Origin of the sequence: Promicromonospora panici (assembly GCF_900608595.1) — a bacterium.
GTDB lineage: Bacteria > Actinomycetota > Actinomycetes > Actinomycetales > Cellulomonadaceae > Promicromonospora > Promicromonospora panici.
The window spans coordinates 1-113654 of sequence record NZ_UWYY01000021.1 but is presented as its reverse complement, the minus strand read 5'-3'; the positions used below and the strand labels follow the sequence as shown (position 1 = coordinate 113654).

Sequence of the window (113654 nt, the reverse complement as noted above, 5' to 3'; positions counted from 1 at the left end):
ATGCCATCGTCCCCGCCTTCTGCGCTTGGCCCACGATATGTGATGCGTGATATTCTACTGATCGAGCCGTACGGTGTCGATGGGGTGAATGTAAACGTCGCGTTTCGGCCTCGTCAGCCAGTTATAGCCCGCTCGAGCCCGGCCTCGCGGGCCCTGCTCAGGTACGCTCAGGCGCATTGACGGCGGGATTTCCGTCCCGTGTAATATACTACTAGCGATGCCTGACCATCCCAGGAGTGCACCAATGAGCACAGCATCACCGACCCCATCGGTCCGTCGTCTCCCGCCGGTCGCGAGCCTGCGCGAGCAGGTTCACCGCGCCCTCGTGGCGGCGATCGTCGCGGGCGAGCTGGAGCCCGGTGAGCTCGTCTCGGTGCCGACGCTGGCCGCGCGTTTCGACGTGTCGGCGACGCCGGTGCGGGAGGCGGTGCTGGACCTGGAGCGGCGGGGCTTCCTCGAGGCGGTGCGGAACAAGGGATTCCGTGTCACCCGCGTGAGCGACCAGACGCTGCGGCACGTCGCCGCCGTCCGGCTCGTGATCGAGCCGGTCTGGATGGAGCGGCTGGCCAAGTCGTTCCCGGTGGGTCAGCTGCCGGAGTTCCGCGCACTCGCCGACGAGATCGTCGAGGGCGCGCGCACCGGCGACCTGATCGCGTACCTGCAAGCCGACCAGACGTTCCACCTGCGGCTGATGGGGCTGCTGGGCAACCCCGTGGCCGGCGAGATCGTGGCCGACCTGCGCGACAGGGCACGCCTGCTCGGGCTGTCGACGATGGTCGCGAGCGGCACGCTGGCGAGCTCAGCACAGGAGCACCACGAGCTGCTCGACCTGCTCGCGGCCGGCGACGGGCCCGGTGCCAAGGCGCTCATGGAGCGCCACATCGGGCACTCGCTGGGCACGTGGGCGGGCAAGCCCGAGGACTGAGAACCGGATCGATGACCGAGAGCGGGTGGATGTGGCAGCGGACGTCGTGATCGTCGGCGCCGGGATAGTCGGCGCGGCGTGCGCGCGAGCCCTCGCGCGGGCGGGTGCCCGGGTGACGGTGCTCGACCGCGGGGCGGCGGCGTCCGCCACAAGTGCCCACGGCGAGGGCAACCTGCTGGTCTCCGACAAGGGGCCCGGCCCGGAGCTGGAGCTGGCCAAGGTTTCCCTGCACGGGTGGGCACGCCTCGCCGACGAGCTGGCCGACGAGCTCGGCCCGCGGTTCCCCTCGATCGAGCACGAAGCCAAGGGCGGCCTGGTCGTCGTCACCTCCGCCGACGGCCTGGACGGGCTGCGCGGGTTCGCCGAGACGCAGCGTGCGGCCGGTGTCGAGGCGGTCGAGGTGAGCGCCGAGCGGGCGCGCGGGCTCGAACCGGACCTGGCGGCCGGCGTCGTGGGCGCGGTGTACTACCCGCAGGACGCCCAGGTGCAACCGGTCGCGGCGGCCGAGGCGCTGCTCGCGTCCGCGCGCCGGGCCGGCGCCGTCGTCCGCACGGGTGCCGAGGTGACCGGGCCGCTATTGGGCGCCGACGGGCGCCTGACCGGCGTCGTCACCACCCAGGGCGAGGTCCCCGCGGGCGACGTGGTCGTGGCGGCGGGCCCGTGGTCCGCCGAGGTCGCCGAGCGGCTCGGCTCCTGGATCCCGGTGCGGCCGCGCCGCGGGATGGTGCTGGTGACCACCCCGATGGAGCAGCGCATCCGGCACAAGGTCTACGACGGCGACTACTTCGCCGCCACCCAGTCCGCGGGCGCCGAGCTGCAGACGTCCGCGGTGATCGAGTCGACGCGGGGCGGGACGGTGCTCATCGGGTCGAGCCGGGAACAGGTGGGGTTCGACGACCGGCTGCGCGCGGCGGTGCTCGCCGAGATGGCGCGGCGGGCCGTCGCGGTGTTCCCGTTCCTCGCGCGGACCAACGTCATGCGGTCCTACCTGGGGTTCCGGCCCTACATGCCCGACCACCTGCCGGCGATCGGGCCTGATCCCGAGCTGGACGGGCTGTGGTTCGCGACGGGTCACGAGGGAGCAGGTGTCGGTCTCGCCCCGGCGACCGGCGACCTGCTCGCCGCCACGATGCTGAGGCTCGCGCCCGCGGTGGACCCGAGCGCGTACGCCGTCGACCGGCCGACGCTCCGGAACCATCGCCCCGCCGACGTGTCAGACGTACAGGGCACCGGGGTGACCCGTGCGTCTGACACGTCGAGGGGTGCTCGTGGGGAGGCGCGGACATGACGTCGTACCGTGTGCCGGCGGAGCGGGACCTGGTCGAACCGGGTCCGGACCGCCCGCTGACGATCCTGGTCGACGGCGAGCCCGTCACCGGCACGGCCGGGCAGACGGTCGGCGGCGTGCTGCTCGGCGCCGGACGTCGCGAGTGGCGCACCACCCGCGACGGCGGCTCCCCGCGCGGGGTGTTCTGCGGGATCGGCGTCTGCTTCGACTGCCTGGTCGAGGTCAACGGCCTGCGCGACGTGCGCGCCTGCCTGCGGCGTGCGCGGGACGGCGACGTCGTGACTCGGCAGGGCGGGCGGGCGTCCCGGGAGCCCGACGCCGAAGCGGGCGGCGACGACGCGGGCGGCGACGACGTCGGACGACGAGCGGGCGAGGGGACGAGCTCATGAGGCACGTGGTGGTCGTCGGCGCGGGGCCCGCCGGGCTCGCCGCCGCCCGCGCGGCCGCGGATGGCGGGGCGCGCGTCACCCTGCTCGACTCCGCCGACGGGCTCGGCGGCCAGTACTGGCGCCATATGCCGGCCGAACGCCCGGCGGAGCGCGAGCACCTGCTGCACCACCGGTGGACGACGTTCGGCGAGCTGCGCGATGCCCTGGCGGCGCACCCGGCGGTGACGGTGGTCCCGTCGGCGCAGGTGTGGTCGCTGGAACGGCTGGAGTACGGCGCTCGCCTCAATGTCCTGGTGGGGGAGCCCGACGGCGTCGGGCGGGAGGCGCTGGTGCTCGAACCCGATGCGCTGGTGCTGGCCACCGGCGCCCACGACCGGACCCTGCCGTTCCCCGGCTGGCAGCTGCCCGGGGTCTACTCGGCCGGGGCGGCGCAGGCGCTGGCCAAGGGGGAGCGGGTCGCGGTCGGACGGCGGGTCGTCGTCGCCGGAGCCGGACCGTTCCTGCTGCCGGTCGCTTCCTCGCTGCTGCAGACCGGCGCGAGCGTTCTCGGCGTGCACGAGGCGGCCGGTCTCGGCGCGCTGGGGCGCGGATGGCTGAGCCGGCCCTGGGAGCTGGCCGGCGCGGCGGGCAAGGCCGGTGAGCTGGCCGGGTACGTCCGCGACCTGGTGCGCCATCGGGTGCCGTGGCGGCCCGGCGAGGCAGTGATCGCCGCGCACGGCGACGGGCAGGTCGAGGCCGTGACGATCGCCCGCCTGGACGAGCGCTGGGCGCGCGTGCCCGGGACCGAGCGGCAGGTCGAGGCCGACGCCGTCTGCGTGAGCCACGGCTTCACACCGCGCCTGGAGCTGGCGATCGCCGCGGGCTGCGCGCTGTCTGCGAGCCGGTTCGTCGTCGTGGACGCCGCTCAGGCCACCTCCGTGGCCGGCGTGTGGGCCGCCGGCGAGATCACGGGCATCGGCGGGGCCGACGCTGCGCTTGCCGAGGGCGCCGTCGCCGGGACGGCCGCGGCCGGGGGCGACACCGGTGCGGGGCCCGCCCTTGTGGCCGGGCGCGCCCGGACCCGGGCCCGCGGCTTCGCGGCGCGTATCGAGGCGGCGCACGGTATCCGCGGCGGGTGGGTCGGCTGGCTGCGCGACGACACGGCCGTCTGCCGCTGCGAGGAGACCACCTACGGCCGCATCCGCGAGGTGGCCGAGCTGACCGGGTCGCGCGAGACGCGCTCCGTGAAGCTCACCAGCCGCGCCGGACTCGGCCCGTGCCAGGCGCGGATGTGCGGCCGGACGCTCCAGGAGCTCCTGGGCGGGCCGGAGCCCTCCCTTGGCACCGCGCTCGCACCCGCCGTCGACCGGCGGCCGCTCGTGGTCCCGGTCCGGCTGGGCGACCTCGCGGCCCTGCCCCAACGCCCACAACAATCACCCAACCCTCAGGAGAACCCGACATGAACCAGCGTTTCGACCTCGGCGGCGTGATCGTCGCCACCACCCTCGCCTTCACGCCGGACAGGTCGGCACCGGCCGGGCTCGCCGTCGACTACGAGCGGTTCGCCGCGCACTGCGACTTCCTGATCAACAACGGCTGCCGCGGCGTCGGGCCGAACGGCTCGCTGGGCGAGTACTCGTCGCTCACCGACGAGGAGCGCCGCAAGGTCGTGCAGACCGCCGTCGCGACGGTCGGCGACCGCGGGCTGGTCGTGGCGGGGGTACACGGCGTCGGCTCGCACCAGGCCAAGCACTGGGCGGAGCTCGCCGCCGAGGACGGGGCCGACGGCGTCCTGCTGCTACCGCCCACGATCTACCGCGCGAACCGGTCCGAGGTGATCGCCCACTATGCCGCGGTCAACGAGGTGGGCCTCCCGATCATGATCTACAACAACCCGATCGACACGAAGGTCGACCTCACGCCCGACATCCTGGCCGAGCTGGCGCAGCTCGAGAACGTCGTGGCCGTGAAGGAGTTCTCCGGGGACGTGCGGCGTGTCCTGGAGATCAAGGAGCTGGCACCGGACCTCGACGTCATCGCCGGAGCCGACGACCTGCTCTTCGAGTCGCTCGTGACCGGCGCGACGGGCTGGTTCGCCGGCTACCCGAACGCGTTCCCGCGTGAAGCCGTCGAGATCTACACCCTGGTCACCGAGGGTAAGATCGCTGAGGCGCGCGAGCTGTACAGCCACCTCGTGCCGGTCTTCCGCTGGGACTCACGGACCGAGTTCGTGCAGGCGATCAAGCTCTCGATCGACATCGCCGGGCAGAGCTACGGTGGGCCCACCCGCCCGCCGCGCGGGCCGCTGAGCGCGGAGCACGAGGCCCAGGTCCGCAAGGAGACCGAAGCGGCGCTCACCTACATCGCCTCACGCTGAGGAGAGACCATGCGTAGCAGCAGGACCATCAGCGCCGTCGACTCGCACACCGAGGGGATGCCGACGCGCGTGATCACGGGCGGCGTCGGGCCGATACCGGGCGGCACGATGAACGACCGGCGGCTCTACTTCATGGAGCACATGGACGAGCTGCGGCAGTTCCTCATGAACGAGCCGCGGGGGCACGCCGCGATGAGTGGCGCCATCCTGCAGCCGCCCACCCGGCCCGACTGCGACTGGGGCGTCGTCTACATCGAGGTGTCCGGCTGCCTGCCCATGTGCGGGCACGGCACGATCGGGGTGGCCACCGTCCTGGTCGAGACGGGCATGGTCGACGTCGTCGAGCCGGTGACCGAGATCAGGCTCGACACCCCGGCAGGGCTGGTGGTCGCCAAGGTGGCCGTCAGCGGCGGCCACGCGGACGCCGTGACCATCGAGAACGTACCCAGCTTCGTGACGGCGCTCGACCAGACGGTCGAGGTGCCCGGCTACGGCACCGTGCCCTACTCGATGGCGTTCGGCGGTAACTTCTACGCCCTCGTCGACCTCGACGACCTGAAGCTGCCCTTCGACCGTGCCCGCCAGCAGGACCTGCTGGCCGCAGGGCTCGCCATCATGGACGCGATCAACGAGACCGCCCTGCCTAAGCACCCGGAGCTCGACGGCGTCGAGGGATGCCACCACGTGGAGCTGATCGCGCCCGGTTCCGACGCGCGGCACTCGCGCCATGCGATGGCCATCTGGCCCGGCTGGTTCGACCGGTCCCCGTGCGGGACGGGGACGTCGGCGCGGATGGCCGAGCTCTGGGCGCGCGGTGAGCTGGCCGTCGGCGACGAGTTCGTCAACGAGTCGTTCATCGGCAGCCGGTTCGTCGGGCGGCTGGTCGGCGAGACCACCGTCGCGGACGTGCCCGCCGTCGTGCCGACGATCACCGGGCGCGCCTGGGTGACCGGTACCGCCAACTACCTGCTCGACCCGAGCGACCCGTTCCCGACGGGATTCGTCTTCTGACGCTGTGTCCCTGTCGCCGTCTGAAGCTGCCGTCTGAACCCGCTGTTTGACCTGCCAGCCGAACCCGTTACTGATGAGGAGCGATCCATGACCGCCACCGCGGCGCCCGAGCTTGACCGCACCGTCGACGACGTGGCCCGCCGCGCCCAGGAGGCGTTCGACGGGCTGTCCCTGGCCGCCCCCGGGCTGCGGGCTGACGCCCTGCGCCGCGCGGCCGCCGCCCTGGGCGACCACGCGGACGAGCTGGTCGCCATCGCCCAGGCCGAGACCGGCCTCGCCGAGGTCCGCCTGCGCGGTGAGCTCAAGCGCACGCAGGTGCAGCTGCGCCTGTTCGCGCGGGTTGTCACGGACGGCGCCTACCTCGACGTCCGCCTCGACGAGGCCGACCCCGAGTTCGCCCTCGGCCCGCGCCCCGACCTGCGCCGCACCCTCTGGCCCGTCGGACCCGTGCTGAACTTCGCGGCGAGCAACTTCCCGTTCGCGTTCTCCGTCGCCGGCGGCGACACCGCGGCGGCGCTCGCGGCGGGCTGCCCGGTGATCGTCAAGGCGCACCCGGGGCATCTGCGGCTGTCGGAGCGGGTCGCCGAGCTCGTCGCGGCCGCGCTGGTCGAGGCCGGGCTGCCCGCCGCGACGCTGCAGCTCGTCACGTCGCAGGACGCCGGTGTCGCGCTCGTCGAGCACCCGGCGGTGCGGGCGGCGGCGTTCACCGGGTCGCAGCGGGTCGGGCAGCTCCTCGCCGCCCGGGCGGCCGCGCGGCCCGACCCCATCCCGTTCTTCGGCGAGCTGGGCAGCGTCAACCCTGTGCTCGTCTCGGAGCGCGCGCTGAGCGAGCGGGCGGACGAGCTGCTGAGCGGCTACGTGGGCAGCGTGTCCGGCTCGGCCGGCCAGCTGTGCACCAAGCCGGGCTTCCTCCTGGTCCCGCAGGGCACGGCGTACGACGACGTCGTGGCCGCCGCCGCTGCGCAGGTACCGGAGCACCGGCTGCTGAACCCGTCGATCGCCGACGGGTACGAGCGGCGCGTTGCCGAGGCGCTGGGCGTGGACGGCGTCCGGGTCGTGCACCGGGGCGGGTTCCGGCGGGACGCCGACGGGCAGGGCTGGGCGACGCCGACCTTCGTCGCCGTCGGGCTCGACCTGCTCCGGACCGCCGGATCAGTGCTGCTCGACGAGGTTTTCGGGCCGTTCTCCGTGATCGTGGAGTACCCGTCCGAGGCCGACCTGGGGGCGGTCGTGGCCGAGCTGTTCCCCGGGAACCTCACGCTGACCCTGCACCTGGGGGCGGGGGAGCCGGGTCTGCTGGTCGCCCGGCTGGCCCGGCACGCAGGGCGGATCCTGCTCGGCGGCTGGCCCACGGGCGTCGCCGTGACGCCGGCGATGCAGCACGGCGGTCCCTGGCCCGCGACCACCTCCGACGGGACGTCGGTCGGCACCGCGGCGATCGGCCGGTTCCTGCGCGGGGTCGCCTTCCAGGACGCACCGCAGGAGCTGCTGCCTCCGCCGCTGCGTGACGACAACCCCTGGGGCGTGCCGCGCACGATCGCGCGGCGTGGCGAGTCGCTGGGCTGGTGACGTCTCGGACCCCGGCCTGTGGAGGCGCTACAGGCCCGTCATCCGCAGCATCGCCTCGGTGTAGCGCGCACCGCTGACCTGGATCCGTTCGGCGCCGGCGGCGATCTCGGCCAGGTCTTCGGCGGTGAGGTCGACGTCGGCCGCGCCGATGTTCTCCTCGAGGCGGCTGATCCGGCGCGTGCCGGGAATCGGGACGATCCACGGCCGCTGGGCGAGCAGCCAGGCGAGCGCGACCTGCGCCGTCGTGCAGCCCTTGCGGGCGGCGACGGCGCCGAGCAGCTCCACGAACGCGCGGTTGGCGTCGCGGTTCTCCGCACTGAACCGCGGCAGGCCCGCGCGCATGTCGTCGTCGGCGAGCTGTGTCGAGCTGTCGAGCGCGCCCGTGAGGAAGCCCCGGCCGAGCGGGCTGAACGGCACGAAGCCGATGCCGAGCTCTTCGAGCGTGGGCAAGATCTCGGGCTCGGGATCGCGGGTCCAGAGGGAGTACTCGCTCTGCAGCGCCGTGACGGGCTGGACCGCGTGTGCGCGGCGGATGGTGTCGGCTCCTGCCTCCGAGAGGCCGAAGCGGCGCACCTTGCCGGCCTCGATCAGCTCCGCGACGGCGCCGGCGACGTCCTCGATCGGCACCTGGGGGTCGACGCGGTGCTGGTAGAAGAGGTCGATGACGTCCGTGCCGAGCCGGCGCAGCGAGGCGTCGGCGACCTGCCGGATGTGCTCGGGGCGGCTGTCCGTGCCGACGCTGCGGCCCTCGTCGTCGAGCTGGAAGCCGAACTTCGTGGCGATGACGACCTGGTCACGCACCGGGGCGAGGGCCTCACCGACCAGCTCCTCGTTGACGAACGGCCCGTAGACCTCGGCGGTGTCGAAAAGCGTGATCCCGCGGTCGACGGCGCCGCGCAGGACGGCGATCATCTCGTCGCGGGTGCCCGGGTTGGGGCCGTAGCTCTGGCTCATGCCCATGCAGCCCAGCCCGATGGCTGAGACTTCGAGGCCGGCCGCTCCGGATCCCAGTGTTCGTCGCTGCATTCAGATGACTCCTCGTCGTGGACGGCGCGTGCTGTCGTCCAGCACCGCCGCGATGCGGGGTGTGTCGGTGGGTCCGTCTACTGTCGGTGGCGTGCACGATCCCCTACCGCGAGGTTGTCCACAACCTGAAATCTCAAGATGCGGTCTCGTTGGATCGAACATATATTCGATGCGTACATGATTGTTGGATGGGTTGGTCGTGGAAGGGGGTGGCGGGGATGAGTGGGAGTGTTGGTGACCGGGGTGGTGTCACTGTGGTGGAGCGTTCGCTGGGGCGTGTCCTGGCGGCCACCGTATCCGCCGTGCTGTCCGATGTGCCGGTGGCGGGCGGTTGCGTGCCGGCGTTGAGCTGGAGTGCTCTGCCGTTCGGCCAGGAGGGCAAGCTGCCTGAGGCCATCGTGACCTGGCGTGGCCACACTCGTGTCGTCCGGACACAGGTCGCTCCGACACCGGTCACTACCACTGATGCCGCTGTCGTCGGCGGTGAGGCGCCTTCGCCCCGCCCCGACGCTGGTACGCCCGCCCCTGCCAGCGTGACGGTGGATGCGACGCGTGCTGCTGGGTCGGATGCCGGTGGTCTGGATGAGTTGCCGGTGGGTGGTGGCCTGGTCGATGCCCTGTCCGGTGTCGACGTGGCTGCGGTCGATGACGTCGAGCTGTTGGAAGTCGCGGCGCGGTGGCAGGAGGTGGTCTCCTGGGCGATCGCGTCGCAGTCACGTGCCCTGGGTGAGATCGGGCGGCGGCGGGGCTGGACCGAGGAGCACAACGCGGCCGCGGCGGAGATCAGTGCCCGGCTACGAGTCCCGCAGGACGAGGCGAGCAAGCACCTGGCTCGTGGTGCCGGCCTGGCCGAGCACCCCCCGGTCCTGCATGCCCTGCAGCACGGTGTGATCGATGTCGCCAAGGCGGACATCCTGCTGCGCTCGGGTAACCCGCTCACGGTCGAGGAACGGGCGGAGGCGATCGCACGGTTCGGGCCGCAAGCACCAGACCGTACACGCCGGTGGCTGCGGGAGAAGATGAACGAGTTCGCGAACGAGCTCAAGGGCAGCACGGAGACCGCACGGCATGCCCGGTCGCGGCGGGCGGTGTTCCTGGACCCGGCGGACAACAGCATGGCGCGGCTCAGCGCGCACCTGCCTGCCACGGACGCTGCCGCGGTGTGGGACGCGGTCGAGCAGGCCGCGCACGCCCTGCGCCGTGCCCCGGGCGGGACCCGGACCCTGGCCCAGGCCCGCGCCGATGCCCTGGTCGCGATCACCACCGGCCGCATCATCGTCCCACCCCACCCCGAGTGCGCCCCCGAACCCGCGAGCACCGAACCCGCGAGCACCGAACCGGCCGGCATCGAGACGACCAGCCCCGAGGTGACAGCCGACACCAAGGCGACCAGTAGCAGTAGCAGTAGCAGTAGCAGCAGCAGCGGTGTTGGCGGTGTTGGCGAGGGCGCGGACGAGCCCGCCCTGCCGCGCACCACGGTCCCCGCCACGGGCTGCACCTGCGGGGGCTGCACCTGCAACGGCACCACCATCCGGGTAATCCCGGTCAAGCCGCAGATCCGGATCACGATCCCGGCCACCACGCTCCTCGGCCTGGACAACACCCCCGGCCACCTGCACGGCCACGGCCCCATCCCCGCCGATACCGCCGCACGGATCGCGTCCGACGCGACCTGGCAACGCCTGCTGACCGACCCGGTCACCGGGATCTTGACCGACTACTCCACCACCACCTACCAACCCGGCAAGCTGCTGCGCCAGGCCGTCACCACCCGGGACCAGACCTGCACCTTCCCGCAGTGCGACCGGCCCGCCCAGTTCGCCGACCTCGACCACATCCTCGCGTTCGACCACACCCTCGACCCCCTGGCCCAGCCGCCCGGCACCCCGGGACAGACCCGCGCCACCAATCTGCAGCCCCTGTGCCGAGCGCACCACCTCGCGAAAACACACCAGGGCTGGACCCCCGTGCGTGACCCCGCCACCGGTGTCACCACCTGGACCGCGCCCACCGGACACGTCTATGTCCGACCCGCTACCCAGATCGGACAGGTCAGCAACGACATCACCAGCCTGATCGACGACACCCGAGCACGCCTCGGACAACCACCCCTGACCAACCCACTCACGACGAACGACCAGACCACAGGAAACAACACCACGGACGACGGCCCGACCCCGCACGACCCGAGCACCGAACAACCGACCACCGAACAGCAACTACGCCGCTACCCCGACCAACCACCCTTCTGACGATTCATCTATTCATTACCTTGGCACCGGCGGGCGACGGCGGAGCGTGATGCTCGTGAAGCGCCCGCCGTCGAGCAAGATCGTCGCTCCCTCGAGCTGGTGCAGTGGTCCGCCCCAGCCTGCATGGTCGGCGTCGGGAAAGGCGGCGACCAGGACCGGTTCAATAGATCCACCTGACGAAACAACCAGGCCGGTTCCGCCGTCGGGCACGACGTCGAGGATGCGTCGCCAGTGCGACAAGTGTTCCTGGGCGACTTCGCTCAATCGGCGGCCGTCGGCCAGCAACGCCGCGTAGTGGACGAAGGGTTCGTCCCACGTCCACTGGTCGTGGTGGCGCACTTCTCCGTCGACGTACCCGGAAGGCCATGTGATCTGCCCGTCCACGGCGAACCCCATGGCGATCGCGGTCTCGAGGTGTCGGGGCTGATCACCCACGGCGACGTAGTCCACCCCGGCCAAGGACTCACCGAGCTGCCGCGCGAGCCGGACACCCTCGGGCGACAGCTGGGACGCTTTCCCGCTCTCGGCGCCCTTGCGAGTGAGCGAGTGACGAACGACTTCGAGCGTGCGCACGACAGTCACGCTGCTGTCAGCCGTTCCCGCGGTACGGCCGGAAGAACTCACGCAGCTCCCGCGCATAGAGCTCCGGCTCTTCGAACGGCGCGAAGTGCCCACCACGCTCGGGCTCGGTCACGCGCACCGTGTTGGCGGTGCGTTCGAGCCAGGCCCGGGGCGGCCGGACGACGTCGCCGCGGAACAGCGAGAACCCCGACGGCACCTCGACCCGGCGGGTGAGCTGTCCGGCGTGGATCCCCGCGTTCGCGTGGTACATCCGCATGGACGAGCCGATCGTCCCGGTGAACCAGTAGATCGACAGGAGCGTGAGGATGTCGTCCCTGGTGTAGCCGCGCTCGACGCCGCCGTCGCTCCACGCCTCGAGCTTCTCGACGATCCAGGCGGCCAGGCCGGCGGGAGAGTCGTTGAGCGCGGCGGCCGCGGTCTGCGGCTTGGTGCGGTGCATCGCGCCGTAAGCGCCCTCGGCCGCGCTCCAGGTGGCGGCCTCGGCGAACCAGGCCCGTTCCTCGGCGGTGAGGGTCGCGGGATCACCGGCGAAGACGGGCAGGCCGCCGTCCGTGCGGTGGACGGCGGCGACGCGGTCGGGGTGGTCGAGCGCGAGGTACCGGCTCACGTGGCTACCCAAGTCGCCGCCTGCCGCGCCGAACCGCTCGTAGCCGAGGTTGCGCATGAGCTGCGCCCAGAGTCCGGCGACGTCGATGGAGCTCAGCGGCGGTCCGGTCGGCCGGTCCGAGTACCCGAAGCCCGGCATGTCCGGGACGACGACGTCGAAGGCGTCGGCCGGGTCGCCGCCGTGCGCGCCCGGGTCGGTCAGGAGCGAGACGACCTTCGAGTACCGCCAGAACGAGTCGGGCCAGCCATGGCAGAGCACGAGCGGCAGCACCGGCCCGGTCGGCGCGACAGCCCGGACGTGCACGAAGTGGATCCCCAGGCCCTCGACCTGTGCGCGGAAGCGGGGCAGCCGGGCGAGCGCGGACTCCTGCGCCGGCCAGTCGAACCCGTCCGCCCAGTACGCGACCAGCTCGCGCAGGTAGTCGATGTCGGTGCCCAGGGACCATCCGGCGTCCTCGGGCGCGTCGGGCCAGCGGGTCATCCGGAGCCGGGTGCGGAGGTCCTCGATCGCCTCGGGGGCGGTCTGCGGGACGAACGGCTCGGGGGCGAAGGGGGTGTCCGGCACGGAGCACACCTTACGTGCGGCGGTCGCGCGCGGCCGGCGTGGTGGAGGACGACGAAGGGCCACAGCCCGCGGACGAGGCCGTCCGGCGGCACGGCTGCCGCCCCTGGAGCAACGATAGACGACACTTGATCAATAAATGACACGTGTCTATGATCGCAGTCATGGAGTTCGATCTGGTTCCCGCCCCGCCCGCCAAGGACCGGCGAGTGCGGCGCTCGCGGGCGGCGCTCACCCAGGCCGCCGTCACCCTGGTGACCCAGCGGGGTACCGCCGCGATCCCGATCTCGGACATCGCCGCCGCCGCGGACGTGAGCCGTCAGCTCGTCTACCAGCACTTCGGCGACCGCGACGCCCTGCTGCTCGAGGCCGCGCTCGACCTGGCCCGGACCGAGCTCCTGCCGCGCCTCGCCGAGGCCGAGTCACTGGAAGGGCGCGGCGGCGCACTGATCATGACCCGGTTCTTCGCGGAGCACCGCGCGTTCTACCGGGCGATGCTGAACAGCTCCAGCGCGTTCGTCCTGAACAGGGCTCTCGGGGGCCTGCTCATCCCGGTCAACCGGCGCGCCATCGAGAGGCACTTCGGCGGGGACCTCGACCCCCAGCGCGCGGAGGACCTGGCGTTGTTCGTGACCGGCGGCGGAGCCAATGTGATGAACGAATGGCTGACCGGACCGGACGAATCGCTCGACCCCGAGGACCTGGCGGACCGGATCGCCGCCCTGTTCGACGTCCTCGCCGCCGCGTTGCCCCCGATCGCAGCTTCCACCAGCGCCGCTTGGTCCAGCGCCGCGTCCATCGAGGAGAACCACCGATGAGCCTCATGAGCCACCTCGTGCAGCGTCAGCTCAAGCTCCCCGCACCACAGACCCGGCGGCTCACCATCGACCGCGACCTGCGTGTCCCGATGCGCGACGGCGTCGAGCTGCTCGCCGATCGGTGGGCACCGAAGGGCGGCGTGGACGGACTGCCGACCGCGCTCATCCGCAGCCCGTACGGGCGCGCGGGCCTGTTCGCCGCGATGATGGTCCGGCCGCTGGCGGAGCGTGGCTACCAGGTGCTCATCCAGAGCACCCGCGGGGGCTTCGGTTCCGGCGGCGTCATGGACCCGCTCCGCCAGGAGCGCGAGGACGGCCTGGACACGCTGGACTGGCTGGTCAAGCAGGAGTGGCTCGGCGAGGGGATCGTCCTGTACGGCATGAGCTACATGGGCATGGTGCAGTGGGCGGTCGCGGACAGCCTGCCGCCGCAGGTGAAGGCGATGATCCCCGTGGTCACCGAGTCCGCGTTGACCAGGGAGTTCCTGCGCGCCGACGGCCGGTCCCTGGAGGTCCCGCTGGAGTGGGGTGCCATGGTCGCCACCCAGGAGCGGCGCCTCGCGGTGCTGCGGATGAACGCCCAGACCAAGAGGACCGCCCAAGCGCTGCGCACGCTGCCCCTGAGCGGGTTCGACGTCGCCGCGCTCGGCCAGAGGTCGCAGTACGTCCAGGACGTTCTGGTGCACGACGCCGCCGATCCGTACTGGGACCGCCTCGACCACGTCCACCGGGTGGCCGGCACGAGCGTCCCGGTGAGCTCGGTCGCCGGCTGGTACGACATCTTCCTGCCCGGCCAGCTCCGGGACTTCAAGATCCTGCAGGACGCCGGCAGGCCCGCCCGGCTCACCGTCGGCCCCTGGACCCACACGGAGGCCATGGCCGCCATTCACGAGGCCCTCGACTTCGGCCTGGCCCACGCGCGTGGCGAGGAGCCGCCCGAGCGCGCGCCGGTGCGGCTGCACGTCATGGGCCAGGGCGAGTGGCGCGACTTCGAGTGCTGGCCCCCGAAGGGCTACGAGCCGCAGCGGTTCCACCTCCAGGCCGCCGGCGGGCTGTCCGCGGACCGCCCTGCGGAGTCCGCCTCCGACGAGTACCGGTACGACCCGGCAGACCCGACCCCCGCAGCCGGGGGCATCACCATCAACAGCGGCGGCCGCGTCGAGAACGGAGCGCTGGAGGCCCGGCCCGACGTCCTGACGTACACCACCGGCGTGCTCGAGAAGGACGTCGAGGTCGTCGGTGAGGTGAGCGCCGAGATCTGGTTCCGGTCGAGCCTGGCCCACGCCGACGTGTTCGTGCGGCTCTGCGACGTCGACGAGGCGGGCCGGTCGTACAACGTCTGCGACGGGCTGGCCAGCGTCACGGGAGCGGACGAGCTGTCGCCGGTCGCCGTCACGATGTGGCCGACGGCGTATCGGTTCAGGCGCGGCCACCGGATCCGGGTCCAGGTCTCCAGCGGCGCCTTCCCGCGCTTCGCGCGCAACCCAGGCACCGGCGAGCCGATCGCCATCGCGACGACGCTCCGGGCCGCGGACCAGGAGGTCCACCACGGACCGGAGCACCCTTCGGCGGTGATCCTGCCGATCCGGTCCCTGGGCTGAGGCTGCCCGGGGGCGGCCGAGGGCCGGTGTCAGTGGTCGGTGCCAGACTGAACGGGCGAGACCGAGCCGCAGGGACGAGACCCGGGAGTGACCGACATGACGACGATGGGGAACCTGCCCGAGGTGGTGTCACGCGAGGAGTGGGACGCCGCCCGCAGGGAGCTGCTCGCGAAGGAGAAGGAGCTGACCAGGCTCCGTGATCGGGTCAACGCGGACCGGCGTCGTCTGCCGATGGTCCGCGTCGACAAGCCGTACACCTTCGAGGGCCCGGACGGCCCGGTGAGCCTGCTCGACCTGTTCGAGGGCCGTCCCCAGCTCGTGATGCACCACTTCATGTTCGCCCCGGACTGGGACGAGGCGTGCTCGAGCTGCTCGTCGGCCGCTGACGGGATCGGCCGCCTGAGACAGCTCCACGTGCGCAACACGACGCTGGTGGCCGTGTCACGGGCGCCGTACGAGAAGCTCGCCGCTTTCCGCGAGCGGTTGGGCTGGGAGTTCCCCTGGTACTCCTCGTACGGAACCGACTTCAACTACGACTACCACGCCACGCTGGACAACCGGGTGACGCCGGTGCAGCTCCATTTCCGCACCGAGGCCGAGCTCGCCGACGCCGGCACGCCGTGGACCGGCGGGCCGTGGACCGAGAGCATGAACGGCGAGGAGCTTCCGGGGATCAGCGCGTTCCTCCGGGTCGACGACGACGTCTTCCACACCTACTCGACGTTCGGCCGCGGTATCGAGGAGTTCCACAGCGGCTATCCGCACCTCGACCTGACGGTCCTCGGCCGGCAGGAGGAGTGGGAGGAGCCGAAGGGGCGCGCCGCCCCGCTCGGGCTGCAGGTCGGCGGACCCGCTATGCGGGTGCCGGACCAGTACGAGGTGTGACGCCGGCTCAGCGGAGCCGGTCGTACACCAGCGACAGCGTGCCGTGCTCGCCCGCGGTCTCGTTGACGAGCTCCCACTGCCCGGCCGGCAGGGCGTCGTTGAAGAGGCGAGGCCCCGAGCCCAGGAAGATCGGGAAGACGGCCAGCGCCAGCCGGTCGACCTGGTCGGCCGCCAGCAGCGCCTTGATCACGCTCGCGCTGGAGAGCACGAGGATGTCGCCGCCGTCGGTTGCCTTGAGCTCGTCCACCGCCTCGACGGTCGGCTTGTCGACGACGGTCGTCCGCTCCCACGGTGCCTCCTCGAGCGTGGACGAGAGGACTACCTTCTCGGCGTCGACAAGCCATCGGGCGAAGCCGACGTCGCGCGGGTCGGCGCCCTCCATGTCGATGACGCTGGGCCAGAAGCCGAGGAAGCCTTCGGCGTTGACGCGCCCCAGCAGGGCCGTCGTCGCGGGCTCCCAGAGGCGCGTCAGGTGGTCGCGGGAGACGTCGGTGACGGCGTACGGCATCACCCAGCCCATGTCCTCGGGGTCGGGCTTGGCGTAGCGGCCGTCGAGGGAGATGCTCATGTTGGTGACGACCCTGCGGCCGCTCGTCTGCTCGGTCACTTCGTGCTCCTTGTGTCGGTGTCGGTGCTGCGCTTGGTCTTGCGCCTGCTGCTGGAGGGGCTGGCGCTCCTGTCGGTGCCGTCGGAGGCCACGCCGATGACCGCCGCGAGCTTGTCGAGGCTCTGGCCGAAGCCGATCTCGATGCCCGCGATGAAGTCCGCCGAGTCGATGGTGCTGTCGCTGATCCGGTAGCGGACGTCGAGGTCCGTGCCGCTGTCGGTCGGCGTGAGGCCGAGGTCGACGTGGGCGGTGAAGGCGAGGCTGCCGTCGGGCAGCAGCGGGGACGACCGGTAGGCGAGCCGTTCGGCGGGCACCGCGGCGTCGACGACGCCCTCCGCTCGCCCGACGACGGGGTTCGAACCGTCTGCGTCCGAACCGTCTTCGTCCGAGGTCCCGGCGCCGGACCTGCCGGCGTCCTCGACGTCGCGGTACTCCAGGACGACCCGGCCACCCGGCCGCGCCTCGAAGACGAGCTCGGAGACCCGCAGATCATCGGGCGCCCACCACCGGCCGAGCAGGGACGGCTCGGTGAGGTGCCGCCAGACCTGCTCGGGACTCACGGCCAGTGACCGGTGGAACGTGAACGAGCGGTCGTCGGCCCATCCGGGCTGTTCGGCGGCGAGCCGTTCGGCGCCGAGACTGAGCGCGTAGCGGTCAAAGGTCTCCCGGGCGCCGCCGGCCTGGTCCGCGGTGTCGGCGAGCCGGGTGAGCACGGCCGCCAGGTCGCGCAGCGGACCGGGCTGGAGCGCGTAGACGCGGCGCTGCCCGCTGCGCTGCGAGACGACGACGCCTGCGCGCTCCAAGGTCTGCAGGTGCTTGGTCGTCTGCGGCTGACGTGCCCCGGCGAGCTCGGCCAGCACGCCGACGGGGCGCGGCCGCTCGGCCAGCAGGCAAACGAGCCGCCAGCGCGCGGGGTCCGCGAGTGCGGCGAGGAGTGCGTCCATGACGGCGAGTATTCACCGTCGAGAATATTCGTGTCAAGGAATAGATCGGTGCCCCCGCGCGTCAGGGCTGCGTCGACGCGCGGGACCGGCGTCAGCCGATGTTCCAGGTGCTGCCCTTGTAGAGGTTGTCGGGCGTCTTCACGCCGACGGCCGTGCCGTTGTAGCTCCCGCCCATGTAGCAGCCCACCTGCTTCGAGCCGCTGTCGCCGCTGACCGTCGTCTTCGTCGAGCTGCCCGCCCAGGTCGTGGCGTGGGAGCGGATGTCGTGCCACTCGCGCGGGCCGCCGTTGTTCGACGTGTCGCCCGCCCAGCAGGCCACCTGGTGGTTGCCGGGGCCCATGTTCTTCCAGTGGATGACCCAGTACTCGCAGCGCTCGAACTCGCACCCAGCGGACACCCCGGACGAGGACACCCACAGCTCCGGCGCCGGCCGCGCGTCGGTCCGGCCGTTGGCACTGGACCAGCCGCTCCAGCCTGCGGCGTTGTGTGCGCGAGCCTGCAGCGTGAAGCTCTGGTCGTAGTCGTTCCCCACGTTGATGTTGAACGGCCACGAGGTCCGCGAGCCGGAGGTGCTGGAGCTGCCCGAGACCCGGTACTCGATCCTGTCGACGTTGCGGCCGCCGTTGCTGCTTGGGCCGGTCACGGTGAAGTACCCGCTCCTGGCGTCAGACCGGTGGTAGCCGATCCCCGGGGTTCCCGGCACGGTATACGGGACCACCGCGTTGGACGGGGCAGACCAGTCGGAGCAGGTGTACTCGTTGCAGGCCTGCACCTGGAACGTGTACGACGTCCCGTTGTTCAGGCCCTTGTACGTGTAGGGCGACGCAGTGCCCGCGTTCCGCGCGTCCAGGCCGCTGGCCTGGACCTTGTAGTAGCCGCCCGTGCCGCGGAAGTCCGCGGTCGGGTCCCAACGCACGTCGGCCTGGCCGTTGGTGTTGGAGCCGAGCGACGCCCTCGGTGCGCCCAGAGGCTCGGGCGTGCCGAACGGCACCTCCTCGTTGGACTGCTCGCTGACGGGAGACTTGCCCGCCTTGTTCTCGGCCGTCACCGTGAACCGGTAGCTCGAATCAGTGCTCAGGTCCTTGACGACAGTCGAGGTGCCCGACACCGGGATGGTGTTCACCCTCGAACCGTCCTGGAACACCGCCAGGTAGTACTTGTCGATCGCGTCGCCGTTGTTGGCCGGAGCCTGCCAGGTCACCGTGATCTGGCCGCCGGCGTACGTGTTCTCCCGGGTGGCGGTCGGTGCCGCCGGCTGCGCGGGCGGCGCGGCCGGGACCTCGGCCGCTGACGGGTCGCTCCAGTCCGACGGGTCGGGGGCCTTGTTCTTGGCCTGGACCCGCACGGTGTACGCCGTGCCGTTCTCCAGCCCCGACCAGACGGTCGTGCTGCCCGGGACGCACGACTTCTGGGTCACGCCGTTCTCCGGGGGCGGGCTGATCTCCAAGTTCACGCACTCGATCGGCGAGCGGTCGGTGTAGGTCCGGTTCTTCCACGTGACCGTCAGCTCGCTGTCGCCGAACTCCAGCGTCGGGGCGGCGGGCTTGTCCGGCTTCTCGTCCGGGCGCGCCTCGCGCGACTTCGGCGACGGCTCGGAGTCTCCGACGTCGTTGGTCGCGACGACCGTGAAGGTGTACTTCACGTTGTTCTGCAACCCGCCGAAGGTGCATGTGGTCGTGGCGCACCGCTGCTCCTGGCCACCGCTGGACCGCAGCGTGTAACCAGTGATGTCCGAGCCGTTGTTGTTCGGCTGGTCCCAGGTCAGCACCACGGTCTCGGAGCGGACCTCCTCGACGCGTGGCGCGCGGGGCGTGGCGGGCTTGCCGAGCACCGTGAGCTTGGCTATGCCGTCCATCTCGCGGTCGGGGTCCTTCGTGGCGTCCTGCACGCGATACCGCACGAGCATGGTGCCGGTGAAGTCCTCGTCGGGCGTCACCACGAGCTGATCACCGCTGTACACCGGGCTGCCGTCACCGGTGTCGACGGTTGGGGTACCCACCAGCTTGAGGGGTTCCTCGGGGAACGGATTGACGTCGTTCCTCAGCACGGGGATGGTCGTGGGCGCGCCCTGGTGGGCGTCGGTCACGACGTCCTGGGTGGTCTGCACCAGCGACCTGGTGGAGGCCACGACCTCGACCGTGAGCGTGGTCTGCACCGGCGGGTTCTGCCCGTCGGAGACCGTCATCGGCAGCTCGCGGGAGGTGCCCTTGGCGACTGACGGCTCCACCTGCCCCGTGATCGTGGTACCCGAGACCTCCGTCGTGATGCCGTCACCGCCGGTTACTACGAACGTCAGCGGGTCCTTGTCCGGGTCCTTGGCGTACCGCGACAGGTCGACTAAGGCGTCCTCACCCGCGGCGACCTTCAGCACCGGGGTACCGGTGATCTTCGGCGGCATGTTCTCGCCCGGGGTCACGTCGATCGGCAGCGTCAGCACCGACGTCAGCCCTTCGGCGTCGTCCGGCCCCTTGCCGTCGGTCACCTCGAAGCTGACCGACGCCGAACCGGCGTAGTCCTTCGCCGAGGTGTACACCAGCGTGTCCTTGTCGGTACCCGACACACTTCCGTCCACCACCTTGACCGAGTCCTCGACCGTGATCTGCGGCTCCCGGCCCTCCCGCACCACCACGTAGTCCGCAAGGTCGATCGTCAGCGGCTCACCGCTGGTCGCCTTGAGCGGCTCCAGGCCGGGCTTGACGTGCGGCCGGGACTGGTCGCCCGGCACCCGCACGAACGCCTTGGCCTCCAGGCCGTCCATGTCCCGCACCGTGTACGTGATGACCCGCGTGCCCTCCCTGAGCTGCACCTGCAGTGCCCGGGAGTCGGTGACGGCGACGCCCTCGAGCCCTTCGTCCACCGCCACCTCGAGGTCGGCGGCCACGCCGTCGGGGTCCACGTCGTTGGCGAGCACGTTGACCGTGACGCTGGAGGATCCCTCCACGTCGTCGGCGGTCACGACGTCGTCGTGCGCGACGGGGCGCAGCAGGGGCGCGTCCTGGTCCACGTTCACCGTGATGGCGCCGCTGGCCTTCGCCTTGAACGTGTCCTGGATCTCGTAGAAGAACGAGTACGCACCGTCCTGGCCGGACGCCGTCACGACGACGTCGTCGTCGACCGCCTTGGGCTCGAGGTCCTCGGTGCCCTCGAAGCCCTTCGCCACCAGGCCGATCTGGTTGCCGTCGGGGTCGGAGTCGTTGTCGAGGGCGGCGATGGCCACCGTACGGCCGGGCCGGACCGTGGTCTCGTCGTCCGCGGTCTGCGGCTCCTGGTTGGTCGCGGGCGTCGCCGCGACGCCGACCCGGACGAGCCCCACGCCGGGCGCCCCGCGCGTGTCCATCACCTGGTAGGTGAAGCTGTCCAGGCCGGTCGCGTCGCCGGCCTCGTAGTCGATGAAGCCGTCGACGATCTTCGCGGTGCCCTTGGACGGCGCACCCGAGATCGAGCTCAGCGTCACGTAGTCGCCGTCCGGGTCGGTCCCGTCCAGGGGAAGCGGGATGCGCACGATGCCCTCGCTGAGCACCCGGGCCTCGATGTCCGGCAGCTGGGGCGCGCTGTTCTCCGGGGCGTCCACCACGTTGATCGTGACCTGCGCGGAGTCCTTCTGCCCGAAGGAGTCCTCGACCTCGTACACCGCGTGGAAGGTTCCGGCCTCCTGGCCGGCCCGGAACCGCACCGTCTCCTCGGAGACGAACGCCTCGCCGGCCGACGCCGGAGGCGACTCCTGGAGCTCGTCCGTCACGGTCATCTTGAGGCCGTCGGGGTGGGTGTCGTTCTTCAGCACCGGGATGGTCACGACGTCGCCCGCGTGCACCGTCGCCTCGTCGGGTCCGGCCTCGGGAGGACGCAGCTGCGCCGGCGCCGGGATCGGCACCACGCGGACCTGGCCCGTGACGGTTCCGGTCTCGTTGGCCACCGTGTACTCGACGACCACGGACCGGCTGAGGCGCTTGAGCTCGGAGACCTTGAGGATCTGGTGGTTGAGCACCGATACGTCCACGGGTGAGCCCGGCGGCACGGTCACGCCCTGCACCACGAGCACGCCGCCCGTCGGGTCGGTGTCGTTGGCCAGGACGTCGACCAGGGCGGTACCACCCGTGGGGAGCAGCACCTGGTCGGAGACCGCGACCGGCGCGCCCGCGGCGTCGGAACGGGTGAGGACGTCGACGCGGACCAGGCCCAGCGCCGGCGGGTTGGGCCCGTCGGAGATCTCGTAGGTGACGTCGTACGAGCCGGGCTCGTCGCTCTCGAACGTGAACGTGCCCGCGGTCTGGTTCGTCGTGATGGTCGCCGGCTCCGGCCCGTCCACGCGCGTCAGGCGCAGCTTGTCGCCGTTGGGGTCCGTGTCGTTCTTCAGGGGGCTCACCGTGACGGGCTCGCCGGCCAGCACGGTGACGTGGTCCTGCACGGGGATCGGCGGCACGTTGCTCGCCACGACGTCGACGATGAGCTGGCCCTCGACGGGCAGGCCCGCCGAGTCCGACACCGTGACGTCCACGATCTTGTGCCCGACGGCGGTGCCGCCGTCCCGGAACTCGATGGTGCCGTCCGGCCTGGACCGGACCTCGTCGAGGTTGTTCGCCGTGCTGGCGTTCGACAGGAACAGGTCGTCGCCGTCCGGGTCCTTGAAGTAAGGCAGCACCTTGATGCTGGCCAGACCGTCCTGGCCGACGCGCAGCACGGGCTTGCCCGACTGCACCGGCGGGTTGTTCTGCTCGAGCGGTACGACCTCGATCCGCACCGACTCCTCGGCGGTGCCGTTCTCGCGGCCGTCGTCCACCTGGTAGTCGAAGGTAGTGGTGCCGGTCGCGTCGGCCGGTACGTTCGCCTGCAGCGCCGCGCCGTCCAGCACGCGGTCGACGCCGATGCCGCCGTCCGGCTCGCCCAGCACCGAGGCCGTCATGACGTCGCCGTCGCGGTCCAGGTCGTTGCCCAGCACGTTCAGGACGGTCGTGCGGCCAGGCCGTACGCCGAACGTGTCGGGCTCCGGCTCGGGCGGACGGTTGGTCTTGTTCCGCTGGGCGACGACGTGGTCGACCTGCTCCGGGGTGGCCTCCTCGGACTCGGTCTTCTCGCCCTCGGCGTCCTGGGGCGTGGTCTGCTCCCAGTCGTCGACCAGCTCGAACTCGTCGGCGGCCATCCACAGCTTGCCGTCGTTGACGTCGTTCAGCACGATCACGTTCCGGTTCACCCGGTAGACGAGGCCCGCTCCGACGCTGACACCCTCCAGCACCTGCTCGATGTCGTTGTCCAGGTCGGGGCAGTCGCGGAGCACCTGGCCGGACTCGGACCAGGCGCCGTAGGTGCACCCGCCGAGCTGCACGGGCTCGGACGGGATGCCGGACGCGTCGGGGGCATTACGTGTGGTGGCGGTCCCGCCACCGAGCGGCTGGGAGACCAGGCCGCTCGGGGTGGCCAGCACCACGTTGTCCGCGTCGTCGGAGGGCTGCTGCAGGGTGCCCTGCGCGGCACCGGCGATCTCGACCGTGTCGCCGCCGGGGAGCACCAGCGTGCCGGTGGTCTGGTCCAGCACCACCGGCTCGTCACCGACCGCCGAGATCCGCACCTCGGCGTCGGGCTCGACGGGCAGGTCCGATTCCTCGGGGTCCTCAGCGACGCCCTGCTCGCCCGTGGGAACCGTGTACAGCTTGCCCTGCGACGGCACGGCGAGGAACACCGTGCCTTCGTTGCTCACTGTCAGCTCACCGCCGGTGCCGGCCTTGAGCGTCGGCTTGAGCTTCTTCTCGTCGAAGGCCACGGCGCCGTCGAACGGGAGGACCCATGTTCGGCCGGTCTCGTCGTCGTAGACCGCCGTCGTGGCATCACCCGCGGCCACCTGCGCACCGGCGGGGAACTTCATCGTCCCGTCCAGCGAGAGCAGTGCCGGGTTGACCGGGCTCGCGGACGAGTCGCTGCCCCTGTCCAGCAGCACCCGCTGCGCGTCCTGCTCCACGTCGAAGCTCGTCGAGTTGGCCAGCAGCACGCCGTCCAGCGCCTTGGCCTCGTAGTTGAACCGGCCCAGCTTGCCCTTCGCCACCTGCGTCACCCAGACGCCGGAGTCGTTCAGCTGGACCTCCGCCGTCGCCTCGCCCTCGTAGAGCAGCGCGAAGCCCACCAGGCCCGCGCCGAAGAGGGTGACCGCACCGATGGATGCCGCCGACCGGCGGTTCGCAGACACGCGTGAGAGCAGGCTCATGCGCCCTTCCTAGATCGCTTCCAACGAGGACCATTCCGGCCAGGAACGTCGCCCGGATCACCGCACAGGCATAACGAGAGGAGCGTAGCGAGGGGTCAGGTGAATTGTCGCCGAAAGCCGCGCCGTCGCGCCGTTCTGCGGAGAATTCACCCACTTGTCGGTGCGAGGTCGTTCAGTAGGACGCCGCGCGCTGGTTGATCCACTCCTTGGCCGTGACCGCGTCGTGCCCGGTCGCATCGCGGTAGTGCTTGATCGCTTCGGCCCGCCGGTCGGACCAGATGCACCGGTCGATCTCGGCCAGGACGTCCGGCGGGATCCCCTCGGCGGCCGGGCCCTCGATGCCCAGGTGCGCGATCACGCGGTCCAGCTTGCGTTCGACCCGCTCGACGGTCCGCCCGGTGGAGCTCAGGTTCCCGGCCGCCGTGATGAGCAGCAGCAGGAGGACGACGAATATGGCGACGAGGGTGAATTCGACGATGAGCATGACGGAACCGTAGCGGTCGTCCATGCCGGTCCCGCGGAGTCTCGCCTTGACCAGAATACCCATGGGGGGTATATGGTTGGCGACACAGACGTACCCCCCAGGGGTAGCACCTGAACGAGCGGAAGGTCAAAGATCATGGCGACGAACGAGTACCAGAGCCAGTACCAGGTGACCGGGATGAGCTGCGGGCACTGCGAGGTAGCGGTCCGCGGCGAGGTCGGCAGGCTGCCCGGCGTCGAGCAGATCGACGTGAGCGCGGCGACCGGCAAGCTCGTCGTCCGGAGCGCCGCCCCGCTGGACGAGGCCGCGGTCCTGGCCGCGGTGGACGAGGCGGGGTACGAGGCGGAGCGCGTCTCATGAACGCCCCCCAGCGGCTGGGCCTGTACGGCGGGGGTCTCGCGGCACTGTTCGTCGCCTCCTTCGTCGTCGCGGGTGCGGTGGTTCCGCAGAGCGCCGTCGCCGCCTGGTCGACGACGGCGCAGAACGAGGAGGCAGAGGACATGGACATGGTGGGCATGGACATGGGTGAGGAGTCCGGCACGAGCGGCACGACGCCGGTCCGCGGGCTCTCCCTCGAGCGGGACGGGCTGCTCCTGAGCCCGGTCAGCGTCCCTGACGAGACCGGCGAGGAAGGGACGCTCTCGTTCTCGATCACCTCGGCGGACGGCGAGGCCGTGACCGAGTTCGAGACCGAGCACGACAAGGAGCTGCACCTGATAGTGGTGCGCACCGACGGCGCCCAGTTCCGGCACGTCCACCCGAAGATGTCGGCGGACGGCGTCTGGTCCATCCCGTGGACCTGGGACGCGGCGGGCAGCTACCGGGTGTTCACCGACTTCGTCCCCGCGGCGACCGGCGAGAACCTGACGCTCAGCCGGACGGTCGACGTCGCGGGGCGCTTCGCGCCCGAGCCCGCGACGGCCGTCTCGGCGTCCGACACGACTGACGGCTACACCGTAACGCTCGCGGGAGACCTGGGTGCGAGCGGCGACTCCATGCTGACCGCGACGATCACGAAGGACGGCGAACCGGTCACCGACCTGCAGCCGTACCTCGGCGCGTACGGGCACCTCGTCGCGCTGCGCGACGGCGACCTGGCCTACCTGCACGTGCACCCCGAGGGTGACGAGCCTGCGCCTGGTTCGGTGTCCGGTCCGGACGTCACGTTCATGACGCAGGCGCCCACGCCCGGCCGGTACCTGCTCTACCTCGACTTCAAGGTCGGCGGGAAGGTGCGCACCGCGCACTTCGTGCTGGACACGGCGTCCGGCGAGGTCGCGCCGGCCGAGGAGCCCACGACTGATGCACCGGCCGCCGACGAGCACGGAGCCGGCGAGTCCGGCCACGGCCACTGACGAGCACAGGTCACTGACAAGGAGGACACGATGTCCGACACGACATCCCGGACGGACGAGCCGGGAACCACCGTCGACCTCGAGATCGGGGGCATGACCTGCGCCTCGTGCGCCATGCGGATCGAGAAGAAGCTCAACCGCCTGGACGGTGTGACCGCCACGGTCAACTACGCCACGGAGAAGGCGAAGGTCACGGCCCCGGCAGGGTACGACCTGAACGCGCTGGTCGAAGAGGTGGAGAAGACCGGCTACACGGCGGTCCTGCCCGCGCCGAAGGACACCCCGAAGGACGACGGCGACGCCCGGGACGACGCCCGTGACGCGGAGCTGCGGTCGCTGCGGGACCGGCTCGTCACGTCGATAGTGCTCACCGTCCCGGTCATCGCGCTGGCGATGGTCCCGTCGTGGCAGTTCACGTACTGGCAGTGGGCGTCGCTCGCGCTCGCCGCGCCGGTGATCCTGTGGGCGGCGTGGCCGTTCCACAAGGCCGCGTGGACGAACCTACGACACGGCGCGGCGACCATGGACACCCTGATCTCGCTCGGTGTGTCCGCCGCGTTCCTCTGGTCCCTGTACGCGCTGTTCCTCGGGACGGCGGGCGTGCCGGGGATGACGCACGGCTTCGAGCTGACCGTCGCGCCGTCCGACGGCGCCGGCAACATCTATCTCGAGGTCGCGTCGGGCGTCACGATGTTCGTGCTCGCCGGGCGGTACTTCGAGAAGCGGTCCAAGCGCCGGGCCGGTGCGGCGCTGCGGGCGCTGCTGGAGCTGGGCGCCAAGGACGTCGCTGTGCTGCGCGGCGGCGCGGAGACCCGGATCCCGGTCGAGGACCTCTCCGTGGGCGACGAGTTCGTCGTCCGGCCGGGGGAGAAGATCGCCACGGACGGCGTCATCGTCACGGGCTCCTCGGCGGTCGACGCCTCGATGCTCACGGGGGAGTCGGTGCCGGTCGAGGTCGGCATCGGCGACACCGTGGCCGGGGCGACCGTGAACTCGGGCGGCCGGCTCGTCGTCCGCGCCACGCAGGTCGGCGCGGGCACGCAGCTGGCGCGGATCGCGCAGCTCGTCGAGGACGCCCAGTCCGGCAAGGCCGAGGTGCAGCGCCTCGCCGACCGAGTGTCGGGGATCTTCGTGCCGGTGGTCATCGCCATCGCCGTCGCGACCCTCGGCGTCTGGCTCGGCGGCGGGTTCCCCGCGACTGCCGCGCTGACCGCCGCCGTCGCCGTCCTGATCATCGCCTGCCCCTGCGCGCTCGGGCTCGCGACCCCCACGGCCCTCCTGGTCGGCACCGGGCGGGGTGCCCAGCTCGGCATCCTGATCAAGGGCCCGGAGATCCTGGAGTCCACCCGCAAGGTCGACACGGTCGTGCTGGACAAGACCGGCACCGTCACCACGGGCAAGATGACGCTGCTGGACGTCGTGGTGGACGACAGCACCACCCGCGAGGAACTGCTCCGGCTCGCCGGGGCCCTGGAGGACGCCTCCGAGCACCCCGTCGCGCAGGCGATCGCGAAGGGTGCCACCCAGCAGGTCGGCGTCCTGCCCACCCCGGAGTCGTTCGAGAGCGTCCAGGGTCTGGGCGTGCAGGGGGTCGTCGACGGGCACGCCGTCGTCGTCGGCCGGGAGAGCCTGCTCGCCGACTGGTCGGAGTACCTGCCCGCGCACCTGGCCGAGGCCAAGGCTCAGGCTGAGGGTGAGGGTAAGACCGTCGTGGCGGTCGGCTGGGACGGTCAGGCCCGCGGGCTCCTCGTGGTCGCCGACCGGATCAGGCCGACCAGCGCCGACGCCGTCGCGCAGCTCTCCGCGCTCGGCCTCACTCCCGTGCTGCTCACGGGGGACAACCGGGCGGTGGCCGAGCAGGTGGCCGCCGCGGTGGGCATCACGGACGTCATCGCCGAGGTGATGCCACAGGACAAGGCCGACGTGATCGCCCGGCTGCAGGCCGAGGGCAAGGTCGTCGCGATGGTCGGCGACGGCGTGAACGACGCGCCCGCCCTCGCGCAGGCTGACCTGGGCCTCGCGATGGGCACCGGAACGGACGTCGCCATCGAAGCCGCGGACATCACCCTCGTCCGCGGCGACCTCGGCTCGGCGGCCGACGCCATCCGCCTCTCGCGGCGCACGCTCGGCACCATCAAGACGAACCTGTTCTGGGCCTTCGGGTACAACGTCGCCGCGATCCCGCTGGCGGCGCTCGGTCTGCTCAACCCCATGCTCGCCGGCGCGGCGATGGCGTTCTCCAGCGTCTTCGTCGTCGGCAACAGCCTCCGCCTGCGCTCCTTCGCGAGCCGGACGGCGGACACACAGGCGCCCGCACCGTCCCTGCCGGAGGCGCGGACGCTGCAGCACGCCTGACCGCACCACCACCCCACCACCGACGAAAGGACCCACCATGGGACACGACCACTCCCACGGCGACCACGAGCACGCCGGTCACTCGCCCGAGGGCCACTCGCACGGCGAGCACGCCGGTGGCGGCCACTCGCACTCGGCTGTGCCGGCCGCCCTCGGCCTCAACCTGGTCGGCCCGTCGGCCGACGAGATCGCCGACTGTCCGGTGATGCGTGGCAGCACCGTCGTCAAGGCCGAAGCCGAGGCCAAGGGACTGTTCCGCGACTACGAGGGCCAGCGGTACTGGTTCTGCTGCGCGGCTTGCGAGGACCCCTTTGACGCCGACCCCGCCACGTACGCGGCGGCGGTCTGACCTCGCGAGGGAGCAGATGCCCACGCGGCGAGGTAACGGTGAGGGAGCAATGTTGCCTCACGGTTACCTCGCCGCTGGTGTATCCGTTCCCTCCCGAGTGACCCAGCTCAACCAGCGCGTTCTGCCCAGTGGAGATGACACCATGGTGACCATGACCGACACAGGATCCCCTGCCGACCTCGAGGTGCCCGGGGAGGGTGGCCAGCACGCCGCCCACGGCTACATCACCGACAAGGCCGGCTATCTCGCCCGGCTCAAGCGCATCGAGGGGCAGGCGCGCGGGATCCACCGGATGGTCGACGAGGAGCAGTACTGCATCGACATCCTCACGCAGGTGTCCGCCCTGACCAAGGCGCTGGAGAGCGTCGCGCTGGGCCTCCTGGACGACCACCTCAAGCACTGCGTCGTCGACGCCGCCCGGACCGGCGGCGCCGAGGCGGACGCGAAGGTCAAGGAAGCCTCCGACGCGATAGCGCGGCTCGTTCGGTCCTGACCGGGGCGAGATCGCCTGGTCAGGCGTGCAGCGGCTCGAAGGCACCTGCCCACGCGACCGTCTGGTCCAGCAGGGTGTCCAGGGCCGGGGTGATGTGCTCGCCGGGCTTGAACACCGTGAAGTTCTCGAACTCGGTGAACATCGACAGGGCCACCTGCTGGCGCACGGTCGCGACCTGCAGCTCGGAGAGGATGAGGCGCAGGTGTTCCGCCGCGCGGGCCCCGCCGACGCCGCCGTAGGACACGATGCCCGCGGCCTTGTTGTTCCACTCGTTGTAGACGTAGTCGAGGGCGTTCTTCAGCACGCCCGACGTCGAGTGGTTGTACTCCGGGGTCACGAAGACGTAGCCGTCGAACTCGGCGACCTTCGCGGACCACTCCTTGGTGTGATCGTGGAGGTACTGGCCCATGGTCGGCGACATGGGCTCGTCGAGGTGGGGCAGGGGATAGTCGGCGAGGTCGACGAGCTCGAACTCCGCGTCGGTGCGCTGCGAGGCGATCTCGTACACCCACTTGGCGACGGCCTCGCCGTTCCGGCCGGGACGGGTGCTGCCGAGGATGATTCCGATCTTGAGCATTGCTGGTCCTTGTCTGTAGTGCGTGTTCCGCAGTGCTGCGGTTCGTGGACCGGTGCCGCCGCGCTCCCTGACGGGAACGAACGCGGTGACAGGCTGGTTGGTCCAGGTGTCACAACAGTGCGGAACTGCAGATAATCCAGCTTTCAATTACGCACTTCGCAGTGAGTTGGTTACCCGAGAGGAAGCATCAGGAATGGCCACGACGTCGCGCGACGAGCAGTTCCAGCGAGTGGCGGCGAGGATGCCCGGGGCTCCGGAATCGCTGTGCGACGGCGAGACGCACGAGCTGGTCAAGGAGATGCTCGCCCTGGTGTCCGACCGGTGGACGCTGTCGGTGATCGCCGCGCTGAACGGAGGGCCGCAGCGCTTCTCCACGATCCAGGCGCTGGTGGACGGCGTCTCGCACCGGATGCTGAGCAAGACCCTCCGGTGCCTGCTCAGGGACGGCATGGTCACACGCACCGCGTACGCGGAGGTGCCACCCCGGGTCGAGTACGAGCTGACCCCGCTCGGCCAGAAGCTCGTGGCCCTCGTCAGCGGGCTGGTGGACTGGACGCAGAGCCACGGGCATGACGTGCGGGCGAACCGTGAGCGGTTCGACCGCGAGCGGGTGTAGCCCGGACTCTCAGTAGCGCTCGGTCGTGGACAGGGCGAAGGCGACGGCGGCCTCGGGCGTGGCCGCGGTCGGGGGAGCGTCGGGCAGCGGGTTGCCGGCGACGTCCAGGACCTGCCAGCCGCCGAGGCTGATCACCGGCACCCCGCGCCGCTTCGCCAGGGCGAGCTCAGACAGGGCGCCCCACGAGCCGCCGATGACGATCACGGCGTCCGCCGACCAGACCAGAATCGCGTTGCGGGCCTCGCCCATGTTCGTCGCCAGGACGACGCTGAGATCGGGATTGGCGCCGTCCGCCGTTGGTCCGGGCCGGACGCCGACGACGAGCCCGCCGGCCGAGCGTGCTCCCGCCGAGACGGCGGCCATCACCCCGGTGCCACCGCCATTGAGCACCGTCGCTCCGGCCTGCGCGAGCAGGCACCCTACCTCGTAGGCATGTTCTTCGTCCTGCTCGGTGCAGGCGCCTGGGCCGCACACGGCTACTTGGACGGGCATCGGTTCTCCCTCTCGTGCGGTTGTCAGGCGTCGACCTTACCGCTTGACGAGGATACCCCCTAGGGGTATAAATGGATCTACTGCCGCCCGACGGGTGTCACTGCTCAACTCAGGAGCCAATCCGATGAACGAAGCACACGACCACTCCTCCGGCCAGCCTGTCGCCGACGACCCGGTGGTGCCACCCGAGCACACCGATCACAACGCGCACACGGAGCACGACGCGCACGACAACCACGCGGACCGCAGTACTCACGCCGACCACACCAGCCACGCCGACCACGCCAGCCACGAAGGTCACGGCGGTCACGAGGGCCACGGCGGCCATGCCGGTCATGGTGACCACGTAGGCCAGTTCCGGCGTCTGTTCTGGATCATGCTCGTCCTGGCCGTGCCGGTGGTCGGGTTCTCCAGCATGTTCGCGATGATCCTCGGCTACATGCTGCCCGCCGGCGGCTGGGTGAACGCGATCTCGCCGGTGCTCGGCACGGTCATGTACGTGTGGGGCGGGCGGCCCTTCCTGACCGGCGCGATCAGCGAGCTCCGCTCCCGCCAGCCCGGGATGATGCTCCTGATCGGGCTCGCGATCACCGTCGCGTTCGTTGCCTCGCTCGGCGCGAGCCTCGGCCTGCTCGACCACCAGCTCGACTTCTGGTGGGAGCTCGCCCTCCTGATCGTGATCATGCTGCTCGGCCACTGGATCGAGATGCGTTCGCTCGCGCAGACGACGTCGGCACTGGACTCGCTCGCCGCGCTGCTGCCCGACGAGGCAGAGCGTGTCGACGGCGACCGGATCGTCAAGGTCGCGCCGGCGGACCTCGTCGTCGGCGACGTCGTCGTGGTGCGGCCGGGCGGGAGCATCCCCGCCGACGGCCGCGTCGTGGACGGGCGCGCCGAGATGGACGAGTCCATGGTGACGGGGGAGTCGCGCACGGTGCCTCGGGGCCAGGGCGAGCCCGTGACCGCAGGGACCGTCGCCACCGACTCCGGTCTGCGGATCGAGGTCACGGCCACCGGTGACGACACCGCCCTGGCCGGCATTCAGCGGCTCGTCACCGAGGCGCAGAACTCGTCCTCGCGCGCACAGCGCCTCGCGGACACGGCGGCCGGCTGGCTCTTCTGGTTCGCGCTGGGTGCGGCGGCGATCACCGCGATCGTCTGGTCGGTGGTCGGTATGCCCGACGCCGCAGTCGTTCGCACCGTCACGGTGCTCGTGATCGCGTGCCCCCACGCCCTGGGCCTGGCGATCCCGCTCGTCGTCTCGATCGCCACCGAGCGAGCCGCCCGCGGCGGCGTGCTCATCAAGGACCGCCTCGCGCTCGAGAGCATGCGCACCGTCAATACCGTGCTGTTCGACAAGACCGGCACCCTCACCAAGGGCGAGCCGACCGTCGCCGACGCGCGGCCCGCGGGCAACGACGGCGAGACGGTCGACGTCGACACCCTGGTGGCGCTCGCGGCGGCCGCCGAGTCGGACAGCGAGCACCCCCTGGCCAAGGCGATAGTGCGTGCTGCGCAGGAGCGCGGGCTCACGGTTCCGCGCGCCTCCGGCTTCTCGTCGTCGCCCGCCGTGGGCGTCACGGCCACGGTCGACGGCCACGAGATCCGGGTCGGCGGGCCTCGCCTGCTCGAGGAGAGCGGCCAGGACGAGCTGCCGGTGGCGGAGGCCTGGCGCGGCGACGGGGCGATCATCCTGCACGTGCTGCGCGACGGCGTCGTCATCGGCGGGATCAAGCTCGCGGACGAGGTGCGGGCCGAGTCCGCGGATGCCGTCCGGAAGCTGCACGACCTGGGTGTCCAGGTGGTCATGATCACCGGCGACGCTGAAGCGGTGGCCCGGTCGGTCGCCGACGAGCTCGGCGTCGACAGGTACTTCGCCGGCGTGCGGCCTTCAGACAAGTCCGCCAAGGTGCAGCAGCTCCAGCACGAGGGCCGCAAGGTCGCGATGGTGGGCGACGGCGTCAACGACGCCCCGGCGCTGGCGCAGGCCGACGTCGGCGTCGCGATCGGCGCCGGCACCGATGTGGCCATCGCGTCCGCGGGGGTCATCCTCGCCAGCGACGACCCGCGCTCGGTCCTGTCGGTGATCGAGCTGTCGCGGGCCAGCTACCGCAAGATGAAGCAGAACCTGTGGTGGGCGGCCGGGTACAACCTGATCTCGGTGCCGCTCGCGGCAGGCGTCCTGGCGCCGATCGGCTTCGTGATGCCGATGTCGGTGGGGGCCGTGCTGATGTCACTCTCGACGGTGGTCGTGGCGCTCAACGCCCAGCTCCTCCGCCGGCTCGACCTCCGGCCGGGCAAGTAGAGCGCGCGATGCCCGGTCGGCGGCGAGAGTTGCATAGGCTGCACGGCATGACGACATATCGATCGCAGATGGGGGCGCCGTGGGTGGCCTGATGGGACTCCTGGACGACATCGCCGCGCTGGCGAAGCTGGCCGCGGCGTCGATCGACGACGTCGGTGCGGCCACCGGCCGGGCGACCGCGAAGGCGGCAGGTGTCGTGGTGGACGACACCGCCGTCACGCCGCAGTACCTGCGCAGCGTCGCGGCGAAGCGCGAGCTGCCGATCGTGTGGAAGATCGCCGTCGGCTCGATCCGGAACAAGCTGGTCTTCATCCTCCCGGCGGCGCTGCTGCTGAGCCAGTTCCTGCCGTGGCTGCTGCCGATCGTCCTCATGATCGGCGGCACCTACCTGGCGTACGAGGGCGCGGAGAAGATCTGGCACAAGGTCTCCGGCCATCATGACCCGGAGGTTCCGGCCACGGAGGTCAGCCCCGAGGCCGAGAAGAAGATGATCGCGGGCGCCATCCGCACCGACCTGATCCTGTCGGCCGAGATCATGGTGATCGCACTTGACGAGGTGGCCGACGAGGCCTTCTGGTCCCGGCTCGCCATCCTGGTGGTGGTGGCCTTCGTGATCACCATCATCGTCTACGGCATCGTCGCGGCGATCGTGAAGATGGACGACGTCGGGCTACGGATGGCCCAGTTCAACTCCGGTTTCTCCCAGACGCTCGGCCGGGGCCTCGTCAAGGCGATGCCGAAGGTGCTTGCCGTCATCTCGGTGGTCGGCACCATCGCCATGCTGTGGGTGGGCGGGCACATCCTGCTCGTCAACCTCGGGGCCGACGGCACCGGCTGGGTGCCGGCGCCGTACGAGTGGGTGCACCACCTCGAGGTGGCGATCCACGACGGCACCGGCGCGCTGGGCGGCACGCTCGGCTGGCTCTTCAACACAGTGTGCTCCGCGATCGTCGGCCTGATCGTCGGTGCCGCCGTGGTGGCCGTGCTGCACCTGCTCCCGTCCCGCAAGAAGGAGGCCCCCGTCAGGAGCTGACGGGCGTGCGGACGCTGCTGAAGACCATCCGCCGGCGCAGCGTGAAGCCGAGCTTCTCGTAGAGCCGGATCGCGTTCGTGTTGTTCGCCGCGGCGTGCATCATGGCGCGCGCACCGCGCCGGTGGATGTCGTGGGCGACGTCGAGCACGAGACGCGTGGCCAGCCCCTGGCCGCGGTACCGGTCGTCCGTGGCGACGGCGCTGATCTCGGTCCAGCCGGCGGGCCGCAGACGCTCGCCGGCCATCGCCGCGAGGCGCCCGTCGCGCCGGATCCCGACGTACCGGCCCAGCTCGTAGGTCCGGGGCTCGAACGGGCCCGGCTGCGCGCGCGCCACCAGGTCGAGCATCTCCGGGACGTCGTCGGCGCCCAGGAGCACCGCCTCGTCGTCGGGCACGGGGCGTAGCCGCTCGTTCTCGACGAGCTGGACCCCCTCGAACGGCTCGCTGCGCTCCCAGCCAGGCGGCAGCACCACGGACTCGGGCGGGGCCGGGAACTCGGCGCCGTGCCCGACGAGATCGACTATCGCGTCCCAGACGCGGGGATCGTCCCAGGTCCGGACGGCGGCGAACGGCGAGACGTCGCGCGGGTACCGGCGGACGAGGTCGCCGCCCTCGGCCAGGTGGGCGTGTGCCCCCGAGAGCGACGACCAGATCGGGTCATCCAGCACAGCGTCGTCCGACACAGGGTCGGAGTGCGCGGGGCCGGTGGGGGCCGAGTCGTCCGGGGCGGGGCGGTCCGCGTCGATGACGCTCATGCGAGGCTTCCAGAAGTGATGTCCACGTAGAGCACCAACCGGCACCCGGGCGAACGCATTCCGGCCGGCGCCTCCCCACCGATAGACGCCGGTCAGCCCACCCGCGTGACGGGCGCGAGCCACATCCCGGTGATCGCGTCGATCAGGCCGACGGCGGTCTCCTCCCACGTGGCACGCGTGGTCGGGACGCCCTCAGCGAGGGCCCGCTCGCGCTCGGCGCACACGTAGACGACGAGGTTCCGGAGCATCCGCTCGCGCTCGTCCGCCACCTCGGCCGGCAGGTCCGGCACGCTACGACGCAGCCCTTCCTCGCACCGCCGGCGCGACTCGGACGCCGTCGACTCGTCGAGCTCGGGGAGGTACAGGCTCGGGTCGGTCGAGATCTGGGCGACGAGCCGCGCCCACCAGGTGATGCCGGACAGCGACGCGAGGTGATCGGTCAGGGGCCGGACGGTGCACGCGACCCAGTCACGCACCCCGGCGTCGTCGCCGAGCTCGGCGAGCTGGCGCTCGCGGATCCGCTCCATCGGGATGACGTGACGGCTCACGACGGCCTTGATCAGCGCCGACTTGGTGCCGAAGTGGTAGCCGACGGCGGAGTTGTTGGCCTGCCCCGCCGCCTCGCTGATCTGCCGGTTGGAGACCGCGAACAACCCGTGCTCGGCGAAGAGCCGCTCGGCCGCGTCGAGGATCCGCTCGCGGGTCTGGGCGACCTTGTCCGCCCGCGTCGGCTTGGCCTGCACCACTACCTCGTCTCGATGTCTCTCGTTGGTGAACGTGGGCTATAGCTTATAGAGCTTCCCGGGCGGTGGCGGAGGCGGGCTGGTCCGGAGTCAATTTAAAGCAGTTGCTTGACTTATGAGAAGAGGCTCGATGTACTGAGGCCACGGCGGGCGAAATTTTGGCCTCCGGACCAAGGAACCCCCACCAGAGAGATCCCGTTCATGACCGAGTCCGAGATCCTGTCCTACCCGATCCCCACCGACGCCGCCCTGGAGCCGCCGGCCGAGTGGGCCGAGCTGCGATCGAAGTGCCCGGTGGCCCACGTGCGGTTCGCGAGCGGCGACCCGGCGACGCTGGTCACCCGCTACGACGACGTGAAGGCGGTCCTGTCCGACCCTCGGTTCGGCCGGGGGACCGGCAAGGAGGACGCCGCGCGGGTCGCGGACACCGACGACGGCGGACTCTTCAACAGCGAGATGGCCACCGTGCTGCCGCAGGAGGGCGAGGGCCACCTGACCTGGCGGCGCCTCGTCGGCAAGTGGTTCACCGCGAAGCGGATGGCCGCGCTGCGGCCGGGGATCGCGGCGATGGCCGACCAGCTCGTCGACTCGATGATCAATAGGGGCGGCCCGGTCGACCTCAAGGCCGCGTTCGGGTTCCCGCTGCCGGTCTGGGTGATCTGCGACATGCTCGGGGTGCCGGACAGCGACCGGGACAAGTTCTCGTACTGGTCGGACTGCATGCTCAGCATGACCCGCTACACGCAGGACGAGATGGTCGCCGCCATGACCGAGTTCGGCACCTACATGGCGCACCATGTCGAGCTGAAGCGGGCCAACCGGGGCGACGACCTGCTCAGCGAGCTGATCGACGCGACCGACGCCGACGGGCAGCCCCTGTCGACGGCGGTGCTGGTCGCCACGGGCCAGGGGCTGCTGGTGGCCGGGCACGAGACGACCGCCAACATGATCACCAAGATGGTCGCGATGCTGCTGTCGGACCGTTCCCGCTGGGAGCAGGTGCTCGCCGACCCCAAGCTCGTCCGGTCCACGGTCGAGGAGGCCCTGCGCTACGACGCCAACGCCGGGTTCGGCATGGTCCGCTACATCGACATGCCGATCGAGCTGTCCGGCGTGGCCGTGGCCGGCGGCACGACCGTCGTGTGCAGCATGGCCGCCGCCAACCGCGACGAGTCGGCCTTCGCGGACGCCGAGACCCTCGACCTGAGCCGCAGCCCGAACCCGCACCTCGCGTTCGGCGCCGGTGCGCACTCCTGCCTCGGCCAGGCGCTGGCCCGGACGGAGCTCCAGGTCGCGCTGGAGACGCTGCTGCGCCGCCTGCCGACGCTGGAGCTCGCGGTCGACGCCGCCGAGCTGGTCCGGGTCGACGGCCTCGCCGTCGGCGTCCTGAGCGAGCTGCCGGTGCGCTGGTGACCGTGCCGACCGGGACGGGCGCGGCGACCGGGACGGGCGTGCGCGTCGAACAGGTGGCGGGCACGCGGAAGGCGATCCTCGCCACCGCCGAACGGCTCTTCGCGGAGCATGGCGTCGCCGCCGTGTCGGCGCGCCAGATCAGCGAGGCGGCCGGGCAGGGCAACAACGCCGCGGTCGGCTACCACTTCGGCACCAAGACCGACCTGGTCCGCGCGGTCCTGGCGAGCCACAGCGAGCCGATCGAGGAGCGGCGGGCCCAGCTGGTCGCCGAGCACGCGGGATCGACCGAGCTGCGGGACTGGCTGAACTGCCTGGTCCTGCCGTCGGCGGAGCACTTCGCGAGCCTGCCCGTCCCGACCTGGTTCGCCCGGTTCAGCGCCCAGCTCATGACCGACCCCGTGCTGCGCGCCCTGATCGAGGAGCAGTCGCTGGACGCGCCGTCCCTGCACCAGGTGCTGGACGGCATGCGCGGCTGCCTGTCCGGCCTGCCCACCGCCGTCCGCCACGAGCGGGGCGAGATGGCGCGGCTCCTGCTGGTCCACGCCTTCGCCGAGCGGGAGCGTGAGGCGGCGGACGGCGAGCCCGTCCGCCAGGCCGGCTGGGTGGAGGCGACGGCGAGCCTGGTGGACGCACTGGTCGGCCTCTTCCTGGCGCCGACCACGGCCGACGTCGAGCAACGCATGTCGACTGAACACGACTTACGAGAGAGAGAACGAGATGAAGGTCATCGTTGAGGAAGACAAGTGCTGTGGTGCGGGGACGTGCGTGCTGGTCGCCCCGGACGTGTTCGACCAGCGGGACGAGGACGGCATAGTGGTGCTGCTCGACGAGGCGCCCGGCCCGGACCAGCACGACGCGGTCCGCGAGGCCGTGAGCGTCTGCCCGGCGGCCGCGATCGGTCTGATCGAGTCATGACGCTGCCCGAGATCGCGCCGCCGACGTGTGGTCCGCCGGAGAGCGTCCTGGTCGTCGGCGCCTCGGCCGGCGGGCTGACCACCGCGGAGGCGCTGCGCCGCAAGGGGTTCGAGGGGCGGATCACGCTGCTCGGCGATGAGCCGCACCTCCCGTACGACCGGCCGCCGCTCTCCAAGCAGGTGCTGTCCGGGGCGTGGGAGCCCGCGCGGGCGCGGCTCCGGCCCGAGCCGGCGCTGCGGGCCCTGGACGCCGACCTCGTCCTCGGTGATCCGGCGGTCGCCCTGGACGCCGCGAACCGGACCGTCTGGACGGAGTCGGGCCGCGTGCTCGGCGCCGACGAGATAGTGATCGCCACCGGCGTCCAGGCCCGGGTCTTTCCGGGACAGCCGGACCTGTCCGGCGTGCACGTGATCCGCACCCTGGACGACGCCGTCGCCCTGCGGACGGAGCTTGCGACCGCTCGGCGGCTCGTCGTCGTGGGCGACGGCGTGCTGGGCGCCGAGGTGGCGGCGACCGGCCGCGGCCTCGGCCTGGACGTGACGCTGGCCGGTCCGCAGTCGGTCCCGATGGAGAGCCAGTTCGGGGCGTGGGCCGGTGCCCGACTCGGCGAGCTGCACACCGAGCAGGGCGTCACGTTGCGGCTCGGCACCGGCGTCCGCGAGCTGGCCGCCGAGGCCGGGCGCGTGGTCGGCGTCCTCCTCGAGTCCGGCGAGCAGCTCCCGGCCGACGTCGTCGTGGTCGCGATCGGCGGCGTCCCCGCCACCGGGTGGCTCGTCGGCAGCGGCCTGACGTGCGAGAACGGCGTCGTCTGCGACGCCATGTGCCGGGCCGCCGACGGGATCTACGCCGTCGGTGACGTGGCCCGGTGGCGGCACCAGGGCCTGGGCGCCCTGCTGCGGCTGGAGAACCGGACCAACGCGACCGAGCAGGCGGTGGCGGTCGCGGCGAACATCCTGGGCGCCGACCAGCCGTACGTCCCCGTCCCGTACTTCTGGACGGACCAGTACGACGTGAAGGTCATGGTCCACGGCCTGGTCCCCGCCGGCGCCGAGATCGAGGTCGTCGAGGGCGACCCGGCGGCGCGCCGGTTCGTCGCTCTCTGCCGCACCGACGGGGTCGCCCGCGGCGTCCTCGGCTGGAACATGCCCAAGCAGACCCGGCTCCACCGCCAGCGGGTCGCCGACGCGCTGGCCCTCGCCCCGGCCGGCTGACGGCTGCCGAGCCCAGCCGGGCCTGGCCGGGCGGTCGGCATTTCGTCAGGTGGTCTGTACCCCGGGGTACCGACCACCTGACGTTCTGCCGATCTCCCGTTGGCAACCAGGCTTGCCTTTGAGCGCGCTCGAAGGCCTAGCGTCCCCGTCATGACGAGAACCAGCACCACGACATGGCTCATCACCGGTGCGAGCTCGGGCCTCGGCCTCGCCCTGGCCGAGACCGCGCTCCGGGCCGGTGAACGGGTCGTCGGGACGGCGCGCAGGACCGCCCGGTTCGACGCGCTCCGGGCCCGATACGGGGACCGGCTGCTGGCGGTGGAGCACGACGTGCGGGACACGGCCGGGGCAGCCGCCGTCGTGCAGCGGGCCCTGGACGCGTTCGGGCGCGTCGACGTCCTCGTCAACAACGCCGGCGCCGGACAGGTCGGAGCCGCCGAGGAGATCACGGACGCCCGGCTGCGCGACATGGTCGACCAGCACCTCCTCGGTCCGGCCGCCTATGTGCGTGCGATCCTGCCGCACCTGCGCGAGCGCGGGTCGGGCGCGATCGTGCAGATGAGCAGCCAGGGCGGGCGCATGTCGTTCCCCGCGGTCGGCAGCTACTCGGCCGGCAAGTTCGCGCTGGAGGGCTGGTCCGAGGCGCTCGCCGGCGAGGTCGCGCCGTTCGGGATCCGGGTGCTGATCGTGGAGCCCAGCCGGTTCCGCACCGAGTTCAACGCGCCAGGCGTGCTCGGCACGGCGGCGAAGGACCCGTCCTACGACGCCGTGACCGGCGCGGTGCGCGCCAACATGGCCGACGCCGACGGCATCCAGGAGGGCGACCCGATGCGCGGCGCCTCGGTGATCCGCGACGTGCTCGACGCTTTCGACGCCCCGCTACGGCTCCCGCTCGGCGCCGAGGCGGTCCGCAACCTCCGGCGCACCTACACGTCCGCGCTCGATGACGTCGAGAAGTGGGCCCGGGCGAGCGAGTCGGCGGACTTCCCGGGCGTGCCCCCGGCCGTGCGGGCATTTTGAGGTCCGGCGGTCCAGGGCCGGATGTCAGGGGTGCGATCTAGGGTGGGGCACATGGCCACGGACGAGCTGATGTCGCGGGCGCTCGCGGCGCTGGGCGAGCACGACGCGCCGTCGGTCGAGGTGATCCATGCCCTCGCCGACCAGGGCGCGACGCCCGGGCCGATGACGATCGCCGAGGCAGCCGCGCACCTCGACGTCTCGCCCCACACGCTGCGCTACTACGAGCGAGCGGGCCTGGTCGAGGTGAGCCGCGACTCCACCGGCCACCGGGTGTACGACGCCGCCGCGGTGCGCCGCCTGGTGTTCCTCACGCGGATGCGGCTGTCCGGCATGCCGATGCGCGACCTGCAGCACTACGTCGCGCTCGTCGACGCCGGGAAGCACACGGAGCCCGAGCGCCTCGACATCCTGCTGGAGCACCGCGACACCATCCGCCGCCGGATCCGGGAGCTGACGCTCTCCCTGGCCGCCACGGAGTACAAGATTGCCACGTACGGGGGATCAACCGGACCGGACGTCTCGGACTGACGGGAAAGCGGAGCTAGTCGAGATACCGGACGCCCACCCGGTCGATCCGGCCGTTGAAGGCGAACGGCGCCTTGTCGAAGTAGTCCAGCGACACGGGCCCGCCGAGGCACGTGCCGATGTCGAGGCAGTCGTTGGCCGTGAACAGGAGGGGCGCGCTCACCGGCACGGTCCCCGCCCCGAACGGCGCGCTGTCGACCGAGAACGTGATGGCGAGCGGGCCGGCCGGACGCGCCTCGACGTACTTCGTCTCGATCTGGATCGTCGTGTGCCCGGCGGGCAGGCGACGATCCGACCGGATCTTGGTGCGCATGACGACGAACAGGTTGTACTCGTAGCAGAGGACTCCGTCCTCGACGAAGCACGTGAGGCCGCCGCCGGCGCCGCCGAGTGCGTAGAGCACACCGTTGGCCTGCTCCGGAACGTCCAGGTCGATCGTCACCGTGTTGGCGCGATTGCCGAGCGCGGGCGCGCAGAACTCCGGCATCCGGGTGATGTCGCCGGTGAAGCTCCACTCCCGGTACGGCGTCGAGATGCGCAGCTCCGGATGGAGCACGGGCACCCAGAGTCCGCCGCCGACCGGGTGGACGCTGTTGCGGGCCGCCTCGATGGTGAACAGCTCTCTCATCTCCGCCAGCTTCTGCGGCATCCGGTCCGCGAGGTCGTTCGCCTGCGACCAGTCCGTATCGAGGTCGTAGAGCTCCCAGGTGTCCTGGTCCGGCGTCCAGTCGTGGATACCCGGCGGGAGCCCCGGCACCCAGGGCGCGCGGGGGCCGAACGCGGACGCGATCCAGCCGTCGTGGTAGATCGCCCGACTGCCCATGATCTCGAAGTACTGCGTGCGCAGCCGGCCCGGTGCGGCAGCGTCGTTCAGCGTGTAGGCGAGGCTGACCCCGTCGATCGGGTCCTGCTGCACGCCGCCGACCAGGCGTGGCGGGGTGATGCCGACGACCTCGTAGATGGTGGGCGCTATGTCGTTGCAGTGGTGGAACTGGCTGCGCGGCGTCGCGTCCGGTGTGACCCTCGCCGGCCACCGGACCGCCATCGGGTTGCGGGTGCCGCCGAAGTGCGAGGCGAGCAGCTTCATCCCCTTGTACGGCGTGCTCCCGGCCCAGGCCCACCCCGCGTGGTACTGGTTCTCGACCTTGGGGGAGCCCAGGACGTCGAGACCGCCGAGCTCGTCCAGGGCCTCGATGTGCATGTCCACGGTCGTCGGGATGCCGTTCTGCGCCAGCAGCTCGCTGACCGTGCCCGACTGGCCCTCACCCGAGGAGCCGTTGTCGCCCCAGATGTAGAAGACCAGGGTGTTGTCGCCCTGGCCCATCAGCTCGATCTCGTCGACGATGCGCCCGACCTGGACGTCGCAGTGCTCGGCGAAGCCCGCCGCGACCTCCATGAGGCGGCGCTGGAAGGGCCGCTCGGCCTCCGGGATGTCGTCCCACGCGGGCAGGGTCGGGTCGCGCGGCGTCAGCACGGCGTCCTGGGGGATCCACCCGCGCTCCTTCGCCCGCGCGAACACTCGTTCCCGGTAGGCGTCCCAGCCGTCGTCGAACGTGCCGGCGTACTTGTCGGCCCATTCCTTGGCCACGTGGTGCGGGCCGTGCATGCATCCGCTGGCCCAGTACATGAAGAACGGCTTGTCGGGCTGCAGGGCCTGGTGCCGGTGCAGCCAGCCGATCGCGTCGTCGGCGAGGTCCTCGGAGAGGTGATAGCCCTCGCCCGGGGTCTTCGGGGGCCGGACGACCGTGGTGTTGCGGACCAGGTGCGGCTCGTACTGCGACGCCTCGCCGGCCAGGAAGCCGTAGAAGTATTCGAAGCCGAGTCCCGTCGGCCAGTTGTCGAACGGACCGGCCGCGGTGGTCTCCAGGGCCGGCGTGTTGTGCCACTTGCCGAACGCGGAGGTGGCGTAGCCGTAGTTGCGGAGCACCTCGGCGACGAGAGCGCTGCTGCGCGGGATCTCCCCGGAGTAGCCGTCCCAGTCGTTGGCGAGCTCGGCGATCTGCCCGTTGCCGATCCGGTGATGGTTGCGGCCGGTCAGCAACGACGCCCTGGTGGGCGAGCACATCGCGGTGGTGTGGAACCTGTTGTAGGCGACGCCGCCGTCGCGGATCCGGCTCAGGGTCGGGGTGCGGACCTCCCCGCCGAAGGTCTCGGCGAGGCCCGGCCCGACGTCGTCGATCAGGATGATCACGATGTTCGGCGCGTCGTCGGCGAGACGGCGCGGCCGCGTCCGCTGGGTGTACTGGGACTCCTGCATCGTCCGGCCGGCCAGGCTGGCTGACGGCGTGGCGGGGAACGGCAACGAATCCGGTGACGTCATGGTCGTTTCTCCTCGATGCTGCGGCCCCCGGCCGCGACAACTTACGGACCTCGTCTCCCGAGGGACCACACCCGATTCGGGTGAGTTGCCGCGCGCGGTTGCCGTGACCCAGGTCACGTGTTATGCATGAGTCATGCATGATAGGACGGCGAACCTGCTGGGGGCGGCGTCCCTCGCGGTGACCGATCTGCTGCTGGGGGCGACGACCGCCGCTGCCGCCACCGGGCCGAGCGGCACGGCCGCGCTGGTCGTGCTGTCCCGGGCGCCCGGGCTGTCCGCCACCGAGCTCGGCCGCCGGGTGGGCCTTACCCAGTCGGCCGCGACGCGCATGGTGGACGCCCTGGAGTCGCGCGGGCTGGTCGAGCGCCGCAAGTCGGTCGGCAAGTGGGTGGCCGTGCACCCGACCGAGCAGGGCCTCAGGGCAGCCGAGTCCGTGCTGACCAGCCGGGAGGACCGCGTGGCCGGGCTGCTGTCCACGCTGGACGACGGCGAGCGCGCCGCGCTGACGTCGCTCCTGGAGAAGCTGCTGGTCGCGGCGTATCGCGAGAACCCGGACGAGTTCCAGCTCTGCCGGCTCTGCGACCGGGACTCGTGCGGGGACGGCAGGACCACCCACTGCCCGGTCGGCGCGGCCGACCTCGAGGCACGAGCGTATGGACCGCGGGAGTAGCGCGCTCGAGCGCCAGACGCCGGTAGCGCGCCAGCGGCTACCCGGCGGGGTGATCCCATGACGGAGTCCCTCGCGCTCCTGTCCGCGCTCTGTTTCGGGTTGACCCATTTCGTGAGCGGCGTCGTATCGCGCACCTGGAACGGCGTCACGGTGGCGGCCGCGGCCCAGGTCGGGGGCACGGTCCTGAGCCTCGTGCTGGTCGCGGCGCTACCGGCTGGGCACCCGACCGCAGTCACCCTCCTCTGGGGAGTCGCGTCCGGGATCGGGACGGGAGTCGGCGTCGGCTTCCTCTACCGGGCGATGAGCCGCGGGCCGATGAGCGTCGTCGCACCCGTCAGCGACGTGGCGGGCGTCGCGCTGCCGGTGGTCGTCGGTGTGCTCCTGCTCCGCGAGCGCCCGTCCCCGTGGGCGTACGCCGGGATCGTGGTCGCACTCCTCGCGATCTGGCTCGTCTCCCGGGGACGCGCGGACGGCGGCGACGTGCGCGATCGCCGGGACAGCGGGGATCACCCTCGCCGGACGATCGCGGGCGTTCCCGACGCGCTGATCGCGGGCGTCGGCCTGGCGACACATTTTGTGGCCATCGAGCGGATCCCGGCCGGCGCCGGCCTGTGGCCCGTCGCGGTGAGCCGGGTCGTCTCGATCGTCGTCCTGGTCGTGCTGGTGGTCGGTCTCGGCGCGCCCCGGGGGCTGCCCTGGCGTCCGGCGTCCGCGGCCTTCGTGGCCGGCGCGGTGGGAACGGTCGCGACGATCCTGTACTGGACCGCGGTGGACGGTGGGCTCATGACGACGACCGTGGTCCTGGCATCGCTGTACCCGGCCATACCGGTGGTCCTGGCGATCGTCTTCCTGCGCGAGCGCCTGGCGCCCGGGCAGGTCCTCGGCCTGCTGGGCGCCGCCGTCGCGATCCCCCTGATCTCGGCGTAGGCCCGCCGGCTCAGGGCCGCCGGGGCCGGGCGCTCGACCGGCGTTCGTGGAGCCGCGGGGCGTTCTCGAGCTGCACCGCCGTCGTCCGGCCGGCCAGCCGTTCGAGCAGGAGGCGCGCCGCCTCCCGGCCCATGGTCACGCCGTCCTGGTCGACGCTGGTGAGCGAGACGAGCGGGTGGCGGGCGATCGGCACGTCGTCGTAGCCCACCACCGACACGTCTCGCTCGTCGAGCCCGGCCTCCGCGATGGCGCTCAGGATGCCGATCGCCAGGGTGTCGTTGCCGGCGAAGATCGCCGTCGGCGGCTCGGGGGAGTCGAGCAGCGCGCGGGTCACCTCGTGCGCCTCCGAGCCGTCGAACAGCGTGTGGATCACCGACGGTTCGAGGCCGAGCGCGAGCATGCGCTCGCGGTAGACGGCCGTGCGGATGACGTGCGGCTCGTCGCCGGCCTGGCCCGCCCAGGGCGGCTCCGGCCGCGACGGGTGGATGGTGAGGTGGACGATCCGGCGGTGGCCGAGCTCGATGAGGTGCGACATGACCTGCTCGGCCCCTGACCGGTCGTCGCCGGTGATCGTGTCGTAGCGGTCCGACCTGTCGTGCCTGCCGATCATCACCAGGGGAGTGCGCTCGGCGATCCGTTCGAGCCAGGCGGGGTCCACGCGCGGGGCGATGGCCACGATGCCGTCGACCTGACGGTCCGCGAGGCTGTTGATGGCCACGTCGCTCTTCTGCTCCCGGCCGAGGGGGGCGATGATCATCTGGTACGGGGTGGCGGCGAGCGCCTCGGTCGCGCCGTCGACGATCATCGTCAGGAAGTCGTTGCCCACCTGGGGGATCTCGAAGCCGAGCGTGAAGCTCGCGCCGCGCATGGCGCGTGCGGCGACCCTGGGCCGGTACTCGAGGCGTTCGATCGCCGCCTCGACCTGTGTCCGCATGCGCTCGCTGACGCCGTAGGCGTTGCGGATCACCTTGGAGACCGCCGCACGCGAGACGCCCGCCTCGCGGGCGACGTCCTCTATCGTCGACGGGCGAGGTTTCGGTACCGGAGACCCGTTGTCCGGCGTGGGCTGTGCGGAGGTCACGGCTCTGTTCCCGATTCTGTAGACCGGTTGACACTCTATAGCGCCCCTCGCTAGCGTGGAGGGCGCTGAAAGGATTCAGTCGAGGGAGTGTAGATCGCTCTACGATCCTTTCGCTCTACAAGGAGGTAGAGAGATGTCCCGTGCACTGCGTCACCGTGCGGCGGTCGCCGCCGTAGCGGTCCCGCTGCTCGTTCTCGCCGGCTGCTCGTCGTCCGGAGGTGACGACGCCGGCCCCACCGAGATCACCTTTCTCACGACCCAGGACGCGCCGAACCCCGAGACCGCCGAGGCCCTGGTGGAGGCCTTCGAGGCAGAGAACCCCGACGTCTCGGTCAGCGTCGAGATCCGGCCGGGCGGGACCGAGGGCGACAACCTGGTCAAGACCCGGCTGTCCACGGGGGAGATGGCCGACGTCTTCTTCTACAACTCCGGCTCTTTGCTGCAGGCGCTCAACCCGGACTCGTCGCTGGTCGACCTGAGCGACCAGGAGTGGGTCGGCTCGCTCACCGAGGAGTTCACCCCCGTCGTGAGCACCGACAACGGCCTCTACGGGGCGCCGCTGGGCGCCTCCTTCGCGGGCGGCGTCGTCTACAACAAGCCGCTCTACGAGGAGCTCGGGCTGACGGTCCCGGAGACCTGGGACGAGTTCATGGCGAACAACGAGAAGATCGCCGCCGAGGGGGACGGCGTCGCGCCGGTCATCCAGACCTACGGTGAGACGTGGACGAGCCAGCTCTTCGTGCTGGGCGACTTCGCGAACGTGCTCGCGGTCGATCCCGAGTGGGCCGACCAGTACACGGCGCACCAGCGGTCCTACGCCGAGGAGCCCGCGCTCCTGGGGTTCCAGCACCACCAGGAGGTCGCCGAGGCCGGCTTCTTCAACGAGGACTTCCCGTCCGCGACGTTCCCGGACGGCGCCCGGATGGTCGCCGAGGGCGAGGGCGTGCACTACCCGATGCTGTCGAGCGTGATCCAGACGGTCCTGCAGAACACGCCGGACGCCGTGGACGACCTCGGGTTCTTCGCCCTCCCCGCCGAGGACGCAGAGCACACCCAGGCGACGATCTGGCAGCCGAACGCGCTGTACATCCCGCAGTCCACCGAGGGCCCCGAGCTCGAGGCGGCGAAGGAGTTCGTCGCGTTCGCCAACAGCGAGGCCGGCTGCGACGTGCAGAACGAGATGCTCCCGCCCGCCGGGCCGTACGCGGGCACGTGCGAGGTGCTGGACTCCGCCCCGCCGCTGCTCGACGACATCCAGGCCTACTTCGACGAGGGCCGCACGGCCAACGCGCTGGAGTTCCTGTCCCCGGTCAAGGGCCCGAACCTGGAAAAGGTCACCGTCGAGGTGGGCTCCGGGATCCGCAGCGCCGAGGACGCCGCGGCGTTCTACGACAAGGACGTCGAGAGCCAGGCCAAGCAGCTCGGTCTCGAGGGCTGGTAAGCGAGGGATGACAGCCAACCTCGCGACCGAGGTGCGGCCCGGCAGGCGCCGTCGTGCGACGGGCTCCACCTCGGCCACCCAGCGCAGCATCTACCCGACGTGGTTCCTCCTGCCGGCCGCGGTGCTGTACGTCGTGTTCTTCGCGGTGCCGACGTTCGCGTCGTTCTACTTCAGCCTGACCCGCTGGACGCTGTTCGACACGGAGTTCATCGGCCTGGAGAACTACGTCCAGTTCTTCTCGGAGCCGCAGCTCTCGCGCGGGTTCGTGAACACGCTGATCTACGGCTTCGTGACGTCGGGCGCCAAGGTGGTGCTCGGGCTGGCGCTCGCCGTGCTGCTCACCTCGCAGCTGGTCGGGCGGGGCTACCTGCGCTCCGTGGTGTTCTTCCCGGTGCTGGTCTCCACCATCGGCGTCGGAATCACCTTCAAAGCCCTGCTCGACCCGTTCGACGGCGTGGTCAACACGATGCTCGCCGCGTTCGGGATCGACGGCCCCGGGTGGTTCACCGACCCGAACCAGGCGCTGCTGACGATCGCCGCCGTCGACATCTGGAAGGGGCTCGGCATCGCGACGCTGATCTACATCGCGGGGATCGTCGCCATCCCGCAGGAGTACTACGAGGCCGCGCGGGTCGACGGCGCGGGCCGCTGGCAGCAGTTCCGCTCCATCACGCTGCCCCTGGTCCAGCCGGCCACGGCGACCGTCATCATCCTGTCGCTGATCGGCGGCCTGCGGTCGTTCGACCTGATCTGGGCGACCACGGGCGGCGGCCCCGGGTTCACCAGCGACGTCATCGGGTCCGTCATCTACAAGCAGTACCAGGCCGGCTTCTACGGGCTGTCCACGGCGGGCAACGTGATCCTCTTCCTCGTCGTGACGGCGGTCATGGTGCCGATCTCGATGCTGCTGAACCGGAAGGAGGTCGAGCGATGAGACGCACCGGATCCTGGGCCGTGGGCATCACGGCCATCCTCGTGTCGGTGGTGGTGTTCATCGTGCCGTTCGCGTTCATCTTCCTGACGGCGGCCAAGGACGCGTCGGACGCCTCCCGGCTCCAGTTCTCCTGGCCGCAGGAGTGGACCTTCGTCGAGAACCTGACCGAGGTGCTCACCACACGCGACGGCATAGTGGTGCGCGCCTTCGTGAACAGCACGATCCTCACCGTGGTGAGCGTCGTGGTCATGGTGATCCTCGCGGCGATGGTCGGGTACCTGGTCCAGCGGCGGCGCTCCCGCCTCAACCCGGTCATCAACTTTTTCGTGCTGGCCGGGCTCATCGTCCCGCCCGCCGTGGTCCCGACGATCTGGGTGCTGCAGCAGACGGGGCTGTTCAAGACGATGCCCGGGCTGATCCTCATCGAGGCGACGTTCGGCCTGTCGTTCTGCATCCTGCTGTTCCGCGCGTTCGTCGCGACCATCCCGCGCGAGCTCGACGAGGCGGCGATCATCGACGGCGCCGGACCCCTGCGGCTCTTCTTCGCCGTCATCCTGCCGCTGCTGCGGCCGGTGATCATCACCGTCGTGGTGGTGCAGGCCGTCGCCGTGTTCAACGACTTCACCAACCCGCTGTACTTCCTGCCCGGGGACGAGAACGCGACGGTCCAGCTCACGCTCTACAACTTCCAGAGCCAGATGGTCAGCCAGTTCAACCTGCTGTTCATGGACATCCTGCTGATCACAGTCCCGCCCCTGGTCATGTACATCTTCTTCAACCGCCAGATCGTGGCCGGCATGACGTCCGGCGCCGTCAAGGGCTAGAAGGGCTCACCTGTGAACAACGAATCCCCGACCGCTGACCCGACGAACGCGGCCGGCGCCACCTCGGTCCGCGAGGTGCGCGTCGAGCGCCGCACCGACGGCAGCTTCGCCGACACACCGACGCCGCGCCTGAGCTGGACGGTCGAGAGCGCCGTGCCCGGCTGGTGGCAGGCCGGCGCCGAGGTGCGGCTCGACGGCGAGCACGTGGTCCGCCTCGACACCGACGAGTCCCGGTTCGTGGCCTGGCCGTTCGACCCGCTGCTACCGCACGCCCGGCACACTCTCGAGGTGCGCGTCACGGGCGTCGACGGCGCAACGTCGTCGTGGAGCGATCCGGTCACGGTGCACAGCACCTTCCTGGCCGACGGCGAGTGGGTGGCGCCGTTCGTCGGCCTCGCCGACCCGACCGACCCCGGCACCCCGGGCCTGCTCCGCACCGAGCTCGACCTCGACGGCGACATCACGCGGGCGACCCTCTACGCGTCCGCCCACGGCGTCTACCAGGTGGAGGTCAACGGGCAGGACGTCGACGACGCGGTGCTCAAGCCGGGCTGGACCGCCTACCAGCACCGCCTCGTGCACGAGGCGACCGACGTGACCGCGCTGATGCGCTCCGGCGTCAACGCCGTCGGCATCCGCCTGGCCGGCGGCTGGTGGACCGAGCGGTACGGGTTCCACGGCGCGGCCCGACCGTTCTACGGGGAGCAGCCCGCCGTGGCGGTGCAGCTGCACGTCGAGCTGGCCGACGGGACGACCCGGGTGCTGACGACGGGGCCGGACTGGCGGGGGTCGGCGACCGGCGTCGTCGTGTCGAGCGGCATCTACGCGGGCGAGCGGATCGACGCCCGGCGCGCCGTGCCGGGCTGGAGCCTGCCCGGTTTCGACGACTCGTCGTGGCCGGCAGCCCAGGTGCACCCGACCGGCGCCGTGCCCGAGCCCGCCCTCGCGGAGCCGGTACGCCGGGTCGACGAGATCCCGGTCCGCGAAGTGATCACCACGCCCTCCGGACGGACCGTGCTCGACTTCGGGCAGAACCTGGTCGGCCGGCTCCGGGTGCGGGTCACGGGGGAGCGCGGCCGGACAGTCACCCTCCGGCACGCCGAGGTGCTGGAGCACGGGGAGCTCGGCGTCCGCCCGCTGCGGGCCGCCGAGGCCACCGACCACCTGGTGCTCTCCGGCGGTGACGACGTGCTCGAACCCGAGTTCACGTTCCACGGCTTCCGGTACGCCGAGGTCGACGGCTGGCCGGGCGAGCTGGACCCGGAGGCGGCCAGGGAGGCGATCACCGCCGTCGTGATCAGCAGCGACATGCGGCGCACCGGCTGGTTCGAGTGCTCGGACGACCGCGTCAACCGGCTGCACGAGAACGTGGTCTGGGGCATGCGCGGCAACTTCGTCTCGCTGCCCACCGACTGCCCGCAGCGCGACGAGCGCCTCGGCTGGACCGGCGACATCCAGGTCTTCGGCCCGACGGCGAGCTACCTCTTCGACAGCGACGCGTTCCTGGCCTCCTGGCTGCGCGACGTCGCCGCGGAGCAGGCCGAGCGCGACGGCGTCTGCCCGATCGTGGTGCCGATGGTGCTGCCCTTCGGGGACAAGCCGGCCGCGGCCTGGGGCGACGCCGCCACCGTCGTCCCGGCGACACTGCTGGAGCGGTTCGCCGACCGGCGGGCGCTCGCCGAGCAGTACCCGAGCATGCGGGCCTGGGCCGACGTACTGCTGGACGTGGCCGGCGACCGGCTGCTGTGGGAGGGCATGTTCCAGTTCGGGGACTGGCTCGACCCGGACGCGCCGCCGGACGACCCCGCCGGCGCGAAGGCGGACCCCGACATCGTAGCGAGCGCGTACCTGGTGCGGTCGCTGCAGCTCGTCACCGCCGCGGCGGTCGAGCTCGGGGACGAGGCGGGCGCCATCAAGTACGGCGACCTCGCCGAGCGGGCGCGGCAGGCCTGGGTGCGCGAGTACACGACGCCGTCGGGCCGCATCGTGTCCGACGCGCAGACCGCGTACGCGCTGGCGATCGTCTTCGGGCTGGTCGACGACGCGACGCGGGCCGTCATGGGGGACCGGCTCGCCTGGCTGGTGCGCCGCGCGGGCTATCGCATCGGCACGGGGTTCGTGGGCACGCCGATCATCCAGGACGCTCTCACCACCACCGGCCACGCCGATGTCGCCGCGCGCCTGCTGCTCCAGACCGGCGTGCCGTCCTGGCTGTACGCCGTCACGATGGGCGCGACGACCATCTGGGAGCGGTGGGACAGCATGCTGCCCGACGGCGACATCAACCCCGGCGAGATGACGTCGTTCAACCACTACGCCTTCGGCGCCGTCGCCGACTGGCTGCACCGCACCGTCGCCGGCCTCGCCCCGGAGGCACCCGGCTACCGATCGCTGCGGATCGCGCCCGTCCCGGTCGTGGGGCTGGACCGGGCGTCGACGCGGTACGAGACCGGGTACGGGCCGGCCGAGGCCGGCTGGGAGGCGCGGGACGGGCAGATCGTCGTGCGGGCGGTGGTGCCCCCGAACACGACGGCGGTGGTCGTCCTGCCCGGCGGCGGCCACCAGATCGAGGTGGGCTCCGGCGAGCACGAGTGGACGGTGGCCGACCCTCGGACGACGTCGGCCGAGCCCCGGCCCGTCACGCTGGGCTCGACGCTCGGCGAGATCGCCGACGACCCGGAGGCGTACGAGGCCGTGCTGGCCACCGTCGACGCACTGAGCGCCGACGGGACCAGCAGCCTGCGTTCGCTCAAGGACTGGACCGACCAGCGCGTCCTGCGGGACGAGCTGGTGCGGCTGCCCGCCGTGGCGGTCGAGCGACTGGAGGCGACGCTCGACGAGCTGAACTCCAGCAGGCTGCCGGTACCCGCGCGCCGGCTATGACCGGCTGGCCGCCGCGAACACCACGCCGATGGCTACGCCCAGCACGAACCCCAGGAGCATGTTGTCGATCAGAAGGCCGATGAGCATCCCGGACGCGATCCCGAGTGTGATGCCCTGGAATCCCCAGTGGGTCTGCCTGCCGTTGCGCTCTGCCATGGGTCAGCGCGCGTGCAGCAGCGTGGTGAAACCGAGCTGGTCGAAGCCGCCGCCCCCGGTGCCGTAGTCCCCGCCGCCGCCGTCGGCCCGGATGCTCTGCGCCATCTGCCGGGTCCAGGGCGCGGAGAGGCCCCTACGCCCGGAGTAGTGGCTCAGGACCAGGTCCCACACGGGCCGGACGTGGCCGCGCCCGTAGTCGCTGACCACCGTCTGGGTGTCCCAGCCGACGTGCGCGGCGGTGGTGGCTATAGGGCCGGACTGCCACGTGTACTCGGTGAACGGGACGTCGTGGCCCAGGTTGTACTTGGCGACGTACTCCGCGGCCTTGAGGAAGCGGTTGTTGTCGTAGCCGTAGCAGTCGACGCCCTGGTGCCAGGCCATCTCGCAGAAGGTGGCCATGAGGCCGATGCCCATGACGGTGTGCCCCTGGTCGCGGCCGGCCTCCTGCCACTGGGCCAGCCCTTCGCGGCCGTACACGACGGGGACGGCGTTCCTGATCGACCCGTTGCCCTCGCCGTTCCTGAAGTAGCCGATGGCCCGGTTCACCAGGTCCTTGCGGTCGGTGAAGGCGCCGATGGCCAGGACCGAGCACATGTTGCACAGGTCCCAGTTGGCCCAGTAGTTCGTGATCACCGCGCCGTTGTGGTTGGTGAGGAAGTCCTCGTTCATCGGGTAAAAGATCCCGAGCAGCATCTTCCGGAAGCGCGGCAGGTCGAACCCCGGGTGGTCGCGTACGAGCTCGCCGACGTTCGCCCACTGGTAGCCGTGGATCCCCGCCGCGAGGAAGCGGTCGGCGTTGCCGCTCAGCGACCTCAGGGTGCCGGACCAGGCGTTGAGGATGTTCACGGCGGCCTCGCCGTGGGCCTTCTCGCCGGTGAGGCGCCAGCGCAGGGCGTTCTGGTAGGCGGCGTGGATGTCGAGGTACATCTGGCCGACGTTGTCGCCGGCACCGCCGCGGACCACGTCCCGCAGCGGACGGGGCGACCAGTCCGCGGAGGACCGGCCGTTGGCGGCCAGGCGCTCCCAGCCCGCCGTCCACGGCTGGGCACCGGCGGCGACCTTGCCGGCGACGCGGTCGAGGTCGGCCGCGGAGTGGAGCAGGCCGGGCCGCGTCGGGTCCACGGGCTTGGGTGTCGCAGACGGCGTAACCGATGGAGAGGCCGACGGCGACGCGGAAGCAGAGGGCGACGCTGACGCAGACGCGGACGGCGACCCGGACGGCGACGCGCTCGGCGAGCCGCTCGGCCTCCCGAGAGCGCCGGGGCCGGCAGCGCCGTCGGCTCCCGCGAGCGATGTGCTCCCGGCTCCATCCGGTCGCGCTGCCCAGGCGGACCACGCGATGAAGGGGACTGCGGCGGCCACGCCGGCGATGACGGCCCGGCGGGTGATCGTGCCCGGCGAGGCGATGGGCGAGGAGAGCGGTCCGCGGGCGTGGTTCGCCCGCGGACCGCGGGCGTCCTTCGGGGACATGTTCTTCCGTTTCGTTCGAGGCTGGGGGACTCGAGTGCGGGAGAACGTTATCAGGACAATTCACCCACGCGGACCGGTCGCCCTGGCGCGTCTGCCGGACGGTCGGTCACACGATCCGTCAGACGATCCGGAAGGCGGCGTCCTGCCGTGCCAGGTCCGAGCTGAGCGGGTCGATCCGGAGCAGGTTGTTCTGGTGCCGGAGGTACCGGTCCGGGAAGTTGTGCGACCGGAAGGTTGCGTGCGCGGAGCTGAGCGAGCTGGTCTGCTGCGCGAACGTGGCGTCGCCGCGGAACGTCGCCGTGTTGTCGTACCGCTCGAGCCGGATCGCGTAGTCCCAGTGGCGCAGGAAGTACCCGGGGTGGTTGACCGCCTCGAAGGAGAGGGATCCCGGGTCGGCCAGCCCGCGCCGGATGCGGAACTGGCTGTCCTCCGCCGGTGTGACGTTGGCGTCGAGGCGACCCACGTAGTTGGCGTGCCGCACGTAGCGGTCGGGGAAGTTGTACGACTGGAGCCGGGCGACGGCCCGGTCGGCCGGTGCGAACATCAGCGTGGTGAAGCCCAGCTGGTCGTAGCCGCCCCCGTTGCCGTAGTCGCCGCCTCCGCCCTCGGGCCGGATGCTCTCGGCCATCTGCCGGACCCACGGGGCGGACAGGCCTCGCCGCCCCTCGTAGTGCCCGAGGATCATGTCCCAGACCGGTCGCACGTGCCCGCGCTGGTTGGAGCTCACCTCGGTGTGCGTCTGCCACCCGACGTGCGGGGCGGTGCCGTTGGGGCCGGACTGCCACGTGTAGTCGGTGAACGGGACCTCGAGCCCGAGGTTGTACTTCGCGACGTACTCGGCGGCCTTGAGGAAGCGGTTGGATCCGTGGCCGTAGAGGTCGATCCCCTGGTGCCAGGCCATCTCGCAGAAGGTCGCCATGAGGCCGATGCCCATGACGGTGTGCGCCTGGTCGCGGCCGCTCTCCTGCCACTGGGCCAGTCCCAGGTCGTCGTACACGTACGGGATCGCGTGGTCGATCGACCCGTTGCCCGCGCCGGTCCGGAAGTAGCCGACCGCCCGGCTCACCAGGTCGTCGCGGTCGGCGAAGATCCCCATGGCCAGGATCGCGGCCATATTGCACAGGTCCCAGTTGGCCCAGTAGTTCGTGATCACCGAGTTGTTGTGGTTGGTCAGGAAGCTCTCGCACATCGGGTGGAAGATGTTGAGCAGCATGTCGCGGAATCGGGTGCGGTCGAAGCGGGGGTGGTCGCGTACCAGCTCGCCGGCGTTGGCGAACTGGTACCCGTAGATCCCGGACGCGAGGTAGCGGTCGGCGTTGCCGCTCAGGGACCGGAGCGTGCCCGACCAGGCGTTGAGGATGTTCACGGCGGTGTCGCCGTGCGCGGCGCTGCCGGTGAGGCGCCAGCGCAGCGCGTTCTGGTAGGCGGCGTGGATGTCGGCGTACATCTGGCCGACGTTGTCACCGTCGCCGCCGCGGATCACGTCCTGGAGCGGCCGCGGGGTCCAGCTCGAATGGCTGCGCCCGTTGGCGACCAGGCGGTCCCAGCCGCCGACCCACGGCTGGGAGCGGGCGGACACCCGTCCCGCGGCGGTGCTCAGCTCGGACGCCGTGTGCAGCGCGCTGGGGTGGGCGGCGACCAGCGGTGCTGCCTCCGCTGCGGCGGCCGTGCCACCCGTGAGGGACGCGGCGGCCGGCGTCGTCGCGCCCCAGGCCAGCAGCGGGACGGCGGCAGCACCACCGAGGAAGGTACGCCGGGACAGTGCGCGCGATCGTTCGAGGTCGTTCCGGGACATGGCTCGCTCCGTTCTGGCGGCTCGTCGGTGAGCCGCCGGTCCTGGCGAGGCGGCTCATCGGTGAGCCGCCTCCTGGAGGATCAGCAGTCGGAGGGTGAAAAGTCCGAATGCGGGATAACGTTATCAGCGGCCGAGGTGCTTGGGAAGGGCATCGTCGGAGGGCTGCCGGGACGGCGGTAGGCATGGACTCGGCGGGCGCGAAAGCCTATCGTTGGCATACCAACGAATGGCGACGAGGCCACCAGGAGGAGCGACCATGCAGGAGATGGACGGCACGGCGGACACCGCGGAGCTCAAGCAGCTCTACGCCGACTTCGACACTCACCACCTGTCCCCGCTGTGGACCCAGCGCGACGACCTCATGCCCTTCACGCCGTCGCCGAAGGCGGTGCCGCACGTGTGGGAGTGGTCCACGCTGTTCGGCCTCGCCGAGCGGTCGGGCGAGCTCGTGCCCGTGGGGCGCGGAGGGGAGCGGCGGGCGATCGGCCTGGCGAACCCCGGGCTGCCCGGCACCGCCTACGCGACGCCGACCCTGTGGTGCGCGATCCAGTACCTCGGCGGGTTCGAGACGGCGCCCGAGCACCGGCACAGCCAGAACGCGTTCCGGTTCGTCGTCGAGGGCGAGGGCGTCTGGACGGTGGTGAACGGCGACCCCGTCGCGATGCGCCGCGGAGACCTGCTGCTCACGCCTGGCTGGAACTTCCACGGCCACCACAACGACACCGACCAGCCGATGGCGTGGATCGACGGTCTCGACGTGCCGTTCTCGTACTACGCCGACGTGGGCTTCTTCGAGTTCGGCTCCGAGCGGGTCACCGACGAGGCGTCCCCGGACGTCTCCCGTTCCGAGCGGCTGTGGGCCCACCCCGGCCTGCGCCCGCTCAGCGGGCTCGAGGACACCACCAGCTCGCCGCTCGCCGCCTACCGCTGGGAGCACACCGACCGGGCGCTGACCGAACAGCTCGCCCTGGAGGACGCCGGCCACCCGGCGACCGTCGGCCAGGGCCACGCCGCCATCCGCTACACGAACCCGACGACCGGCGGCGACGTCATGCCGACGCTGCGCTGCGAGTTCCACCGGCTGCGTGCCGGCGCGTCCACGCCGGTCACGCACGAGGTCGGGTCCTCGGTGTGGCAGGTCTTCGAGGGCGAGGGCACCGTGGTGCTCGGCGAGACCGAGCACCGGCTGCACACCGGCGACCTGTTCGCCGTGCCGAGCTGGGTGCCGTGGTCGCTGCACGCCGACAGCCAGTTCGACCTGTTCCGGTTCAACGACGGCCCGATCGTCGACCGGCTGCACTTCGCGCGCACCTACATTCCGGGCCAGCGCAACGAGGACCTCGCATGAGGTTCGTTGTGAACGCCGTCGTGCAGGAGGGCTGAACCATGCCCGCCCGCACCGACAAGACCACCGACCCACACCTTCTCGCGGGTCTCCTGCTCGCCCGCCGCGGGCAGGCGTACTTCTCCCGCAAGCTCAACGAGCTGCGCAACGACCGGCTCGACGCGCCGTCGCTCGTCGAGGGCTGGACGCGACGGCACGTGGTCGCGCACGTCGGGCTCAACGCGCGGGCGCTCACCCGGCTCACCGAGTGGGCGGCGACAGGCGTCGAGACGCCGATGTACGCCTCACCCACCGAGCGCGACCAGGAGATCGAGTTCGCCGCGACGCTCCCCGCCCGGGCCTTGCGTAACCTCTGTGCGCATGCGGCGGTACATCTCGACGTGGAGTGGCGGGACCTGTCCGAGGAGGCCTGGCACGCCCCGGTGCGCACGGCGCTCGGCCGGGTCGTGCCGGCGTCCGAGACGGTCTGGATGAGGACCCGGGAGGTGTGGGTGCACGCCGTCGACCTCGAAAACGGCGGCTCGTTCGACGACTTCCCGGCCGAGCTGGTCGACCGCCTGCTGGCCGACGTGGTCGGCGCGTGGCGGCGTCGCCTGGGGCCGGACGGCGTGCCGCAGCTCGTGCTGGAACCCGTCGACCGGGAGCGGGCGGTGCCGGTCGCCGAGTTCGGGACGGTTGCGGACGGGACTGCGTCGCCCGAAGCCGTGGCCCTGCGCGGAACCGCCGCGGACCTGACCCGCTGGGCGACGGGCCGCGGGGGTGCGGGCGTCGTCGCCTCGAACGGCGGCCCCGTCCCCGCGCCGCCGCGCTGGCTGTGATGATCGGGCCATGACTCAGCGAAGCGGCGTGGCCGCCGCCCGGGCGAGCGAGGCGGACGACGTCGGCGCGCGCCAGTCCCTGTACCTGCCCGAGCACGTGGGCTTCCTCATCCGCCGCGCCCAGCAGGTGCATCTGGCGGTGTGGGCCGAGGAGGTGGGGCAGGGCCTGAGCAACGTCCAGTTCGGGGTGCTCAACGTGCTGCGCCGGACCGGCGGCGCCAGCCAGCGCGAGCTGTGCGACGCGCTGGACCTCGACCGCTCGACCGTCGCGGGCCTTGTCACCCGGCTCGAGGCCAGGGGCCTCGTCGAGCGGGCGCGGGCCGCGACGGACCGCCGCCGCAACCTCGTCCAGCTGACGGAGGCGGGCAGCGCGGAGCTGCGCCGGCTCGTCCCGCACGCCGCCCAGGTGGACGCCTCGCTCACCGCGGGGCTCAGCGAGGAGGAGCACGCCACCCTGCGGCGTCTCCTCACCCGCATCCTCGACACACACGGCCACCACGCCCCCGACGACGTCTGACTTGGTTGTGGGCGTGATCGTTGCGTCTGTGTGCCCGCTGCAGGCGCAACGGTCACGCCCACAACCAAGACGGTCTACGTTGCCGGGAGCGCCGTCCGGTCGCCGCGCTTGGCGCGCTGGATCTGCTCGTGCACGTGCGTGCGCAGCTCGGTGAACCGCGGAAGGGCACGCGTGGAGATCTGGTCGCGCTCGGAGGGCAGGTCGACCGCCAGGTCCTCCTGGACCACGGTCGGCGAGCTCGACAGCACCAGCACGCGCTCGCCCAGGTACACCGACTCGTCGATGTCGTGCGTGACGAAGATGACGGTGACCCCGAGGTCCTGCCACACGCGCCGGACCAGGTCCTCCAGGTCGGCGCGGGTCTGCGCGTCCACCGCCGCGAACGGCTCGTCCATGACGAGCACCTCGGGCTGGTAGGCGATGGCCCGGGCGATCGCGACCCGCTGCTGCATGCCGCCGGAGAGCTGCCACGGGTACGTCGACAGCGCGTGCCCCAGCCCGACCTCTTCGAGCGCGGCCCGGACGGCGTCGTCCCGCTCGCCGCGCGGCAGCCGGCGGGCCTTGAGCGGCAGACCCACGTTGTCCCGCACGCTGAGCCACGGGTAGAGGCTGCGCCCGTACTCCTGGAAGACGACTGCCATCTTCTTGGGCGGTGCGACCACGGCCTGCCCGGCGAGGGCCACGGACCCGGACGTCGGGTGGAGCAGCCCCGAGAGACATTTGAGCAGCGTCGTCTTGCCGCAGCCCGAGGGCCCCACCACGCAGACGAGCTCGCCGGCCCGGACATCGAAGCTGATGGAGCGGATCGCCTCCACCTCGCCAGGCCCGGCGCCGTACGTCTTGCCCAGGTCTCGGACGGAGAGCAGGGTGGTGCCCGCGGCCTCCGCCGGCTTCTCGTGCGTGCTGATGTCAGCCACGTGCCACCTCTCTCATGCCGTGGTACCAGTGCAGGACGCGCCGTTCGGCGATCCCGTAGAGCCCCGCCACCGCTACGCCCACGAGTCCGAGCAGCACGATGCCGCTCCACATCTGGGCGATCATGAAGCTGCGCTGGAAGTAGACGATCCGGTAGCCGAGCCCCGAGGACGAGGCGAACATCTCCGAGATCACCATGAGGATCAGCCCGATCGAGAGGCACAGGCGGATTCCGGCCATGATCTGCGGGCTCGCGGCGGGCAGGACCACGTAGCGCAGCGACAGCCCGCCCCGCACCCGGTAGGAGCGGGACGTCTCGGTGAGCACCGTGTCGACGCCGCGCACCCCCTCGACGGTGTTGAGGAGCACCGGCCACACGCAGCCCGAGACGATGACGGCGATCCGCATCGTGTCGCCGACGCCGAGCATCAGCATGAGCACCGGGACGAGCACGACGGGCGGGACCGCGCGGAAGAACTCGAGCATCGGCTCCAGCAGGTCCCGCAGCCACCGGGTGGTGCCGATCGCGGTGCCGGCCACGATCCCGATGACCATCGACAGCAGGACGCCGGCCGCGAACCGGCCCAGGCTCGGCAGCACGTCCTCGGTGAACGCCGGGCCGAACCAGGTCTCGACGAACGCGTCGGCGATCGTCGCCGGCGGCGGGAAGTAGAGGGAGGCCGACCGGTCCGTGGCCAGGGCCCAGGCCAGCAGGGCGAGCGCGGGCAGCCCGGCGGCATAGCCGAGGGTGCGCAGTGCGCCGAGGACCGGCCGGAGTCTGATCCGTCTCACAGTGCCTCCTCCCTGCGCACCGACGGATGCCAGCGCAGCAGCCGCCGCTCGACCATGCGGGTCGCGAGATTGACGACGATGCCGAGCCCGCCCGTGACCAGCACCAGCGCGTACAGGCCGGGTGCGTCGGGCGCGGACCGGTAGAGCTCGATCTGCCGCCCGAGGCCCGGGTTGCCGATCACCAGCTCGGCCGTGATGGTCAGCACCAGGGCCACCGACGCCGCGAGCCGGAACCCGGTGATCACGTAGGGCAGCGCCGTCGGCAGCACGAGGTGGCGCAAGCGGTCGAGCCTGCCCAGCCCGTAGCTGCGGGCGGTGTCCTGGGCCACCGGGTCGACGTCGGCGACGCCGTGCAGCACCTGGACGAACACCTGCCAGAACGGCGCGTACACGACCACCATGAGCGCGGCCTCCCGGGACAGCCCGGCGACGAGCACGGCGAGCGGGATGATCGCCACCGAGGGGATCGGCCGCAGGAACTCCACGCTGCTGTGCGTGGCCTTCTGGAGGAACGGCACGAGCCCGACGACGGTCCCGAGCGCTATCGCGGCGACGACGGCGATCCCCAGCCCGGCCGACCAGGTGATGACGGTATCGCCGAGCGTGACCCAGAAGTCCGGCGTCGTGAGCTCGCGGCCGAGGCGCAGCAGGGTCGTCGAGGCGGTCGGCAGGTAGGTCCGGCTGACCGCGCCCGAGAGCGCCGCGACCTCCCACGTGACCAGGAACCCGAGGATCCCCAGCAGGCCGAGGACGCGCGCCGTCATTCGACGAGGATCGCGTCGACGTCAGGGGCCTCCTGGAAGTACTCGTGCTCGACGGCCAGGTCGGCCAGCGCCTGGATGACCTCCTGGTCGACGGTGGTCGTGAAGTGCGGCAGCGGCAGGTTCGCCGCGGCCTCCTCGGGCAGCTCGAGGTTGTCGACGAGCGTCTGGCGGACGGCGTCGTCGTTCTCCTCCGCCCAGGTGAACGCGTCGGCCAGGGCCTCGCGCACCGCGGCGACCAGCTCCGGGTCCTGCTCGACGGTCTGGGTGGTCGCCTGGACCACGAGCGTTGGCAGCCCGGGGATGACGGCCTGGTAGGGGTCGACGACCCTGGTGCCGCCAGCTCCGACGATCATGGAGACGAAGGGCTCCGGGACCCACGCGGCGTCGATGTTCCCGGCCTCGAGCTGGGCCGCCGCGTCGGGGAACGCGACCTCGACGAACTCGATGGCGTCGGGGTCCCCGCCGTCCTGCTCGACGGCGGCGCGGATCGTGAGGTCGCCCGCCGCGCCGAGGGAGTTGACCGCCACCTTGGCGCCCGCGAGGTCGGCGGGCCGGGTGATGTCCGTGTCCGCCCCCGCGACCACGGAGTTGACGTCGTCGCCCTCGGCGTAGCTCTCGGCATACCCGGCGATGATCCCCACGGGGAGCCCCTGCTCGGTCGCCCGCAGGACGCCGAACGGCTGCCCGATGGTCAGGTCGACCTCGCCGTTGATCAGGGCGGGCATCGCTTGCGCGCCGCCCTGGATCGGCTGGACCGTCACGTCGAGCCCGTGCTCGGCGAACACACCGGCGTCGACGGCGGCCCAGAGCGGCGCCGTCTCGCTGATGCTCAGCGCGCCGATCGTCACCGCCCGGTTCCCGTCCTCCCCGGTCTCGGCGGGTGGGTCCTGCGCGTCGGCCGTGCACGCGGCAAGGCCGAGCGCCAGCAGCGCAGCGCCGGCGGCCAGGACGCCGCGACGTCGTCGGCTCATGGGTTCCTCCACATTCGTCGTTGAATCGTGGGACTGTCGAATCGGGGCACTACCGAGATGCAACACAAATACATGACACTTGCGTGTACAGCGTGCAGCCAACATGTCATGCATGTCAACGACATGCAGGTCACGACTCGGGCGCTCGCGGCCCTCCGGAATGCTCCCGGCGGGATTCCGCGTGGAACTCCGGTGGAACTCCGGGTGGAATACTGCGAGGCATGCCGGCACCTCAGGACAGCGAGGAACGCGTCGCAGCAGGGCGGGCCTCTCGCCGCCCCGAGCAGCTGCTGCTCGCGTTCCTCGGAGAGCTCGTGCTCGACGCCGACGTCGAGCGCGTCCCCTCGGCCGTGCTCATCGGGCTGCTCGGCGAGCTCGGCGTCGGCGACGCCGCGACGCGCGCCACGCTCTCCCGGATGAGCCGGCGCGATCTGCTCGCCAAGGTCCGCTCCGGGCGGGAGGTGGCGTACGGCCTGACGCCGGCGAGCGAGGCCGTGCTGCGCGAGGCGCGCGGCCGCGTGCTCGCCGACGAGCCCTTCGCGCCCGTCGGCACGGGCTGGACCCTCGTGACGTTCTCCGTGCCGGAGAGCCAGCGGGACGCGCGCCACCGCGTGCGGGCGGCCCTGACCTGGGCGGGCTTCGGCCTGCTGCGGGACGGGCTGTGGATCGCGCCCGGCGAGGTCGACGTCGCCTCGGCGCTCCGGCCGCTCGACGGCGAGCTCGCCGACGTCGAGCTGTCCGCGTTCCGGGCGTACGAGATCGAGGGCTTCTCGGCGGCGCGGGCGGTCCGCTCGGCCTGGCGGCTGGACGAGATCCGCGCGCACCACCTCCGGTTCCTGGAGACCTGGGCCGACGTCGAGGGCTCGGCCCACCCGCTGCGGGACATGACGGCCCTGGGTGCCGACTGGCTCGCGCTGCTGCGCGCCGACCCCAGGCTGCCCGCCGAGCACCTCTCGGCCGACTGGCCGTCCGGGCGGTCCGCCGCCACGTTCCGCCGCCTGCGGCAGGGGTTCATCGGCGCGGCGCGCGCGGACCTGGCCGGGTTGCTGGGCTCGTCGGGCGTTCCGTCGAGCGCCTGACATTCGACATTCGCATGACGGGCGTCACGAAAGTGCTTGACGTCGTCGGGGGAGGTGGGGCACGATCGAAGCCTCGCCGACGTCCGGCTGCCTGAGCCTCGCCTGAGACCCAGAAGCCGGCCGCGGCCCGCCCACAAGGATGTGAGCAGTGGACCAGCCGACCCCGAGCAAAGACCTGAGCCGAGCCAACTACGCCACCATCTGGGAGTCCGTCGCCCGCGCGTGCCCTGACCGGCCCGCCGTCGTCGCCGATGGTCGCACCATGACCTACCGCGACCTGGACGACGCCGCGGCCCGGGTCGCCGGCACGCTGCGCGCCGAGGGGCTCGGCGCCGGGTCGCGCGTCGCGATCTTCATGTACAACCGCGTCGAGTACCTGGTGACCGTGTACGCGGCGTACAAGATCGGCGCGATCCCCGTCAACATCAACTTCCGCTACCAGGGCCGCGAGCTCGCCGACCTGCTGCGCACCTCGCGTGCCGACGCCCTCGTCCACCCGACCAGCCTCGGCCGGCACGTGCGCGACGCCGGCCGGCACGTCCCGCTGCCGGGCCTCGTGCTCACGGTGTCTGACGAGGGCCGAGCGCCTGACGAGGACCGAGTCCCCGACGACGACAGCCCCACTGCGCCCGGCCGGTCGTTCGCCACCGCGCTGGACGCCGAGCCGCTCGACCCCCAGCCGCTCTCGCCGGATCACCAGATCTTCATGTTCACGGGCGGTACGACAGGCACTCCCAAGGCTGTCGTCTGGACCCACGGGAACCTGTTCGACAGCCAGCTGTTCTCGATCTACGGCTCGCTGCCCGTCGCCGTCCCCGAGGACCTCGACGAGGTGACGCGCATCGCCGCGCGCACGGACCTCCCGCCGACCGTGACCCTGCCGCTGACCCCCCTCATGCACGCGACCGCGCTGTTCAACGTGATGAACGCGCTGGTGCTCGGCGGGTGCGTGATCTTTCTGCCGTCGGCGAGCTACGACCCGCTGGTGGCAGCCCGGACCATCCACGAACGGCGGGTGACCCGGCTGATCGTGGCGGGCAACGCCGTCGTCGGGCCGCTCGTCGACGTGCTCGACTCGCCCGACGGTGCCGGGCTCGACGTGTCCAGCCTGACCACGGTGCTCAGCTCGGGTATGGCGTGGTCCGACGACCTCAAGCTGCGGCTCGTGACCCGCGCCCCCCGGGCGACGCTGGTCGACATCTTCGGCTCGAGCGAGGGCGGCCCGTTCGCCTACGGCGTGGTCCGCGGGCCGCAGGACATCCCGTGCCACCCGCGGCTCGCCCCCGGCACCGTCGTGTTCGACGCCGAGCTCCGCGAGGTCCAGGACGTCCCCGGCGCGACCGGCGTCCTGGCGTACCGCGGGCAGATGCCGCTCGGCTACGACGGCGACCCGGAGCGGACCGCCGAGGCGTATCCCGTCATCAACGGCGTCCGGTACGTCATGCCGGGGGACCACGTCCGGGTCCTCGGTGACGGCCTGGTCGAGCTGCTCGGCCGCGGTTCCGCGGTGGTCAACACGGGCGGCGAGAAGGTCTTCACCGGCGAGGTCGAGGCCGTCCTGGTGGCCATGCCGGGCGTGACCGACGTCGTCGTCTTCGGCGCGCCCGACCCCCGGTGGGGCGAGGTCGTCACCGCGTACGTCGTCACCGCACCCGGCACGTCGCTCACCGCGGAGCAGGTCCAGGAGGAGGTCGGACGGCGGCTCGCCGGCTACAAGAAGCCGCGAAAGGTCTTCTTCGTCGACGCCCTGGACCGCAGCCCGAGCGGAAAGCTCGACATGCGCACCCTGCGCACCCGAGTCCCCGAACTAGAGGCCACCGAGCTGGAGGCAGGTCAGCACACATGAGATTCCGCGACGCGCACATCCCCTTCGGCCTGAGCTGGACCTCGCCGTTCGCCAAGTGGCAGGGCCCGCTGGCGGAGGTGAACAGCCTCGACATGGCCGTGGACGTCACCGGCCGCGCGCTGGAGGCCCGCGGGCTGCCGCCCGAGGAGATCACCGAGTGGACGCTCGGCTGCACAGTGCCCCAGCAGTACGGGTTCTACGGCGTGACCCTCGTGTCCCGGCGGCTGGGCGCCGGCCAGTACGGCGGGCCGTGGCTCTCGCGGGCCTGCGCGACGTCGGCGGTGGTCGTGGAGCACCTGGCCACCCAGGTCGAGCTCGGCGCGCACGCCACGACCATCGGCGTCATCACCGACCGGACCAGCAACGGCCCGCTCATGCTCTACTCCAGCCAGCGCAGCGCCGGTGGCGCACCGCTGGCCGAGCACTGGGTGCTCGACCCCATGAAGCTCGATCCGACCACCGGCCAGAGCATGAACGACACCGCGGAGAACACCGCCCTCGACGGCGGATACACACGCGAGCAGGTCGACGACGTGGCACTGCTGCGCTACGAGCAGTACGTGAGCTCGCTCGCCGACGACCGCGCCGTGCAGCGCGAGTACATGGTGCCCGTGCGCATCCCGGGGACAAAGGGCGGGAGGGACGGGAAGGGAGTGGCCTGGGTCGAGGAGGACCACGGCGTCTTCCCGACCACCGCCGAGGGGCTGGCCAAGCTGTCGCCCGTCAAGCCGGGGGGAGTGGTCACCTACGGTGCGCAGACCCACCCCGCCGACGGCTGCGCCGGGGTCGTCGTCGCGACGGCCGACCGGGCCCGGGAGATCGGGCGGGACGGCGTCACGGCGCAGATCGTGGCGACCGGGTTCGGCCGCGCCGAGCCCGCGTACATGCCCAAGGCCCCCGTCGAGGCCGCCCGGGTCGCACTGGCGGACGCCGGGATCAGCATGTCGGACGTCGACGTCGTCACCACGCACAACCCGTTCGCGGTGAACGATCTCTGGCTCTCCGAGCAGATGGGCTACCCGCTCGAGCGGATGAACCCCTACGGGTCGTCGCTCGTCTACGGCCACCCCCAGGGGCCGACGGGCGCCCGGGCGATCACCGAGCTGATCCACGCCCTGCACGCGCGGGGTGGCGGCACGGGGCTGTTCACGGGCTGCGCCGCGGGCGACTCCGCCGGGGCCGTCGTGGTCCGGGTCGACGGATAGCTCTACCCGCCGCCCCCACCCAAGCCTTCTCACCGAACCACCTACCTCGATTGCGAGCGAGCCGATGACCCCAGCACCAACCACGCCCGAGACGGCGACAGCCCCGACGCGGGTGGCCCTGGCCGACCTGCCCGAGCACGTCGGGACGGTGTTCGGCCCGTCGTCGTGGCACACCGTGTCCCAGGAGGAGGTCAACGACTTCGCCGAGCTCACCGGCGACCACAACCCCATCCACGTCGACCCCGACGCCGCCGCACGGTCACCGTTCGGCGGGACCATCGTGCACGGCTACTTCACGCTGAGCCTCGTCGTCCCGCTGATGGCCGAGATCGTCGAGGTCACGGGCGTGGCGACCGGCGTCAACTACGGCCTCGACCGGCTGCGGTTCCCGGCCCCGGTACGGGTCGGGGCGCGGATCCGGGTGGTGTCCACGCTGCGCGAGGTCACCGAGGTGCCCGGCGGGTACCAGACGGTCTTCGAGAGCGTCTTCGAGGTGGAGGACCAGGCCAAGCCGGCCGCCGTCGCCGTGATGGTCCTGAGGTTCCTCGGATGAGCGGGCAGGACATGAGCGCGGAGATCACCCTGGCCGGGAAGGTTGCGATCGTCACCGGCAGCGGGCAGGGCCTCGGGCTGGCCTACGCCAGGGCGCTCGCCGAGGCGGGCGCGCGGGTGGTGGTGAACGACGTCGACGGCGCCGCCGCGGAGCGCGCCGTCGAGGCGATCACCGAGGCGGGGGGCGCGGCGGTCGCCGTCGTCGCCCCCGTGGGCCCGACGGACACCGCCGACCTGCTCGTGCGGACCGCGGTCGAGGAGTTCGGCCGGCTCGACGTGCTCGTGGCCAACGCGGGCGTGATCCGCGACCGCGTGCTGTGGAAGATGACGGACGACGACTTCGACGTCGTCGTGGCCACCCATCTGCGCGGGACGTTCACGACCGTGCGCGCGGCGGCGGCCCGCCTGCGCGAGCAGGGCGAGGGCGGCCGGATCGTCGTGGTCGGGTCCCCGGCCGGGCAGCATGGCAACTTCGGGCAGACGAGCTACGCGGCGGCCAAGGCCGGCGTCGTCGCGATGGCCCGCACGTGGTCGCTCGAGCTGGCGCGCGCGCAGGTGACGGTGAACGTCGTGATCCCGACGGCGATCACCGCGATGACCGCGACCATCCCCGTGTACCGGGAGGTCGCCGAGGCGTACGAGCGCGGCGAGACCCTGCCGCGCGTCGTCCGCCAGGAGCACGCGCTCGGCGGTCCGGAGGACGTGGCGCCGCTGGTCGTGTGGCTCGCCTCGGACGCCAGCGCCGAGGTGACGGGGCAGGCGATCGGCGTCGGCGGCGACAAGCTGTCGCTGTACTCGTACCCCGAGGAGCTCGCCGTGACCTACCGCGACGGCGGCTGGTCGGCCGAGGCGATCGCGGAGGCCTGGCCGTCGGTCTTCGCACCGTCCGGGCAGACGAGCGGCATCACGCTGCCCCCGCTGGAGGACGGCGTTCCGGCCGGTGGCGCCGTCGGTGGCACGGCACAGTGAGCCCGTCCGTGTCGAGTTCGCCGACACGGACGCGGGCGGCCGCATCCATCACACGGCCGCCCTCCGGTGGGCCGAGCGGGCGGAGCACCAGCTGCTCCGGTCGCTCGGCCTGTCCGGGCTCACCGGGGGCGAGCTCACCCGGTTCCCGCGCCGCCGGCTGGAGGTGGACTTCCTCGGACCCCTCCGGTTCGGCGACGAGGCGGTCGTCGAGATCGAGGCCTCGGCGGTCGGCCGGACGTCGGTCACCTACCGCTGGCGCGTGCTGCGAGCCGGCGTGAGCTGCGTGGAGGGCACGACCACATGCGTCCACGTCGACGACGACGGCCGCCCGTGTGCGGTACCGGAGGAGCTACGGGCTGCGCTCGTCACCTGACCGTCGGGCCGGTCGGGGCGGGTGGCGCGGCCGGGGTGGAGCGCTGGGCCACGTGGTCGGCGAGCTCGGGCGCGTGGCGGGCGATGACCTCGCGCACGCGCGCCGAGGCGGGGACGCCGAGCCGCTCGTAGGTGTCGAGGAACAGCTCGCGGGCCCGGGGCCGGGGCCAGCCCGGCGGTAGGAGCGACGCGGGCAGGTCCGGGTCGAGGCCGGGGAAGGCGCGCCAGGCGTCCATGAGCTCGGTGCGCCGCACGAGCGCGTCGACGGGGTCGATCGATCCCCGCCCGAGCGCGGCGTGGGTCGGCTCCCAGGTATCGACGAACGCCTGGTACAGGCCGGCCAGGCCGTCGAGGTCCCAGGCGCTCTGCGGCGGCACGGTCGCGGGCAGGTCGGGCGCGGTCGCAACGAAGGCCGTGGCCGCCGTGACCCCGAGCTCGACAAGCTCGGCCAGCGCCTCGGCGTGGTGCTCGTGGGGCGAGACCCACAGGGCGTCGTAGAGCGGCGCGAAGCCGAGCCACCGCAGGCGCGTGCGCAGCGCCTCGCGGACCGAGCGGTTGGCCTCGGGCACCGAGAACGCGACGACGCTCCAGCGGCCGTCCCAGGGCTCGCCGTCGTCGGCGCCGAAGCTGAAGATCCGGGCGGCTCCGTCGCTCAGCACCGTCTGGGCGCGCGGCGTGAGCCCGTGGAAGGTGTTGCGGCCGGAGCGGGCGGTCTCGAGGAGCCCGTGCTTGACCATCCGGCTCAGCGCGGCCCGGGCGGCGACGTCGCTGACGCCGAAGTCGGCGAGCAGCTCGACGAGCGCCGCCGAGGGCAGCGGCTCGGCGTGTCCCCACCAGTAGTCGCCCAGCAGGGTCAGCAGCAGGCTCGGCGGTGAGCCCTGGCGGGTGCGGGGCAGGCGGGGGTGGTCTCTGCCGTCAGCGTTGCCGTCGGCTCTGGTCGCCTTCGTCATAGGTCGCCTTCCTGTGGTCGGAACTCGATGCTTGACATACCGTACTCCGACCGCCGATGGTTATGTCACATTACCGAAGGAGCACCTGACGATGAGGTTAGCCAGCACCGTCGACGCCCGCCTGCACGCCGTCGTGCGGGACCGTCTCGTCGACCTGACCGATGCCCTGGGCGTGGCCGGGTCCGGAGCGGGTGGTCCGCTGCTCGCGTTCCTCGAGCGTGGCGGCACGCTCGCCGAGCTGGCCGCCCTGCCGCTGACGGAGCTGCCGACCCGCCCGCTCGACGGAGCCCGGCTCGCCGCGCCGATCGCCCGCCCGGGCAAGGTGGTCGGCGCTCCGGTGAACTACCTCGACCACAAGGCCGAGATGAGCGAGCAGAAGACGATCGCCGAATACGGCGTGTTCCTCAAGGCGAGCTCGTCGGTGATCGGCCCCGACGAGGCGATCCGTCTCCCGTACACCGACGTGCGCACCGACCAGGAGGGCGAGCTCGGCGTCGTCATCGGGCGGACGGCGAGCCGTGTGGACGCCGCCCAGGCCCTCGATCACGTGCTCGGCTACGCCCCGGTCCTGGACATCACCGTGCGGTCCACCGAGGACCGTTCGACCCGAAAGTCGTTCGACACGTTCACGCCGTTCGGCCCGTGGATCACCACGACGGACGAGGTCGGTGACCCGGGCGAGCTGGGGCTGCGCTGCTGGGTGGGTGGCGAGCTGCGCCAGCGGGTGGCGACCAAGGAGCTGATCTTCGACGTCGCCGAGCTCGTCGCGTACACGAGCCACGTCATGACCCTGTACCCCGGGGACGTCATCGCGACGGGCACCCCCGCCGGGGTCGGGCCGATCGCCGCGGGCCAGCGGGTGGCCGTCGAGATCGACCGGCTCGGCCGGCTCGACGTCCCCGTGACCGACGACGGCGCGATCCCCTACGGCCGCCGCCCGGGTGCGCGATGAACGCCGCGCGGAACGCGCCGGTGAACGCCGTGACCCACGACCTCGACGCCCTGCTGCGCCCCCGCAGCATCGCCGTGGTCGGCGCCTCGGCCAGCCCCGACAAGGCCGGCCACGCGATGATGCAGGCCCTCACCGGATTCGCCGGCGAGCTGTACCCGGTCAACCCCCGCGGCGGCACGATCCTCGGCCGCACGGCAGTGACCGGTCTGGGCGAGCTGTCCGGCCCGGCGGACCTCGCCGTCCTCGTGATCCCGCCCCACGCCGTCCCGGGCGCGATCGAGGAGGCGGCGGCCGCGGGCGTGCGAGCCGCCGTCGTGTGCGCGGGCGGCTTCGCCGAGAGCGGTCCCGAGGGCCACGAGCTGCAGCAGCGGACGGTCGAGGCCGCCCGGCGTGGCGGCGTCCGGCTGCTCGGCCCCAACACTTCCGGCTTCATGAACCCGGTCGACGGTGTGTTCGCCAACTTCATGCCCGCGGCCGCCGGGCTGCGGCCCGGCACGGTGGGGATCGTCGCGCAGTCCGGCGGCATCAACCTGGCGATCGCCTTCCTCCTGGAGCGCGCCGGCATCGGCCTGCGCCTCGGCGTGGGCCTGGGCAACGCGGCCGATGTCGGCTTCGCGTCGATGCTGGACTTCTTCGCGGACGACGACACGACCACCGCCGTCGGCCTGCACGTCGAGGGCATCACCGACGGCGACGCCCTGGTCGCGGCCCTGCGCCGCGTCACGGCCCGCAAGCCCGTGGTCGCCTTCAAGGTCGGGCGCTCCGACGTCGGCGACTTCGCCAGGTCGCACACGGGATCCCTCACCGGGTCGTACGCGCTGACCCGCGCCGCCCTTGCACAGGCGGGGGCGGTCGTCGTCGACGACCTCGACGAGATGGTCGCTGCCCTCCAGGCGCTGCGGTCCGTGCGGCTGCCCGCGGCGCCCCGGTCCACGACCGGCGTCGCGGTGCTCACCGGCCAGGCCGGGCCCGGTCTCGTCGTCGCCGACGCGCTCGGTGCCAAGGGCGTGCGGGTGCCGGAGCTGGCGCCCGTCACGCTCGACCGGCTCGGCGACCTGCTGCCGCCGCTGACCTACCAGCGCAACCCCGTGGACACCGGGCGGCCGTCGGCCACGTTCCCCGACATACTGCGCCTCGTCGCCGCCGAGCCCGGGATCGACGCCGTCGGCGTCTACGCCCTCGACGAGCCCGGTGTCCTCGACCCGGTGGCCGCCGTCGAGGGCACCGCCGGCCGGGTGCTCTATGCGACGGGCGGCCCCGCCGCCGCGATCGAGCGGCGCCGCGAGCGGCTGGACCGGATCGGCGTCCCGCTGTACTCCAGCCCCGGCGACCTCGCGACCGGCCTGGCCGCGCTGGTCACGGACGCCGCCGCCCGCGCCGTCGTCGACGCGCCGCCCGTGCCGGCGACGCGGACCCTCGGGGCGCTGGACGAGGACAGTGCGCTGGACGAGGACACGGCCAAGTCGCTCTTCGAGGCCCACGGTCTGACCACCATGCGCCGTCGGGCAGCCGCGGACCGGGCCGCCGCCCACGCCGCCCTGGACGAGCTCGGCGGCCCGGACCGGCCGGTGGTCGTCAAGGTCCTCGACGCGGCGGTGCTGCACAAGTCCGACGTCGGCGGCGTGCACACCGGGGTGCGCGGCCACGCCGAGCTGGACGCGGCCCTCGACGCGATCGACAGGATCGACGGCGCCTCGCAGCGCCGCTACCTCGTCGAGGAGCAGGCCCCGCCCGGCACCGAGCTCATCGTCGGCGGGATCCGCGACGCCGCCTTCGGGCCCGTCGTCCTGCTTGGCCTCGGCGGCGTCGGCGTCGAGCTGGTCGGCGGGCCGGGCTCGGAACCCGTGCTGCGCCTCGCACCGCTCTCGGCCGAACGTGCCGCCGAGATGGTCGACACCCTGCCGGCCGCGGTGCTCGACGGCTTCCGGGGCGCGCCGCCCGTCGATCGCGCGGCGCTCGCCGCCACCCTGCTCGCCGTGAGCGACGTGCTCACGCAGCACCACGACGTCACCGAGATCGATCTCAACCCCGTGCGGGTCACGGCACGCGGCCCGGTCGTCCTGGACGCCGTCGTCGTCCGGAATCCAGCAGTCGCCCGGACCCCTGGAGAGGAAAACCATGGTCAGCACAACTCCTGATCCTCAGGCGCGCAGCGGCGAGGCGGTCCGCGAGCGCGAGACCCTCGTGGTCGGCGCCGGGCCCGTAGGCCTGACCGCGGCCCTGGCGCTGCGGTCGTACGGCCGCCCCGTGACCGTCCTGGAGGCCGGGCGGCACGGGCGGCAGCGGCCGGGCAGCCGCGCGATCTTCACGCACAGCCAGACATTGCAGATCCTCGACCGGCTCAGCCCAGGGCTCGGCGCCGAGCTGTACGGGCACGGCGTCTACTGGAACACGCAGCGCACCTTCTACGAGGGCAAGGAGGTCTACGCCAAGACCTACCCCGACCCCGCGCCGGGGACGTACCCGCACTTCACGAGCCTGCCGCAGGTCGAGACCGAGCGGTACCTCTACGAGCGCGCGGTCGCGGCCGGGGTCGAGTTCGCCTGGGAGCAGGAGGTCACGGACGTCGTCTCCGACGACGACGGCGTCCGCATCACCACCCTGGGTGGCGACCGCTGGCAGGCGCAGTACGTGATCGCCGCGGACGGCTCGCGCTCCGCCGTGCGCAAGCAGATCGGCGCCCGGATGGAGGGCGGGCGCGACGACGGCTGGTACATCGTCGTCGACGTCGCCGAGATCGAGCAGCCTGCCCTGCCCCAGGAGCGGCACTTCCACTACGCCCACCCGGCGGTCCAGGGCCGCAACGTCCTGGTCGTGCCGTTCGCGGGCGGCTACCGGGTCGACCTGCAGCTCGTCGACGGCGACGACGCCGACAAGTTCGCCTCGCCCGACGGCGTGCGCACCTGGCTCGACGCGGTGCTCCCGGCCGGGTACGCGGAGAACACCTCGTGGGTCTCGACGTACCAGTTCCTTCAGCTCGTCGCGCACGACTTCGCCGACCCCGCCCGCCGGGTGCTGCTCGCGGGGGAGGCAGCGCACCTGTTCGCGCCGTTCGGCGCGCGCGGCCTCAACTCCGGCGTGCCCGATGCCGAGGCGGCCGCGTCCGCCGTAGTCCTGGCGCTCGCCGCGGGCACCCGGGACTCCGCGTGGACGGCGGTCGAGTCGTTCGCGCTGGCCCGCCGGTCCGCCGCGCTGTTCAACCGGGACGCCGCGGGGGAGGCGCTGGCGCACCTGCGCCCCTCGCCCGAGAAGGCCGAGGAGGTCCGGGCCGCCGCCGAGCTCGCCCCGCAGAACGAAGCCGCGTCCGCGTGGCTCGAGAAGGCGCCCTACGGTCCCCGCGGCGTCCACACGGCCCAGACGATCTACCGCTACTAACCGACTGTGTTGTGGGCGTGATCGTTGCGCCTAAAACGGGCGTGAAGTCGCAACGATCACGCTCACAACCAAGACCTACTCGCAGGAAGATGGCGAAGATGTCCGTACTCAGCAGCGTCCACGTGGCCTCGGCGGTCGCGCTCGGGATGCAGCGCATGTCCACGGTCGGCCTCAAGCTGGCCGCGCGCGGCAAGCCGGCGCCGTTCCCCGAGTACCCCGCGGACGTCGAGGAGATCAGCGTCCCGACGGCGCTCGGACCGGCCAGGGCGTTCGTCTACCGGCCCGCCGGCCGATCCGAGCGCCCGTCCGTCGGTGAGGCCCCGAACCCGCCCGTGCACGTGAACTTTCACGGCGGCGGCTACGTCATGCGCGACGTCCAGCTCGACGATCCGCTGTGCCGCTACCTCGCCGCCGAGGCGGGGGTGGTCGTCGTCAACGTCGACTACGTCGTGGCGCCGCAGCACCGGTTCCCCGCGGCGCCCCACCAGGCCTACGAGGTGGTGCGGTGGGTCGCCGAGCACGGGGACGCCAACGGCTGGGACGGTATCCGCCTCACGGTCGGCGGCCAGAGCGCCGGCGGCGCGCTCGCTGCGGCCGTCGCCCGCCAGGCCCTCGAGCACGGCGACCCGGCCATCGGGCTCCAGGTCCTCCACTACCCGCCGCTCGACCTGGTCACGCACGCCCGGGACAAGGTGGCGGCCGGCACCAACCCGATGATCAAGCCCTGGATGGGCGACGTGTTCGACAACGCCTACATCCCGGACCCCGCCATGCGTTCCGACCGGCTCGCGTCCCCGGCCAACCCCGCCGACGACGCCGACCTGACCGGCATCGCGCCCGCGGTGGTCCTGACGTGCGAGCTTGACCGGCTCCGCGGTGATGGCGAGGCCTACGCCGTCCGGCTCCGTGCCGTGGGCGCGCTGGTCGCCCACGTCGATATCGCGGGGGCGGACCACGCCTACGACATGGACGACCTCGAGACCGCCCGGCGCACCTACGCGTTCATCGCCGAACGGCTCCGGGAGGTCGCACAGCAGTCGGCCCCGTCGGCCTGAGGGCAGGGCCCTTCGCCTGGAAGTTTCTCAACGATGAGAGGAAAGTCATGACCGTCACCGACAATCCCCCCGCTGTCACCGACAGCGTCCAGTTCCCGCCGGGCCGGCTGTTCATCGGCGGCGAGTGGCGCGAGGCGGCCGACGGCGCGCGCCGCGACGTGATCAGCCCGGCCACGGGCCGCGTGATCTCGTCCGTGGCCTGGGCGCAGACCACCGACGTCGACGCCGCCGTCGCCGCCGCCCGCGAGTCGTTCGACTCCGGCGTCTGGTCCCGCCTGAGTGGCCGCGAGCGGTCGCGGATCCTGCTCAAGGCCGTCGAGATCCTTCGGGAGCGCCGCGAGGAGCTCGCGCAGCTGGAGAGCCACGACGTCGGCAAGCCGATCACGTTCGCGCGCATCGTCGACACCGAGCACGCGATCCTGCAGTTCGAGTACGCCGCGAGCCTCGGCCAGCACCTGGACGGCTCGGTGCGCGAGATCCCCGCCAACGCCCACGCGTACATCCGCAAGGAGCCGATCGGCGTCGTCGCGGCGATCACGCCGTTCAACTTCCCGCTCATCCTGTCCTCGACCAAGATCGCCCCGGCCCTCATCGCCGGAAACTCGATAGTGCACAAGCCGGCCGGCGACACGCCCCTGAGCGCGCTGTTCATGGCGCAGGTGCTCAAGGACGCCGGCGTCCCCGACGGCGTCTTCAACGTCGTGACGGGCTCGGGTGCGAGCCTGGGCGACCACCTCGTTGCCCATCCCCAGGTCGACAAGGTCGCGTTCACCGGCTCGACCGAGGTGGGCGCGCACGCCGCGGCGCTCGCCGCCCGGACCCTCAAGCCGTTCACCGCGGAGCTCGGCGGCAACGCGGCCAACATCCTGTTCGCCGACGCCGACCTCGACAAGGCGATCGGCACCGTGATCGGCGCCTTCGTCTTCAACGCGGGCCAGTTCTGCATGGCAGGGCCGCGGCTGCTCGTCGAGCGGCCGATCTACGAGACCGTGCTGGGCATCCTGGGCCAGGCGGTCCCCGGTGTCCCGTTCGGCGACATCACGGACGACGCCACCGTCGTCGGGCCGCTCGCCAGCCAGAAGCAGCTCGACAAGGTCTCGGCCCTGGTCGAGTCCGCGCGCGAGGAGGGCGCGCAGGTGATCTGCGGCGGCGAGGCGGCGGACCTGGGCGGCGGGTTCTACTACCGGCCCACGGTCCTGGCCGGCCTGTCGTCGGACGCCGAGTGCGTCCGCGAGGAGGTGTTCGGACCGGTGCTGACAGTCCAGCCCTTCGACACGGAGGAGGAGGCCATCGCGATGGCCAACGGCACGGCGTACGGCCTGGCCTCGGGCATCCAGTCCTCCGACATCGCGCGGATCCACCGCGTCGCCAAGCGGCTCGACGCCGGGATCTGCTGGGTCAACGGCTGGGCCGTGCTCGACCCGGCGGTGCCGTTCGGCGGGGTCAAGGCATCGGGGTGGGGCCGGGAGTACGGCCCCGAGGCGCTGGCGTCCTACCAGCGCACCAAGTCGATAGTCATCGACCTGGGGGAGGACGCATGAGCACCACGACCCAGGCGGCCGTCCTCACGGCGCCCCAGACGCCGTTCACCGTGCGGGACGTCGAGCTCGCCGACCTGCGCGAGCGCGAGGTCCTCGTGCGGATGGTCGCGACCGGTGTCTGCCACACCGACCTCGGCGTGTGGGCAGGCGGCATCCCGTTCCCGCTGCCCGGGGTGATCGGCCACGAGGGCGCCGGAATTGTGGAGCGGGTGGGCTCGGCGGTCACCACGGTCGCTCCCGGGGACCAGGTGGTGCTGAGCTACACGTCCTGCGGGGACTGCCCGGCGTGCCTGGACGGCCACCCGGCCTACTGTGCGACGTGGCTGCCGCGGAACCTGTTCGCCGGGGCGCGCGAGGACGGCTCGGCGACGCTCTCGCTCGACGGCGCACCGATCGGCGGGCACTTCTTCGCCCAGTCGTCGTTCGCCCGGCACGCGGTGGCGGAGGAGCGCAACGTCGTCGTCGTGGGCGCCGACGCCGACCTCGCGAGCCTCGCCCCGCTCGGGTGCGGGGTGATGACGGGTTTCGGATCGGTGTGGAACGCGCTGGGCGTGCGCCCCGGCGCCCGCGTCGCGGTGTTCGGCGCGGGAGCGGTCGGCCTGTCGGGCGTGGTGGCCGCCGCGCTGCGGGAGCCCGGCCTGCTCATCGCCGTCGACGTCGTGCCGGAACGGCTGGAGCTCGCTACCGAGCTCGGGGCGACGCACACGATCAACGGGCGGGACGAGGACGTGGCCGCCCGCATCGCCGAGATCACCGGCGGCGTGGGTCTGACGCACGCCTTCGACACCACGGGAGTGCCGGCCGTGGCCAGGTCCGCGATCGAGGCGCTCGGCGCACGCGGCCACCTGGTCACCTGCGGCGCCCCGCCGCCCGGGACCGAGATTCCCGTGGACTTCCAGGCGGTCCTCCCCGGCAAGTCGGTCAGCGGCGTGACGATGGGCGACGCCGACCCCAGGGTGCTCATCCCGCAGCTCGTCGACCTCGTCGCAGCCGGCCGGCTCCCGCTCGGGCGGCTCATCAAGCAGTACAAGCTGTCCGAGCTCGACGACGCCTTCGCCGACATGCACCGCGGCGCCACCGTGAAGCCGGTCATCGTCCACTGACTCTGTCGATCGGCCTCTGTCCACCACCGACTCCGGCCATTACCTCTATTGCCATACGTTGACATAGGGGTAATGGCCTCCTACTCTGCACGCAGGTCGGCCAGCGTCGGCACGACTGCCTGCAGCGCAGAAGGAGCGGACGATGAGGTTCCGGACGACGAGGTTCGGCAGACCGGCGGCAGCACCGGTGGTCTCGGGATGAGCGCCGCCGTCAGCGCCACCCGGCGCCAGCAGACGATCAGCGCGTGGATCTTCCTCGCCGTGCCGGTGGTGCTGTTCGCGATCTTCCTGCTGCTGCCGGTGATCATGGCGATCGGCCTGAGCCTGACCGACTACGCGGTCATCGGCGAGTTCGAGTGGGTGGGCCTGGCGAACTACGCGCGCATCGTCGACGACCCCATCTTCTGGGTCGCCGTGCGCAACACCGCGCTCTACACCGTCCTGTACGTGCCCGCCGGGCTCGTCGTGGCGCTCGGCACGGCACTGCTGCTCAACCGCAGCAGCCGCGTGTCGCGCGTGTTCCGCACGCTCTTCTACATCCCGGTCGTGTCCTCGACGGTCGCCACCGCCGCCATCTGGTTCTGGCTGCTGAACCCCCAGTACGGCCTGCTCAACGCCGTGCTGGGCTGGTTCGGCATCAACGGGCCGGCGTGGCTGTACGAGTCCCGCTGGGCGATGATCGCCATCGTCATGATGAGCGTCTGGGCCGGCTTCGGCGCCAACATGATCATCTACCTCGGCGCGCTCCAGGGCGTGCCGGGCGAGCTCGTCGACGCCGCCCGCGTCGACGGCGCCGGAGCCTTCCGCGTGTTCTGGCACGTGACCCTGCCGGCCATCTCCCGGGCCACGTTCCTTATCCTCACGCTGCTCCTGATCGCCGCCTTCCAGGTGTTCGACCAGGCGTACGTGCTCACCAAGGGCGGACCCGGGAACTCGACGCTCACGCTCGTCTACTACATCTACGACCGCGGCTTCGGACGCCTGGAAATGGGCTACGCCTCGGCACTCTCCTTCGTGCTGTTCCTCGTGATCCTCGTCTTCTCCGTCGCCAACGCCCGCGCCACCGGACGGGAGAGAGACCGATGAGCGCACAGACCAGCTCCGCCCCCGCCCGCACCGCGGCCGCGGGTCCCGTGATCACCGCCGCCGGGCCGACGCCGGACAAACGGCCCCCGACCGCCCGGCGCATCCTCGGCAGGTCGGTGTGGACGCTCGCCGTCGTCCTGATCAGCGTCACCACCGTGATGCCGCTGGTCTGGACCCTGTCCACGTCCCTCAAACCCGAGGGCGAGATCCTCTCGTCCTACCTCCAGCTCCTGCCCGAGAGCCCCACCCTCGCGAACTACGTGACCCTGTTCACCGACGGGCCCTTCGGCCGCTACCTGACCAACTCGGCGATCATCGCGCTCGGCGGGGTCGCGACCAACCTGTTCTTCGGGGGCCTGGCGGGGTACGCCCTGGCGAAGCTGAGCTTCCGCGGCCGCGGCGTCGTCTTCTCGCTGTTCCTCGGCTCCATGATGGTGCCCGGCATCATCACGATGGTCCCCACCTTCCTGGTGCTGCGCCGGTTCCCGCTGGTCGGCGGGAACGACCTGTTCGGCGAAGGCGGGGCCGGCTTCATCAACAGCTACGGCGCCGTGCTCATCCCGTTCGCCGCCGGGCCGTTCGCCGTGTTCTTCATGCGCCAGTTCTTCCAGGCGCTGCCCGACGAGCTCGGCGACGCCGCGCGGATCGACGGCGCGAGCGAGTTCCGCATCTTCTGGAACATCTACCTGCCGCTGGCCCGGGCAGGCCTGGCCGTGCTGGGCGTCCTCACGTTCCAGGCCGGCTGGAACAGCTTCCTGTGGCCGCTGATCGCCCTCAACGATCCCGAGATGCTCACCGTCCAGGTGGGCCTCGCCGGGTACGTCAACGAGTACCAGACGGAGTACGGGCCGCTGCTGGCCGGCACGATCCTCGCGAGCCTGCCGGTGCTAGTCGTCTTCATCTTCGCGCAGCGCTACATCATCGAGAACTTCGCCCACTCCGGAACGAAGTGAACGTTCGAGAAACCCTGCAAAGGAGCAGAGTCATGAAGAGCTCGACACGGATCGCCGGGGCGCTCGCCGCGGCGGCGGTACTGGCCGGGACCCTGAGCGCTTGCGGCAGCGGGTCGGGCGGCGGCTCAGACGGCGGGACCGAACAGGTCACCTTCTGGGGCTCCTGGTCCGGGGACCAGGCCAAGCAGCTGCAGAAGCAGGCGGACGCCTTCAACGAGTCGCAGGACGAGTACGAGGTCAAGTACGTCGGTCAGGAGCTCGTCGAGGAGAAGCTGCTCACGGCGCTCGCGTCCGGCAGCGTGCCCGACGTCGTCCTGTGGGACCGGTTCGCCACGCCGCTGTACGTCCCGAAGAATGCGCTCGCGCCGCTCGACGAGTACATCGAGGCCGACGGTGTCGACGTCACGCAGTTCTACGACCAGGCGATGGGCGAGCTCGTCGTCGACGGTGAGACCTACGGACTCCCGCTGCTCGTCGACAACCGGTCCCTCTTCTACAACGCCGACCTGCTGAAGGCGGCCGACGTCGAACCGCCCACGGACTGGGCCGAGCTGAAGGCGGCCGCCGAGGCCGTCACCGAGCGGGACGGCGGGAAGCTGAGCATCGCCGGCTTCGCGCTGGACGACCCGGGCCTGTTCAACATGTGGCTGAAGCAGGCGGGTGGCCAGATGTTCAGCGACGACGGGACCAGCACCGCGTTCAACAGCCCGGAGGGCCTGGAGGTGCTCGAGTTCTGGAAGGGCCTGCTGGACGCCGGCGTGTACGAGCCCGGCTTCGGCGAGGGCGTCGACTCGTTCGCCGAGGGCAAGCTAACGATCAAGTACGACGGGCCGTGGGCGCTGACCGCGCTGGACGAGGCGGGCGTGAACTACAGCATCGTGCAGCCGCCCGTCGGCCCGGACGGCGACCAGGGCGCGGGGATGGGCGGCTTCGGACTGGTCATCCCGCAGGGTGCGCAGAACCCCGACGGCGCCTGGGAGTTCATGAAGTGGTGGACCACCCAGCCGGCCAACAGCGTCGACTTCGCGAAGATCTCCGGCTGGATCCCCGCGAACATGGAGGCCGCCAACGACCCGTACTTCACGAAGGACGACCGGTACCAGGCGTTCATCGAGACCATGGAGTACGCCGAGGTGCGGTCGAACACGCCGGGCTCCTCCGACGTCGAGGGCAAGGCGCTCATCCCCGCGCTGGAGCGGTTCCTCGGCGGCGAGATCGACGCGCAGACGGCGTTGGACGAGGCCCAGGAGCTCGGCGACCGGATCCTGGCCGACAACGCGCAGTGACCGGAGGGGACACCCGAGGAGACCTATGACGCATGCGAATCCCTGGCCCGCCCGCGCCGACCTGGCCCAGCGCAGCCTGGACCACTTCTTCGGCGCGGCCGAGCCGCAGCTGCTCGCCAACACCTACCCGGCCGCGGACAACTCGACGTTCAACTACTGGTGGCTGGCCCACGTCATCGACGTGCGGCTCGACGCCTTCGGCCGGACCGGGGACCAGGAGTGGCTGACGGCGGCGGAGGTGGCGAGCGCCAACCTCCGCGCCCGGAACGGGGGGTCGCTGTTCAACGACTACTTCGACGACATGCTCTGGTACGCGCTGGCCCTCGAACGGCTGGCGCGCGCCACGGGACGGGCCGAGCCCCTTGACGACGCCCGCGCGATCTGGGAGCACGTCGTCGAGCACGGGTGGAACGAGACCCACGGCGCGAGCGTCGCGTGGCGCAAGCAGCAGCCGTACTACAAGAACACGCCGGCCAACGGCCCGTTCGCCATCCTGTCGGCCCGCCTGTACCGGCACGAGCCGGACCCGAGGTACCTGGAGTACGGCACGGTGGCCTTCGACTGGATCACCGCCACGCTCGTGGGGCCCGACGGGTTCGTCGAGGACGGGATCAACCGGGAGGGCGACGGTCGCGTCGACACCCAGTGGCGCTTCACCTACAACCAAGGGCTCTACGTCGGGGCGGCCGTCGCGCTGGAGGAGGTGCTGCCCGAGCTGACCGGCCGGGAGCTGACCGGCCGGGCGCTGCGGACGGCCACGACGGCACTGGCCGAGCTCGCGCCGGACGGCGTCGTCGGCAGCGAGGGCGGCGGGGGAGACGAGGGCCTCTTCAAGGGTGTGCTCTACCGGTACCTGGGCACGCTCTTGGACCGGATCGGGCCGGCGTCGCCCGAAGCCGCGCCCGTGCTGGACTTCGTCCGGTCGAGTACGGACCTCCTCTGGGACACGGGCCGGCGTGATGGCCACCTGCTGGCGGGCGACGACTGGCGCCGTCCCGCCCAGCCACCGGTGTTCTACTCGACCCAGCTCAGCGCCATCATGGCGCTCGAGCTGCGCGCCGCGATCAAGGCACGGCCGTGACCCGCTGTAGATTCATGGGTCACGTCCAACCGGTGAAGGGGCATCTGTGAGCCAGCCGCTCTACCTCGAGGTGTACGAGAAGCTCCGCGACGCGATCCACTCCGGCACGTACCGTGTCGGGGACCGGATGCCCGCCGAGGCCGAGCTGACCAAGCAGCTCAAGGTCAGTGCCATCACGCTCAAGCGCGCGATGGACCTGCTGCGTGCCGACGGATACATCACCCGCCGGCCCCGGCTGGGCACGGTGGTGGTGAGCGAGAGTGCCACGAACGCCGCGGCCGCGAGCGGGCCCGCCCCGCTGATCGGGTGCGTGCTCACCGACTTCGACGACACGTTCGGCACGCGTGTCCTGGCGGGCCTGCTCGACGCGTCGAGCACTGCCGCCAACCTCGTGGTCAAGCGCAGCCTCGGCAACGGTGAGGCGGAGGGCGACCTGGTCCGTGCTCTCGTCGCCGACGGCGTCCAGGGGCTGATCCTCGAACCGAGCTCCTCCCAGTACGTGCCGCCGGCCGTCCTGGAGCTGATCACCCAGTCGTTCCCGGTCGCCATCCTGGACCGTGTGTTCGACGGCGTCCCCGTCTCGTCGGTCTGCTCCGACAACGTCTCCGCGGGCCGGCAGGCCGCCGAGGTGCTCTTCGCCGCGGGGTACGACCACGTGGGCCTGGTGTCGGCGGCGAGCACCGTCTCGACGGTCCAGGACCGGCTCGACGGGGTCGTCGACGCGCACGCCACGCGGCACGTCCCGTTCGACCCGACGCACCAGTTCCGGATGGTCCGGTCGACGGTCCCGGGCAGCGGCGTCGCGCCCGACGACGACATCGCCGAGCTCGAGAAGTTCCTCGCCACGAATCCCGGCCTGACGGGCGTGGTCGCCACCGAGTACAACATCGCCGTCCTGCTGCGCGAAGCCGCGCAGCGTGCCGGGCGGTCGGTGCCGGGCGACCTCGGCATCGTCTGCTTCGATCACCCGGACGCGTTCTACGACAAGGCACGCTACCGGTTCACCCACATCCGGCAGGACGAGGCACGGATGGGCCATGAGGCCGTAGCCCTCGTCCTCGCGCAGGTCCGCGACGTCGGCCAGGTCACGAAGGTGACGCTGCCGACCGAGCTGGTGCCGGGCAGCTCGACGCGCTGAGCCCTGTCCGTCCCGCCTTGCCCGTCGAGCTGGCCGACCTTCGAGCCGCCTTGCCGTCGAGTGGTGCTGTCCTGCTCAGAGCTGTCCTTGCTCAGAAGCTGTCCTTGCTCAGAAGGGTGGTTCGCTCGGATCGGCGGGCTGGTCTGTTGTCGTGTCGGGCGGTACGGCTCCTGGTTCGGTTGCCTGGTAGGGGCGGGGTAGGCGCTGCCCGGTGAGTGCTCGGAGGGTGAGGTCGTGGCTGGTGTCGGGGTCGATGTCGTCGAGGTCGATGTGGGTGTCCAGGACGGTGGGTGGTCGGGTGTGGGTGCGTCCGGTGGGGGTGGTCCAGGTGGTGATGCCGGTGTCGGGGTCGCGGACGATGCCCCAGCCGGCGTGGGTTTTGAGGAGGTGGTGCTTGCGGCACAGGGGGTGGAGGTTGTGGGCGCGGGTCTGTTCCTGTCCGGCGTCCTTGCTCCTGTTCTTGCTCCTGTTCTCGTTCGTGCTCGTGTTCTCGTGCGTGTTCGTGGTCGTGGCCTGGTCGTTGTTGTGGTCGTGGTTGAAGGGTTGGATGTGGTCCAGGTCGCATTGGCTGGCCGTGGTGTCGCACCAGCCGAAGGTGCAGGTCTTGTCGCGGGCTTCGACGGCTGCGCGTAGGACTTTGAACCGGTCCGGGTTTGATGCCGCTGCTGTTTGAGTCCGGAAGGATGAACAGCATGCCGAAGAAGATCGATCCCCAGCTGCGTGCGAGGTGCGTGCGGCTGGTGCGTGAGCACCAGCAGGAGTACCCCACCTTGACCGCGGCGGTGGCAGCGGTGGCTCGTCAGGAAGGTGTCTCGAAGGAGTCGGTGCGGCGTTGGCTGGCCCAGGCTGACGTCGATGACGGAACCCGGCCCGGTGTCACCAGCGAGGAGTCCGCGGAGGTCAGGCGGTTGAAGGCCGAGGTCAAGCGGTTGCGGGAAGACAACGAGATCCTGCGCAAGGCCTCGATTTTCTTCGCGGGGGAGCTCGACCCCCGCAACCGCTGATCTGCGCGTTCATCGACGAGATGAGGAACCAGGTTTACGCAGTCGAGTCGATCCTGAGGGTCCTGCGCCAGCAGGGCCTGCAGATCGCTGCGAGGACCTACCGGGCCTGGAAGCGCCCGGCCCGTATCGCGGACCGCACGATCACCGACGCCGTGGTCGAGGACACGATCCGCGATCTGGCGTGGACGTTCAACGAGACCACGGGACGCAGGCAGATGACTCCGGAGGGCCTGTACGGGCGACGGAAATGGCTCGCCCTGCTGCGCCGGCAGCACGGCCTGGCCGGTACGTCTCGTGGCGCGGTCGACCGGGCGATGCGGACCCTGGGTCTCCAGGGTGTCGTCCGGGCGAAGAGACTACGCACCACTATTCCGAGCCCGGACGGGAAACGTGCCGGTGACCTGCTCAGCCGTGACTTCACGGCCCCCGCACCCAACCGTGTGTGGGTCACCGACTTCACCTACGTCCGCACCTGGGCCGGGTTCGTCTACGTCGCGTTCGTCGTGGACGTGTTCGCCCAGCGGATCGTGGGCTGGCACGCCAGCTCCAGCAAGAAGGTCGGCCTGGTCATGACCCCGCTGCGGATCGCACTGTGGCAACGCGAGAGGGAAGGAAACCCTGTCTCACCTGGGGCTTTGATCCACCACAGCGATGCCGGATCCCAGTACACAGCGATTCGTCTGACCGAGCACCTCGCCCTGGAAGGCATCAACCCGTCGATCGGGACCGTGGGCGACGCCTACGACAACGCCCTCATGGAAACCATCAACGGCCTCTACAAGGCCGAGTGCATCCGCACCACCGTGTTCCACGCCGGCCCCTACCGCACCCTCGCGGACGTCGAGTACGCGACCGCCGGCTGGGTCGACTGGTACAACAACCGACGCCTGCACGGCACACTCGGGATGCTCACCCCGATAGAGTTCGAAACGCTCCACTACCAGGCCCTCACCCGCGAGCCCGAACCCGCAAAGTAGCGGCAAGGAACCCGGGCCGGTTCACTTTGCCGGGTTGGTAGGTGGTGGTGGAGTAGTCGGTCAGGATCCCGGTGACGGGGTCGGTGAGCAGGCGTTGCCAGGTCGCGTCCTGGGCGATGGCTGCAGCGGTCTCGGCGGGGATGGGTCCGTATCCGGCCAGGTCGCCTGGGGCGTCGTTCAGGCCGAGGAGGGTGCTGGCCGGGATGGTGACCCGGATGACGGGGCGGGTCGGTGTGATCCGCACGGGTTGCACGATTTCCTGCACGACGACTTGTTGGACGGGTGCCTTGCCGCCGCACGTGCACACCGGCACGTCCGCGGCGTCGGATCCCGTGCCGTTCGTGTCCGTGCCGTTCGTGTCCGTGCCGGCTTCCGTGCCGTTGTCCGTGCGAGGGCCGGACTCGGTCCTGGTCTCTGTCTCCGTCTCGGTCTCTGTGTCGGTCTCGGTGCAGGGGTCGGTGAAGCGGTCGGCGGGCAGCAGCCGGCCGGTGATGATGCCGGTCAGGGAGTCGGCGCGCAGTTGTCCCAGGGTGCGGTCCTCGCCGGTGGCGTGGCGGAGCTGGTGGGCCATGTCGTCCACGACGCCCCAGACGGCTGCGGCGTCGGTCGCGGGCAGGTACGCGGACAGCCAGCCCATGTCGTTCTCCGCCCGGTCCACGTGCACGGACCGTCGGGCCGCCTCGGCCTTCGCAGTCTGGGCGGCGCCGTGCCGGTTCTTCGCGAACGCGAGCATCTTGTGCTGCAGCCACTTCCACGTCCGTCGTGGCGCGTGGGGCAGGTACCGGCGGATCGCCTCGGCGCGCTCGGCCACGGTCAGCTGGGTGGCGGAGCGGAGCAGGGTGTGCGCCTTGCGTACGTCGATCCGGCCCGCGACCAGGGCCTGGATCACGCTCGGGTGCTGGGCGCCGGACTCTGCCCGGACCACGACCTCGGTCGCTTCGGGCTCGGTCACGACCAGCTCGCTGGTGACCTGCCCGACCAGCGAGTTGTGTGCCAACGGGTGGCTCTCTCGGGTGGCACGCTCGGCGACCACGCGGGCTTGTACGCCCGCCGCCCACGACTGCAGGCGACCCGACGCGACGACCAGGTCGCCCAGGGCGTCGTCAGACAGGTCGGCGAGCAGACCGGTCTCCGGGTCAGTGACCTCGGCCACCACCCGCGCGAGCTGCACACCCGGCACGCCCCGCAACGCCGTTTGCAGGGTCTCGGCCGGCCACAACACGATCGGCACAACATCCGGTGGCCAGTCCGGTGGCGGCCCGTCCGGCTCCCGGTCCGGACGTGCGCCGGCGTCCGCCTCCCAGACGGGCATCAGACAGTCATACGGCGGCAGATCGTCGAACGGTGCGTCGCGGGGCACCGCGTCGCCGCGGTCAGTGTCGCCACCGTCAGCGTCGCCACCGTCAGTGTTCTCGTGGTCAGCCGTGCGGGTGACGTCCAGGAACATGCCGTTCGGGAGCGCGTCGTCCATACAGCCCGCCTCCTTTCACTTTCGAACAATAAGTCTACGGATGCATCCCATCCCTGCGGACGTCTGTTCGATTCTATAGTCGACCACTGACACTCGCCCTTTTTCTGCCGCTCGCGTAAGCACATGTTCGCGCAGCCGGTCGCCCCTACCTCGCGTTCGCTCGCCGGACCCCGGAGTCGCTCATCGGCGGTCGGCACATCCCTGTCTCGGAGGTCCCGAGATCGGCGGTCGTCGCCGTCGTCCAGGACCTGCCACGGACGGGAGAGGGGATGCGACGCGAGCCCATGCAGGGTCGGGCTGATGAACACGGATCCGCGCCTCGGTCGATCGGTGCAGTCGATCGGGCAGATGGGTGCATTCCACCCTTTCCTAATGTAAGTTTTGGGGTGAATCCGGGACGCAGTGTCGCGCCCGGGGGAGGAGCCATCTGATGCTGCGTCGGATCCGACATGTCCTGATCGCCCTCGCCGTGGTCGTCGGCCTCCAGCCGATCGCCGTCGCGCAGGCGGGACCGCCGCCGGAGGCTTCCGTCGCCTCCGATACGAGGGAGGCGGGCTCGGCCGATACCGGCTCCGGCGATACCGGTTCGAGGGACGCCGGTTCGAGGGACGCCGGTTCGAGGGATATGGCCTCGCGCGATACGGCGAGCGAAACCGGCGCGACCGACGTGGCGCGTGCCCGGGTCGCCACCGAGGTGCTGCTGGATTCCTACGACGAGCAGAAGGCGTGGTTCCCGTCGAGCTGGTGGAACTCCGCCGTCGCGCTGCAGACCATCGGCGACTACATGGAACGCACCGGCGACCGGAGCTACGTCGACGAGCTGGACCACAGCTTCGAGACCAACAAGGGCCCGTTCCCGGCCGGGGAGCGCTCCACCGACGAGATCTACGGCAACTTCACCAGCCGCGCCATCGACGACGCCGGGTGGTGGGCGCTGAACTGGGTCACCGCCTACGACCTGACCGGTGACCAGAAGTACCTCGACATGGCGGGGACCATCGCCGACTTCATGCACGGGTTCTGGGACCCGAGCACCTGCGGCGGCGGCATCTGGTGGAACGAGGAGCGGACGTACAAGAATGCCGTCACCAACGGCCAGTGGATCCGCCTGACCGCCGAGCTGCACAATCGCATCCCGGGTGACACGGTCTGGCTGGGGCGATCCCAGGAGGCCTGGGACTGGTACGTCGCCAGCGGTTTGATCAACGCCAACGGCCTGGTCAACGACGGGCTGACCGACAGCTGCGCCAACAACGGCGACACGGTGTGGAGCTACAACCAGGGCCTCGGCATCGGTGCCGCGCTGGAGCTCTACCGAGCCACGGGCGACCCGGAGCTGCTCGGCACCGCGCGCCGGCTGGCCGACGCCGCGCTCGGTTCCGGCGCGCTGGTGACAGACGGCGTGCTGACCGAGTCCTGCGACCCGGTGGGCCGGAGCTGCGACGACAACCAGAAGCAGTTCAAGGGCATCTTCATGCGGTACCTGATGGAGCTGGCCGACACCACCGGCGAGGCGCGCTACCAGGAGTTCGTGGACCGGCAGGCCGAGACCATCTGGGCGAACGACCGCGACTCCTCCGAGCGGCTGGGCCTGCGCTGGGCCGGCGCGTCGAGCGCCGAGAGCCCCAACGTCTTCGACTGGCGCAGCCAGGCCAGTGCGCTGAGCGCGCTGATCGCAGCGGTGCCGGTGGACGCGCCCAGCCGGTCGCTGTCCGCCACCATGTCGCCGGCCCAGCTGGTGGTGATGCCGAGCCCGGGAGCCACATCACAGGTGCGGACGGAGGTCGAGGTAGCGGCGACGTCGGCAGGGCAGCTCCCCGTGCGCGCGGGCGTGCAGGTCAGCGCGCCGGATGGCTGGGTGGTGGACCCGGCTCGGAGCCGGGTCGAGCTGGTGCCCGCAGGCGATGGCACCCCGGCCCGGGCGAACGTCCCGCTCGAGGTCACGGTGCCCGCCGACGCCGAGGACGGCAGCTACCCCCTGACCGTGCGGGTCACCGCGAGGCCGGGGCTCAGCTACACCACGCGGGTCACCGTCCAGGTGGCGAGCGTCGTCGACTTCGACGCCGGGACGACGCAGGAGGTCGCGTGGCTCTGGGACGCCGGGGGCTCGGGCCTGAGCCAGTCGGGGAGCCGGTTCGCCGACGGCACCAGCCACTTCGTCTACAAGTTCCCGTTCCCGGCCGAGGCGACCTCGGCCGAGGCGACGCTGACCATCGACAACCAATACGTGGTCGACGTCGGGCCCGACGGCGCGAGCTGGACCACCGTCATGACCGAGGACGAGCCCATCAGGGACGGGTCGAACAAGGCGGACCACACCCTCGATCTAACGCCTCACCTCGGCCCGGACAAGGCGGTCTACATCCGCGTGACCGACGCCTTCCCCGAGGACGGCTGGGGCGGAGGGGTCTATCACGTCTCGGCACGGTACGGGACGTCGTGAGCCACTGAGGGCTCAGACGTGGAGACCACACCTACTTGACGCCCCGTGACAAGTACTTGCTGTCGTCTGTCAAGTGACGACTGACGAGCATGTCGAGCTGGCCGACGAGCTGCTGCGCCTGATCGAGCGGCGGATCGTCGATCCGCTGGAGATCCTGTTCGGCTCCGACGAGCAGGTGCGGCCGGTCAGGGACCAGCTGCGGATCGAGACCGAGGTGTGGGCGGCGCAGCTGTTGGTCCGCGACGACAAGCTCGCGGTCCATACCGCGGCGCGGCTGGTCGCGGCGCTCTTCCCCGGCGACGGCCCGTTCGACCCGCCCGACGCGTGGTGGCCCGGCGCGTCGGGCACCCGGGCCGGGACTCGGTGCCGTTCTCCGCGGCGGGGGCGATGCTGGGCATCACCCGGCAGGGCGTCCACGACCTGGTCAAGCGCGTCAAGCTCGACCGGCATCCCGACGGCGGTGTGACGACGTCGCCCATCCACGCACGACTCAACCGGCCGGGGGAGCGGTGATGCCGCACGACGTGACCATCACCGACCACGAGATATCGCTCGCCGTGCGCCGGGCATGCCGGGCGGGAAGCTGATGGATGCGTTCCGGAGGGGCGTCCGTCGTGACCTCGCGGGTCTCCCGGCGCAGATCGAGGTCAGGGAGCTGGACGCCAGCCACAACATGGTCGCCGAGCAGCCGACGGCGCTCGCCGCGCCCATCAACGAGTTTTCTGACGGCGCGCGGACACGGGCAGGATGGGGGCATGAGCGAACCTGATGTCACCACCATCATTGCCCAGGTCGAGGCCCAGGAGGCGGAGCTGGTCCTGACCACGTTCACGCACGAGGAGGCCTGGCGGCTGGGCGCCCGGCTCGTCGAGCTGGCGACCGAGCGCGACCTGCCCGTCGCCGTCGACATCCGCAAGGGGACCCAGCAGGTGTTCCACGCGGCCCGGCCCGGCACGACGCCCGACAACGACTCGTGGATCAAGCGCAAGGTGCGCGTGGTGTACCGGTTCGGGGCGTCATCCTACCTGGTGGGGCTGCGCGCGCGGGCGAAGGGCACCGACTTCAACGCCGACCAGGGCCTGCTGTTCCAGGAGTACTCCGCGCACGGCGGTGCCTGCCCGGTCCGGGTCGCCGGGGTGGGCATCGTCGGCGTCGTCACCGTCTCCGGCCTCGCGCAGCAGGACGACCACGCCCTCGTCGTGGAGGCGCTGCGCGAGCTGGCCGGGTCCCAACGGGCATAGGGACGGCGGGATCAGAGCGGCACCCACCGCTGGTTGTCCCCCGCGTGGCAGTCGTAGACGATCACCGGCGTCTCGTTCTCGGTGCCGGCTCCGGAGACGTCGAGGCACAGGCCAGTCGCGACGTTGCGCACCGTGCCGTCGGCCTGCGGGGCCCACTGCTGGTTCGCGCCACCGTGGCAGGTCCAGACGGTGACCGGGGTGCTGGGCGCCCCGCCGCTCGGGTCGTCCAGGCACATCGATCCCAGGGTGCGCAGCTCCCCGGAGGTGGACGCGGTCCACTGCTGGCCCGCGGCGCCGGTGCAGTCGTAGATCTGCAGGGCGGAGCCGTCGGCCGCGACCCCGCCGGGCACGTCGAGACACCGGCCGGACGCGGCGCTCTGCAGCGCGATGACCGTCGGCGTCGGCTCGGCGGGAGGCTCGCTCGGGCTCGGGCTCGGGCTCGCGGAGGCGGACGGCCCGCTCGGCTCGGGCGAGGCCACGGACGCCGTCCCGCCCTGGTCCGGGCTGTGGCCGGGTGCGCTCTGCGGGTCGGACACGTCCCGGTTCAGCACCCACACCGTCCCGACCACCGCCGCCAGGGTGAGCAGGACGGCGAGCGCCCACGCGAGTGCCCCCGGAGGCACGCGCCGACGCGGCGTGACATGGTCGTACACCCTGACGTCTTCCCTTCCGACGGCGTTCCCGCCCCCATGGCGTGAGCGCGGACGAGCCGCACCCTACTGCGTTGCCGTGACTGCCTGCCGTGAGTGCTTCGCCACGACTGCCTTGCCGCGACCGCCGGGCAGGCGACTGTAGGTTCGACGGATGGAAGCACCGAGGTACGCGTAGCTGGAGGTGTAGGACGATGCGCTCGTTCGTGGTGACCGGTGGCAGCCAGGGTGTGGGCCGTGCGATCGCGGAACGGCTGGCCGCGGACGGCCACGTCGTCGTCCTCGACCTGAGCGATGCCCTCAGCTGGGCGGACTCGAATGTCACGCTCGTCAGCGGCGACGCCGGGGATCCCGATACGACGCGCCGCGCCGCGGAGGTGGCGGAGGCCAGGGCCCCGCTCGCCGGCTGGGTGAACAACGCGGCGGTCTTCCGGGACCTCCCCATCACGGCCCCGCCGTCTGACGTCCTCGGGGCCGTCACGGCGAACCTGTCGCTCGCCATCACCGGCTGCCACACCGCCGTCGAGCACTTCCTGTTGTACGGGCGCCCCGGGGCGATCGTCAACGTCTCGTCCCACCAGGCACAGCGACCGGTCCGCGGCGCCCTGCCGTACGCCACCGCCAAAGGCGCCGTCGAAGCGCTGACCCGCGCTGTCGCCGTCGACCACGGGCCGGACGCGATCCGCACCAACGCCGTCGCCCTCGGGTCCATCGAGACCGCGCGCTACGCGGAGTACCGGCGGGCGCACCCCGGCGTCGACCAGCAGATGGCGGCTCTGCACCCGCTCGGCCGCGTTGGTACGGGGCGCGAAGTGGCCGATGCCGTCGCGTTCCTGCTCTCCGACCAGGCGGCGTTCGTCAGCGGCGCGGTCCTGCCGGTCGACGGCGGGCGCGCGGCACAGGGCGCCGACCCCGAGGCCGCCCGGGGCGGCCAGCAGCGCGGCGACGTCCCATAGAACTGTGGACGAAGGTACTTGTTTGCGGTGATGGTGTCGGATGATGTTGGTATGGAATCCGAAGAGACGACCGAAACCGCACTGGGTCACGCGTCCGAGCTGTACGCGAGGCTGCTGGAGTACGCGACAAGCCCGCCGTTCGGCGAGCGCACTGCCGCCAATGTCCGCCGTGTGACGGCGATGACCGAGCATCATGACGGCTGCACGTTGTGCGCGCACCATCAGGTCGGTCGCGTGCTGGCCCTCGCGGCGGCACAGATCGTCTTCGACGTACCACCGCTGGGGATGCGCCTGATCGACCGCTACGCCGACTGGTCCGCGGAACTGACCGACCAGGACCGAGGGCTGCTCGGCGCGTGGCGCACCGACGACATCCACGGCGTCTTCGAGATCACGCGGCGAGCCGGCAGCGGGGTGCGGGTGCGCTGCCTGGGCAACGACCTCGAGTACACGCTGCATGTCGACCCGAAGGCCGCGATGCCCCGTGCGGACCTGCGGACCGGGCGGTTCCTGGCCGGGCACGCCCTCCCGGTCGGTGAGTTCTGGATGCTGGCGGGCAGCGTCGAGCTGTACGCACCGGGGGAGCGGAAGGCGATGCTCGGCCTGATGGCCGAGCTGGTCCGGGACGCACCGGCACTGCCGTTCCGCAACCCGGTGATCGTCGAGCAGGCGCGTGCGGCCCTCGCGGCGCAGCACCAGGAGTTCCTGCGCCTGTTCCGCGGGCAGGGCGTGGCCAGGGTGGGCTCCGCGCTCGTCGAGGACCTCGACCAGCTCTGGGCGTCGTCGGGCACGTGGGACTCCTGGTGGCCGAGTCTCCCGCTGGAGCGCGACCTCTGTGACCTCCGCGAGGCCCTGGACCAGGGGCGGCCCGACGGCGGGACGTGGCACCCCGTACACGACCTCGTCCACGGGCTACGTATCCTCGGGACCTCCTACGGGATGCTCGCGGACCTGCACGGCTCGACGTCGCCGATCAGCCCGGTGACCGTGCGCCAGGTGTCCGAGGTCCTGGACACGGGACACGTCCCCGGCTTCGCGCTCCGGGACCTGGCGGAACGGCATCCTGTTCGCGCGGGCGAGATCTACCGCGCGGTCCTCGGGCGGCCCGGGTTCACCTGGGCGCAGGAGGGCGCCGCATGGCTTCGGGATCGTGCCGGCGACGCAACCACGCACCCGGGGCTGGTGTGGATGCCGGGCGGTGCGATGCCCGCGGGGTCCGGGAAACCCGACCGTGCCATCGCGGTACCGCATCCCTTGGGGGTCACCTTCCCTCCGGTGCCGGTGCCGGTGCCGGTGCCGGTGCCGTCCGGAGTCACGAGCGACGAGTACTGACGGCGTCGCAGGCCCGGTCGGGTCAGCGCCCGCCCTCCAACACGACGTCCCGGACCCACGCCGTGCTCTCCGGCGCGCCCTCCGGGCGGAAGCCGACCCGGCGCAGGTACGCCAGCTCGCCGGGCCCGGCCTCCGGCACGACGACGCGGTCGAACCCCTTGGCCGCGAAGATCCCGCTGCGCCGGTACACGAACTCCCCGGGCGTGAAGTCCCGGAACCGCTTGGTCACCCAGTCCAGCTCGACGACGCCCGTCCCGCCGCCGGCGTCGCGCACCTCCACCACCCCCACCGTCTCGTCGGCCCGCTGCACCAGGAACGCCGACCGCTCCTCACCCGGCGGCGGCACCGCCACGAACCGGGGCGCGACGCTCGCGATGTCCGCCGCATGGGTACGGAGCACGTGCAGCAGATACGCGTCGTCCGGCGCAACCTCGACCACCTCGTACACGGCGGCGTCATGGCGCTCGCGGTTCAGCCGCCACAGCCAGTAGACGTTGATGGCGCTGATAGCGGCGTTCATGGCGACGAACGGCCAGATCCCGACTATCGCGTTGTAGGCGGTCGCGACGAGCGAGCCGACGAGGTTGAGCCAGCGGAAGCGGAGCACACGCGCCTGTGTGAGCGACAGGACGATCAGGGCGGAACCCAGCCAACCAGCGGCCTCGAGCCAGGGGAACATGCCCTGACCATAGGTCGGCCCGCGCGGACCTCGCCTCTCGCCGCCCTTACCTCGCCCTCGCCCTGCCCTCGCCCTGCCCTCGCCCTGCCCTCACCAGGACCAGCCGCGCGAGCTGAGCTCCAGCTCCTCCCGCAGCCGCTCGTCGGCCGCGGAGCGCTCGTCCGCCCGCAGCGGTGCCGTGTCCATCGGCAGGCCCGCGAGGCGGCAGGCCTCGCGCAGGAGCGCGTCGTACGCGCCCTGGACGGCGAACCAGTGGTGGGCGCGCGCGTACACGTCGGGGTCTTCCTCCACACGCCGCAGCTCGGCCGCGAGCTGCCCGAGGCGCATCTGCAGCCGCAGGGTGACGAGCGGGTCGGGGGCTCGTGCCGACCGCGTCCGGAAGGTCCAGGTCATCAGGTTTCGCCGCCACGTCGTCGTCGCGGAACAGGGACACCTCCAGCGTAGGACCGCCGTGGCGCGAGGGCTACGTGATTCCGCCGGCGCGCGGGGTCACATCCATGCCGTCGACCCGTCTGCCCGCACGGGGACCCTGCGCTCCCAGTGCACCCAGTCGTCGTGGGCCAGCGCAGCCTCGTCGATGTCGATGCCCCAGCCGGGCCGGTCGGGCCGCAGCTCGAGGTGCCCGTCCGTGGGGACGTAGGGGTCGTGGCACCAGGACACGTCGTCGGGCTTGTACTCCAGGATCGAGAAGTTCCACGTCGCGGCGGCGAAGTGCACGTTGGCGGCCGTCGCGAGCGGGCCGAGCGGGTTGTGCGGCGCGACGGGGACGTCGTGCGCCTCGGCGAGCGTGGCGATCTTGCGCATCTGCGACAGCCCGCCGACCACGCAGATGTCCGGCTGGATGATGTCGGCACCCTGCACGGTCAGCAGGCCCAGGAACTCGTGGGGGGAGTACAGCGACTCGCCCGTCGCGAGCGGGACCGCCATCTCGGCGCGGATCCGCGCCCAGGCCGGCAGGTACTCCGGACGGATCGGCTCCTCGAGGAACATCGGCTCGTTCGGCGCGAGCGCCGCGGCCAGATCGACCGCCTGCCTCGGCTCCCAGAGGCAGCCGTGCGCGTCGAATCCGAACTCCCACTCGTCCGGATGGGACGCCCGGATGTCCGCGAACCAGCTGCCGAGCTCCCGCGCGACGAGCCCGAACCGCGACCGGTGCAGGTCGCGGCGGTACGGGCTGAGCTTGAAGGCGTCGACACCGAGCGTCGCGTTCAGCTCGGCGGTGCGGTCACGCAGCTCGGGGACGTCGGGGGCGGAGTAGAGCCCCGCGTAGACGCGGACGCGGTCCCGCACGCTGCCGCCGAGCAGCTGGTACACGGGCACGCCCACCGCCTTGGCGGAGATGTCCCAGAGGGCGTGGTCCACCGCGGCGATCGCGGCGAGACCGAGCGCCCCCTGCGGGAACCGCGCCGACTGGTGCAGCAGCTGGTTCACGAAGGCGACGCGCGAGGCGTCGATCCCCGCGATCTGCTCGGCGATGAACTCGATGACGGCCGGGTAGGCGAGGTCGGGGCCGTGGTTGTAGATCTCCGCCCAGCCGTCGATGCCGTCGTCGGTGGTCACGCGCAGCAGGACGCGCGGGCGGTCGCCCACCCGCTGCAGGTAGGTGGTGAGCCTGTCGATCTTCATGCCTGGGCCTTCCGGTCGGTCCATTCTTCGAGGATGCGCGTGATCTCCACCCGGTCGGCGTCGGGCAGGGTCGTGCTCGGCGGGCGGACCGACCGGTCGCACAGGCCCAGCTGGTGCATGGCCTCCTTCACGACGGACACGTTGTCGGCCGACCGGTCGCGGGCGCGCAGCTGCTCGAACCGCCGGATGCGGCGCCACACGGCGGCGGCCCGTGCGGCGTCGTCGTGACGCAGCGCGTCCAGGAGGCCGAATGAGATCTCCGGCACCACGTTGACCAGTCCCGACGTGAACGCCCGCGCGCCCGCCTGCCACGCCGACGTCGCGTACGACTCCGCCAGCCCGGCGATCCAGAGCAGGTCGGCATCGGTGTCCTGCACGGTCTCGGCGAATCCGACGGGATCGGGGACCGAGTACTTGATCCCGACGACGTTGGCCGCCCGTCGCGCGAGCGCGGCGACGTCGGCCCCGCGGATTGCCGGCGAGCTGACGTAGGGCAGGACGGCGAGCCGGGGCACGGCGTCGGCGACCGCCGCCGTGTACTCGACCCAGCCCTGACGTGACATGTACGGGAGCACCGGCTGGTGCACCATGACCGCGTGCGCGCCCAGCTCGGCGGCCCGCTGGGCCTCGGCCCGCGCCGTGGCGAGGTCCAGCCCGACGCCGACGATCACCACAGCGCGGTCGCCGACGGCGTCGACGACGGTACGGGCGACGTCGGCGCGCTCACGGGGCGACAGCGCGTAGAACTCGCCGGTGTTGCCGTTGGGCGTGATCGCGCCCAGGCCCGAGGAGATCAGGCGGTCGGCGAGCTTGCCGGTGAGCGCGAGGTCGACTCCGCCGTCGGGCGCGTACGGGACGACGGGGATGCCGACGACTGTCCCGAGGCGCGCGACGACGTCGGCGAGGGGGCCGCTGTGGCCGGTCATGATTCTCCGTTCTGAAGGGGACTGGGGGTGTCCTGCTCACCGGCGCGTGGTCCGGCGTCCGGCCCCGCGCCCTGCGTACCGGCCTGCTCGACCGGCTTGATGCGGACCCAGAGGCCGTAGATCGCGGCGCTCACCAGGCAGCTGACCGCCGCGAGCACGAGCGGCCAGAGGTAGGAGCCGCCGGAGGCCGTCAGGGCCAGGCCGATCGCGATCGGGCTGACGAGGTTGCCGATCTGCGAGCCGAAGTTCTGGAAGCCGGCCAGGGAGCCGACGCGCTCGGGGCTGGGCGACACCTCGGCGGGCAGGCTGAGGATCGCCGCCCCGGCGAAGGAGTGCGCGGCGCTGGACACGGTGAGGACCACCATGAGGACGACGTTGCTCTCGACGAACGGGCTGAACCCGATGCACGCGCTCAGCACGAGGCCCGAGATGATCGGCACCTTGCGTGCGACGTTCGGGGACAGGCCGGAGGCGAGCATGCGGTCGGAGACGATCCCGCCCAGCACCGTCGACCCGATGCCGATGACCGCGGGAAGGGCTCCGACCATGCCGAACTCCGCCTCGGTGAAGCCGCGCTCGTTCAGGAGGTAGCTGGGGTACCAGGTGAGGAAGAACGCGCCGGCGAGCGACCGGAAGACGTAGCCGAGCAGGAGCGCCCAGGTCTGGTTGTCGCGCAGCAGTGTGCCCCAGCGCACCGGCTCCCCGGTGTGCCGCACCATCTCGGCCTGGTCGGAGCGGATGTGTGCCAGCTCCTCGGCGTTCACGCGCCGGTGGTTCTGCGGGGCGCGGTAGATCGCCAGCCAGCCCACGATCCACAGGAGCCCGACCGCGCCGATGAGGACGAAGGTCCACCGCCAGCCGGCGAAGACCGCTATCGACGTGACGATCGGGATGGACAGGGCGGAGCCGATCTGCTGACCCATGTCGAACAGGCTGGAGGCGAACGCCCGCTCGCGCCGCGGGAACCAGGTGGAGACCACCTTGATGTTCGCCGGCTGCACGGGCGCCTCGCCGATACCGAGGCCGAGCCGGAACACGATCAGGCTCGTGACACCCGTGGCGACGGCGGTCAGCGCGGTCCACAGTGACCACCAGCCGACCGCGATGGGGTAGATGACGCGCGGCCCGAACTTGTCCAGGAGCCAGCCCGACGGCACCTGGAACAGCGCGTAGGTCCAGAAGAACGAGGACAGCAGCACGCCCTGCACGGCGGGGCTGATGTGGAAGTCCTCGGAGATGAACGGCAGCGCGACGCTGAGCGCGGCGCGGTCGAGGTAGGCGATCGTGAGCCCGAGCGCCGAGAACGCGACGATCGTCCAGCGCATCTGGCTGCGCCGGGCGCGGGCTGCGACGGGCGCAGGCTGCTTTGTACTATTGAGCATCGTTGCTCCTTGTTCATCGATTCGTTGATCGAGTGGTTCATCGAGTGGCGTGGGCGCTCCGTCTCGGAGCACCCGTTTCAGAGGTGCGGCCCGGGAACTTGGCGGTGAACGGGCCGTACCTCGTCGTTTCAGGTCCGGTGCGTCAGGCGGTAGCACCCCCTTGGCGAAGCCGGTCGAGGAAGCCGGCGATGTGCCGGCGGGTCAGCTCGGCCACGAGGTCGGCGTCGGACGCCTCCGCCGCGGCCAGGATCCGCGCGTGCTCCTGTGCCTCGTCGCGCCAGCTCGGCTGCTGCGCCCACGTGGTGATCGCGGCGAGCGCCGTCTGGTCGCGCAGGCCCTCGAGGATGCCGACGAGGATCGGGTTGTCGGCCGCCGCCCACAGCGCGGCGTGGAACGCGCGGTTGGCGAGGCTGCGCTGGACAGGCTCGGCCGCCTCCGCCGCGCGCTGGAGCGCGGCCCGGGCGGGCGCGGTGTCCACGCCGCCCAGCACGCTGCGCCGGTTCGCCTCGGGCTCGAGCAGGAGCCGGGTCTCGTAGATCGCCACCGCGTCCGCCTGGGTGAGCTCGCGCACGCGGACGCCGACATAGGGCCGCACGACGACGAGCCCGCTCAGCTCCAGGGTCTTGAGCGCCTCGCGCACCGGGGTCTTCGACATCACGAGCTCCTGGGCGAGATCCGCCTCGACGAGCGGCTGACCGGCGGCGAGGCGGCCGCTCAGAATGCCCTCCTTGATGGTCGCGAGCGCGTGTTCGGTACGCGACGGCAGGGCGGTGGGAGCTGCGGGCGTCATCGGCACGTCGTACATCATATATGACGCTCGCGCGAGGGTGGGCGCTCGCCGGCGCCAGGCCGCTCACTCCTGGGTGTGCAGGGCCGCGAGGATGCCCTCGCCGTACCGCTCCAGCTTCGCCTGGCCGACGCCGCTGATCCCGCTCAGCGCGTCGAGGTCCGCCGGCCGCTCGGCGGCCACGGCGCGCAGCGTCGCGTCGTGGAACACCACGTAGGCGGGCACCCCCTGCTCCTTCGCGGCCGATGCCCGCCAGGCGCGCAGCCGCTCGAAGACCGCCTGGTCGGCGTCCGACAGCTGGGCCACCTCCGGCCGCGGGCCGCGGGACCGCGCGGGCTTGCGCGCACTGCCCTGGGGCCGTGGATCACGCCGCAGCCGCACTTCGCGCCGTCGGCCCAAGACCTCCGCACTGGCCTCCGTGAGCAGCAGGGTTCCGTGGTTGGCGTCCACCTCCAGCAGGCCCAGGGCCAGGAGCTGTCGGGCCACGGACCGCCACTCGCCGTCGGACAGGTCCTCGCCCACGCCGAACACGGTCAGGCTGTCGTGCCCCCACTGCGTGATCTTGGGCGTGGACTTGCCGCGCAGGATGTCGACCACGTGCCCGACGCCGAAGCGCTGGTTGCGCTCGCGGTCGAGCCGGAACACGGCGGACAGGAGCTTCTGGGCGGGGACCGTGCCGTCCCACGCCTCAGGTGGGTTCTGGCACGTGTCGCACGCGCCGCAGCCACCGGGGTGCTCCTGGCCGAAGTAGCGCAGGAGCTGGGCGCGGCGGCACTCGACCGTCTCGCACAGCGCCAGCATCGCGTCGAGGTGGGACGACAGCTTGCGGCGGTGGGCGACGTCGCCGTCGGACTCGGCGATCATCTTGCGCTGCTGGACGACGTCGGCCAGCCCGTAGGCGAGCCACGCCGTCGACGGCAGGCCGTCCCGCCCGGCGCGGCCGGTCTCCTGGTAGTAGCCCTCGACCGACTTGGGCAGGTCCAGGTGCGCGACGAAGCGGACGTCGGGCTTGTCGATGCCCATGCCGAACGCGATCGTCGCGACCATGATCACGCCGTCCTCGCGCAGGAACGTCGACTGGTTCGCCGCACGCACGTGGGCGGGTAGGCCGGCGTGGTACGGCAGCGCGCGGATGCCCTGGTCGGTCAGCTGCTGGGCGGTCTTCTCCACCGACGCGCGGGACAGGCAGTACACGATCCCGGCGTCACCCGCGTGCTCCGTGCGCAGCAGCTCCAGCAGCTGCCGGCCCGGGTTGTCCTTCGGCGCGACCCGGTAGGTGATGTTGGGCCGGTCGAAGCTGGCGACGAAGTGCCGGGCCTCGGTCAGGCCCAGGCGGGTAGCGATCTCCTCGTGCGTGTGCTGGGTGGCGGTGGCGGTCAGGGCGATCCGCGGCACGCCGGGCCAGCGCCCGGCCAGCTCGCTCAGCCGCAGGTAGTCGGGGCGGAAGTCGTGGCCCCACTGGGACACGCAGTGCGCCTCGTCGATGGCGAACAGAGCGATGGTGCCCTGGTCGAGCAACCGGGCCGTGGACTCGACCCCGAGCCGTTCCGGGGCCAGGTACAGCAGGTCGAGCTCGCCCGACCGGTAGGCCCGCTCGACCTCGCGCCGCTCGTCCGGGTTCTGTGTGGAGTTGAGGAAGCCGGCCCGCACCCCGAGCGCGTCCAGGGCGTCCACCTGGTCCTGCATGAGGGCGATCAGCGGCGAGATCACGACGCCGGTGCCCTGCCGCACCAGCGCCGGGATCTGGTAGCACAGCGACTTGCCGCCGCCGGTGGGCATGAGCACGAGCGCGTCGGCCCCGCCGACGACCGTCTCGATGACCTCCTCCTGCTCGCCCCGGAAGGCGTCATAGCCGAAGACCTCACGCAGCACGTCGAGTGCGGGCGTGGTCAGGGCGGTGTCCGGGAGCGTCATGGCGGCCAGTGTGCCAGGGACCCCTGACACACGCAGGCGACGGTGCCCAGGGCTGAACCGTCCATGCTCTTCTGTCGAACTGGCCTTCTGTCGAATTGTGTCGAGGCTTGTACAGAAGTTCCGTCGTTCTATTGACGTAATGAGAACGGGTTTCTCATCCTGGCGTCGTGGCAAAGACGACACTCCGTTCGCGGCGATCGCCGCGTGCGCAGCACGAGGCACAGGTGCTGGACCTGCTCCGCGTGCAGGGCAGCGCGAGCCGTGCGCAGATCGCGGAAGGCACAGGCCTGTCGCGGGCGACCATCTCGGCGATCACCGCCAACCTCCGACGATCCGGCCTCATCGTTCGCTCGGATACGGCGGTGGAGGGCTCCGGCGTGGGCAGGACGCCGGAGCACCTGACGCTGAACCCCGGCTCGCGCGTGATCGTCGGTGTGGAGTTCAGCCACACCCGCGTGACGGTGGTGGTGTCCGACGTGACGCATCGCGTGCTCGGGTCGAAGGTGCGCGAGCACGACCACGACGAGCCCTGGGAGCGGCGGCTCGGAACAGCCATCGGCTTCATCGACGCACTCGTCGGTGCAACGTTGACGCTCATCGCCATCGGGTCGGGTGTGCCCGGTGCGATCTCGGGACGGTCCGGGGTCGTGGACCGGGTCGAGCAGTGCCTGGGGGACAGGTACCGGGTGCCCGTCCGCGTGGAGAACAACGCGCGCCTCGCGGGGCTTGCCGAGTTCTCCTGGGGTGCGGGCAAGGACATGCAGGACCTCGTCTACCTCCGGCTCTCCGAGGGCGTGGGCGGCCTGCTGATCGTGGACGACGAGCCGCGGCTCGGGAACACCGATTCCGCCGGGGAGTTCGGCCACGTCTGCATCGACCCGAACGGGCCGGTCTGCCGATGCGCCAACCGGGGCTGCCTCGAGGCGTACGTCGGGCTGGGTACCGTGCTCGCCCGCGCCGACGCCGCATCCGTCGGCGAGCTGATCGAGGCCCTGGACCGAGCGGAACCGCGGGCGCTCGCCGTCACCACCGACGCGGGTGCGCGCATCGGTCTGGTCCTGGCGAACACGTGCAGCATCCTCGACATCTCTTCCGTGGTCCTCGGCGGTGCGCTGGCGCAGGTCGGTGACCAGCTCGTGCGCGCGGTGCGGCAGATGGTCGTGCGGCACGCGTACAGCGGTGGTGCCGAACAGCTGCGGATCCGCACGGCCGAGCTCGGCAACCTCGACGGCGCGCTCGGTGGCGTCGCCCTGGTGCTGCGCGACCGCTCGATCCCGGTCGGCTTTCGCCCGAAAGCCATGACCAGCACCACCCAGCGTGGGAAGGCACTGACCGCGTGACCGCACAGGCGGACGACGGTGCCCGCCTGTGCGACAACCTCTACCTCCGGACGATATCGATATACCCGGTCGGGAAGATCGGAGATGTGCGACGCCTCTCCGAGCTCCTTCGACCCGGTCCATCGCTGATCCCCGAACGAACAGGACATGACCATGACCAGCAGCAAGCACGGCGCCAGCGGAGTCGCCGTACCCCAGGGCAGGGCTTTCGAGATGAGACGACGCGAGTTCCTGGGAGCCGTCGGCGTCGGGGGCCTCACGGCGGTGCTCGCCGCCTGCACCGGCGGCGGGCAGTCCGCACGGGAGGCCGCGCAGGACGACGGCACCCTGCAATGGTGGGACCAGTTCCGCCCGCTGACCGGGATGTTCGAGGCCAGCCTGTTCGAGCCGTACATGCAGGCGAACAACGGCGTCACGATCGAGCGGCGGCAGATGGAGGGCCCCGATCTGGCGCAAGCGATCCAGGTGGCGCGGCGCAGCAACCAGATGCCGGACGTGCACTCCCTCGCGGGTCTCCAGGCGACGCCCGCGGCCCTGGTCAGCGAGGGCTGGTTCCAGTCGATCGGCGCACACGCCGACTTCGAGGGCAGTGCCCTGGGCGACCAGCTGTTCGACGGCATCCACCGCTTCGACGGCGAGGTGTACTCGGTGCCGTTGTTCTCGGGGCGCATGCACGAGGCCACGCCGTGGGTCAACACGGAGCTGCTGGGCCAGGCCGACGTCGACCCCGCCGAGAGCCCGGCCACGTGGGACGACCTGCGAGCCGCGGCGAAGCGGATCACCGACAGGACCGGTGTGCACGGTCTCGTGGTCCCGTTGAAGGAGGTCGAGTACCTCAAGACCCTGGTGACCGCGCTCGCGCAGAGCGCCGGGGCGCCGGGAACGGTCGGTTGGACGGTCGACTGGAGGACCGGTGAGTACGTGTACGACTCGCAGCCGTTCGTCGACGCCCTCGAGTTCCTCGTGTCGTTGCAGGCGGACGGCGTCGTCCACCCGTCGTCGGCGTCCATGGGCGCCCGGGACGCCCGCGCGCGCTGGGCGGCCGGCGAGGCAGGCATCTACCTGTGGGGGCCGTGGATCATCGGCGGCCTCATGGTGGACGAGCCAGAGGCGGTCGAGCGCGGGATCGACGCGTGGAGCCTGCCGGGCGCCGAGACCACCCGGAACCCGATCGGCCGAGGCCCCGGCACCGGGGTCTTCTGGGTCAACAAGGACTCGCAGCAGCCGGAGGTCGCCGCGGAGCTGCTGCTGCAGATGAGCTCGCGAGAGTTCCAGCTGCAGCTGGCGTCGGCGATGGACCAGCCGCCCGCGCTCGTCGACGTCGTCGCCGAGGCCGACGTGCACCCGGCCTACGCCCGCAACATCGAGCACCTGGCGAAGGACGTGCGCATCAGCCCGGTGCCGGAGGCCGGCAACCCGTCGACGTGGCGCGTGGCCGCCGAGATGCAGGACGTCCACCCGGACCTGGGGGAGATCGCGCAGGCGATCCTCACCGGGAGCGGCGGCGACATCAAGGGCGAGCTGACGAAGCTGAACGACGCCATGAACGCCGAACGCGACCGGGCCATCGAAGCGGTCAGTAGCGAGGGCGCCGACGTCGGCCTCGAGGACTGGGTCTTCGAGAACTGGGACCCCGCGACGGACTACGACCAGGCCGCCTACGGGGCGCGCTGACGTCATGACGATCACGACCTCCGCTCCGCCGTCCGCCACCGGTACGAAAGGTCCCGACGGCCGCGCACAGCGCAGTCGGAAGCACAGCTTCCGCGAGATCTGGTGGATCTACGTCTTCCTGCTCCCGACCCTGCTGGGGTACGGCGCGTACACCGTCTACCCGCTGCTGGCGTCGTGGTGGTACGCGCTGCTCGACTGGCCGGGCTTCGCGGTATCGGGCGAGTTCGTCGGTCTCCAGAACTTCGAACGCCTCCTGACCGACCACCAGTTCTGGAACGCGTTCGGCAAGTCGCTGCTGTTCCTGGTGATCGCCGTACCGGCCCGCGTGGGCCTGGCCCTGCTGCTCGCGCTGTGGCTTAACAGCAAGCGGACGCCGTTCTCCGGCTTCTTCCGAACCCTGTTCTTCCTCCCGGTGGTGACGACCGGCGCGATCATCGGCATCGTCTTCACGCTGCTGCTCGACGGAGGAGGCCCGATCAGCCTCGGGCTGGTGTGGGCGGGGATCACGGAGACCCCGACGAACCTGGTCGCGAACGCCGGCACCTCGCTGTACGCGGGCATAGCGGTCTGGGTCTGGAAATGGCTCGGGATCACGATGATCTACTGGCTCGCCGCGCTGCAGACCGTCCCGCAGGACGTGCACGAGGCCGCGATGCTCGACGGCGCGAACGGGCGCAAGGAGTTCTGGCACGTCACGCTGCCGCTGCTCGTGCCGTTCCTGGTCATCATCACGCTCATCGACACCGTGAGCGCGCTCAACGTCTTCGACCTGATGCAGACGCTGACCGCCGGTGGCCCCGCGTTCTCCTCCGAGGTGATCGAGATCTTCATCTACCGCACCGCCTTCGCGGCGACGGTTCCGCAGCTCGGCTACGCGTCCGCGGCCGCCGTGCTGTTCGGCCTGCTGACGGTGATCATCGCCGTCGCGCAGGGGGCGGGCGTGCGGTGGGCCCGCGCGCGGATGGGAGGCGGATCGTGAGCGCGACGGCGACCCGAACGCTGCTCCGGAACGGGCGGGCCCTGCGGCCGGGGCGGGTCCTGACCTTCGTCGGGCTGCTCGTCCTGGCGCTGGTCTGGATCTACCCGTTCATCTGGCTGCTCTCCGCGTCGGTGAAGGACTCGTCCGAGATCTTCGGGAGCGGGCTCGATCTGATCCCCGACCAGTTCGTCTGGGAGAACTACCTGCGGGCCTGGAACGAGGCCGGATTCGCGTCCTACTTCGTCAACTCGGTGCTGATCACCGCCGGGACGGTCCTGCTGGTGGTCGTGCGCAGCGCGCTGGCGGGCTACGTGCTCGGCAGGTTCGACTTCCCCGGGAAGAAGCTGCTCATCGGCGTCTTCCTCGTGACGTTCTTCCTGCCGGAGGGATACACGATCATCCCCGTCACGCAGCTGACCGACCAGCTCGGCCTGCTCAACACCCACGCCGGCGTGATCCTGGGTCTTGGCGCGGGCGGGCAGATCGCGTCGACCCTGCTGTACGCGGGCTACTTCCGCGGTCTGCCGAAGGAGCTCGAGGAGAGCGCGAAGCTCGACGGCGCCGGCCCGTTTCGCACGTTCTTCCAGATCATGATGCCGATGGCCTGGCCGATCACGGCCACCGTCGTGATCCTGACGTTCCTGTTCGCGTGGAACACCTACCTGCTGCCGCTGGTGTTCACCCTGAGCGAGCCGGACCTGCGCACCCTGGCGATCGGCATGACCGTGTTCGTCGGCGAGTACGGGCAGGACTGGTCGGGTATGGCGGCGGCCGCCGTGATCTCGCTGGTTCCGGTCGTCGTGGTGTTCGTGATCCTGCAGCGCAAGTTCGTCGACAGCATCGCCGGAGCCGTGAAGCAGTGACAGACGCAGTGACCGCTACAGAAAGGACGGGGCCGCCACCGTGCCCAGCAACGTGCCCAGCAACAACACCACTTCACGACGTGAAGCACGCGTCAGCATCGACACGACCCGGCCGCTGGGGACTATCGACGACGACGTCTACGGCCACTTCCTCGAGTCCGCGTTCTTCGGGAACATCGACGGCGGTGTCTTCGACGAGGGGTCGCCGCTGTCGGTCGGCGAGCCGGGACCGCTGAACGGCGTCCGCCGCGACGTGCTCGAGCTGGTCCGCGACCTCGCGGCCGGTCCGATCCGGTGGCCGGGCGGGAACTTCACCTCCGGGTACCGGTGGGAGGAGGGCGTCGGCCCGCGCGACGAACGCCCGACCCGGCTCGACCTCGCCTGGGGCGACACCGAGAGCAACCGGTTCGGCACGGACGAGTTCCTCGCCTGGACCGAAGCGGTGGGCGCGGAGCCGTACCTTGTCCACTCCTGCCGCGACGTCGACGAGGCGGTGCGGTGGGTCGAGTACACCAACTCCGCCCGGGACACGACCCTCACCCGGGCCCGAGGGACGAACGGCCGGGCGGAGCCGTGGAACGTCCGCTACTGGGGCGTCGGCAACGAGGTCTACGGCCCCTGGCAGATGGGGCACCGCACGGCCGAGCAGTACGGCGCCGCCGCCCGCGAGCACGCCCGCTTCATGCGGCTGGTCGACCCTGACCTGAAGCTGGTCGGCGTCGGCATCCCCTGGGACCAGGAGCACTGGACCCGCGCCGCGCTGGAGCACGCGGGAAAGTACTTCGACTACCTCTCGTTGCACCTGTACGGCGCGACGACGGAGCTGTGGACCGGCGACGACTACGAGAACATCGTCGCGCAGTCGCTGTACTTCGAGCAGGGCATGAACACGTACTCCCATCTCGTCACGGGGCTCGCGGACCAGCTCGGTCTGCCGAAGCCCCCGCAGATCGCGCTCGACGAGTGGACGATGCGCCACCTGGAGCCGGCGTCGTGGGCCGAGCCGCTCGCCGGGGACGACGGCGGGATCGCGCCGCGCGAGACGCCGGTGGTTGACGGGTGGCCCGACGGCGTCCGGGTGAACCGGTACGCGCCGCGCACGGTGGGCGACGCGCTGTTCAGCGCCGGGGTGTTCCACGCGATCCACCGCACCGTCGGGCAGGACACGGCGGTGAGTATGGCGAACCCGGTCAACCTCGTCAACGCGAACGGCATAGTCGTCGCCCGACCCGGCGGCGCGTTCGGGTCCGCTCTGTATCCCGTGTGGTACCTGTACGGCCGCCACCTGGGCCGCGTCGTGCTGCGCGCGGAGGTGGACGGGCCCGCCCGCACCGCCTCGGTCCCGCTGGGCGACAACCGTGCGCCGTCCGGCGGGCTCGAGACGGCGACCATGTCGGTGCCGTACCTCGACGTCTCGGCCACCCGCGCCCAGGACGGGACCGTCCGGGTCGCCGTCATCAACCGGCATCGGGACGAGGCGATCCGGTTCCGTCCCGTGCTCGACGGGCGGGCCGACCGCACACCCCCGGTCGCGCACGTGCGCAGCATCGGCGCGGATACGGAGATCACGGCGTCGAACAGCCTCGCGGCGCCGGACGTCGTGGGCATCCGGGACCTCGGCCGCGTCGAGGCGACGGACGGCGGCTGGCTGATCCCGCCGCACTCGGTCAATGTGCTGACCCTGGATCTCGATGGGCGCTGACATGACGGATCCGAACGGGTTGCGCCCCAACATCCTGCTGATCAGCACCGATCAGCAGCGGTTCGACATGGCCGGGGCCTACGGGAACCCGGCCGTGTCGACGCCGCACCTCGACCGGCTCGCCGAGCAAGGTGTCGTCTTCGAGAACTGCTACGTGCAGAACCCCGTCTGCGCGCCGTCCCGGGCGAGCCTGATGACCGGGCAGTACGTTTCCGCCCACGGCCTGCACGCCAACGGTGTCGACCTGGCACCCGACAAGGAGCTGTTCTCCCGGCACCTCGCCGACGCCGGCTACGACTGCGGGCTCGTGGGGAAGTTCCACCTCGGCTCGGCCTTCGCCGGACGCACCGAACCGCGCCTCGATGACGGGTTCCGGGTGTTCCGCTGGGCGCACGACCCGTACCCCGGCTCGTCCGAGAACGCCTATCACCGCTGGCTGCGGGCCCGTCACCCGGACCTGTACGCGGCGGCGCTCGACGAGCGCGCGAAGTTCGACACCATGCCGACCCAGGCGCACTACAGCCACTGGATCGGCGAGGAGACCATCAGCTTCCTCCGCTCGGACCGGGAGAAGGACAAGCCGTTCTTCTTCGTGACGAACTTCTTCGACCCGCATCACGGCTTCGGCGCCCCCGAGGAGTACCTGCGCCGGTACGACGACGTGGACCTCCCGCCGGTCGTCACGCGCGAGGGTGAGCTCGATGGCAAGCCCCCGGTACAGACGGAGGCGTCGCACGAGTCGTACGGCGGGCACGCCCGCGGCTACACCTCGTACAGCCCCGAGGAGCTGCACGGGGTGCGCAAGGCCTACTACGCGATGGTCTCGCTCGTCGACGACGAGGTGGGCCGCATCCTCGACGCGCTCGAGGACGAGGGGCTCGCCGAGAACACGATCGTGGTGTTCACCAGCGACCACGGCGAGATGCTGGGCGACCACCAGCTCATGCTCAAGGGCCCGTTCATGTACGAGTGCGCGGTCCGCGTGCCCCTGATCGTCCGGTGGCCCGGCGCCGCGAACCCGGGGGACCGGCGCGGCGAGCTCGTGCAGTGGATCGACCTCGCACCGACGTTCCTGCGGGCGGCCCGCGTGGACGTACCGGCAGCCGTCCAGGGGGAGAGCCTCGAGCAACTGATCCGCGGTGGGGACGGCGACTGGCGTGACTGGGCGCTGTGCCAGTACCGCGACAGCGGGCACCCCGACGATCCCGCGGTGCACGTGACGATGCTGCGCCATGACCGGTGGAAGCTCGTCGTCCACCACGGGGCGCCTGCGTCCGGCCGCGCGCGGACCGGCGAGCTGTACGACCTCGAGACCGACCCGGACGAGCTGACGAACCTGTGGGACGACGGCGCCGCCCAGCAGGCACGTGCGGACCTGCAGGAGAAGCTCCTCGACGTCCTGGTGGCCGCCGAGGACCGGAGCAACCCCCGCCTCGCCCACTGGTGACACCAGAAGAGAACAGGAACCTGACGTGACCGACCTGGACTACCCCCGCCCGATGCTGGTCCGCCCGCAGTGGCAGGACCTGACCGGGCCGTGGGGGTTCGCCACCGACGCGGAGGACCAGGGGGTCTCCCGCGGATGGCACCAGGATGCCGCGCCGTTCGCCCGGACGATCACCGTGCCGTTTCCCCCGGAGAGCGAGCTGAGCGGCATCCACGAACCGGACTGCCCCGACGTGGTGTGGTACCGCCGCGAGGTGGCGCTGGGCCGTGTCCCCGGCCCCGGGGAACGGCTCCTCCTGCACTTCGGAGCAGTCGACCACCGGGCGCGGGTGTGGGTCAACGGCGTCCGGGCCGGCGACCACGAGGGAGGCCACACACCGTTCACCCTCGACATCACCGAAACCCTCGCGCCGGCACGCGAGCAGGTGATCGTCGTCCGGGCCGAGGACGACCGGGACGACACCTCCCAGCCGCGCGGGAAGCAGGACTGGCAGACCGAACCACACGGGATCTGGTATCACCGCACCACCGGGATCTGGCAGCCCGTCTGGGCCGAGGTCGTGCCCGACGTGCACCTGCGCGCCGTGCACTGGACGCCGGACGTCCCGGGTGCGGCGGTGACGTTCGAGGTCGAGCTCTCCCGGGTACCGGCGTCCCCGGTGGAGGTTCGCGTGAAGCTGACACTCGACGACGAGGCGCTCGCGGTCCAGACCTTCCGGACCGAGCGGCGCCTCGACCGGTGGACGATCTCGCTTCCGGCGGCCCGGCACCAGATGGAGCTATCACGGCTCCTGTGGAGCCCGGAACGCCCCACCCTGCTGGACGCGGTGGTGGAGGTGCGCGACGGCGACGGCGACCGGGTCGTCGACGCGGCCCGGTCGTACGTGGGGCTGCGGAGCGTCGGCATCAAGGACGGCCGGTTCCTCCTCAACGGGCAGCCCCGCTACCTGCGCCTGGTGCTCGCCCAGAACTACTGGCCCGGATCCCACCTGGCGGCGCCGTCCGCCGAGGCGCTGCGCCGCGAGGTCGAGCTCGCCAAGGAGCTGGGCTTCGACGGGGTCCGGATCCACCAGAAGATCGAGGACCCGAGGTTCCTGGCCTGGTGCGACCGGCTCGGCCTGTTCGTGTGGGACGAGATGCCCAGCGCGTACGAGTACTCGAACCGGATGGTGGAGCGAGTGACGCGCGAGTGGCTGGAGCTGGTCGAACGCGACCGCAGCCACCCGAGCGTGATCACCTGGGTGGTGTTCAACGAGAGCTGGGGCGTCTGGCACGGGCTGGACGTCGAGGCGCAGCGGTCCGTCACGCGGGCGCTCTACCACCTGACGAAGTCGCTCGACCCGGACCGGCCGGTGATCTCGAACGACGGGTGGGAGCACACCGAGAGCGACATCTGGGGCCTGCACGACTACGCCCCGACCGGGCAGCCGTTCCGGGAGCGCTACGCCGACCGGGACGGGATCGACCGGATCCTCGGCGACCGGCCACCGGCACGCCGCACGGCGCTGCTCGGCGACCCCGTCTACCGCGGCCAGCCGGTCATGCTGACCGAGATCGGCGGCACCAGCCTCCGCCCGCGCCAGGACGAGGCATGGCACGGGTACGCGACGGTCGACTCGGCGGAGGCCCTGAAGGAGCGCGTGCGAGACATCGTCGACGCGGTGCTCGACAGCCCGGAGGTGGCCGGACTCTGCTGGACGCAGCTCACCGACACCGAGCAGGAGACGAACGGGCTGCTGACCGCCGAGCGCGTACCGAAGATCCCGTTCGAGGAGGTCCGCCGGATCCTGCGGCGGCCGGCCCGCTCGGTCCCGGCCGAGGCGATCGACGCCGCCCGGCGCGAGGCGAGGGAGTAGGAGCGGGCTTGAAGCGCCCCCCGCACGGCGTCCTGACCACGCACGCCTCGGCTGATCACGCACGACTCGAAAGGCGGATCTCGTGACTCGTTCTCCCTCGCGCCCGAACGTCGTCCTCGTCCTGGCGGACGACATGGGGTTCTCGGACATCGGTTGTTACGGCGGTGAGATCTCCACACCGCACCTGGACCGGCTGGCGGCGCACGGCGTCCGCATGGCGCAGTTCTACAACACCGCCCGATGCTCACCGTCGCGTGCCTCGCTGCTGACCGGGCTGCACCCGCACCAGACCGGGGTCGGGGTGCTCACCTACGCCGACCTGCCCGACGCCTACCCGGGGGTGCTGAACGACCGGTGCGTGACCATGGCCGAGGTGCTCGGCGCGGCGGGTTACGCGACGTGGATGGCCGGGAAGTGGCACCTCACCGGTTCGCGCGCCGAGCCCGACGCCGCCTGGCCGACCCGGCGCGGTTTCCAGCGCTTCTTCGGCACGATCGACGGCGCCGCGAACTACTTCAACCCCACCTCGCTGCACCGCGACGAGACCCCGGTGCCCGAGAGCGAGCTCCCCGACGACTTCTACTACACGGACGCGATCGCCGACGCCGCCCTCGGCTTCGTCACCGACCATGTCACCGACCATGTCACCGACCATCCGGACGACCGGCCGTTCTTCCTGTGCACGGCGTTCACGGCGCCGCACTGGCCGCTGCACGCACCCGAGGGAGACGTCGCCGCCGTAGCGGGCCGGTACGACGTCGGCTGGGACGCGCTCCGGGAAGCGCGCCACCGGCGTCTCGTGGACGAGGGGATCCTCGATCCCGCCTGGACCCCGAACGAGCGCGACCCTGAGGTCCCCGCGTGGACGGACGTGGAGCACCGTGCGTGGGAGGCGCGCCGGATGGAGGTCTACGCCGCCCAGGTGGAGGCCATGGACCGCGGGATCGGCCGGATCGTCGCTGCCCTGGAAGACGCCGGCGAGCTGGACGACACCATCTTCCTGTTTCTCTCCGACAACGGCGGATGCGCCGAGGGCCAGGGCGCCGGATACATGGACGAGGTGCGGGACCGGATCGACTCCATGCGCGTGCGCACGCGCCGGGGGGAACGGATCTACCGTGGCAACGTCCCGGAGGTCATGCCCGGCCCGGAAGGCACCTATGGGAGCTACGGCAAGGCGTGGGCGAACCTGTCCAACACCCCGTTTCGCGAGTACAAGCACTGGGTGCACGAGGGCGGCATCGCCACACCACTGGTGGTGCACTGGCCCGCGGGGATCGCCGAGACCGGAGTGATCCGCCAGCAGCCGTTCCAGCTCCCCGACATCCTCGCCACCGTGCTCGACGCGACCGGTGTCGAGTACCCGGGCACCTACCCCGGACGCGACCCGCTGCCGCCGGAAGGGCGCAGCATGCTCGGCGCGTGGCGCGAGGACCGCGCCCCTGACGAGCACACGCTGTACTGGGAGCACGAGGGCAACGCCGCGGTGCGCCGCGGCCCGTGGAAGTTGGTCCGCAAGTACCCGGGCGACTGGGAGCTCTACGACATCGGCGCGGACCGCACCGAGACCCACGACCGGGCAGGGGAGCGGCCGGAGATCGTGGCGGAGCTCGCTCGCGACTACCAGGCCTGGGCGGACCGGTGCGGCGTGCTGCCCCGCGAGCAGGTCATCGCGGTGCGCGACGCCCATCCGTCGTGGATCGCCCGGCAGGCTGCGCACCGATGAGTCCTGTCTTCCCGGAGGGTCAGAACATCGTCAGGCCCGTTGTGGCAACCCTGTGCAGTGGAAGATGAAGGAGATCGACATGCTCACCAGTCTGCGCGGTTTCAGCGGTTTCTCGGTGCGCGACCTCGGGGAGGCGGCGAGCTTCTACCGCGACGTCCTCGGCCTCACGGTGCGCGAGACGCCGATGGGCCTCGAGATCGACGCCACCGGCGGCTCACCCGTGTTCGTCTACCCGAAGGGCGACGCCCACGAGCCCGCGAGCTTCACGATCCTGAACCTGGTGGTCCCCGACATGGACAAGGCCGTGGACGAGCTCGCCGAGTCCGGCACGAGCCTGCTCCGGTACGCGGACTTCGACCAGGACGAGCGGGGCGTCGTGCGCTCGACCGACCCGTCCCAGGGGCCGACGATCGGCTGGGTCGCGGACCCTTCCGGGAACGTGATCGGCCTGATCGAGGAGTGACAGGGGTCGGCCGCCGCTCTGGATGGTCGAACGTATGTTCGACTAGACTCGTGGCATGTCCGCGCCCGGTGCCACGATCCTGCACGCCGACCTCGACGCGTTCTACGCGTCGGCGGAGCAGCTGCTGGATCCTGCCCTGCGCGGGCGGCCGGTCGCCGTCGGTGGCGGTCCCCGTGGGGGCGTCGTGCTCGCGGCGTCCTACGAGGCCAAGGCGCACGGGGTGCAGGGCGGGATGCCCGGCTGGCGGGCGGCCCGGCTCTGCCCTGGGCTCTTGTTCGTCCGGGGTCACTTCCGGGAGTACCAGCGGCTGGGCGATGCCGTGATGGCCGTCCTGGCGGACGTCACGCCGACGGTCGAGCGGATCTCGATCGACGAGGCGTTCCTGGACGTGTCCGGCGCGACGCATCTGTTCGGCCCGCCCGCGGCGATCGGGGCGCGGATCCGCGAGCGGGTCCGCGCCGAGGTAGGGCTGCCCATCTCGGTCGGCGCCGCACGGACCAAGCACCTCGCGAAGATCGCCTCCCAGGTGGCCAAGCCGGACGGCCTGGTCGTCGTCGCCCCGGGCGGGGAGCGGGCCTTCCTCGACCCGCTTCCCGTCGGCCTGATCTGGGGCGTGGGCCCCGTGCACGGGCAGCGCCTCGCTGACCTCGGCATCCGGACGATCGGTGAGCTCGCGCGGACGCCGTCGTCGGCGGTGGAGCACATCCTCGGCAACGCCGTCGGCCACAAGCTCAGTGCCATGGCGCAGGACGAGGACCCGCGCCGGGTCGTCACCTCCCGCCGCGCCCGCTCCGTGGGGGCGCAGTCGGCCCTGAGCCGGCGCCGGCCCGAACGTGACGACGTGCGGGCGGTGCTGGCGCACCTGTCCGACAGGGTGTCCCGGCGGCTGCGCGCCAAGGGGCGCGCGGGCCGCACCGTGACGGTGGCGGTGCGGTTCACGGGCATGCAGCGGGCGACGCGGTCCCGCACGCTGCCGGTGCCGGTCGCCGCCACGCTCACGCTGACCGAGGTCGCCGAGCGGCTGGCCTGGTCCGCGATCGAGGACACCGCCGGGGACACCGCACCCTGCGAGATCACGCTGCTCGGCGTCTCGGTCTCGAACCTCGCCGAGCAGCGGGTGATCCAGCTCGAGCTCGACCTGGAGCCGCCCGACCCGTGGCGCCCCGGCTCCGCGCCGGGGGCCGCGCGGCGCGCTGTCGACGAGTCGATGGACGCGATCCGGACGCGGTTCGGCTCCGACGCCGTCGGCTACCTCCCGGTCGTGCTGCGCCGGGGTGGCGCCGTGCCGGACGAGTTCCGCGAGCTGGCCGAGCACGACCTGTGAGCTGTCAGTCGCAGTACCTCCACTCCGTGGTAGTGGTGCCGTAGACCCCGCCGCCGTAGATCGCCTCGATGGATCCTGTCCACTTGATGCACGTGTCCGCGGCGTAGCCGCTGGCCGCCGCGTAGTGGGCGTAGTTTCCTTCGTCCCTGACAGTCGTCCTGCCCTGACGCTCGAGGACGGCCTCCGTGTGACTGGCGACGCCGTCCGCCCGGGCGACTCGCAGGGTGACCACACAGTTCTCCTGGTAGGTGCCGCTCCACAGCACATAGACCTCGCCCAGGGGCATGTTGTTGAGGTCGTCCCAGAGATCGTGCCTGAGGAGCACCGTGTAGCTGCCGTTCGACCAGCCGCACCCCTGTGCGGAGCGGACGGCCTCGCGGAGAGTGTGGGCCGAGGCGGGCGAGGCGGCGAATGTCATCGAGGCGAACACAAGGCCAAGGGCCACACCGATTCGCGCGAGTATCCACCCGTACATCCGAGACATGACAGATCCCTTCGGCTCACTTACCCGCAGTTGCGGAACGGGGTGTTGATGCCGGCGGATCCGCCGGATCTCGGCGCGACGGATCCGATGACCTTCACGCAGTGTCCGTCGGTGTTGTTCAGGTAGGAAGCGCCGGCGTAGGAGTTGTAGTAGCCGGAGTCGCCGGCGCCACGGTCTGTGGAGTCCACTGTGCGGTTGTCGTTGTCGTCGACCAGGAGGTGGACCTCGGTCCAGGCTCCCGGGCTGTTGGTGTACGTGACCACACAGTTCTGGCCGCCGTTCGCCGACGAGTACCACAGCTCCGTCCGGCCGAAGATCGTCATGCCGGAGACCAGGTCCCAGCTGGCCAGCCTGGTGCCGGAGCACGACGACTTGATCGGCCCGTACGAGTCCGCGTACGCGGGAGCGGCGAACAGGCCTAGGGCCGCGACAGTGGCGACGACAACAGCAAGAGGGCGGCGCAGCTTCATGACGGTTCTCCTTCGAGCGTCGGTTCGTGCGTAGTGGGGTTGCGCGACCGGTCAGCCACAGTTGCGCCACCCGGAGCCGAAGCTGTCGGCCAGGGACCCACTCGCGTTGCGGACCTCGCCGGTCACCCGGACACACTTGCCGTCGGTGTTGTTCAGATAGGACGCGCCGGCGTACGACTCGTAGACGTCGATGTCGTAGGCCTCCCGGTCGGTGCTGTCGAGCTGGCGGTTGCGGTTGTCGTCGACGATGAGACTCACCGCCGTCGGCACCTCTCCGGGCAGGGCGTTGTAGGTCATGACGCAGTTCTGGCCGCCGTTGACCGACGAGTACCAGAGCTCCGTGTGGCCGAGGCTGGTGCCGCCGTCCGACAGGTCCCAGGAGGCGAGCTTCGTGCCGGAGCAGGACGACTTGATGGGCCCGCCCGTGTCGGCGCTCGCCGGGGAGGCGAACAGACCGACGGCGGCAACGGCGCCGAGAACGGCGGCGACAGTGCGACTGAACCTCATGAAGGTCTCCCT

102 protein-coding genes (1 of these 102 running past the window's edge) are annotated in these 113654 nt (G+C 71.4%); 68 read left to right on the top strand and 34 right to left on the bottom strand.

Annotation, left to right across the window (positions count from 1 at the left end; genetic code table 11):
• A protein-coding gene (locus tag EW117_RS23085; protein WP_129789040.1) for a glycoside hydrolase family 127 protein crosses the window boundary here: on the bottom strand, window positions 1–7 show its 5' end (the start). The gene continues 1955 nt to the left of window position 1, outside the view; 7 of the gene's 1962 nt are visible here — the first part of the coding sequence; its start codon is at window positions 5–7; the stop codon falls past the left edge of the window.
• 237 nt (window positions 8–244) lie between these two features.
• On the opposite strand from EW117_RS23085, the gene EW117_RS23080 reads away from it, so the two are divergent.
• The 7 genes from EW117_RS23080 to EW117_RS23050 all read left to right on the top strand — a co-directional run bounded on the left by EW117_RS23080 (window position 245) and on the right by EW117_RS23050 (window position 7538).
• Window positions 245–925, top strand: coding sequence for a GntR family transcriptional regulator (locus tag EW117_RS23080; protein WP_165362831.1), 681 nt, complete (start codon window positions 245–247; stop codon window positions 923–925).
• A 25-nt stretch (window positions 926–950) separates the two neighbouring features.
• A complete protein-coding gene (locus EW117_RS23075) occupies window positions 951–2213 on the top strand; it encodes an NAD(P)/FAD-dependent oxidoreductase (RefSeq protein ID WP_242504473.1) in 1263 nt (420 codons plus the stop codon).
• Window positions 2210–2602, top strand: coding sequence for a (2Fe-2S)-binding protein (locus EW117_RS23070; protein ID WP_129789039.1), 393 nt, complete (start codon window positions 2210–2212; stop codon window positions 2600–2602). Before EW117_RS23075 ends, EW117_RS23070 begins: the two co-directional genes overlap by 4 nt.
• Entirely contained in the window at window positions 2599–4044 is a 1446-nt protein-coding gene (locus EW117_RS30550; protein ID WP_129789038.1) for an FAD-dependent oxidoreductase, read from the top strand. Before EW117_RS23070 ends, EW117_RS30550 begins: the two co-directional genes overlap by 4 nt.
• A complete protein-coding gene (locus EW117_RS23060; RefSeq protein ID WP_129789037.1) occupies window positions 4041–4958 on the top strand; it encodes a dihydrodipicolinate synthase family protein in 918 nt (305 codons plus the stop codon). The genes EW117_RS30550 and EW117_RS23060 overlap by 4 nt, the downstream gene beginning before the upstream one ends.
• 9 nt (window positions 4959–4967) lie before the next feature.
• On the top strand, window positions 4968–5969 hold the full coding sequence (locus EW117_RS23055; RefSeq protein WP_129789036.1) for a proline racemase family protein: 1002 nt from the start codon (window positions 4968–4970) through the stop codon (window positions 5967–5969).
• Between the two features lie 87 nt (window positions 5970–6056).
• Window positions 6057–7538 carry an aldehyde dehydrogenase family protein gene (locus tag EW117_RS23050; protein WP_129789035.1) on the top strand — a complete coding sequence of 494 codons (1482 nt, stop codon included), beginning with the start codon at window positions 6057–6059 and terminating at the stop codon, window positions 7536–7538.
• Window positions 7539–7565: 27 nt separating this feature from the next.
• On the opposite strand, the gene EW117_RS23045 is transcribed toward EW117_RS23050, so the two are convergent.
• On the bottom strand, window positions 7566–8564 hold the full coding sequence (locus EW117_RS23045; protein ID WP_129789034.1) for an aldo/keto reductase: 999 nt from the start codon (window positions 8562–8564) through the stop codon (window positions 7566–7568).
• Between the two features lie 632 nt (window positions 8565–9196).
• Between EW117_RS23045 and EW117_RS23040 the strand changes: the two genes are divergently transcribed.
• A complete protein-coding gene (locus EW117_RS23040) occupies window positions 9197–10816 on the top strand; it encodes an HNH endonuclease signature motif containing protein (protein WP_129789033.1) in 1620 nt (539 codons plus the stop codon).
• Window positions 10817–10831: 15 nt separating this feature from the next.
• Here the strand turns inward: EW117_RS23040 and EW117_RS23035 are convergent, their stop codons facing one another.
• Window positions 10832–11389 carry a histidine phosphatase family protein gene (locus EW117_RS23035; protein ID WP_242504472.1) on the bottom strand — a complete coding sequence of 186 codons (558 nt, stop codon included), beginning with the start codon at window positions 11387–11389 and terminating at the stop codon, window positions 10832–10834.
• Window positions 11390–11405: 16 nt separating this feature from the next.
• Window positions 11406–12569 (bottom strand): epoxide hydrolase family protein, encoded by a 1164-nt coding sequence (locus EW117_RS23030; RefSeq protein WP_129789032.1) that lies wholly within the window; start codon window positions 12567–12569, stop codon window positions 11406–11408.
• 161 nt (window positions 12570–12730) lie between these two features.
• Here EW117_RS23030 and EW117_RS23025 point away from each other — a divergent pair, with 161 nt between their 5' ends.
• The 3 genes from EW117_RS23025 (at window position 12731) to EW117_RS23015 (ending at window position 15870) form a co-directional block, all read left to right on the top strand.
• The gene (locus EW117_RS23025) at window positions 12731–13384 is read left to right on the top strand and encodes a TetR/AcrR family transcriptional regulator (RefSeq protein WP_129789031.1); all 654 of its coding nucleotides are present in this window, start codon (window positions 12731–12733) and stop codon (window positions 13382–13384) included.
• Window positions 13381–14985, top strand: coding sequence for a CocE/NonD family hydrolase (locus tag EW117_RS23020; RefSeq protein ID WP_129789030.1), 1605 nt, complete (start codon window positions 13381–13383; stop codon window positions 14983–14985). Before EW117_RS23025 ends, EW117_RS23020 begins: the two co-directional genes overlap by 4 nt.
• Before the next feature lie 96 nt (window positions 14986–15081).
• Window positions 15082–15870 carry a DUF899 domain-containing protein gene (locus EW117_RS23015; RefSeq protein ID WP_129789029.1) on the top strand — a complete coding sequence of 263 codons (789 nt, stop codon included), beginning with the start codon at window positions 15082–15084 and terminating at the stop codon, window positions 15868–15870.
• Between the two features lie 7 nt (window positions 15871–15877).
• On the opposite strand, the gene EW117_RS23010 is transcribed toward EW117_RS23015, so the two are convergent.
• From EW117_RS23010 to EW117_RS22995, 4 genes are all read right to left on the bottom strand, one after another.
• Window positions 15878–16477: a dihydrofolate reductase family protein gene (locus tag EW117_RS23010; RefSeq protein WP_129789028.1), complete on the bottom strand. Its 600-nt coding sequence runs from the start codon at window positions 16475–16477 to the stop codon at window positions 15878–15880.
• Complete coding sequence (locus EW117_RS23005; protein WP_129789027.1) at window positions 16474–17421, bottom strand: metalloregulator ArsR/SmtB family transcription factor; 948 nt, start codon at window positions 17419–17421, stop codon at window positions 16474–16476. Before EW117_RS23005 ends, EW117_RS23010 begins: the two co-directional genes overlap by 4 nt.
• A gap of 91 nt (window positions 17422–17512) precedes the next feature.
• A complete protein-coding gene (locus EW117_RS23000) occupies window positions 17513–23614 on the bottom strand; it encodes an Ig-like domain-containing protein (protein ID WP_242504471.1) in 6102 nt (2033 codons plus the stop codon).
• Between the two features lie 172 nt (window positions 23615–23786).
• On the bottom strand, window positions 23787–24098 hold the full coding sequence (locus EW117_RS22995; protein ID WP_129789026.1) for a hypothetical protein: 312 nt from the start codon (window positions 24096–24098) through the stop codon (window positions 23787–23789).
• Between the two features lie 135 nt (window positions 24099–24233).
• Here EW117_RS22995 and EW117_RS22990 point away from each other — a divergent pair, with 135 nt between their 5' ends.
• The 5 genes from EW117_RS22990 to EW117_RS22970 all read left to right on the top strand — a co-directional run bounded on the left by EW117_RS22990 (window position 24234) and on the right by EW117_RS22970 (window position 28650).
• Window positions 24234–24458 (top strand): heavy-metal-associated domain-containing protein, encoded by a 225-nt coding sequence (locus EW117_RS22990; protein WP_129789025.1) that lies wholly within the window; start codon window positions 24234–24236, stop codon window positions 24456–24458.
• Complete coding sequence (locus EW117_RS22985; protein ID WP_129789024.1) at window positions 24455–25453, top strand: heavy-metal-associated domain-containing protein; 999 nt, start codon at window positions 24455–24457, stop codon at window positions 25451–25453. The genes EW117_RS22990 and EW117_RS22985 overlap by 4 nt, the downstream gene beginning before the upstream one ends.
• Window positions 25454–25483: 30 nt before the next feature.
• The gene (locus tag EW117_RS22980) at window positions 25484–27808 is read left to right on the top strand and encodes a heavy metal translocating P-type ATPase (protein WP_129789023.1); all 2325 of its coding nucleotides are present in this window, start codon (window positions 25484–25486) and stop codon (window positions 27806–27808) included.
• 37 nt (window positions 27809–27845) lie between these two features.
• Window positions 27846–28157, top strand: coding sequence for a YHS domain-containing protein (locus EW117_RS30690; protein WP_129789022.1), 312 nt, complete (start codon window positions 27846–27848; stop codon window positions 28155–28157).
• A gap of 151 nt (window positions 28158–28308) precedes the next feature.
• On the top strand, window positions 28309–28650 hold the full coding sequence (locus EW117_RS22970; RefSeq protein ID WP_129789021.1) for a metal-sensitive transcriptional regulator: 342 nt from the start codon (window positions 28309–28311) through the stop codon (window positions 28648–28650).
• 19 nt (window positions 28651–28669) lie between these two features.
• On the opposite strand, the gene EW117_RS22965 is transcribed toward EW117_RS22970, so the two are convergent.
• On the bottom strand, window positions 28670–29227 hold the full coding sequence (locus EW117_RS22965; protein WP_129789020.1) for an NADPH-dependent FMN reductase: 558 nt from the start codon (window positions 29225–29227) through the stop codon (window positions 28670–28672).
• Between the two features lie 193 nt (window positions 29228–29420).
• On the opposite strand from EW117_RS22965, the gene EW117_RS22960 reads away from it, so the two are divergent.
• The gene (locus EW117_RS22960; protein WP_129789019.1) at window positions 29421–29843 is read left to right on the top strand and encodes a winged helix-turn-helix transcriptional regulator; all 423 of its coding nucleotides are present in this window, start codon (window positions 29421–29423) and stop codon (window positions 29841–29843) included.
• A gap of 9 nt (window positions 29844–29852) precedes the next feature.
• On the opposite strand, the gene EW117_RS22955 is transcribed toward EW117_RS22960, so the two are convergent.
• Window positions 29853–30335 carry a TIGR00725 family protein gene (locus EW117_RS22955; protein ID WP_129789018.1) on the bottom strand — a complete coding sequence of 161 codons (483 nt, stop codon included), beginning with the start codon at window positions 30333–30335 and terminating at the stop codon, window positions 29853–29855.
• Between the two features lie 124 nt (window positions 30336–30459).
• Here EW117_RS22955 and EW117_RS22950 point away from each other — a divergent pair, with 124 nt between their 5' ends.
• Both EW117_RS22950 and EW117_RS22945 read left to right on the top strand, forming a co-directional pair.
• Window positions 30460–32640 (top strand): heavy metal translocating P-type ATPase, encoded by a 2181-nt coding sequence (locus EW117_RS22950; RefSeq protein WP_129789017.1) that lies wholly within the window; start codon window positions 30460–30462, stop codon window positions 32638–32640.
• 91 nt (window positions 32641–32731) lie between these two features.
• Window positions 32732–33673: a DUF808 domain-containing protein gene (locus EW117_RS22945; RefSeq protein ID WP_129789016.1), complete on the top strand. Its 942-nt coding sequence runs from the start codon at window positions 32732–32734 to the stop codon at window positions 33671–33673.
• On the opposite strand, the gene EW117_RS22940 is transcribed toward EW117_RS22945, so the two are convergent.
• Both EW117_RS22940 and EW117_RS22935 read right to left on the bottom strand, forming a co-directional pair.
• Entirely contained in the window at window positions 33663–34427 is a 765-nt protein-coding gene (locus EW117_RS22940; RefSeq protein WP_129789015.1) for a GNAT family N-acetyltransferase, read from the bottom strand. The two genes, EW117_RS22945 and EW117_RS22940, sit on opposite strands and share 11 nt — an antisense overlap.
• Before the next feature lie 92 nt (window positions 34428–34519).
• Entirely contained in the window at window positions 34520–35170 is a 651-nt protein-coding gene (locus EW117_RS22935; protein WP_129789014.1) for a TetR family transcriptional regulator, read from the bottom strand.
• Between the two features lie 201 nt (window positions 35171–35371).
• Here EW117_RS22935 and EW117_RS22930 point away from each other — a divergent pair, with 201 nt between their 5' ends.
• The 6 genes from EW117_RS22930 to EW117_RS22905 all read left to right on the top strand — a co-directional run bounded on the left by EW117_RS22930 (window position 35372) and on the right by EW117_RS22905 (window position 40257).
• A complete protein-coding gene (locus EW117_RS22930; protein WP_129789013.1) occupies window positions 35372–36583 on the top strand; it encodes a cytochrome P450 in 1212 nt (403 codons plus the stop codon).
• Complete coding sequence (locus EW117_RS22925; RefSeq protein WP_207212000.1) at window positions 36580–37317, top strand: TetR/AcrR family transcriptional regulator; 738 nt, start codon at window positions 36580–36582, stop codon at window positions 37315–37317. The genes EW117_RS22930 and EW117_RS22925 overlap by 4 nt, the downstream gene beginning before the upstream one ends.
• Window positions 37301–37498 (top strand): ferredoxin, encoded by a 198-nt coding sequence (locus tag EW117_RS22920; RefSeq protein ID WP_129789012.1) that lies wholly within the window; start codon window positions 37301–37303, stop codon window positions 37496–37498. The genes EW117_RS22925 and EW117_RS22920 overlap by 17 nt, the downstream gene beginning before the upstream one ends.
• Complete coding sequence (locus EW117_RS22915) at window positions 37495–38709, top strand: NAD(P)/FAD-dependent oxidoreductase (protein WP_129789011.1); 1215 nt, start codon at window positions 37495–37497, stop codon at window positions 38707–38709. Before EW117_RS22920 ends, EW117_RS22915 begins: the two co-directional genes overlap by 4 nt.
• Before the next feature lie 150 nt (window positions 38710–38859).
• Window positions 38860–39729: an SDR family NAD(P)-dependent oxidoreductase gene (locus EW117_RS22910; protein ID WP_129789010.1), complete on the top strand. Its 870-nt coding sequence runs from the start codon at window positions 38860–38862 to the stop codon at window positions 39727–39729.
• Between the two features lie 51 nt (window positions 39730–39780).
• Window positions 39781–40257: a MerR family transcriptional regulator gene (locus EW117_RS22905; protein WP_129789009.1), complete on the top strand. Its 477-nt coding sequence runs from the start codon at window positions 39781–39783 to the stop codon at window positions 40255–40257.
• A gap of 13 nt (window positions 40258–40270) precedes the next feature.
• Here the strand turns inward: EW117_RS22905 and EW117_RS22900 are convergent, their stop codons facing one another.
• On the bottom strand, window positions 40271–42574 hold the full coding sequence (locus tag EW117_RS22900) for an arylsulfatase (protein WP_129789008.1): 2304 nt from the start codon (window positions 42572–42574) through the stop codon (window positions 40271–40273).
• 133 nt (window positions 42575–42707) lie between these two features.
• On the opposite strand from EW117_RS22900, the gene EW117_RS22895 reads away from it, so the two are divergent.
• Complete coding sequence (locus EW117_RS22895) at window positions 42708–43244, top strand: MarR family winged helix-turn-helix transcriptional regulator (protein ID WP_129789007.1); 537 nt, start codon at window positions 42708–42710, stop codon at window positions 43242–43244.
• A gap of 57 nt (window positions 43245–43301) precedes the next feature.
• On the top strand, window positions 43302–44171 hold the full coding sequence (locus EW117_RS22890; RefSeq protein ID WP_129789006.1) for a DMT family transporter: 870 nt from the start codon (window positions 43302–43304) through the stop codon (window positions 44169–44171).
• A gap of 10 nt (window positions 44172–44181) precedes the next feature.
• Here the strand turns inward: EW117_RS22890 and EW117_RS22885 are convergent, their stop codons facing one another.
• Window positions 44182–45252: a LacI family DNA-binding transcriptional regulator gene (locus tag EW117_RS22885; protein ID WP_129789005.1), complete on the bottom strand. Its 1071-nt coding sequence runs from the start codon at window positions 45250–45252 to the stop codon at window positions 44182–44184.
• 133 nt (window positions 45253–45385) lie between these two features.
• Between EW117_RS22885 and EW117_RS22880 the strand changes: the two genes are divergently transcribed.
• Genes EW117_RS22880 through EW117_RS22865 form a run of 4 tightly spaced genes read left to right on the top strand, consistent with a single transcriptional unit; the run spans window position 45386 to window position 51334 of the window.
• Window positions 45386–46693 carry an extracellular solute-binding protein gene (locus tag EW117_RS22880; RefSeq protein ID WP_129789004.1) on the top strand — a complete coding sequence of 436 codons (1308 nt, stop codon included), beginning with the start codon at window positions 45386–45388 and terminating at the stop codon, window positions 46691–46693.
• A 7-nt stretch (window positions 46694–46700) separates the two neighbouring features.
• Window positions 46701–47627 carry a carbohydrate ABC transporter permease gene (locus tag EW117_RS22875; RefSeq protein WP_129789003.1) on the top strand — a complete coding sequence of 309 codons (927 nt, stop codon included), beginning with the start codon at window positions 46701–46703 and terminating at the stop codon, window positions 47625–47627.
• Window positions 47624–48451 carry a carbohydrate ABC transporter permease gene (locus EW117_RS22870; RefSeq protein WP_129789002.1) on the top strand — a complete coding sequence of 276 codons (828 nt, stop codon included), beginning with the start codon at window positions 47624–47626 and terminating at the stop codon, window positions 48449–48451. The genes EW117_RS22875 and EW117_RS22870 overlap by 4 nt, the downstream gene beginning before the upstream one ends.
• A 12-nt stretch (window positions 48452–48463) precedes the next feature.
• The gene (locus tag EW117_RS22865) at window positions 48464–51334 is read left to right on the top strand and encodes an alpha-L-rhamnosidase (protein WP_129789001.1); all 2871 of its coding nucleotides are present in this window, start codon (window positions 48464–48466) and stop codon (window positions 51332–51334) included.
• Here the strand turns inward: EW117_RS22865 and EW117_RS29530 are convergent.
• The 3 genes from EW117_RS29530 to EW117_RS22855 all read right to left on the bottom strand — a co-directional run bounded on the left by EW117_RS29530 (window position 51329) and on the right by EW117_RS22855 (window position 54755).
• Window positions 51329–51490, bottom strand: a complete 162-nt coding sequence (locus EW117_RS29530; RefSeq protein WP_165362830.1) for a hypothetical protein — start codon at window positions 51488–51490, stop codon at window positions 51329–51331. The genes EW117_RS22865 and EW117_RS29530 overlap by 6 nt on opposite strands.
• Before the next feature lie 3 nt (window positions 51491–51493).
• Complete coding sequence (locus EW117_RS22860) at window positions 51494–52612, bottom strand: alginate lyase family protein (protein WP_207211999.1); 1119 nt, start codon at window positions 52610–52612, stop codon at window positions 51494–51496.
• 466 nt (window positions 52613–53078) lie between these two features.
• Window positions 53079–54755: an AbfB domain-containing protein gene (locus EW117_RS22855; protein WP_165362829.1), complete on the bottom strand. Its 1677-nt coding sequence runs from the start codon at window positions 54753–54755 to the stop codon at window positions 53079–53081.
• Between the two features lie 256 nt (window positions 54756–55011).
• On the opposite strand from EW117_RS22855, the gene EW117_RS22850 reads away from it, so the two are divergent.
• Genes EW117_RS22850 through EW117_RS22840 form a run of 3 tightly spaced genes read left to right on the top strand, consistent with a single transcriptional unit; the run spans window position 55012 to window position 57435 of the window.
• Window positions 55012–56103, top strand: a complete 1092-nt coding sequence (locus EW117_RS22850; protein ID WP_129788999.1) for a cupin domain-containing protein — start codon at window positions 55012–55014, stop codon at window positions 56101–56103.
• Window positions 56104–56141: 38 nt separating this feature from the next.
• Window positions 56142–56918, top strand: a complete 777-nt coding sequence (locus tag EW117_RS22845; protein ID WP_129788998.1) for a maleylpyruvate isomerase family mycothiol-dependent enzyme — start codon at window positions 56142–56144, stop codon at window positions 56916–56918.
• A 10-nt stretch (window positions 56919–56928) separates the two neighbouring features.
• On the top strand, window positions 56929–57435 hold the full coding sequence (locus tag EW117_RS22840) for a MarR family winged helix-turn-helix transcriptional regulator (protein ID WP_129788997.1): 507 nt from the start codon (window positions 56929–56931) through the stop codon (window positions 57433–57435).
• A gap of 74 nt (window positions 57436–57509) precedes the next feature.
• On the opposite strand, the gene EW117_RS22835 is transcribed toward EW117_RS22840, so the two are convergent.
• Genes EW117_RS22835 through EW117_RS22820 form a run of 4 tightly spaced genes read right to left on the bottom strand, consistent with a single transcriptional unit; the run spans window position 57510 to window position 60877 of the window.
• A complete protein-coding gene (locus EW117_RS22835; protein ID WP_422891514.1) occupies window positions 57510–58343 on the bottom strand; it encodes an ABC transporter ATP-binding protein in 834 nt (277 codons plus the stop codon).
• Between the two features lies 1 nt (window position 58344).
• The gene (locus EW117_RS22830; protein ID WP_129788996.1) at window positions 58345–59142 is read right to left on the bottom strand and encodes an ABC transporter permease; all 798 of its coding nucleotides are present in this window, start codon (window positions 59140–59142) and stop codon (window positions 58345–58347) included.
• On the bottom strand, window positions 59139–59906 hold the full coding sequence (locus EW117_RS22825) for an ABC transporter permease (protein WP_129788995.1): 768 nt from the start codon (window positions 59904–59906) through the stop codon (window positions 59139–59141). Before EW117_RS22825 ends, EW117_RS22830 begins: the two co-directional genes overlap by 4 nt.
• Window positions 59903–60877, bottom strand: coding sequence for an ABC transporter substrate-binding protein (locus EW117_RS22820; RefSeq protein WP_129788994.1), 975 nt, complete (start codon window positions 60875–60877; stop codon window positions 59903–59905). The genes EW117_RS22825 and EW117_RS22820 overlap by 4 nt, the downstream gene beginning before the upstream one ends.
• 221 nt (window positions 60878–61098) lie before the next feature.
• On the opposite strand from EW117_RS22820, the gene EW117_RS22815 reads away from it, so the two are divergent.
• The 6 genes from EW117_RS22815 (at window position 61099) to EW117_RS22790 (ending at window position 66901) form a co-directional block, all read left to right on the top strand.
• Window positions 61099–61956: a PaaX family transcriptional regulator gene (locus EW117_RS22815; RefSeq protein ID WP_129788993.1), complete on the top strand. Its 858-nt coding sequence runs from the start codon at window positions 61099–61101 to the stop codon at window positions 61954–61956.
• Between the two features lie 148 nt (window positions 61957–62104).
• A complete protein-coding gene (locus EW117_RS22810; protein ID WP_129788992.1) occupies window positions 62105–63802 on the top strand; it encodes an AMP-binding protein in 1698 nt (565 codons plus the stop codon).
• On the top strand, window positions 63799–65007 hold the full coding sequence (locus tag EW117_RS22805) for a thiolase family protein (protein WP_129788991.1): 1209 nt from the start codon (window positions 63799–63801) through the stop codon (window positions 65005–65007). The genes EW117_RS22810 and EW117_RS22805 overlap by 4 nt, the downstream gene beginning before the upstream one ends.
• A 64-nt stretch (window positions 65008–65071) precedes the next feature.
• Window positions 65072–65560 (top strand): MaoC family dehydratase, encoded by a 489-nt coding sequence (locus EW117_RS22800; RefSeq protein WP_129788990.1) that lies wholly within the window; start codon window positions 65072–65074, stop codon window positions 65558–65560.
• Window positions 65557–66528 (top strand): SDR family NAD(P)-dependent oxidoreductase, encoded by a 972-nt coding sequence (locus tag EW117_RS22795; protein ID WP_479725115.1) that lies wholly within the window; start codon window positions 65557–65559, stop codon window positions 66526–66528. Before EW117_RS22800 ends, EW117_RS22795 begins: the two co-directional genes overlap by 4 nt.
• A complete protein-coding gene (locus EW117_RS22790) occupies window positions 66512–66901 on the top strand; it encodes an acyl-CoA thioesterase (RefSeq protein WP_129788989.1) in 390 nt (129 codons plus the stop codon). Before EW117_RS22795 ends, EW117_RS22790 begins: the two co-directional genes overlap by 17 nt.
• Here EW117_RS22790 and EW117_RS22785 read toward each other — a convergent pair.
• Window positions 66894–67850, bottom strand: a complete 957-nt coding sequence (locus EW117_RS22785) for a PaaX family transcriptional regulator (protein ID WP_129788988.1) — start codon at window positions 67848–67850, stop codon at window positions 66894–66896. The two genes, EW117_RS22790 and EW117_RS22785, sit on opposite strands and share 8 nt — an antisense overlap.
• A 91-nt stretch (window positions 67851–67941) precedes the next feature.
• Between EW117_RS22785 and EW117_RS22780 the strand changes: the two genes are divergently transcribed.
• The 13 genes from EW117_RS22780 (at window position 67942) to EW117_RS22720 (ending at window position 83401) form a co-directional block, all read left to right on the top strand.
• Complete coding sequence (locus EW117_RS22780) at window positions 67942–68802, top strand: fumarylacetoacetate hydrolase family protein (protein ID WP_129788987.1); 861 nt, start codon at window positions 67942–67944, stop codon at window positions 68800–68802.
• Window positions 68799–70940 (top strand): acetate--CoA ligase family protein, encoded by a 2142-nt coding sequence (locus EW117_RS22775; protein ID WP_129788986.1) that lies wholly within the window; start codon window positions 68799–68801, stop codon window positions 70938–70940. The genes EW117_RS22780 and EW117_RS22775 overlap by 4 nt, the downstream gene beginning before the upstream one ends.
• Window positions 70921–72177 (top strand): FAD-dependent monooxygenase, encoded by a 1257-nt coding sequence (locus EW117_RS22770; RefSeq protein ID WP_129788985.1) that lies wholly within the window; start codon window positions 70921–70923, stop codon window positions 72175–72177. The genes EW117_RS22775 and EW117_RS22770 overlap by 20 nt, the downstream gene beginning before the upstream one ends.
• 98 nt (window positions 72178–72275) lie before the next feature.
• A complete protein-coding gene (locus tag EW117_RS22765) occupies window positions 72276–73232 on the top strand; it encodes an alpha/beta hydrolase fold domain-containing protein (protein ID WP_129788984.1) in 957 nt (318 codons plus the stop codon).
• Window positions 73233–73279: 47 nt separating this feature from the next.
• On the top strand, window positions 73280–74773 hold the full coding sequence (locus EW117_RS22760) for an aldehyde dehydrogenase family protein (RefSeq protein WP_129788983.1): 1494 nt from the start codon (window positions 73280–73282) through the stop codon (window positions 74771–74773).
• Complete coding sequence (locus tag EW117_RS22755; protein ID WP_129788982.1) at window positions 74770–75876, top strand: NAD(P)-dependent alcohol dehydrogenase; 1107 nt, start codon at window positions 74770–74772, stop codon at window positions 75874–75876. Before EW117_RS22760 ends, EW117_RS22755 begins: the two co-directional genes overlap by 4 nt.
• A 198-nt stretch (window positions 75877–76074) precedes the next feature.
• A complete protein-coding gene (locus EW117_RS22750) occupies window positions 76075–76962 on the top strand; it encodes a carbohydrate ABC transporter permease (protein WP_129788981.1) in 888 nt (295 codons plus the stop codon).
• Window positions 76959–77915 (top strand): carbohydrate ABC transporter permease, encoded by a 957-nt coding sequence (locus EW117_RS22745; RefSeq protein WP_242504469.1) that lies wholly within the window; start codon window positions 76959–76961, stop codon window positions 77913–77915. The genes EW117_RS22750 and EW117_RS22745 overlap by 4 nt, the downstream gene beginning before the upstream one ends.
• Before the next feature lie 32 nt (window positions 77916–77947).
• Window positions 77948–79201 (top strand): ABC transporter substrate-binding protein, encoded by a 1254-nt coding sequence (locus tag EW117_RS22740; RefSeq protein WP_165362828.1) that lies wholly within the window; start codon window positions 77948–77950, stop codon window positions 79199–79201.
• Window positions 79202–79226: 25 nt separating this feature from the next.
• A complete protein-coding gene (locus tag EW117_RS22735) occupies window positions 79227–80282 on the top strand; it encodes a glycoside hydrolase family 76 protein (protein WP_129788980.1) in 1056 nt (351 codons plus the stop codon).
• A gap of 46 nt (window positions 80283–80328) precedes the next feature.
• Entirely contained in the window at window positions 80329–81420 is a 1092-nt protein-coding gene (locus EW117_RS22730) for a GntR family transcriptional regulator (protein WP_129788979.1), read from the top strand.
• 234 nt (window positions 81421–81654) lie between these two features.
• Window positions 81655–82053, top strand: coding sequence for a hypothetical protein (locus EW117_RS29525; RefSeq protein ID WP_165362827.1), 399 nt, complete (start codon window positions 81655–81657; stop codon window positions 82051–82053).
• Between the two features lie 59 nt (window positions 82054–82112).
• A protein-coding gene (locus tag EW117_RS22720) for an IS3 family transposase (protein ID WP_129788978.1) occupies window positions 82113–83401 on the top strand; the annotation gives its coding sequence in 2 pieces (ribosomal slippage) (window positions 82113–82386 and window positions 82386–83401; 1290 coding nt in all).
• Here the strand turns inward: EW117_RS22720 and EW117_RS22715 are convergent.
• Window positions 83373–84872: a 13E12 repeat family protein gene (locus tag EW117_RS22715; RefSeq protein WP_242504468.1), complete on the bottom strand. Its 1500-nt coding sequence runs from the start codon at window positions 84870–84872 to the stop codon at window positions 83373–83375. The two genes, EW117_RS22720 and EW117_RS22715, sit on opposite strands and share 29 nt — an antisense overlap.
• Window positions 84873–85302: 430 nt before the next feature.
• Between EW117_RS22715 and EW117_RS22710 the strand changes: the two genes are divergently transcribed.
• From EW117_RS22710 to EW117_RS22700, 3 genes are all read left to right on the top strand, one after another.
• Window positions 85303–87315, top strand: coding sequence for a glycoside hydrolase family 76 protein (locus EW117_RS22710; protein ID WP_129788977.1), 2013 nt, complete (start codon window positions 85303–85305; stop codon window positions 87313–87315).
• Window positions 87316–87388: 73 nt separating this feature from the next.
• Window positions 87389–87781: a hypothetical protein gene (locus EW117_RS22705; protein WP_207211998.1), complete on the top strand. Its 393-nt coding sequence runs from the start codon at window positions 87389–87391 to the stop codon at window positions 87779–87781.
• 289 nt (window positions 87782–88070) lie between these two features.
• Entirely contained in the window at window positions 88071–88556 is a 486-nt protein-coding gene (locus tag EW117_RS22700) for a heme-degrading domain-containing protein (RefSeq protein WP_129788976.1), read from the top strand.
• An 11-nt stretch (window positions 88557–88567) separates the two neighbouring features.
• Here EW117_RS22700 and EW117_RS22695 read toward each other — a convergent pair whose 3' ends face one another.
• Complete coding sequence (locus tag EW117_RS22695; protein ID WP_165362826.1) at window positions 88568–89179, bottom strand: RICIN domain-containing protein; 612 nt, start codon at window positions 89177–89179, stop codon at window positions 88568–88570.
• A gap of 221 nt (window positions 89180–89400) precedes the next feature.
• Between EW117_RS22695 and EW117_RS22690 the strand changes: the two genes are divergently transcribed.
• Window positions 89401–90162, top strand: coding sequence for an SDR family NAD(P)-dependent oxidoreductase (locus tag EW117_RS22690; RefSeq protein WP_129788974.1), 762 nt, complete (start codon window positions 89401–89403; stop codon window positions 90160–90162).
• Between the two features lie 51 nt (window positions 90163–90213).
• Window positions 90214–91494 carry a hypothetical protein gene (locus EW117_RS22685; protein WP_129788973.1) on the top strand — a complete coding sequence of 427 codons (1281 nt, stop codon included), beginning with the start codon at window positions 90214–90216 and terminating at the stop codon, window positions 91492–91494.
• Window positions 91495–91516: 22 nt separating this feature from the next.
• Here EW117_RS22685 and EW117_RS22680 read toward each other — a convergent pair whose 3' ends face one another.
• From EW117_RS22680 to recQ, 7 genes are all read right to left on the bottom strand, one after another.
• Entirely contained in the window at window positions 91517–92173 is a 657-nt protein-coding gene (locus EW117_RS22680; protein ID WP_129788972.1) for a hypothetical protein, read from the bottom strand.
• A 90-nt stretch (window positions 92174–92263) separates the two neighbouring features.
• Entirely contained in the window at window positions 92264–92566 is a 303-nt protein-coding gene (locus tag EW117_RS22675) for a hypothetical protein (protein WP_129788971.1), read from the bottom strand.
• A 96-nt stretch (window positions 92567–92662) separates the two neighbouring features.
• Window positions 92663–93799, bottom strand: a complete 1137-nt coding sequence (locus EW117_RS22670; RefSeq protein WP_129788970.1) for a mandelate racemase/muconate lactonizing enzyme family protein — start codon at window positions 93797–93799, stop codon at window positions 92663–92665.
• Complete coding sequence (locus tag EW117_RS22665; protein WP_129788969.1) at window positions 93796–94725, bottom strand: dihydrodipicolinate synthase family protein; 930 nt, start codon at window positions 94723–94725, stop codon at window positions 93796–93798. The genes EW117_RS22670 and EW117_RS22665 overlap by 4 nt, the downstream gene beginning before the upstream one ends.
• Window positions 94722–96107 carry an MFS transporter gene (locus EW117_RS22660; RefSeq protein ID WP_129788968.1) on the bottom strand — a complete coding sequence of 462 codons (1386 nt, stop codon included), beginning with the start codon at window positions 96105–96107 and terminating at the stop codon, window positions 94722–94724. Before EW117_RS22660 ends, EW117_RS22665 begins: the two co-directional genes overlap by 4 nt.
• 142 nt (window positions 96108–96249) lie before the next feature.
• Complete coding sequence (locus tag EW117_RS22655) at window positions 96250–96897, bottom strand: GntR family transcriptional regulator (protein ID WP_242504467.1); 648 nt, start codon at window positions 96895–96897, stop codon at window positions 96250–96252.
• A gap of 63 nt (window positions 96898–96960) precedes the next feature.
• A complete protein-coding gene (gene recQ, locus EW117_RS22650; protein WP_129788966.1) occupies window positions 96961–98808 on the bottom strand; it encodes a DNA helicase RecQ in 1848 nt (615 codons plus the stop codon).
• 167 nt (window positions 98809–98975) lie between these two features.
• On the opposite strand from recQ, the gene EW117_RS22645 reads away from it, so the two are divergent.
• The 10 genes from EW117_RS22645 to dinB all read left to right on the top strand — a co-directional run bounded on the left by EW117_RS22645 (window position 98976) and on the right by dinB (window position 112181).
• Window positions 98976–100148 (top strand): ROK family transcriptional regulator, encoded by a 1173-nt coding sequence (locus EW117_RS22645; RefSeq protein WP_129788965.1) that lies wholly within the window; start codon window positions 98976–98978, stop codon window positions 100146–100148.
• A gap of 153 nt (window positions 100149–100301) precedes the next feature.
• On the top strand, window positions 100302–101822 hold the full coding sequence (locus EW117_RS22640) for an ABC transporter substrate-binding protein (RefSeq protein ID WP_165362825.1): 1521 nt from the start codon (window positions 100302–100304) through the stop codon (window positions 101820–101822).
• Between the two features lie 4 nt (window positions 101823–101826).
• The gene (locus tag EW117_RS22635) at window positions 101827–102801 is read left to right on the top strand and encodes a carbohydrate ABC transporter permease (protein ID WP_129788963.1); all 975 of its coding nucleotides are present in this window, start codon (window positions 101827–101829) and stop codon (window positions 102799–102801) included.
• The gene (locus EW117_RS22630) at window positions 102798–103664 is read left to right on the top strand and encodes a carbohydrate ABC transporter permease (protein WP_242504466.1); all 867 of its coding nucleotides are present in this window, start codon (window positions 102798–102800) and stop codon (window positions 103662–103664) included. Before EW117_RS22635 ends, EW117_RS22630 begins: the two co-directional genes overlap by 4 nt.
• A 40-nt stretch (window positions 103665–103704) precedes the next feature.
• Window positions 103705–105366, top strand: a complete 1662-nt coding sequence (locus tag EW117_RS22625; RefSeq protein WP_242504465.1) for an alpha-L-arabinofuranosidase C-terminal domain-containing protein — start codon at window positions 103705–103707, stop codon at window positions 105364–105366.
• 1 nt (window position 105367) lies between these two features.
• Window positions 105368–106813 carry a sulfatase-like hydrolase/transferase gene (locus EW117_RS22620; RefSeq protein WP_207211997.1) on the top strand — a complete coding sequence of 482 codons (1446 nt, stop codon included), beginning with the start codon at window positions 105368–105370 and terminating at the stop codon, window positions 106811–106813.
• A gap of 25 nt (window positions 106814–106838) precedes the next feature.
• On the top strand, window positions 106839–108668 hold the full coding sequence (locus EW117_RS22615; protein WP_242504464.1) for a glycoside hydrolase family 2 protein: 1830 nt from the start codon (window positions 106839–106841) through the stop codon (window positions 108666–108668).
• Window positions 108669–108750: 82 nt separating this feature from the next.
• Window positions 108751–110394 carry an arylsulfatase gene (locus tag EW117_RS22610; protein ID WP_242504463.1) on the top strand — a complete coding sequence of 548 codons (1644 nt, stop codon included), beginning with the start codon at window positions 108751–108753 and terminating at the stop codon, window positions 110392–110394.
• 79 nt (window positions 110395–110473) lie between these two features.
• Window positions 110474–110857, top strand: coding sequence for a VOC family protein (locus EW117_RS22605; protein ID WP_129788961.1), 384 nt, complete (start codon window positions 110474–110476; stop codon window positions 110855–110857).
• A 55-nt stretch (window positions 110858–110912) separates the two neighbouring features.
• On the top strand, window positions 110913–112181 hold the full coding sequence (gene dinB, locus EW117_RS22600) for a DNA polymerase IV (protein ID WP_129788960.1): 1269 nt from the start codon (window positions 110913–110915) through the stop codon (window positions 112179–112181).
• 4 nt (window positions 112182–112185) lie between these two features.
• On the opposite strand, the gene EW117_RS22595 is transcribed toward dinB, so the two are convergent.
• From EW117_RS22595 to EW117_RS22585, 3 genes are all read right to left on the bottom strand, one after another.
• Complete coding sequence (locus EW117_RS22595) at window positions 112186–112599, bottom strand: hypothetical protein (protein ID WP_129788959.1); 414 nt, start codon at window positions 112597–112599, stop codon at window positions 112186–112188.
• 86 nt (window positions 112600–112685) lie between these two features.
• Window positions 112686–113135 carry a hypothetical protein gene (locus EW117_RS22590; RefSeq protein WP_129788958.1) on the bottom strand — a complete coding sequence of 150 codons (450 nt, stop codon included), beginning with the start codon at window positions 113133–113135 and terminating at the stop codon, window positions 112686–112688.
• 51 nt (window positions 113136–113186) lie between these two features.
• Window positions 113187–113642: a hypothetical protein gene (locus tag EW117_RS22585; RefSeq protein WP_129788957.1), complete on the bottom strand. Its 456-nt coding sequence runs from the start codon at window positions 113640–113642 to the stop codon at window positions 113187–113189.
• Window positions 113643–113654 lie beyond the last annotated feature (12 nt).

What these genes read in the sequence shown, in the direction of transcription:
- EW117_RS22620 (WP_207211997.1), top strand. Translation starts at nt 105,368, where the DNA reads ATGACGGATCCGAACGGGTTGCGCCCCAACATCCTGCTGATCAGCACC.
- EW117_RS22665 (WP_129788969.1), bottom strand. Translation starts at nt 94,725, where the DNA reads ATGACCGGCCACAGCGGCCCCCTCGCCGACGTCGTCGCGCGCCTCGGG.
- EW117_RS22735 (WP_129788980.1), top strand. Translation starts at nt 79,227, where the DNA reads ATGACGCATGCGAATCCCTGGCCCGCCCGCGCCGACCTGGCCCAGCGC.
- EW117_RS22805 (WP_129788991.1), top strand. Translation starts at nt 63,799, where the DNA reads ATGAGATTCCGCGACGCGCACATCCCCTTCGGCCTGAGCTGGACCTCG.
- EW117_RS22685 (WP_129788973.1), top strand. Translation starts at nt 90,214, where the DNA reads ATGGAATCCGAAGAGACGACCGAAACCGCACTGGGTCACGCGTCCGAG.
- EW117_RS22990 (WP_129789025.1), top strand. Translation starts at nt 24,234, where the DNA reads ATGGCGACGAACGAGTACCAGAGCCAGTACCAGGTGACCGGGATGAGC.
- EW117_RS22800 (WP_129788990.1), top strand. Translation starts at nt 65,072, where the DNA reads ATGACCCCAGCACCAACCACGCCCGAGACGGCGACAGCCCCGACGCGG.
- EW117_RS22940 (WP_129789015.1), bottom strand. Translation starts at nt 34,427, where the DNA reads ATGAGCGTCATCGACGCGGACCGCCCCGCCCCGGACGACTCGGCCCCC.
- EW117_RS22775 (WP_129788986.1), top strand. Translation starts at nt 68,799, where the DNA reads ATGAACGCCGCGCGGAACGCGCCGGTGAACGCCGTGACCCACGACCTC.
- EW117_RS22770 (WP_129788985.1), top strand. Translation starts at nt 70,921, where the DNA reads ATGGTCAGCACAACTCCTGATCCTCAGGCGCGCAGCGGCGAGGCGGTC.
- EW117_RS22660 (WP_129788968.1), bottom strand. Translation starts at nt 96,107, where the DNA reads ATGCTCAATAGTACAAAGCAGCCTGCGCCCGTCGCAGCCCGCGCCCGG.
- EW117_RS22875 (WP_129789003.1), top strand. Translation starts at nt 46,701, where the DNA reads ATGACAGCCAACCTCGCGACCGAGGTGCGGCCCGGCAGGCGCCGTCGT.
- EW117_RS23080 (WP_165362831.1), top strand. Translation starts at nt 245, where the DNA reads ATGAGCACAGCATCACCGACCCCATCGGTCCGTCGTCTCCCGCCGGTC.
- EW117_RS22960 (WP_129789019.1), top strand. Translation starts at nt 29,421, where the DNA reads ATGGCCACGACGTCGCGCGACGAGCAGTTCCAGCGAGTGGCGGCGAGG.
- EW117_RS22590 (WP_129788958.1), bottom strand. Translation starts at nt 113,135, where the DNA reads ATGAAGCTGCGCCGCCCTCTTGCTGTTGTCGTCGCCACTGTCGCGGCC.
- EW117_RS22870 (WP_129789002.1), top strand. Translation starts at nt 47,624, where the DNA reads ATGAGACGCACCGGATCCTGGGCCGTGGGCATCACGGCCATCCTCGTG.
- EW117_RS23045 (WP_129789034.1), bottom strand. Translation starts at nt 8,564, where the DNA reads ATGCAGCGACGAACACTGGGATCCGGAGCGGCCGGCCTCGAAGTCTCA.
- EW117_RS22970 (WP_129789021.1), top strand. Translation starts at nt 28,309, where the DNA reads ATGACCGACACAGGATCCCCTGCCGACCTCGAGGTGCCCGGGGAGGGT.
- EW117_RS22635 (WP_129788963.1), top strand. Translation starts at nt 101,827, where the DNA reads ATGACGATCACGACCTCCGCTCCGCCGTCCGCCACCGGTACGAAAGGT.
- EW117_RS23025 (WP_129789031.1), top strand. Translation starts at nt 12,731, where the DNA reads ATGGAGTTCGATCTGGTTCCCGCCCCGCCCGCCAAGGACCGGCGAGTG.
- EW117_RS22710 (WP_129788977.1), top strand. Translation starts at nt 85,303, where the DNA reads ATGCTGCGTCGGATCCGACATGTCCTGATCGCCCTCGCCGTGGTCGTC.
- EW117_RS23055 (WP_129789036.1), top strand. Translation starts at nt 4,968, where the DNA reads ATGCGTAGCAGCAGGACCATCAGCGCCGTCGACTCGCACACCGAGGGG.
- EW117_RS22760 (WP_129788983.1), top strand. Translation starts at nt 73,280, where the DNA reads ATGACCGTCACCGACAATCCCCCCGCTGTCACCGACAGCGTCCAGTTC.
- EW117_RS22985 (WP_129789024.1), top strand. Translation starts at nt 24,455, where the DNA reads ATGAACGCCCCCCAGCGGCTGGGCCTGTACGGCGGGGGTCTCGCGGCA.
- EW117_RS22640 (WP_165362825.1), top strand. Translation starts at nt 100,302, where the DNA reads ATGACCAGCAGCAAGCACGGCGCCAGCGGAGTCGCCGTACCCCAGGGC.
- EW117_RS22890 (WP_129789006.1), top strand. Translation starts at nt 43,302, where the DNA reads ATGACGGAGTCCCTCGCGCTCCTGTCCGCGCTCTGTTTCGGGTTGACC.
- EW117_RS22595 (WP_129788959.1), bottom strand. Translation starts at nt 112,599, where the DNA reads ATGACATTCGCCGCCTCGCCCGCCTCGGCCCACACTCTCCGCGAGGCC.
- EW117_RS22880 (WP_129789004.1), top strand. Translation starts at nt 45,386, where the DNA reads ATGTCCCGTGCACTGCGTCACCGTGCGGCGGTCGCCGCCGTAGCGGTC.
- EW117_RS30690 (WP_129789022.1), top strand. Translation starts at nt 27,846, where the DNA reads ATGGGACACGACCACTCCCACGGCGACCACGAGCACGCCGGTCACTCG.
- EW117_RS22795 (WP_479725115.1), top strand. Translation starts at nt 65,557, where the DNA reads ATGAGCGGGCAGGACATGAGCGCGGAGATCACCCTGGCCGGGAAGGTT.
- EW117_RS22605 (WP_129788961.1), top strand. Translation starts at nt 110,474, where the DNA reads ATGCTCACCAGTCTGCGCGGTTTCAGCGGTTTCTCGGTGCGCGACCTC.
- EW117_RS23000 (WP_242504471.1), bottom strand. Translation starts at nt 23,614, where the DNA reads ATGAGCCTGCTCTCACGCGTGTCTGCGAACCGCCGGTCGGCGGCATCC.
- EW117_RS22900 (WP_129789008.1), bottom strand. Translation starts at nt 42,574, where the DNA reads ATGACGTCACCGGATTCGTTGCCGTTCCCCGCCACGCCGTCAGCCAGC.
- dinB (WP_129788960.1), top strand. Translation starts at nt 110,913, where the DNA reads ATGTCCGCGCCCGGTGCCACGATCCTGCACGCCGACCTCGACGCGTTC.
- EW117_RS30550 (WP_129789038.1), top strand. Translation starts at nt 2,599, where the DNA reads ATGAGGCACGTGGTGGTCGTCGGCGCGGGGCCCGCCGGGCTCGCCGCC.
- EW117_RS22750 (WP_129788981.1), top strand. Translation starts at nt 76,075, where the DNA reads ATGAGCGCCGCCGTCAGCGCCACCCGGCGCCAGCAGACGATCAGCGCG.
- EW117_RS23050 (WP_129789035.1), top strand. Translation starts at nt 6,057, where the DNA reads ATGACCGCCACCGCGGCGCCCGAGCTTGACCGCACCGTCGACGACGTG.
- EW117_RS22915 (WP_129789011.1), top strand. Translation starts at nt 37,495, where the DNA reads ATGACGCTGCCCGAGATCGCGCCGCCGACGTGTGGTCCGCCGGAGAGC.
- EW117_RS29530 (WP_165362830.1), bottom strand. Translation starts at nt 51,490, where the DNA reads ATGGCAGAGCGCAACGGCAGGCAGACCCACTGGGGATTCCAGGGCATC.
- EW117_RS22680 (WP_129788972.1), bottom strand. Translation starts at nt 92,173, where the DNA reads ATGTTCCCCTGGCTCGAGGCCGCTGGTTGGCTGGGTTCCGCCCTGATC.
- EW117_RS22785 (WP_129788988.1), bottom strand. Translation starts at nt 67,850, where the DNA reads ATGACGAAGGCGACCAGAGCCGACGGCAACGCTGACGGCAGAGACCAC.
- EW117_RS22670 (WP_129788970.1), bottom strand. Translation starts at nt 93,799, where the DNA reads ATGAAGATCGACAGGCTCACCACCTACCTGCAGCGGGTGGGCGACCGC.
- EW117_RS22945 (WP_129789016.1), top strand. Translation starts at nt 32,732, where the DNA reads ATGGGACTCCTGGACGACATCGCCGCGCTGGCGAAGCTGGCCGCGGCG.
- recQ (WP_129788966.1), bottom strand. Translation starts at nt 98,808, where the DNA reads ATGACGCTCCCGGACACCGCCCTGACCACGCCCGCACTCGACGTGCTG.
- EW117_RS22745 (WP_242504469.1), top strand. Translation starts at nt 76,959, where the DNA reads ATGAGCGCACAGACCAGCTCCGCCCCCGCCCGCACCGCGGCCGCGGGT.
- EW117_RS22740 (WP_165362828.1), top strand. Translation starts at nt 77,948, where the DNA reads ATGAAGAGCTCGACACGGATCGCCGGGGCGCTCGCCGCGGCGGCGGTA.
- EW117_RS23015 (WP_129789029.1), top strand. Translation starts at nt 15,082, where the DNA reads ATGACGACGATGGGGAACCTGCCCGAGGTGGTGTCACGCGAGGAGTGG.
- EW117_RS22825 (WP_129788995.1), bottom strand. Translation starts at nt 59,906, where the DNA reads ATGACGGCGCGCGTCCTCGGCCTGCTGGGGATCCTCGGGTTCCTGGTC.
- EW117_RS22850 (WP_129788999.1), top strand. Translation starts at nt 55,012, where the DNA reads ATGCAGGAGATGGACGGCACGGCGGACACCGCGGAGCTCAAGCAGCTC.
- EW117_RS22700 (WP_129788976.1), top strand. Translation starts at nt 88,071, where the DNA reads ATGAGCGAACCTGATGTCACCACCATCATTGCCCAGGTCGAGGCCCAG.
- EW117_RS22845 (WP_129788998.1), top strand. Translation starts at nt 56,142, where the DNA reads ATGCCCGCCCGCACCGACAAGACCACCGACCCACACCTTCTCGCGGGT.
- EW117_RS23020 (WP_129789030.1), top strand. Translation starts at nt 13,381, where the DNA reads ATGAGCCTCATGAGCCACCTCGTGCAGCGTCAGCTCAAGCTCCCCGCA.
- EW117_RS23060 (WP_129789037.1), top strand. Translation starts at nt 4,041, where the DNA reads ATGAACCAGCGTTTCGACCTCGGCGGCGTGATCGTCGCCACCACCCTC.
- EW117_RS22905 (WP_129789009.1), top strand. Translation starts at nt 39,781, where the DNA reads ATGGCCACGGACGAGCTGATGTCGCGGGCGCTCGCGGCGCTGGGCGAG.
- EW117_RS22930 (WP_129789013.1), top strand. Translation starts at nt 35,372, where the DNA reads ATGACCGAGTCCGAGATCCTGTCCTACCCGATCCCCACCGACGCCGCC.
- EW117_RS22920 (WP_129789012.1), top strand. Translation starts at nt 37,301, where the DNA reads ATGAAGGTCATCGTTGAGGAAGACAAGTGCTGTGGTGCGGGGACGTGC.
- EW117_RS22965 (WP_129789020.1), bottom strand. Translation starts at nt 29,227, where the DNA reads ATGCTCAAGATCGGAATCATCCTCGGCAGCACCCGTCCCGGCCGGAAC.
- EW117_RS22895 (WP_129789007.1), top strand. Translation starts at nt 42,708, where the DNA reads ATGCATGATAGGACGGCGAACCTGCTGGGGGCGGCGTCCCTCGCGGTG.
- EW117_RS22980 (WP_129789023.1), top strand. Translation starts at nt 25,484, where the DNA reads ATGTCCGACACGACATCCCGGACGGACGAGCCGGGAACCACCGTCGAC.
- EW117_RS22765 (WP_129788984.1), top strand. Translation starts at nt 72,276, where the DNA reads ATGTCCGTACTCAGCAGCGTCCACGTGGCCTCGGCGGTCGCGCTCGGG.
- EW117_RS23070 (WP_129789039.1), top strand. Translation starts at nt 2,210, where the DNA reads ATGACGTCGTACCGTGTGCCGGCGGAGCGGGACCTGGTCGAACCGGGT.
- EW117_RS22955 (WP_129789018.1), bottom strand. Translation starts at nt 30,335, where the DNA reads ATGCCCGTCCAAGTAGCCGTGTGCGGCCCAGGCGCCTGCACCGAGCAG.
- EW117_RS23005 (WP_129789027.1), bottom strand. Translation starts at nt 17,421, where the DNA reads ATGGACGCACTCCTCGCCGCACTCGCGGACCCCGCGCGCTGGCGGCTC.
- EW117_RS22855 (WP_165362829.1), bottom strand. Translation starts at nt 54,755, where the DNA reads ATGTCCCGGAACGACCTCGAACGATCGCGCGCACTGTCCCGGCGTACC.
- EW117_RS22780 (WP_129788987.1), top strand. Translation starts at nt 67,942, where the DNA reads ATGAGGTTAGCCAGCACCGTCGACGCCCGCCTGCACGCCGTCGTGCGG.
- EW117_RS22690 (WP_129788974.1), top strand. Translation starts at nt 89,401, where the DNA reads ATGCGCTCGTTCGTGGTGACCGGTGGCAGCCAGGGTGTGGGCCGTGCG.
- EW117_RS22910 (WP_129789010.1), top strand. Translation starts at nt 38,860, where the DNA reads ATGACGAGAACCAGCACCACGACATGGCTCATCACCGGTGCGAGCTCG.
- EW117_RS22675 (WP_129788971.1), bottom strand. Translation starts at nt 92,566, where the DNA reads ATGACCTGGACCTTCCGGACGCGGTCGGCACGAGCCCCCGACCCGCTC.
- EW117_RS22820 (WP_129788994.1), bottom strand. Translation starts at nt 60,877, where the DNA reads ATGAGCCGACGACGTCGCGGCGTCCTGGCCGCCGGCGCTGCGCTGCTG.
- EW117_RS22815 (WP_129788993.1), top strand. Translation starts at nt 61,099, where the DNA reads ATGCCGGCACCTCAGGACAGCGAGGAACGCGTCGCAGCAGGGCGGGCC.
- EW117_RS22715 (WP_242504468.1), bottom strand. Translation starts at nt 84,872, where the DNA reads ATGGACGACGCGCTCCCGAACGGCATGTTCCTGGACGTCACCCGCACG.
- EW117_RS22950 (WP_129789017.1), top strand. Translation starts at nt 30,460, where the DNA reads ATGAACGAAGCACACGACCACTCCTCCGGCCAGCCTGTCGCCGACGAC.
- EW117_RS22585 (WP_129788957.1), bottom strand. Translation starts at nt 113,642, where the DNA reads ATGAGGTTCAGTCGCACTGTCGCCGCCGTTCTCGGCGCCGTTGCCGCC.
- EW117_RS22755 (WP_129788982.1), top strand. Translation starts at nt 74,770, where the DNA reads ATGAGCACCACGACCCAGGCGGCCGTCCTCACGGCGCCCCAGACGCCG.
- EW117_RS22840 (WP_129788997.1), top strand. Translation starts at nt 56,929, where the DNA reads ATGACTCAGCGAAGCGGCGTGGCCGCCGCCCGGGCGAGCGAGGCGGAC.
- EW117_RS22655 (WP_242504467.1), bottom strand. Translation starts at nt 96,897, where the DNA reads ATGACGCCCGCAGCTCCCACCGCCCTGCCGTCGCGTACCGAACACGCG.
- EW117_RS22995 (WP_129789026.1), bottom strand. Translation starts at nt 24,098, where the DNA reads ATGCTCATCGTCGAATTCACCCTCGTCGCCATATTCGTCGTCCTCCTG.